This is a genomic window from Thiohalobacter sp. COW1 (assembly GCF_016629505.1).
GTDB lineage: Bacteria > Pseudomonadota > Gammaproteobacteria > Thiohalobacterales > Thiohalobacteraceae > Thiohalobacter > Thiohalobacter thiocyanaticus_A.
Window position 1 is genome coordinate 2690847 of record NZ_AP024239.1, and the last position, 114294, is coordinate 2805140.

General features: G+C 65.6%; 106 protein-coding genes and 1 tRNA gene (2 of these 107 running past the window's edge). 42 read left to right on the forward strand and 65 right to left on the reverse strand.

Annotated features, from left to right (window positions below; all coding sequences use genetic code 11):
* The 4 genes in view from yidC to rpmH are tightly spaced (at most 17 nt apart) and all read right to left on the reverse strand, a layout consistent with a single transcriptional unit that may run on beyond the window.
* A protein-coding gene (gene yidC, locus COW1_RS12695; protein ID WP_201344390.1) for a membrane protein insertase YidC crosses the window boundary here: on the reverse strand, window positions 1-1279 show its 5' portion. The gene continues 359 nt to the left of window position 1, outside the view; only the first 1279 of its 1638 coding nucleotides appear in the window; its start codon is at window positions 1277-1279; the stop codon falls past the left edge of the window.
* Complete coding sequence (yidD, locus tag COW1_RS12700; RefSeq protein ID WP_304941094.1) at window positions 1272-1517, reverse strand: membrane protein insertion efficiency factor YidD; 246 nt, start codon at window positions 1515-1517, stop codon at window positions 1272-1274. Before yidD ends, yidC begins: the two co-directional genes overlap by 8 nt.
* A complete protein-coding gene (gene rnpA, locus COW1_RS12705; protein WP_201344392.1) occupies window positions 1499-1867 on the reverse strand; it encodes a ribonuclease P protein component in 369 nt (122 codons plus the stop codon). The genes yidD and rnpA overlap by 19 nt, the downstream gene beginning before the upstream one ends.
* A gap of 17 nt (window positions 1868-1884) precedes the next feature.
* Window positions 1885-2019, reverse strand: coding sequence for a 50S ribosomal protein L34 (rpmH, locus tag COW1_RS12710; RefSeq protein WP_096363845.1), 135 nt, complete (start codon window positions 2017-2019; stop codon window positions 1885-1887).
* Between the two features lie 221 nt (window positions 2020-2240).
* On the opposite strand from rpmH, the gene dnaA reads away from it, so the two are divergent.
* The 4 genes from dnaA to gyrB all read left to right on the forward strand — a co-directional run bounded on the left by dnaA (window position 2241) and on the right by gyrB (window position 8515).
* Window positions 2241-3596 carry a chromosomal replication initiator protein DnaA gene (dnaA, locus tag COW1_RS12715; RefSeq protein WP_369801225.1) on the forward strand — a complete coding sequence of 452 codons (1356 nt, stop codon included), beginning with the start codon at window positions 2241-2243 and terminating at the stop codon, window positions 3594-3596.
* A gap of 217 nt (window positions 3597-3813) precedes the next feature.
* On the forward strand, window positions 3814-4914 hold the full coding sequence (gene dnaN, locus COW1_RS12720) for a DNA polymerase III subunit beta (RefSeq protein WP_096363841.1): 1101 nt from the start codon (window positions 3814-3816) through the stop codon (window positions 4912-4914).
* Between the two features lie 31 nt (window positions 4915-4945).
* Window positions 4946-6025, forward strand: coding sequence for a DNA replication/repair protein RecF (gene recF / locus COW1_RS12725; RefSeq protein WP_096363839.1), 1080 nt, complete (start codon window positions 4946-4948; stop codon window positions 6023-6025).
* 69 nt (window positions 6026-6094) lie between these two features.
* Window positions 6095-8515 (forward strand): DNA topoisomerase (ATP-hydrolyzing) subunit B, encoded by a 2421-nt coding sequence (gene gyrB / locus COW1_RS12730; protein WP_096363837.1) that lies wholly within the window; start codon window positions 6095-6097, stop codon window positions 8513-8515.
* 55 nt (window positions 8516-8570) lie between these two features.
* Here gyrB and COW1_RS12735 read toward each other — a convergent pair whose 3' ends face one another.
* The 5 genes from COW1_RS12735 to glyQ all read right to left on the reverse strand — a co-directional run bounded on the left by COW1_RS12735 (window position 8571) and on the right by glyQ (window position 13361).
* Complete coding sequence (locus COW1_RS12735; protein ID WP_096363835.1) at window positions 8571-9320, reverse strand: 1-acyl-sn-glycerol-3-phosphate acyltransferase; 750 nt, start codon at window positions 9318-9320, stop codon at window positions 8571-8573.
* A gap of 1 nt (window position 9321) precedes the next feature.
* The gene (locus COW1_RS12740; protein ID WP_201344393.1) at window positions 9322-9840 is read right to left on the reverse strand and encodes a D-glycero-beta-D-manno-heptose-1,7-bisphosphate 7-phosphatase; all 519 of its coding nucleotides are present in this window, start codon (window positions 9838-9840) and stop codon (window positions 9322-9324) included.
* A gap of 8 nt (window positions 9841-9848) precedes the next feature.
* A complete protein-coding gene (locus COW1_RS12745; RefSeq protein ID WP_096363831.1) occupies window positions 9849-10184 on the reverse strand; it encodes a MazG nucleotide pyrophosphohydrolase domain-containing protein in 336 nt (111 codons plus the stop codon).
* A 175-nt stretch (window positions 10185-10359) separates the two neighbouring features.
* Window positions 10360-12432 (reverse strand): glycine--tRNA ligase subunit beta, encoded by a 2073-nt coding sequence (glyS, locus tag COW1_RS12750; protein WP_201344394.1) that lies wholly within the window; start codon window positions 12430-12432, stop codon window positions 10360-10362.
* Window positions 12429-13361, reverse strand: a complete 933-nt coding sequence (glyQ, locus tag COW1_RS12755) for a glycine--tRNA ligase subunit alpha (RefSeq protein ID WP_201344395.1) — start codon at window positions 13359-13361, stop codon at window positions 12429-12431. The genes glyS and glyQ overlap by 4 nt, the downstream gene beginning before the upstream one ends.
* Before the next feature lie 247 nt (window positions 13362-13608).
* Here glyQ and COW1_RS12760 point away from each other — a divergent pair, with 247 nt between their 5' ends.
* The 9 genes from COW1_RS12760 to ntrC all read left to right on the forward strand — a co-directional run bounded on the left by COW1_RS12760 (window position 13609) and on the right by ntrC (window position 23278).
* Entirely contained in the window at window positions 13609-14181 is a 573-nt protein-coding gene (locus COW1_RS12760; RefSeq protein WP_096363827.1) for a hypothetical protein, read from the forward strand.
* A gap of 224 nt (window positions 14182-14405) precedes the next feature.
* Entirely contained in the window at window positions 14406-15443 is a 1038-nt protein-coding gene (locus COW1_RS12765; RefSeq protein WP_201344396.1) for a tRNA (5-methylaminomethyl-2-thiouridylate)-methyltransferase, read from the forward strand.
* Window positions 15440-15673 (forward strand): sulfurtransferase TusA family protein, encoded by a 234-nt coding sequence (locus COW1_RS12770; RefSeq protein WP_201344397.1) that lies wholly within the window; start codon window positions 15440-15442, stop codon window positions 15671-15673. Before COW1_RS12765 ends, COW1_RS12770 begins: the two co-directional genes overlap by 4 nt.
* Window positions 15674-15884: 211 nt before the next feature.
* A complete protein-coding gene (locus COW1_RS12775; RefSeq protein WP_201344398.1) occupies window positions 15885-17057 on the forward strand; it encodes a cation diffusion facilitator family transporter in 1173 nt (390 codons plus the stop codon).
* A gap of 229 nt (window positions 17058-17286) precedes the next feature.
* Entirely contained in the window at window positions 17287-18696 is a 1410-nt protein-coding gene (glnA, locus tag COW1_RS12780) for a glutamate--ammonia ligase (RefSeq protein ID WP_201344399.1), read from the forward strand.
* A 279-nt stretch (window positions 18697-18975) separates the two neighbouring features.
* Window positions 18976-19845, forward strand: a complete 870-nt coding sequence (locus COW1_RS12785) for a PEP-CTERM sorting domain-containing protein (protein WP_201344400.1) — start codon at window positions 18976-18978, stop codon at window positions 19843-19845.
* A 154-nt stretch (window positions 19846-19999) separates the two neighbouring features.
* On the forward strand, window positions 20000-20545 hold the full coding sequence (locus tag COW1_RS12790; RefSeq protein WP_201344401.1) for a DUF4124 domain-containing protein: 546 nt from the start codon (window positions 20000-20002) through the stop codon (window positions 20543-20545).
* Between the two features lie 229 nt (window positions 20546-20774).
* A complete protein-coding gene (gene glnL, locus COW1_RS12795) occupies window positions 20775-21848 on the forward strand; it encodes a nitrogen regulation protein NR(II) (RefSeq protein WP_201344402.1) in 1074 nt (357 codons plus the stop codon).
* Window positions 21845-23278, forward strand: a complete 1434-nt coding sequence (gene ntrC, locus COW1_RS12800; protein ID WP_201344403.1) for a nitrogen regulation protein NR(I) — start codon at window positions 21845-21847, stop codon at window positions 23276-23278. The genes glnL and ntrC overlap by 4 nt, the downstream gene beginning before the upstream one ends.
* Window positions 23279-23498: 220 nt before the next feature.
* Here ntrC and pilM read toward each other — a convergent pair whose 3' ends face one another.
* The 15 genes from pilM to COW1_RS12875 all read right to left on the reverse strand — a co-directional run bounded on the left by pilM (window position 23499) and on the right by COW1_RS12875 (window position 37875).
* On the reverse strand, window positions 23499-24431 hold the full coding sequence (pilM, locus tag COW1_RS12805) for a type IV pilus biogenesis protein PilM (RefSeq protein ID WP_201344404.1): 933 nt from the start codon (window positions 24429-24431) through the stop codon (window positions 23499-23501).
* An 11-nt stretch (window positions 24432-24442) separates the two neighbouring features.
* Complete coding sequence (locus COW1_RS12810) at window positions 24443-25783, reverse strand: hypothetical protein (protein WP_201344405.1); 1341 nt, start codon at window positions 25781-25783, stop codon at window positions 24443-24445.
* A gap of 149 nt (window positions 25784-25932) precedes the next feature.
* A complete protein-coding gene (locus COW1_RS12815) occupies window positions 25933-26487 on the reverse strand; it encodes a type II secretion system protein J (protein ID WP_201344406.1) in 555 nt (184 codons plus the stop codon).
* Entirely contained in the window at window positions 26487-26885 is a 399-nt protein-coding gene (locus COW1_RS12820; protein ID WP_201344407.1) for a type II secretion system protein, read from the reverse strand. Before COW1_RS12820 ends, COW1_RS12815 begins: the two co-directional genes overlap by 1 nt.
* Window positions 26886-27130: 245 nt before the next feature.
* Window positions 27131-27574 (reverse strand): GspH/FimT family protein, encoded by a 444-nt coding sequence (locus COW1_RS12825; RefSeq protein ID WP_201344408.1) that lies wholly within the window; start codon window positions 27572-27574, stop codon window positions 27131-27133.
* 95 nt (window positions 27575-27669) lie between these two features.
* A complete protein-coding gene (locus COW1_RS17195) occupies window positions 27670-28041 on the reverse strand; it encodes a type II secretion system protein (RefSeq protein ID WP_201344409.1) in 372 nt (123 codons plus the stop codon).
* 166 nt (window positions 28042-28207) lie between these two features.
* A complete protein-coding gene (locus tag COW1_RS12835) occupies window positions 28208-29446 on the reverse strand; it encodes a type II secretion system F family protein (RefSeq protein ID WP_201344410.1) in 1239 nt (412 codons plus the stop codon).
* Window positions 29447-29672: 226 nt separating this feature from the next.
* Window positions 29673-31379 (reverse strand): GspE/PulE family protein, encoded by a 1707-nt coding sequence (locus COW1_RS12840; RefSeq protein WP_242466434.1) that lies wholly within the window; start codon window positions 31377-31379, stop codon window positions 29673-29675.
* Between the two features lie 10 nt (window positions 31380-31389).
* Window positions 31390-32508, reverse strand: coding sequence for a tetratricopeptide repeat protein (locus COW1_RS12845; RefSeq protein ID WP_201344411.1), 1119 nt, complete (start codon window positions 32506-32508; stop codon window positions 31390-31392).
* Window positions 32505-33413 carry an ExeA family protein gene (locus COW1_RS12850; RefSeq protein WP_201344412.1) on the reverse strand — a complete coding sequence of 303 codons (909 nt, stop codon included), beginning with the start codon at window positions 33411-33413 and terminating at the stop codon, window positions 32505-32507. The genes COW1_RS12845 and COW1_RS12850 overlap by 4 nt, the downstream gene beginning before the upstream one ends.
* A 19-nt stretch (window positions 33414-33432) precedes the next feature.
* Window positions 33433-35178: a pilus (MSHA type) biogenesis protein MshL gene (mshL, locus tag COW1_RS12855; protein WP_201344413.1), complete on the reverse strand. Its 1746-nt coding sequence runs from the start codon at window positions 35176-35178 to the stop codon at window positions 33433-33435.
* 24 nt (window positions 35179-35202) lie between these two features.
* Complete coding sequence (locus tag COW1_RS12860; RefSeq protein WP_201344414.1) at window positions 35203-35544, reverse strand: hypothetical protein; 342 nt, start codon at window positions 35542-35544, stop codon at window positions 35203-35205.
* Window positions 35541-36179 carry a type II secretion system protein GspM gene (gene gspM / locus COW1_RS12865; RefSeq protein ID WP_201344415.1) on the reverse strand — a complete coding sequence of 213 codons (639 nt, stop codon included), beginning with the start codon at window positions 36177-36179 and terminating at the stop codon, window positions 35541-35543. The genes COW1_RS12860 and gspM overlap by 4 nt, the downstream gene beginning before the upstream one ends.
* Window positions 36176-36808 (reverse strand): PilN domain-containing protein, encoded by a 633-nt coding sequence (locus COW1_RS12870; RefSeq protein ID WP_201344416.1) that lies wholly within the window; start codon window positions 36806-36808, stop codon window positions 36176-36178. Before COW1_RS12870 ends, gspM begins: the two co-directional genes overlap by 4 nt.
* Window positions 36809-36918: 110 nt before the next feature.
* A complete protein-coding gene (locus COW1_RS12875) occupies window positions 36919-37875 on the reverse strand; it encodes a dihydroorotate dehydrogenase (RefSeq protein ID WP_201344417.1) in 957 nt (318 codons plus the stop codon).
* Window positions 37876-38094: 219 nt separating this feature from the next.
* On the opposite strand from COW1_RS12875, the gene trmL reads away from it, so the two are divergent.
* Window positions 38095-38559, forward strand: coding sequence for a tRNA (uridine(34)/cytosine(34)/5-carboxymethylaminomethyluridine(34)-2'-O)-methyltransferase TrmL (gene trmL, locus COW1_RS12880; protein WP_201344418.1), 465 nt, complete (start codon window positions 38095-38097; stop codon window positions 38557-38559).
* On the opposite strand, the gene COW1_RS12885 is transcribed toward trmL, so the two are convergent.
* From COW1_RS12885 to COW1_RS12895, 3 genes are read right to left on the reverse strand one after another with little or no spacing between them, the layout of a single operon-like run.
* Window positions 38556-40079 carry a fused MFS/spermidine synthase gene (locus COW1_RS12885; RefSeq protein ID WP_201344419.1) on the reverse strand — a complete coding sequence of 508 codons (1524 nt, stop codon included), beginning with the start codon at window positions 40077-40079 and terminating at the stop codon, window positions 38556-38558. The genes trmL and COW1_RS12885 overlap by 4 nt on opposite strands.
* A 29-nt stretch (window positions 40080-40108) precedes the next feature.
* A complete protein-coding gene (locus tag COW1_RS12890; protein WP_201344420.1) occupies window positions 40109-40663 on the reverse strand; it encodes a SprT-like domain-containing protein in 555 nt (184 codons plus the stop codon).
* A gap of 51 nt (window positions 40664-40714) precedes the next feature.
* Complete coding sequence (locus tag COW1_RS12895; protein ID WP_201344421.1) at window positions 40715-42238, reverse strand: hypothetical protein; 1524 nt, start codon at window positions 42236-42238, stop codon at window positions 40715-40717.
* Window positions 42239-42463: 225 nt separating this feature from the next.
* Here COW1_RS12895 and rep point away from each other — a divergent pair, with 225 nt between their 5' ends.
* Both rep and COW1_RS12905 read left to right on the forward strand, forming a co-directional pair.
* Window positions 42464-44464: a DNA helicase Rep gene (gene rep, locus COW1_RS12900; RefSeq protein ID WP_201344422.1), complete on the forward strand. Its 2001-nt coding sequence runs from the start codon at window positions 42464-42466 to the stop codon at window positions 44462-44464.
* A 44-nt stretch (window positions 44465-44508) separates the two neighbouring features.
* The gene (locus COW1_RS12905; protein WP_201344423.1) at window positions 44509-45219 is read left to right on the forward strand and encodes a class I SAM-dependent methyltransferase; all 711 of its coding nucleotides are present in this window, start codon (window positions 44509-44511) and stop codon (window positions 45217-45219) included.
* A 67-nt stretch (window positions 45220-45286) separates the two neighbouring features.
* Here COW1_RS12905 and COW1_RS12910 read toward each other — a convergent pair whose 3' ends face one another.
* On the reverse strand, window positions 45287-46069 hold the full coding sequence (locus tag COW1_RS12910) for a cytochrome c5 family protein (protein ID WP_201344424.1): 783 nt from the start codon (window positions 46067-46069) through the stop codon (window positions 45287-45289).
* Between the two features lie 237 nt (window positions 46070-46306).
* On the opposite strand from COW1_RS12910, the gene COW1_RS12915 reads away from it, so the two are divergent.
* From COW1_RS12915 to COW1_RS12925, 3 genes are all read left to right on the forward strand, one after another.
* Window positions 46307-46525, forward strand: a complete 219-nt coding sequence (locus COW1_RS12915; protein ID WP_201344425.1) for a hypothetical protein — start codon at window positions 46307-46309, stop codon at window positions 46523-46525.
* Window positions 46526-46543: 18 nt separating this feature from the next.
* Entirely contained in the window at window positions 46544-46780 is a 237-nt protein-coding gene (locus COW1_RS12920) for a hypothetical protein (protein ID WP_201344426.1), read from the forward strand.
* 250 nt (window positions 46781-47030) lie between these two features.
* Window positions 47031-47107, forward strand: a tRNA-Arg gene (locus COW1_RS12925).
* A gap of 113 nt (window positions 47108-47220) precedes the next feature.
* Here the strand turns inward: COW1_RS12925 and COW1_RS12930 are convergent.
* Both COW1_RS12930 and COW1_RS12935 read right to left on the reverse strand, forming a co-directional pair.
* A complete protein-coding gene (locus COW1_RS12930; protein WP_201344427.1) occupies window positions 47221-50328 on the reverse strand; it encodes an efflux RND transporter permease subunit in 3108 nt (1035 codons plus the stop codon).
* The gene (locus COW1_RS12935; protein WP_201344428.1) at window positions 50325-51422 is read right to left on the reverse strand and encodes an efflux RND transporter periplasmic adaptor subunit; all 1098 of its coding nucleotides are present in this window, start codon (window positions 51420-51422) and stop codon (window positions 50325-50327) included. The genes COW1_RS12930 and COW1_RS12935 overlap by 4 nt, the downstream gene beginning before the upstream one ends.
* A 279-nt stretch (window positions 51423-51701) precedes the next feature.
* Here COW1_RS12935 and COW1_RS12940 point away from each other — a divergent pair, with 279 nt between their 5' ends.
* Window positions 51702-52163: an RT0821/Lpp0805 family surface protein gene (locus COW1_RS12940; RefSeq protein WP_096367429.1), complete on the forward strand. Its 462-nt coding sequence runs from the start codon at window positions 51702-51704 to the stop codon at window positions 52161-52163.
* Window positions 52164-52172: 9 nt separating this feature from the next.
* On the opposite strand, the gene COW1_RS12945 is transcribed toward COW1_RS12940, so the two are convergent.
* Entirely contained in the window at window positions 52173-52850 is a 678-nt protein-coding gene (locus COW1_RS12945) for a TetR/AcrR family transcriptional regulator (protein WP_201344429.1), read from the reverse strand.
* 225 nt (window positions 52851-53075) lie between these two features.
* Here COW1_RS12945 and COW1_RS12950 point away from each other — a divergent pair, with 225 nt between their 5' ends.
* Window positions 53076-54032 (forward strand): sigma-54-dependent Fis family transcriptional regulator, encoded by a 957-nt coding sequence (locus tag COW1_RS12950; RefSeq protein WP_201344430.1) that lies wholly within the window; start codon window positions 53076-53078, stop codon window positions 54030-54032.
* A 165-nt stretch (window positions 54033-54197) separates the two neighbouring features.
* Here the strand turns inward: COW1_RS12950 and COW1_RS12955 are convergent, their stop codons facing one another.
* Complete coding sequence (locus COW1_RS12955; protein WP_201344431.1) at window positions 54198-54578, reverse strand: SirB2 family protein; 381 nt, start codon at window positions 54576-54578, stop codon at window positions 54198-54200.
* Between the two features lie 153 nt (window positions 54579-54731).
* On the opposite strand from COW1_RS12955, the gene COW1_RS12960 reads away from it, so the two are divergent.
* From COW1_RS12960 to COW1_RS12980, 5 genes are all read left to right on the forward strand, one after another.
* Window positions 54732-55592: a hypothetical protein gene (locus COW1_RS12960; protein WP_096363743.1), complete on the forward strand. Its 861-nt coding sequence runs from the start codon at window positions 54732-54734 to the stop codon at window positions 55590-55592.
* A gap of 5 nt (window positions 55593-55597) precedes the next feature.
* A complete protein-coding gene (locus COW1_RS12965; protein ID WP_201344432.1) occupies window positions 55598-55930 on the forward strand; it encodes a hypothetical protein in 333 nt (110 codons plus the stop codon).
* A gap of 25 nt (window positions 55931-55955) precedes the next feature.
* Complete coding sequence (locus COW1_RS12970; protein WP_201344433.1) at window positions 55956-57434, forward strand: 2Fe-2S iron-sulfur cluster-binding protein; 1479 nt, start codon at window positions 55956-55958, stop codon at window positions 57432-57434.
* Window positions 57435-57524: 90 nt separating this feature from the next.
* Window positions 57525-57866, forward strand: coding sequence for a hypothetical protein (locus COW1_RS12975; RefSeq protein WP_096363737.1), 342 nt, complete (start codon window positions 57525-57527; stop codon window positions 57864-57866).
* Complete coding sequence (locus COW1_RS12980; protein WP_096363735.1) at window positions 57863-59428, forward strand: FTR1 family protein; 1566 nt, start codon at window positions 57863-57865, stop codon at window positions 59426-59428. Before COW1_RS12975 ends, COW1_RS12980 begins: the two co-directional genes overlap by 4 nt.
* A 12-nt stretch (window positions 59429-59440) precedes the next feature.
* On the opposite strand, the gene COW1_RS12985 is transcribed toward COW1_RS12980, so the two are convergent.
* Window positions 59441-59737, reverse strand: coding sequence for a hypothetical protein (locus COW1_RS12985; RefSeq protein WP_096363733.1), 297 nt, complete (start codon window positions 59735-59737; stop codon window positions 59441-59443).
* A 271-nt stretch (window positions 59738-60008) separates the two neighbouring features.
* The gene (locus COW1_RS12990; protein WP_096367428.1) at window positions 60009-60941 is read right to left on the reverse strand and encodes a histone deacetylase family protein; all 933 of its coding nucleotides are present in this window, start codon (window positions 60939-60941) and stop codon (window positions 60009-60011) included.
* A 102-nt stretch (window positions 60942-61043) separates the two neighbouring features.
* On the opposite strand from COW1_RS12990, the gene COW1_RS12995 reads away from it, so the two are divergent.
* Entirely contained in the window at window positions 61044-63731 is a 2688-nt protein-coding gene (locus COW1_RS12995; RefSeq protein ID WP_201346104.1) for a bifunctional acetate--CoA ligase family protein/GNAT family N-acetyltransferase, read from the forward strand.
* Here the strand turns inward: COW1_RS12995 and COW1_RS13000 are convergent.
* From COW1_RS13000 to COW1_RS13010, 3 genes are read right to left on the reverse strand one after another with little or no spacing between them, the layout of a single operon-like run.
* Window positions 63715-64329 carry a hypothetical protein gene (locus tag COW1_RS13000; RefSeq protein ID WP_201344434.1) on the reverse strand — a complete coding sequence of 205 codons (615 nt, stop codon included), beginning with the start codon at window positions 64327-64329 and terminating at the stop codon, window positions 63715-63717. The two genes, COW1_RS12995 and COW1_RS13000, sit on opposite strands and share 17 nt — an antisense overlap.
* A 17-nt stretch (window positions 64330-64346) precedes the next feature.
* Entirely contained in the window at window positions 64347-65042 is a 696-nt protein-coding gene (locus COW1_RS13005; RefSeq protein WP_201344435.1) for a VIT family protein, read from the reverse strand.
* 23 nt (window positions 65043-65065) lie between these two features.
* Window positions 65066-65494, reverse strand: coding sequence for a CBS domain-containing protein (locus tag COW1_RS13010; RefSeq protein ID WP_201344436.1), 429 nt, complete (start codon window positions 65492-65494; stop codon window positions 65066-65068).
* A 149-nt stretch (window positions 65495-65643) separates the two neighbouring features.
* Here COW1_RS13010 and COW1_RS13015 point away from each other — a divergent pair, with 149 nt between their 5' ends.
* Window positions 65644-66165 carry a C40 family peptidase gene (locus COW1_RS13015; protein ID WP_201344437.1) on the forward strand — a complete coding sequence of 174 codons (522 nt, stop codon included), beginning with the start codon at window positions 65644-65646 and terminating at the stop codon, window positions 66163-66165.
* Between the two features lies 1 nt (window position 66166).
* Here COW1_RS13015 and COW1_RS13020 read toward each other — a convergent pair whose 3' ends face one another.
* The 3 genes from COW1_RS13020 to COW1_RS13030 form a co-directional block, all read right to left on the reverse strand.
* Complete coding sequence (locus COW1_RS13020; RefSeq protein WP_201344438.1) at window positions 66167-66808, reverse strand: pyroglutamyl-peptidase I; 642 nt, start codon at window positions 66806-66808, stop codon at window positions 66167-66169.
* Window positions 66809-66851: 43 nt separating this feature from the next.
* Window positions 66852-67148, reverse strand: a complete 297-nt coding sequence (locus tag COW1_RS13025) for a hypothetical protein (RefSeq protein WP_201344439.1) — start codon at window positions 67146-67148, stop codon at window positions 66852-66854.
* Window positions 67149-67244: 96 nt separating this feature from the next.
* Window positions 67245-67715 (reverse strand): bacteriohemerythrin, encoded by a 471-nt coding sequence (locus COW1_RS13030; RefSeq protein WP_201344440.1) that lies wholly within the window; start codon window positions 67713-67715, stop codon window positions 67245-67247.
* A 407-nt stretch (window positions 67716-68122) separates the two neighbouring features.
* Between COW1_RS13030 and COW1_RS13035 the strand changes: the two genes are divergently transcribed.
* Window positions 68123-68434, forward strand: a complete 312-nt coding sequence (locus tag COW1_RS13035; protein WP_096363719.1) for a hypothetical protein — start codon at window positions 68123-68125, stop codon at window positions 68432-68434.
* Here the strand turns inward: COW1_RS13035 and mdoH are convergent.
* From mdoH to hspQ, 8 genes are all read right to left on the reverse strand, one after another.
* Complete coding sequence (gene mdoH / locus COW1_RS13040) at window positions 68416-70572, reverse strand: glucans biosynthesis glucosyltransferase MdoH (RefSeq protein WP_096363717.1); 2157 nt, start codon at window positions 70570-70572, stop codon at window positions 68416-68418. The two genes, COW1_RS13035 and mdoH, sit on opposite strands and share 19 nt — an antisense overlap.
* 21 nt (window positions 70573-70593) lie before the next feature.
* Window positions 70594-70851, reverse strand: a complete 258-nt coding sequence (locus COW1_RS13045; protein WP_096363715.1) for a hypothetical protein — start codon at window positions 70849-70851, stop codon at window positions 70594-70596.
* Window positions 70848-72401 carry a glucan biosynthesis protein G gene (locus COW1_RS13050; RefSeq protein ID WP_201344441.1) on the reverse strand — a complete coding sequence of 518 codons (1554 nt, stop codon included), beginning with the start codon at window positions 72399-72401 and terminating at the stop codon, window positions 70848-70850. Before COW1_RS13050 ends, COW1_RS13045 begins: the two co-directional genes overlap by 4 nt.
* 117 nt (window positions 72402-72518) lie before the next feature.
* A complete protein-coding gene (locus tag COW1_RS13055) occupies window positions 72519-73268 on the reverse strand; it encodes a ParA family protein (RefSeq protein ID WP_096363711.1) in 750 nt (249 codons plus the stop codon).
* A gap of 273 nt (window positions 73269-73541) precedes the next feature.
* Window positions 73542-75554 (reverse strand): CocE/NonD family hydrolase, encoded by a 2013-nt coding sequence (locus COW1_RS13060; protein WP_201344442.1) that lies wholly within the window; start codon window positions 75552-75554, stop codon window positions 73542-73544.
* Window positions 75555-75566: 12 nt separating this feature from the next.
* The gene (locus COW1_RS13065; protein ID WP_370590908.1) at window positions 75567-76796 is read right to left on the reverse strand and encodes an acetyl-CoA carboxylase biotin carboxylase subunit family protein; all 1230 of its coding nucleotides are present in this window, start codon (window positions 76794-76796) and stop codon (window positions 75567-75569) included.
* A 127-nt stretch (window positions 76797-76923) separates the two neighbouring features.
* Window positions 76924-77367: a YaiI/YqxD family protein gene (locus tag COW1_RS13070; RefSeq protein WP_096363705.1), complete on the reverse strand. Its 444-nt coding sequence runs from the start codon at window positions 77365-77367 to the stop codon at window positions 76924-76926.
* Between the two features lie 105 nt (window positions 77368-77472).
* Complete coding sequence (hspQ, locus tag COW1_RS13075; RefSeq protein WP_096363703.1) at window positions 77473-77802, reverse strand: heat shock protein HspQ; 330 nt, start codon at window positions 77800-77802, stop codon at window positions 77473-77475.
* Window positions 77803-77974: 172 nt separating this feature from the next.
* Here hspQ and COW1_RS13080 point away from each other — a divergent pair, with 172 nt between their 5' ends.
* Complete coding sequence (locus COW1_RS13080; protein WP_157745202.1) at window positions 77975-78493, forward strand: hypothetical protein; 519 nt, start codon at window positions 77975-77977, stop codon at window positions 78491-78493.
* A gap of 4 nt (window positions 78494-78497) precedes the next feature.
* On the opposite strand, the gene rnk is transcribed toward COW1_RS13080, so the two are convergent.
* The 6 genes from rnk to COW1_RS13110 all read right to left on the reverse strand — a co-directional run bounded on the left by rnk (window position 78498) and on the right by COW1_RS13110 (window position 83436).
* On the reverse strand, window positions 78498-78911 hold the full coding sequence (gene rnk / locus COW1_RS13085) for a nucleoside diphosphate kinase regulator (RefSeq protein WP_096363699.1): 414 nt from the start codon (window positions 78909-78911) through the stop codon (window positions 78498-78500).
* 190 nt (window positions 78912-79101) lie between these two features.
* Window positions 79102-79599 (reverse strand): TspO/MBR family protein, encoded by a 498-nt coding sequence (locus tag COW1_RS13090; RefSeq protein WP_096363697.1) that lies wholly within the window; start codon window positions 79597-79599, stop codon window positions 79102-79104.
* Between the two features lie 11 nt (window positions 79600-79610).
* Window positions 79611-81158 carry a glutamate synthase-related protein gene (locus COW1_RS13095; RefSeq protein ID WP_096363695.1) on the reverse strand — a complete coding sequence of 516 codons (1548 nt, stop codon included), beginning with the start codon at window positions 81156-81158 and terminating at the stop codon, window positions 79611-79613.
* Window positions 81159-81278: 120 nt separating this feature from the next.
* Entirely contained in the window at window positions 81279-81830 is a 552-nt protein-coding gene (locus COW1_RS13100) for a GNAT family N-acetyltransferase (RefSeq protein WP_096363693.1), read from the reverse strand.
* 111 nt (window positions 81831-81941) lie between these two features.
* A complete protein-coding gene (locus COW1_RS13105; protein ID WP_201344444.1) occupies window positions 81942-82745 on the reverse strand; it encodes a class III extradiol ring-cleavage dioxygenase in 804 nt (267 codons plus the stop codon).
* Between the two features lie 205 nt (window positions 82746-82950).
* A complete protein-coding gene (locus COW1_RS13110) occupies window positions 82951-83436 on the reverse strand; it encodes a hypothetical protein (RefSeq protein ID WP_157745200.1) in 486 nt (161 codons plus the stop codon).
* 201 nt (window positions 83437-83637) lie between these two features.
* Here COW1_RS13110 and COW1_RS13115 point away from each other — a divergent pair, with 201 nt between their 5' ends.
* From COW1_RS13115 to COW1_RS13130, 4 genes are all read left to right on the forward strand, one after another.
* A complete protein-coding gene (locus COW1_RS13115) occupies window positions 83638-84306 on the forward strand; it encodes an integrase core domain-containing protein (protein ID WP_201344445.1) in 669 nt (222 codons plus the stop codon).
* A gap of 344 nt (window positions 84307-84650) precedes the next feature.
* On the forward strand, window positions 84651-85658 hold the full coding sequence (locus COW1_RS13120) for an HlyD family secretion protein (RefSeq protein ID WP_201344446.1): 1008 nt from the start codon (window positions 84651-84653) through the stop codon (window positions 85656-85658).
* Complete coding sequence (gene rbbA / locus COW1_RS13125; protein WP_201344447.1) at window positions 85651-88398, forward strand: ribosome-associated ATPase/putative transporter RbbA; 2748 nt, start codon at window positions 85651-85653, stop codon at window positions 88396-88398. The genes COW1_RS13120 and rbbA overlap by 8 nt, the downstream gene beginning before the upstream one ends.
* Window positions 88399-88400: 2 nt before the next feature.
* Window positions 88401-89519 carry an ABC transporter permease gene (locus COW1_RS13130; protein WP_096367425.1) on the forward strand — a complete coding sequence of 373 codons (1119 nt, stop codon included), beginning with the start codon at window positions 88401-88403 and terminating at the stop codon, window positions 89517-89519.
* 13 nt (window positions 89520-89532) lie between these two features.
* On the opposite strand, the gene COW1_RS13135 is transcribed toward COW1_RS13130, so the two are convergent.
* Window positions 89533-89853 carry a GNAT family N-acetyltransferase gene (locus COW1_RS13135; RefSeq protein ID WP_201344448.1) on the reverse strand — a complete coding sequence of 107 codons (321 nt, stop codon included), beginning with the start codon at window positions 89851-89853 and terminating at the stop codon, window positions 89533-89535.
* Window positions 89854-90545: 692 nt separating this feature from the next.
* Complete coding sequence (locus COW1_RS13140) at window positions 90546-90959, reverse strand: hypothetical protein (RefSeq protein ID WP_201344449.1); 414 nt, start codon at window positions 90957-90959, stop codon at window positions 90546-90548.
* Window positions 90960-91265: 306 nt separating this feature from the next.
* Between COW1_RS13140 and uvrD the strand changes: the two genes are divergently transcribed.
* Complete coding sequence (gene uvrD / locus COW1_RS13145) at window positions 91266-93470, forward strand: DNA helicase II (protein WP_201344450.1); 2205 nt, start codon at window positions 91266-91268, stop codon at window positions 93468-93470.
* Between the two features lie 107 nt (window positions 93471-93577).
* Window positions 93578-94183 (forward strand): outer membrane beta-barrel protein, encoded by a 606-nt coding sequence (locus COW1_RS13150; RefSeq protein WP_201344451.1) that lies wholly within the window; start codon window positions 93578-93580, stop codon window positions 94181-94183.
* Window positions 94184-94474: 291 nt separating this feature from the next.
* Here the strand turns inward: COW1_RS13150 and COW1_RS13155 are convergent, their stop codons facing one another.
* A complete protein-coding gene (locus tag COW1_RS13155) occupies window positions 94475-97351 on the reverse strand; it encodes a bifunctional diguanylate cyclase/phosphodiesterase (protein WP_201344452.1) in 2877 nt (958 codons plus the stop codon).
* Window positions 97352-97574: 223 nt separating this feature from the next.
* On the opposite strand from COW1_RS13155, the gene COW1_RS13160 reads away from it, so the two are divergent.
* The 3 genes from COW1_RS13160 to fetB all read left to right on the forward strand — a co-directional run bounded on the left by COW1_RS13160 (window position 97575) and on the right by fetB (window position 100289).
* Window positions 97575-98678, forward strand: coding sequence for a TRAP transporter substrate-binding protein (locus COW1_RS13160; protein ID WP_201344453.1), 1104 nt, complete (start codon window positions 97575-97577; stop codon window positions 98676-98678).
* Window positions 98679-98859: 181 nt separating this feature from the next.
* A complete protein-coding gene (locus tag COW1_RS13165; protein WP_242466435.1) occupies window positions 98860-99480 on the forward strand; it encodes an ATP-binding cassette domain-containing protein in 621 nt (206 codons plus the stop codon).
* On the forward strand, window positions 99477-100289 hold the full coding sequence (gene fetB / locus COW1_RS13170; protein WP_201344454.1) for an iron export ABC transporter permease subunit FetB: 813 nt from the start codon (window positions 99477-99479) through the stop codon (window positions 100287-100289). The genes COW1_RS13165 and fetB overlap by 4 nt, the downstream gene beginning before the upstream one ends.
* 178 nt (window positions 100290-100467) lie before the next feature.
* On the opposite strand, the gene speE is transcribed toward fetB, so the two are convergent.
* Window positions 100468-101325 carry a polyamine aminopropyltransferase gene (gene speE, locus COW1_RS13175; protein ID WP_096363669.1) on the reverse strand — a complete coding sequence of 286 codons (858 nt, stop codon included), beginning with the start codon at window positions 101323-101325 and terminating at the stop codon, window positions 100468-100470.
* A gap of 152 nt (window positions 101326-101477) precedes the next feature.
* Here speE and speA point away from each other — a divergent pair, with 152 nt between their 5' ends.
* The 3 genes from speA to COW1_RS13190 are packed head-to-tail and all read left to right on the forward strand — an operon-like array spanning window position 101478 to window position 104529.
* Entirely contained in the window at window positions 101478-103352 is a 1875-nt protein-coding gene (gene speA, locus COW1_RS13180) for a biosynthetic arginine decarboxylase (protein ID WP_201344455.1), read from the forward strand.
* 17 nt (window positions 103353-103369) lie between these two features.
* A complete protein-coding gene (locus COW1_RS13185) occupies window positions 103370-104254 on the forward strand; it encodes an NAD(P)-dependent oxidoreductase (protein WP_255534204.1) in 885 nt (294 codons plus the stop codon).
* Window positions 104255-104256: 2 nt separating this feature from the next.
* Window positions 104257-104529, forward strand: a complete 273-nt coding sequence (locus tag COW1_RS13190; RefSeq protein ID WP_096363665.1) for a cupin domain-containing protein — start codon at window positions 104257-104259, stop codon at window positions 104527-104529.
* Between the two features lie 11 nt (window positions 104530-104540).
* On the opposite strand, the gene COW1_RS13195 is transcribed toward COW1_RS13190, so the two are convergent.
* The 7 genes from COW1_RS13195 to COW1_RS13225 form a co-directional block, all read right to left on the reverse strand.
* Window positions 104541-104765: a hypothetical protein gene (locus tag COW1_RS13195; protein ID WP_096363663.1), complete on the reverse strand. Its 225-nt coding sequence runs from the start codon at window positions 104763-104765 to the stop codon at window positions 104541-104543.
* A gap of 85 nt (window positions 104766-104850) precedes the next feature.
* Window positions 104851-106914 (reverse strand): TonB-dependent receptor, encoded by a 2064-nt coding sequence (locus COW1_RS13200; protein ID WP_201344456.1) that lies wholly within the window; start codon window positions 106912-106914, stop codon window positions 104851-104853.
* A gap of 62 nt (window positions 106915-106976) precedes the next feature.
* The gene (locus COW1_RS13205; protein ID WP_201344457.1) at window positions 106977-107549 is read right to left on the reverse strand and encodes an SPOR domain-containing protein; all 573 of its coding nucleotides are present in this window, start codon (window positions 107547-107549) and stop codon (window positions 106977-106979) included.
* Between the two features lie 199 nt (window positions 107550-107748).
* Window positions 107749-109506 (reverse strand): arginine--tRNA ligase, encoded by a 1758-nt coding sequence (argS, locus tag COW1_RS13210; RefSeq protein ID WP_201344458.1) that lies wholly within the window; start codon window positions 109504-109506, stop codon window positions 107749-107751.
* Window positions 109507-109705: 199 nt separating this feature from the next.
* Window positions 109706-111910: a primosomal protein N' gene (locus COW1_RS13215; protein ID WP_201344459.1), complete on the reverse strand. Its 2205-nt coding sequence runs from the start codon at window positions 111908-111910 to the stop codon at window positions 109706-109708.
* Window positions 111911-112381: 471 nt separating this feature from the next.
* Complete coding sequence (locus COW1_RS13220; protein WP_096363653.1) at window positions 112382-113458, reverse strand: phospholipase A; 1077 nt, start codon at window positions 113456-113458, stop codon at window positions 112382-112384.
* An 89-nt stretch (window positions 113459-113547) separates the two neighbouring features.
* Window positions 113548-114294: the 3' portion of an NAD(P)(+) transhydrogenase (Re/Si-specific) subunit beta gene (locus COW1_RS13225; RefSeq protein ID WP_096363651.1), read on the reverse strand. The gene runs 612 nt beyond the window's last position; 747 of the gene's 1359 nt are visible here — the last part of the coding sequence; the start codon falls outside the window, past its right edge; its stop codon occupies window positions 113548-113550.

Consider the following 114294-nt stretch of genomic DNA (forward strand, 5'->3'; position numbering starts at 1 on the left):
CCAGCGGATTGATCTTCTCGGTCTTGTACAGCTCCATCATGGCCTGATTGAGCTTCTGCTTGTCGTCGCCGTAGCGCTCCTTGAGCGTCTTCAGCCGCGGGGCGAGCTTGCGCATCTGCGCCATGGACTTGTAGCTCATCTCCGAGGGCTTGTAGAACAGCAGCTTGATCAGCAGGGTCAGGATGATGATCGACCAGCCCCAGTTGCCGACCAGGTCGTGGATCTTCTCCAGCAGCCAGAAGATGGGCTTGGCCAGGATCGTGAGCATGCCATAGTCGGCGGTCAACTCCAGACCCGGGGCGATCTCCTTGAGCCGTTCCTGCAGCTTCGGGCCGACGAACAGCCGGCTGCTGAAGGTGTGTTCCCCGCCCGGCGGCACGCTCACGGCCGGGGCGGCCAGCCCCAGCACGTAGCGATTGTCGGACAGCGCCTTGCTGTAATAGTGATTCGTTTCTCCCGGCGCGGGCAGCCAGGCCGCCAGGAAGTAGTGCTGGATCATGGCGGCCCAGCCGCCGCTGATATCGCGTGCCAGCGGGGTGTCGCGCATGTCCCCGAAGTCGTACTTCTCGTATTTCTCTTCCGGGCTGTAGATCACACCACCGGTGTAGGTATAGATGAAGGCCTGGCCCTGACCGCTGACCTCGCTGCGCTGCAGCTGGCGATACTGGCGTCCGCGCCAGGGTTTGCCGGTGGTGTTGCTGACCTGCTGCTCCAGTTCGACCAGGTAGTCGCCGCGGGTGAAGCGGTAACGCTTGATGACCTCAATGCCTTCCGGACTGGTCCAGGTGAGTTCGACGGTGAGCTCGTCCTGTCCCGGCTGCAGGCGCCACTCGTCGCGCGCACTGCTGAAGGTCACGTGATGCGTCGGTTCGGTGCTGTCCGGTGTGCGCAGACCGGACTGGACCACGAAGATGTCACTGGGCCGCTCGTGCAGCAGGCGCACCGGGACGTCGGGCTTGTCGGCATCGATGGGATAATCCAGCAAAGCGGCGCCGACCAGATCGCCACCGCGGGTGTCGATCTCGATATCCAGGACATCGGTGACCACGCGGACGCGCCTGCTCCCGGGGTCCGGGGTCGGTTCGGCCTCGGCGGTCATGCCGGTCTGCGGCAGGGCGTCGGGGACGTCCGCGGCCGGAGTGGACTCGGCGCCGGCGGCACTCTCGGCACGGGTTTCGACCGGGACCGGCTCGGGGGCATAGTCGCGCTGCCAGGCCTCCCACAACAGGAGCACCACGAAGCTCAGGGCGATGAACAGGATCAGACGCTGATTATCCATGTTTGTTTTCTACCGGGTGGGGAGGCTCGGGCACCGGGTCGATTCCGCCCGGATGCCAGGGGTGGCAGCGGCCCAGCCGCCTCAGGGTCAACCAGCCACCGCGCAGCACGCCGTGACGTGCCACGGCCGTCTGGGCGTAACAGGAACAGGTGGGATGAAACCGGCAATGCTGACCGAGCAGCGGGCTGAGGCAATAGCGATAGACCCCGATCAGACCGATCAGGATGCGTTGCCAGATTGTCTGCTGAGTCGTTTCCAATGCCGTTCCAGGATCTCGTTGAGCTGCGCCGCCGGCACCTGGCTCAGACCGTGACGACCGATGACCACGAAGTCCAGATTGCCCAACTCGGTCTGCAGATGACGGAAGCGTTCACGTATCAGACGCTTGATCCGATTGCGCTCGACTGCCCGTGGCGAGACCTTGCGCGAGATGGCCAGTCCAAGCCGGGGATGGCCCAGATCGTTCGGGGCGGCCAGCACGGTGAGATAACGATCGCTGGAGCGGCGGGGGTGGGCGAAGACCCGCCGGAACTCGCTGGGTCGGGTCAGCCGCGCCGGGCGCGGAAAGCCGTGCGGGGTCCGCGCCAATGCACTCGCGGGCGTGCTCAGACGCTCAGCCGGGCTCGACCCTTGGCGCGGCGTGCCTTGAGAACACGGCGGCCGTTCTTGGTGCTCATGCGGGCGCGGAAGCCGTGGGTGCGCTTGCGCTTCAGGTTACTGGGCTGAAAGGTTCGCTTCATGGCGTTGACTCGAGTAAAGGCTTAATGGATCCGGGCCTTAGGGGCCCCTGCAGAGAACGCGCAATACTACCGGCGCCGCTGCGATACTGTCAACTTCCACACGCCTGCAAACGGGTGTGGATAACTCGTGAAATCGGGGTTAGACTCGTGGCCTTTTCCCACAACGAAACGACCCGGTCCCGTGCGGACCAGAACTCGGAACTGTGCCTCCGAAGGAGCCCGTGTTGGATACCCATTTGTGGAAACAGTGCCTGGATCGCCTCGAGGAGGAGATCCCGGAACAGCCGTTCAACACCTGGATCCGACCGCTGCACGCCGAATCCCACCCGGAAGGCAACCTGCGGCTGCTGGCACCCAACCGCTTTGTGCTGGACTGGGTGCGCGAGCACTACCTGGGGCTGATCCAGGACACCCTGACCGGGCTGACCCCGGAACAACCGACCCGGGTCCGGCTCGAGGTCGGCACCCGCAAGGTCGCCCCTGCGGCGGACAAGCCGCGTGAAGCGGCCCGATTCACCCGTGCGGCCAATCGCGAGCAGCCGGCCCAGGCGCCCACCAACCACACGCTCAACGCCAGCTTCACCTTCGAGACCTTTGTCGAGGGCAAGTCCAATCAGCTGGCCAAGGCCGCCTCCATGCAGATCGGCGAGAACCCCGGCGGCGCCTACAATCCACTGTTCATCTATGGCGGTGTGGGGCTGGGCAAGACCCATCTGATGCATGCCGTGGGCAACCTGATCCTGCAGGGCAAGCCCAACGCCCGGGTGGTCTACCTGCACTCCGAGCGCTTCGTCGCCGACATGGTCAAGGCATTGCAGCACAACGCCATCAACGAGTTCAAACGCTATTACCGTTCGGTGGACGCACTGCTGATCGATGACATCCAGTTCTTCGCCGGCAAGGAGCGCTCCCAGGAAGAATTCTTCCATACTTTCAATGCCTTGCTGGAAAGCCAGCAGCAGATCATCCTGACCTGCGACCGCTATCCCAAGGAGGTCGACGGACTGGAGGAGCGCCTGAAATCACGTTTCGGCTGGGGCCTCACCGTGGCCATCGAACCGCCGGAACTGGAGACCCGGGTGGCAATCCTGATGGCCAAAGCCGCCCAGGCCCAGGTGGAAATGCCCGACGAGGTCGCCTTCTTCATCGCCAAGCGCATCAAGTCCAATATCCGCGAACTGGAAGGGGCGCTGCGGCGCGTTGCGGCCAGTGCCCGCTTCACCGGGCGGGCGGTCACACTCGATTTCGTCAAGGAGGCGCTGCGCGACCTGCTGGCCTTGCAGGACAAGCTGGTATCGATTGAAAATATTCAGAAAACCGTGGCCGAATACTATAAGATCCGGGTGGCGGATCTGCTCTCGGCGCGGCGCAGCCGCTCCATCGCCCGCCCCCGGCAGGTCGCCATGGCCCTGGCCAAGGAACTCACCAGCCACTCCCTGCCGGAGATCGGCGACTCCTTCGGCGGCCGCGACCACACCACCGTGCTGCATGCCTGCCGCAAGGTGGCGGAGTTGCGCGACACCGATATCCGGATCAAGGAGGACTATTACAACCTGTTGAGGACCCTGACCACATGATGTGGATAAGATGTGCGGCCTTTTCCGGTTCCCGGCACTCACAGACTTATCCACAATCCGCACACAGGCTCCCGAGGGGTTGTCCGCCCGGTTGTGGCTAATAACAAGATATTGAAATAAAACATTATTTCACTGTTATCCACAGCACAAGGGCGCACTAAGAGTAACAACAGGGTAAATATTTATTCAATACTATTTCTAGTCAGGACAGGTACAGATGAAATTCAGCATTCAGCGCGAGAACCTCCTCAAGCCACTGCAGCAGATCATCGGTGTGGTCGAACGCCGCCAGACACTGCCGGTCCTGGGCAATGTCCTGATCCAGTCCAGCGGCCAGGGCCTCACCCTGACCGCCACTGACCTGGAGGTCGAACTGGTCGCCACGGTCGAGCAGGCCGTTGACGCAGGTGGAGAGGTTACCCTGCCGGCGCGCAAGCTGTTCGATATCTGCCGGGCCCTGCCCGAAGGCAGCACCCTGGAGATCAGCATCGAGCAGGAACGGGCCCTGGTGAAGTCCGGCCGCAGCCGTTTCACCCTCTCGACCCTGCCTGCCGGCGACTTCCCGGTGATCGAGGAGATGAAGACGGCCCTGTCCTTCACCCTGCCGGAAAAGGCGTTGAAGGAGATTATCGAGCGCACCCATTTCGCCATGGCCCAGCAGGATGTGCGCTACTACCTCAACGGCCTGATGCTGGAGGTCGATACCGATGCCCTGCGCGCCGTCGCCACGGACGGGCACCGTCTGGCCATGTCCGAAGTGGCGGTCGAAACCGGGGTGGGGGAAAAGACCCAGATCATTGTCCCGCGCAAGGGGGTACAGGAACTGCTCCGCTCGCTGGAAAGTTCCGATGCCGAAGTCACCGTGGCGCTCGGTGCCAACCATATCCGCATCAACACGCCTGAGTTGCAGGTCACCTCCAAGCTGATCGATGGCCGCTTTCCGGACTACGAGCGGGTTATGCCCAAGGGCGGTGACAAGGTCATCACTGCCGCGACTACCGGTCTGCGCCAGGCGCTCACCCGGACTTCCATCCTGTCCAACGAGAAATACCGCGGTATCCGGCTCAGCCTGGACAACAACAGCCTGCGTATTCAGGCGCACAACCCGGAACAGGAGGAGGCCGAGGAGGAACTGGAGATCAACTACAGCGCCGATCCGCTGGAAATCGGTTTCAATGTGACCTACCTGTTGGATGCCCTGTCAGCGTTGCCGGGCGAGGAGGTCCGTATCCTGCTCAGCGACGCCAACAGCAGTTGCCTGATCGACGATCCCCAGGGCGGGCCGAACCGCTACGTGGTCATGCCGATGCGGCTGTAGCCGCAACGGTGCCTGTCTGTGCTCCCGATTCATGCCGCTGACCCGGTTAAGCCTCAGTCATTTCCGGAATATCACCGCTGCTGAACTGGAGTTGTCGCCGCGCTTCAACCTGATTGTCGGTGCCAATGGCTCCGGCAAGACCAGTCTGCTGGAGGCGATTTTCTATCTCGGCCGGGTCCGTTCCTTCCGTACCCGCAAGCTCGATCAACTGATTCAGGGCGGTGAAACTCACTTTCGGTTGATTGCCCGGCTGGCTGATCCGGATACAGGCGAACGCACGCTGGGTATTGAACGCGGCCCGGATGGCCAGACCCTGCGTCTGGGGGGGCAGCCGGTCCGCCAGCTGGCCGAGTTGGCCCGGGCGTTGCCGATTCAGCTGCTCAATCCCGACAGCCACCTGATTCTCGAGGGCGGGCCCCGTTATCGCCGCCGATTCCTGGACTGGGGCGTGTTCCACGTGGAACCGGGTTTCTATTCCGCCTGGCAGCGTTATGCTAAGGCCCTCAAGCAGCGCAACGCTGCACTGCGCACAGGCCGCAGCCGACGTGACATCGCGGCCTGGACACCGGCGCTGGTGCAGGCTGCCGAGGTTCTGCACAGCCTGCGCAATGAATACATCAGCGAACTCCTGCCCTATGTTCGTAGCAACCTGGCATCCCTGGTCGATCTGCCCGGGCTCGATTTCCGCTATCAGCCAGGCTGGCCGGAAGAGGCGGGTCTGGCGGCAACGCTGGATGCCCGGCTGGATTCCGATTTGCGGCGCGGCTTCACCCAGGCCGGACCGCACCGGGCCGATCTGTTGCCATTGCTGGACGGCGTACCCGCCATCGAGCGGATCTCGCGCGGTCAGCAGAAGCAGCTGGTTTCCGCCCTGCTCCTGGCCCAGGCCGAGTTGATGATGGAAAAAAACCGCCAACCCTGCCTGTTTCTGATCGATGATCTGCCGGCCGAACTGGATATGGGACACCGCCAGCGGGTGCTGGAGCGGCTGCTGGCGTTGCAGTCCCAGTTGTATATCACCACCACAGATGCGGACGCCATTCCCTCGAGCCCGGGGATGGATGCCAGAATGTTCCACGTGGAACAGGGGCGGCTCGCTGAGATCCGCTGAGGTTCCACGTGGAACACAGCGGCGCCCAGGAAATGGTATACTGGGCCATTGCGATAGAAGGATGGGGTCATGACGGATAAAACCACCTACGATTCCTCGAACATCAAGGTGCTGCGCGGCCTGGACGCCGTGCGCAAGCGCCCGGGTATGTACATCGGCGACACCGACGATGGCACCGGCCTGCACCACATGGTGTTCGAGGTGGTGGACAACTCCATCGACGAGGCGCTGGCCGGGCATGCTCGCGAGGTTCAGGTCACTATCCATAGCGATGAATCGGTCACCATTTCCGATGATGGCCGCGGTATCCCGGTGGATCTGCATCCGGAGGAGGGCCGCTCCGCCGCCGAAGTGATCATGACCGTGCTGCATGCCGGCGGCAAGTTCGACGACAACTCCTATAAAGTGTCGGGCGGGCTGCATGGCGTGGGTGTTTCGGTCGTCAATGCCCTGTCCGAATACCTCAAACTCACCATCCACCGTGACGGCAAGGTATGGCACCAGGAATTCCGCCTGGGGGAGCCGGTCGCACCGCTGGCCGAGATCGGCGACACTGACAAAACCGGCACCGAGATCCGCTTCAAGCCCAGCCGCGAGATCTTCACGGACACTGAATACCATTACGACATCCTGTCCAAGCGTCTGAGAGAGTTGTCGTTTCTCAATTCCGGGGTGCGCATCAGCCTGCGCGACGAACGCACCGAGAAATCCGATGTTTTCGAGTACCAGGGGGGCATTCGCGCCTTTGTCGAGCACCTGAACCGCAACAAGACCCCGCTGCACCCGACCGTGTGCTACTTCAATACCGAGCGTGACGGCATCTGGGTCGAGGCCGCCTTCCAGTGGAATGACTCCTACCAGGAGAACATCTTCTGCTTCACCAACAACATTCCCCAGCGCGATGGCGGCACCCACCTGGCCGGCTTTCGCGCCGCGCTGACCCGCACACTGAACCACTACCTCGAAGCTGAAGCCATCACCCGGAAGGCCAAGGTCACGCCGACCGGAGACGATGCCCGCGAGGGCCTGACCGCGGTGCTTTCAGTGAAGGTGCCGGATCCGAAATTCTCCTCCCAGACCAAGGACAAGCTGGTGTCCAGCGAGGTCAAGGGGGTGGTCGAATCCGCCATGGCGGAGCAGTTGAACAATTACCTGCTGGAACATCCCAACGAGGCCAAGGCCATCACCGCCAAGATCGTCGAGGCAGCCCGGGCCCGCGAGGCCGCGCGCAAGGCGCGTGACATGACCCGCCGCAAGGGTGCACTGGATGTCGCCGGACTGCCGGGCAAGCTGGCCGACTGCCAGGAGCGCGACCCGGCCCTGTCCGAGCTCTACCTGGTGGAGGGCGATTCCGCCGGCGGCTCGGCCAAGCAGGGCCGTGACCGTCGCAACCAGGCCATCTTGCCGCTCAAGGGCAAGATCCTGAACGTGGAGAAGGCGCGCTTCGACAAGATGCTGTCCTCGGCCGAAGTCGGCACCCTGATCACTGCACTCGGTTGCGGCATCGGCCGGGAGGAATTCAACCCGGACAAGCTGCGTTATCACAGCATCATCATCATGACCGACGCCGATGTCGACGGCTCCCATATCCGCACCCTGCTGCTGACCTTCTTCTACCGCCAGATGCCGGAGCTGATCGAGCGCGGCCATGTCTACATCGCTCAGCCACCCCTGTACAAGATCAAAAAAGGCAAGCAAGAACAATACGTTAAAGATGATCCAGCGCTCAATCAGTACCTGCTGCAGTCGGCCCTGGACGGCACCCAGCTGCATGTGAGCACCGAGGCACCGCCGATCACCGGCGAGGCGCTGGAGGTGCTGGCCTCCGGTTACCTGGGGGTGATGAACGCCATCAAGCGCCTGTCGCGTCACTATGACAGCCTGCTGCTGGAACGCATCATCTATATGCCGCCGATCGACGAGGTGAAGCTGCACGACATCCCGGCCATGCGCGACTGGTTCCGCGAGCTGCAGGACCGCACCAATGCCGTCATGCCGGCCGGCCAGCGCTTCGAGATCACCCTGGATGACACGGTCGAGCAGGGCGCCTTCGTCGCCACCATGGTCAAGCTCACCCACGGCATTGTCGCCAGCGAGCAGCGCCTGGCCTCGGATTTCTTCGCCACGGCCGAGTACGAGCGCATGCGCGCCCTGGGTCAGCAACTCGATGGCCTGCTCAGCGACACGGCCTATATCCGCCGTGGCGAACGCCAGCAGCCGGTGACCAGTTTCAAGGAGGCGGTGACCTGGATGATGGAGCAGGCCAAGCGCGGCCAGCAGATCCAGCGCTACAAGGGACTGGGCGAGATGAATCCGGAGCAGCTGTGGGAGACCACCATGAATCCGGATACCCGGCGTATGCTGCAGGTACAGATCGAGGATGCGGTGGCCGCCGATCAGATCTTCACCACCCTGATGGGCGACCAGGTGGAGCCGCGGCGCGACTTCATCGAGTCGAACGCGCTGGCGGCAAACAACCTGGATGTGTGATCGTCGAATTTAGGAATAGTTAACGAAAGATTGAGGAAGATCGCGAATTTTGCGATCAATCATTAGTACCGCTGAGCGTGCTGATCCGATCCACGGTCGACTCGATCCAGGCCTCGGCCTCGGCCAGGATCTCGGCCGCTGCCCTGCCGTCTGTGGCAATGGGTGGTCCCACCACCATCCGGATTTCTCCCGGGTACTTGATGAAGCTGTGCCGCGGCCAGAACTCACCGGCATTGTGCGCCACCGGTACCACCGTTGCACCGCTGCGCTCGGCCAGCACTGCGCCACCGATACGGTACTTACCCTTCTTACCCGGTGCTGTGCGCGTGCCTTCCGGGAACACGATCACCCAGCGGCCGTCAGCCAGGCGCCGGGTGCCCTGTTCGACCAGCTGCTCCACGGCCCGGCGGCCGGCACCGCGATCGATGGCGATGGGTTCGATCAGGGCCAACGCCCAGCCGAACAGCGGGATGCGCAGCAACTCGCGCTTGAGCACCCAGACCTGGGGCGGGAACACCCGCTGCAGGGCGAGCGTCTCCCAGGTCGACTGGTGCTTGGAGAAGACGATCGATGCCTGCGCGGGGATGTGCTCACGGCCTTCCACCCGGTAGTGCAGGCCGCAGCTGATGCGCAGCCACCACAGATTCAGCCGCGCCCATTGAGTGGCGACGGTATAGCGGAGCCTGAAGGGAAAGGGGAAGGTCAGCAGGGTGAGCGGAGCCAGCACCAGGGTGGAGGTGAACATTACCAGCCAGAAGATCAGGGAACGCAGGTAGAGCAGGGGTGAGGGTAAGCGTGGCGGCATCTCAGTCGGCGTTGTCGGTTTCGTCTAACAAGAATTGAACGGCAGAATCGAGGCTGCTGAAACAGGGCTCCGCGGCGTCGGTGTTTCCGCTCCCCAGTAGCAGACAGCGCAGACCTGCGGTGCGTCCGGCTTCCAGCGCTGGTCCCTGGTCAAGAGTGATGTAAGGCACGAGTTCCAGGCGCAGTTGCTGGCGCAGTGCGATGTCGAGCAGCAGCCCCGGCCGGGGTGGACGGCAGGGGCAGTTCGTATCCGGTCCGTGAGGACAGAACAGAATCGCATCAATCTGGCCACCGGCGTTGCTTGCGGCCTGGGACAGGCGGTTGTGCAGCCGGGTCAGCCGATCCAGCACCGTGGCGGGGTCGCCGTCCCTGACGGGTGTCCCTGTGACCAGTACCCGCCGGTCGGCGCGGCTGAGGCGGGCAATGGCCTCCAGGCTGCCGGGTCGCGGATTCCACTGATCGGACGCGGCGTCACGGCTGGTGTCACGAATGACGTCAAGGTCGACGATGACGGGCTGCATGCGGCTGCTCAGGTGTCACGGAACTCGGAGACGCGGATGCGGCCGTTCACCATGCGGGCATCGCGCTGCATGATTTTGTCCATCTTGTCCCAGAAGGCCTGTTTGAGATCGAAGTCCTCGGCAATCGCCGTGCCCATGATCAGGATCAGCAGGTCGGCGCACTCCTCGGCGAGCTTGCCTGTGTCCTTGCCCTTGGTCACGCAGGCGGCGATCTCGCCCAGTTCCTCGGCCATCAGGGCGATGCGGTAGGTCATGTCCTCGCCGCCGGTGTTCTTGAAGTCGTGCTTGTCATGAAAGGCCTGCACCGCGGCCAGCATGTCAGCGTAGGAATCCGGGTTGCTCATGGGACCTCCCGTGTAGGATGGGTGGAGCAAAGCGCAACCCATCGTTGAGCAGTTCATTCGATGGGTTACAGCGCATGGCGCTTCCACCCATCCTACACCACTGCACGAGCAGCGAAATATACTGAGTTCTTAGCGCCTTTGCGTCTCTGCGTTGAGGATTTGTTCTCAGTCTAGCCTACTGCAGCCGAGACAGGTCCGCCGCGCCCAGGAACAGTGCCTGCAGCCCCTGCAGCAGGGCCAGGCGGTTGTCGCGCAGGGCCGGGTCTTCGGCCATCACCATGACCTGATCGAAGAAGCTGTCGACCGGCTCGCGCAGGGCGGCCAGCAGGCACAGGGCCTCGGTGTATTGGCCGCCCTCGAACAGTGGCTCAACCTTCGGGCGCAGCTGCTCGACGGCCGAGTGCAGTGCCTGCTCGGCCGGTTCTTTCAGCAGCCCGGCATCGACCTGATCCGGCACCGTGGACTCAGCCTTGCGCAGGATGTTGCCGATACGCTTGTTGGCCGCGGCCAGGCTCTCGGCCTCGGGCAGCCGGGCGAATTCGCGCACCGCCTCGATGCGGCGATGGAAATCGAGCGGCCGGGTCGGGGTCTGTGCCCGCACCGCTTCGAAGATATGGATATCCAGGCCTGTTTCACTGTAGTAGGCGCGCAGCCGGTCGAGCATGAACTCGAATACCTCGGCGGTCACATGGCCGGCCTTGATCTCCGGTGCGAAACCGCCGGCACTTTCATCCAGCAGTGAGTGCAGGTCCAGGTCAAGTTCGCATTCGATCAGGATGCGCACGATGCCGAGTGCGGCCCGGCGCAGGGCGAAGGGATCCTTGTCGCCGGTGGGCGCCTGGCCGATGGCGAAAATGCCGACCAGGGTGTCCAGCCGGTCGGCGATGGCCAGTGCCTGGCCGATGGCGCTCTGCGGCAGCCGGTCGCCGGCAAAGCGCGGCATGTATTGCTCGTCCAGGGCCTGCGCGACTTCAGCGGACTCACCATCGTGCAGCGCATAGTAGCGGCCCATCACGCCCTGCAGTTCCGGAAACTCGAAGACCATCTGGGTGAGCAGGTCGCACTTGGCCAGCAGCGCGGCGCGTTCGGCCTGATCCGGATCGGCCTCGATGGCGGCGGCGATGGTGCGGCCCAGCCGTGCCACCCGCTGCGATTTGTCCAGCAGGGTACCGAGCTTATTCTGGAACACCATGCTGGCCAGTCGTTCCTGGCGGCTTGCCAGCGGCTGTCTGCGGTCCTGCGTCCAGAAGAAGGCGGCGTCGGTCAGGCGCGGGCGGATCACGCGTTCGTTGCCGGCGCGGACCTGATCCGGGTCGCGGCTCTCCAGGTTGGCGACGGTGACGAAATGCGGCAGCAGGCTGCCGTTGCCATCCACCACGGGAAAGTACTTCTGGTGATCCTGCATGGAGGAGATCAGCGCCTCGGCCGGGACCTCCAGGAACTCGGGATCGAAACCGCCGCTGATGGCCACCGGCCATTCCACCAGGGCAGTGACCTCGTCCAGCAGCTCGTCGTCGATCAGGGCCTCGCCCTGGAGCCGGCGCGCGGCCTCGATCACCTGGCCGCGGATGGCCTCGCGGCGGGCGTCCATGTCGGCCAGCACATGGCCCTCGGTCTCGAGCAGCGGCATATAGGCGGCCGGCTCGGCGAGATACAGCGGTTCTGGGTGATGAAAGCGGTGGCCGTAGGTCTCGCGTCCGGTGGGCGTACCCAGAATCGTTGCATCGACCACCTCGTCGCCGAACAGCAGCACCACCCAGTGTACAGGCCGGACGAATTCATCGTCGCCACCGCCCCAGCGCATGCGTTTGGGGATGGGGAGCTGGCTCAGTGCCTGGGCGACGATATCAGGGATCAGATCGGCGGCGGGTCTGCCGGGCTCGAACTGCCGGTAGGCCAGCCAGGCGCCCTTGTCGGTCTCGAGGGTTTCGAGCTGCTCGACCGTCACGCCGCAGGAGCGGGCAAAGCCCTCGGCCGCCTTGGTGGGGCAGCCCTCGTCGTCGAAGGCCGCGGTGACGGCCGGGCCGCGCTTGAGCTGTTCACGGTCCTGCTGAGCGGTCTGCAGACCCTTCACCCAGACCGCCAGCCGGCGCGGGGCGGCATAGGCCACAGTGGCGGCATACTGCAGTTCGGCCTTGTCCAGCCCGGTCGTGATGCCCTGTTCGAAGGCATCGCGCAGCCGGCGCAGGGCCTTCGGCGGGAGTTCCTCGGAGCCGATCTCGATCAGCAGGTCGCGGGTCTGGCTCATCCCTGGCCCTCCTGCTTGAGCATCGGGAAGCCCAGTGCCTCGCGGCTGGCATAGTAGGCCTCGGCCACGGCCCGGGCCAGGGCGCGCACGCGCAGGATATAGCGCTGGCGCTCGGTGACCGAGATCGCGCTGCGGGCATCCAGCAGATTGAAGGTGTGCGAGGCCTTCAGTGCCTGCTCGTAGGCCGGCAGCGGCAGCCCGGCCTCGATCAGCTTCCGGCTCTCGCGCTCGCAGCTGTCGAACCAGGCGAACAGGGATTCAGTGTCGGCGTGCTCGAAGTTGTAGGTCGATTGCTCGACCTCGTTCTGGTGAAACACGTCGCGGTAGGTCACGGTGCCGGCCGGGGTGCGGGTCCAGACCAGGTCGAACACGCTCTCCACCCCCTGCAGGTACATGGCGATGCGCTCCAGGCCGTAGGTGATCTCGCCGGTGACGGGCTTGCAGTCCAGGCCGCCGACCTGCTGGAAGTAGGTGAACTGGGTGACCTCCATGCCGTTGAGCCAGACCTCCCAGCCCAGGCCCCAGGCGCCCAGGGTGGGCGATTCCCAGTTGTCCTCGACGAAGCGGATGTCGTGCACCAGCGGGTCCAGCCCCAGGTGCCTGAGCGATCCCAGGTACAGGTCCTGGATCTCCAGCGGTGAAGGCTTGAGCACCACCTGGAACTGATAATAGTGCTGCAGCCGGTTGGGGTTGTCGCCGTAGCGCCCGTCGGTGGGGCGGCGCGAGGGCTGCACATAGGCCGCGTGCCAGGGCTCGGGGCCGATGGAGCGCAGGAAGGTGGCCGGGTGGAAGGTGCCGGCGCCGACCTCCATGTCCAGCGGCTGCAGGATCACGCAGCCCTGCTCCGCCCAGTAGCTTTGCAGGGCCAGGATCAGGCCCTGGAAGGTGCCGACATCGAAACCGGACTGGGACGCAGTGGAGCTGGCCATCGCAAACATCTTGAAATTGCTGAAGGTAAAGGCCGGCAAGTATAGCCCGCCCGGGGCCGGGGGTGAAAGAGAAAATCCGGCACGGATCCGCGCCGACGGGGAGTTATGCCGGAATCGGGAATTGGGTATATTGAGTGTCAGGTGCCGCCGGGCAGGCCGTTCAGACCGAACCTGGCCCGGAATCTGCTAGTCAATAAACTGTAAAGGCCCCTGCGGCCCGGACCGATATATTGATTGGGAGGTGCCCATGAAGCTGGTCCTTCACCCCACGTCCACGGCGCAGTGGCAGGCGCTGGTCAACGAGGCCGAACAGGCCTGCGCGACCCACCTCGACCAGGAGTTGCAGAGCTACCTGGTGTTCCTGCTGATGCGGTTCACCTCGCGGCCGGAGCTGGCCGCCCGGGTGATCGCGCTCGATTTTCTCCACGGCATGTCATCCCGCGGCCGGCTGCAGGAGGAACAGCTGCGCGACGTGGGGGATCAGTGCCTGCTGTATTCCGGTTTCTATCCCGAACAGGCCCGCCGCCGGCTGGTGAACCATACCTATTTCGTCGACCTGGGCCGCAGCGCCTACGGCACCCTGGCCGAGCGCCTGCGCCATGCCACGGCCGAGGTCTATGCCCAGCTGGCCGAGGCCTTCGTGCACCTGCGCGATGTGCTGCAGACCATGCGCGAACTCGACCGCGAAGCTGTACTCGACCCCCTGCACAATGCCGAACTATGGCAGCAGACCGGCAGCCGGCGGGCCTTCGCGCAGTATCGGCGCCAGACCGGCGTCATCCCGATCCCGCTGGACGAGGACACGGAAAAACCCCACTGAGCTGATGGCGGTAGCGTCAGGTATGACAACTCGTCTCCGGCCCGGGCGGCGATAACGCAGAGCACGCAAAGGCACAGAGACGCAGAGTTTTCTTATTTTTTCATTCCACTGAGCCTCTGCGCCTTTGCGTGCTCTGCGTTGTTATCACCCAGGATTGGCCATTAACCCGCAGCTGCGGGTAAAATAGCCGGTCCGGCAAATTACCGATCCGCAATCGAAATCCCATGTCACAACGCAAGGCCGTCGCACTCATCTCCGGAGGGCTGGATTCACTCCTTGCCGCCCGCGTCATCATGGAGCAGGGCGTTCATGTGGAGGGGATCAATTTCTTCACCGGCTTCTGCGTGGAGGGGCACACCCACGCCATCCGCAATCAGGACCAGGCCAAACCGAAACGCAACAATGCGCTGTGGGTGGCCGAGCAGCTCGGCATCAAGCTGCACATCGTCGACATCATCGAGGAGTACAAGGATGTCGTCATCAATCCGAAACACGGCTACGGCGCCAATCTCAACCCCTGCCTGGACTGCAAGGTGTTCATGGTCGGCAAGGCGCGCGAGTGGATCGAGGCGCACGGGTTCGATTTCATCATCACCGGCGAAGTGATCGGCCAGCGGCCCAAGTCGCAGCGCGCCGATACCATGCCGGTGGTGGCGCATGAGTCAGGCGCCGAGGATCTGCTGCTGCGTCCGCTGTGCGCGAAGAACCTCCCCGAGACCCTGCCGGAGCGCGAGGGCTGGGTCGAGCGCGAGCGCTTGTATGATTTCAGCGGCCGCTCACGCAAGCCGCAGATGGCGCTGGCACAGCAGTTCGGCTTCGAGGACTATGCACAGCCGGCCGGCGGCTGCTGCTTTCTCACCGACAGGCAGTATTCGACCAAGCTGGCCGATCTGTGGCAGGCGCGCGGCGAGCGTCGCTATGAACTCGATGACATCATGCTGCTCAAGGTCGGCCGGCATATCCGTCCGCGGTCCAATTTCAAGCTGATCATCGGTCGCGACGAGGGCGAGAACAACTTCCTCGAGGGTTACCGCAAGCAGTTCACCCATCTGCGCAGCACCAGTCACAAGGGCCCGCTGGTGCTGCTCGACGGCGAAGTCGACGATGCCGACCTGGAACTGGCCGCGCGCCTGCTGGGCCGCTTCAGTCAGGGGCGTGACGCGGCCGAGGTCGAGGTCGAGATCAACCGCAATGGCGAGAGCAGCATCCGCCGGGTCAGACCGCTGCCGCCGGACGAGATCCGCCAGGACTGGTACCTGTGAGCGAACATACGCTCGACGCCCGCAACATTCTCTGCCCACTGCCGGTGATCCGCACCCAGGATGCGATCGCCGAGCTCGACCCCGGCGATGTGCTGCACGTCAGCTGCACCGACCCCGGTGCGATCAACGACATCCCCACCTGGTGCCGCATCAACGGCCACGAGGTGGTCGGCATCGAGCAGGACGGCCGCGACATCCGCATCAGCGTGAAGGTGGGTTCGACTGAGTGACTGGGCGGCTGCAACGCAGAAGTCGCAAAGGCGCAGAGGCGCAAAGCGATTTATATGTAAATGACATTGCTTCCCTCGCAATGACGCGGCTGAAGAGTGCCCTTCCTTAATACATGTTCCTTTGCGTCTCTGCGTCTCTGCGTCCTTTGCGTTATCATCGCCACACATAAGGTCAACCGGACACGGGCGCAATAAACGAGAGCACAACCCCATGCACGCCCATAGCCACAGCCATGTCCCCGCCACAGCGGGGAATACCGAGCGCTACCGCGAGATCCGCAAGGTCACGCTGATCGGTTCGGTGGTGGACTTAGCCCTGGGCGTGGCCAAGATCGTCGTCGGGCTGATCGCGCACTCGCAGGCGCTGATCGCCGACGGCATCCATTCGCTGTCGGATCTGCTCACCGATTTTCTGGTCATCTTCGCCGCCAAGCATGCCCATCGCGAGGCCGATGCCTCTCACCCCTACGGCCACGGCCGCATCGAGACCCTGATGACGGTGGCGCTGGGCGTGACGCTGATCCTGGTGGCCGGCGGTATCGTCTGGGATGCCGGGCGGAGGTTGTTCCACCCCGACCTGCTGCTGCAGCCCGGCATGGGGGCCATGATCGTCGCCCTGCTCTCGGTGCTGTCCAAGGAGGCGATCTATCATTACACCATGCGGCTGGCGCGGCGGATCAAGTCCAATATGCTGCGCGCCAACGCCTGGCACAGCCGTTCGGATGCCATTTCCTCCATCGTGGTCATGGTGGGCATCGGCGGCACCATGGCCGGCCTGCCCTATCTCGATGCCATTGCCGCCGTGCTGGTGGGTCTTATGGTGGCGAAGATCGGCTGGGACCTGAGTTGGAGCAGTATGCGCGAGCTGATTGACACCGCCCTGGAGGAAGACGAGGTCCAGCAGATCCGCGACACCATCCGCGACGTCGGCGGTGTGCGCGAGTTGCACATGCTGCGCACCCGGCGCAGCGGCAGCGATGCCCTGGTCGATGTGCATGTCCAGGTCGATCCCAGGCTCAGCGTCTCCGAGGGCCACCAGATCGGCGAGCGGGTGCGTCAGACCCTGCTCAGAGACGTCGATGTGGTGGCGGATGTGACGGTGCACGTGGATCCGGAGGACGATTCCCGCGCCTCGCCCTGCAATCACCTGCCGCTGCGCAGCGAACTCCTCGGCCAGTTGCACAGAAACTGGGCCGGGCTCCCGGAAATGGAGCAGGTGCAGGAGATCAACCTGCACTACCTCAATGGCGAGGTGCACATCGACGTGGTACTGCCGCTGGAACTGGATCAGGGCCGCGATGCCGCCCGGGCCCTGGCCGAGCAGCTCAAACAACGTGCGACAACCGTGACCGATATCGGCCGGGTGCGGGTCCTGTTCGCCTGAGATGCACTATACTGGTGCGGGAGCGGCTTTTTGCGCATTGATATGGTGCAGATTGGCAGGTTTGCATCCGAAGGGATGTTGCAGGCCATTGTAATTCAAGGATTATTATCCGTGGCATGCTTCATGCACCAAAGTGAGCACCTGATTCCAGGCGTTCGCGGCACCGGCCCGGAAACCGGGCGCAGCGGCGAACGCCGCAGATAAACTCGTACCTGTGGAGACAAGCGTTATGACAGCAGCGAAGGTTCAGAAACTGATCAAGGACAATGAGGTCCGCTGGGTGGACATGCGGTTCACCGACACCCGGGGCAAGGAGCAGCACGTCACCATTCCGGCCAGCGAGGTCGATGCCGGCTTCTTCAAGGACGGCAAGATGTTCGACGGCTCCAGCATCTCCGGCTGGAAGGGCATCAACGAATCCGACATGATCCTGATGCCGGACAGCACCACCGCGCTGCTGGACCCCTTCAGCGACGAGCCCCAGGTCAACATCCGCTGCGATATCCTGGAGCCCACCACCATGCAGGGCTACGAGCGCGATCCGCGCTCCATCGCCCGACGCGCCGAGGAATACCTGAAATCCACCGGCATCGCCGACAGCGCCCTGTTCGGCCCCGAACCCGAATTCTTCGTGCTGGACGACGTGCGTTGGGGTGCGAACATCGGCGGCGCCTTCTACAAGGTCGACTCCGAGGAAGGCAGCTGGAACACCGAGCGCGTATTCGAGGACGGCAACATGGGCCACCGCCCGAGCGTCAAGGGCGGCTACTTCCCGGTGCCGCCGGTCGACTCGCTGCATGACCTGCGCGGCGCCATGTGCCAGGCCATGGAGGAGATGGGCCTCGAAGTCGAGGTGCATCACCATGAAGTGGCGACCGCCGGCCAGTGCGAGATCGGCGTCGGCGCCAACACCCTGGTGAAAAAGGCCGACGAGGTGCAGATCCTCAAGTACTGCGTGCACAACGTCGCCCACGCCTATGGCAAGACCGCCACCTTCATGCCCAAGCCGCTGGTCGGCGACAACGGCAGCGGCATGCATGTGCACATGTCCCTGGCCAAGGCCGGCAAGAACATCTTCTCCGGCAAGAAGTACGGCGGCCTGTCGGACCAGGCGCTGTACTACATCGGCGGTGTCATCAAGCATGCGCGCGCGCTCAACGCCTTCACCAACGCCTCCACCAACTCCTACAAGCGTCTGGTGCCGGGCTTCGAGGCCCCGGTGATGCTGGCCTACTCGGCCCGCAACCGCTCGGCTTCGATCCGCATCCCGTTTGTCTCCAACCCCAAGGGCCGGCGCATCGAGGTGCGCTTCCCGGATGCCACCGCCAACCCCTACCTGGCATTCACCGCGCTGATGATGGCCGGCCTGGACGGCATCCAGAACAAGATCCATCCCGGCGATGCCATGGACAAGGATCTGTACGATCTCCCGCCGGAGGAAGAGAAGCAGATCCCGCAGGTCTGCCACGCCTTCGACCAGGCACTGGAGGCGCTGGACCAGGACCGCAAGTTCCTCAAGGCCGGCGGTGTGTTCACCGACGATGTCATCGATGCCTACATCAGGCTCAAGATGGAAGAAGTCACGCGACTGCGCATGACCACCCATCCGGTCGAGTTCGACATGTACTACAGCGTCTGATTCCGCACAGGCTGACGCATGCAATCACCCCGCTCCTCATGAGCGGGGTTTTTTGTTTGAGGATCAGTAACTGTTGTGCATACGGCAGGCAATAACGTCAGAATTATTTACAGTACTGGGGTGCGCGGCGTCGATTCTGACCACCAGGGTTGGTATCTATCTGTTTTATAGGAATTACTTATATGGCGGTCTGCATATTGCATTACCTGTAGCCAGTAAACAGGAATTGTGATTATTGTAAAAAAAACTGACGGGTGTTTGCCCGGTGGAGAAGAGAGAATGTACAAAGCAACCACAATCGGTGCAGTGTTGGGGCTGGGACTGTTTGTCTCGGCACAGGCAGCGGAAATCGACGTCCTGTTCTATGGGGGAGATGCCAGCCAGAATAACTTCTACACCAGCATTTCGGCTACGGCTCACACCTATGATCCGGACGGTGATGGTAGTAATACCTGGAATGCCACGATCTGGAACGATGGTGACCCGACCCCGGTTTTCAGCAACTACGATGCCCTGTTCATCGGCAGTCCGGGTAATGCCTTCGGGACCGGTATCAACTTCAACCGCCTGCTCAGTGCCAAGAGCGATATTGAGTCCGCCCGCGGCAGCCGGACCTTCCTGACCGGACAGGACGCCGACTACCATTACAAGGTCAGCCCCGGTCCGGTTGACAACGGGCCGCGCGGTTTCATCATCAATGCCGTCAACTGGGCTGCGAGCGGCACCGGTCTCGGCATCGTCTCCATGACCGATGGCTGGGCGGGCACCGGCAGTTCCTGGTGGCTGGACATCAATTCCTTCCTGCGCGATGAACTGGATGGTTATGCTCAGTATTTCCAGGACGATAGTGTTTATCTTGGTGTTGGTCAGGAAACCTTTCCGATCAATGAGGGCCTGACTTCGGCAGGGCTCAGCAACTGGGGTATTTCCTCGCACTCCGGTTTCCTGGCGTCCATTCCCGGATACGAGACCATCAACTTCGAGAATGCGTCCAGCGGAGGGCGTGCGGTCACCATCGTGACCGAGGGTGAGGCGAGTGGCGGCACTGATCCGGAGGAGGAACCCAGGCCGATACCGGCTCCCGGCACCCTTCTGTTAATCGCCATCAGTGCACTGGGATTGGCTGTGACCCGTCGTCGGCGTGTCTGACAGAGGCTGATTCCCGCAAGTCGTGGCCGCTATCATTCTGATGGTTGCCGTGCGCGACATGACAGTGAACCCCGCTCGATATGAGCGGGGATTTTTATTGAACTGACGCACCAGCGGCCTTGCTGTTTTGCACATCCTGAATTATGTTGGGCCAATGCGCGGGATACTGGTTACCATCGCCCTTGCCGCCAGCCTGGGCGCTGCCGCCCAGGCCGGGACCGTCTACCGTTGGGTGGACGAGGACGGCAGGGTGCATTACAGCGACAGCCCCCGGCCCGGGGCCGAGGCGGTCGAGCTGCGCCAGCCCAATGTCTACGAGGCGCCGAAGAACCTGCCGAAGATCCAGTCCGGTTCCCGAACCCCCGGGGCCGGACCGGCCGGGTATGACTGCCTGGCCATCACCTATCCGGAACCGGACACCGCCTTCTGGGATAACCAGGGCAACTTCAGTCTGCAACTCAGCCTGGAGCCGGCACTGAATACGACCGCCGGACACCGCATCCGGATCAGCCTCGACGGCAAGGTCCAGGGCACCACCCGGAACCTGCAATGGCAGTTCACCGGGGTGGACCGCGGCACCCACAGCGTCCAGGCCGAGGTGGTCGACGGGGACGGAAATACCCTTATCAGCAGTGACCCCATAAACTTCCACCTGCACCAGCAGTCCATCAATCTGCCTGCCCGCAGGACCAATCCCTGATCCGGACTTGGGATGCCAGGCGCCCGGCCTCAATATGCACTATAATGGTGCATTGAAGCCCGCTACCGGGGCGCACTGACCACACGGCCTTTTACAGGGCTTTTTCGCTCGGCAACCGAGCGAATCTCAACCCTCTGTTTCCAATAGCATTAGAGGTGCGCGCCCCGAAATCGGGCAGGGTCGCCGGCGTGCCGTCAGCATGGCCGGATTCTTGCACAGGCCTTGTCACATGAATGTGCAGCTAACGCCGATGACGCGCGAAAAGTCGATCCTGGACAACATCACCACGGCAATCCTGATGGTCGATGCCGGGCTGCGAGTCGAATACATGAACCCGGCCGCCGAGATGCTGCTGGCGCAGAGCGCCAGCCATGCCACCGGCCAGCGCCTGCCGGAACTGCTGCCCGCGGCCGACGCCCTGCTCGACCGGGTCGGCAGCGCCCTGGAGGAGAACCGTACCTACACCGAACGCGAGCTGGTGCTGAAGCTGCACCAGGGTGGAGAGGTGACGGTGGACTGCACCCTGTCGCCGCGCCAGGACAGCGGCCCGCCGTCTCATGTGCTGATCGAACTGATCCAGGTCGACCGCCATCTGCGCATCAGTCGCGAGGAAAATCTGCTGGAACAGAGCCAGGCCATGCGTCAGCTGGTCCGTGGCCTGGCCCACGAGATCAAGAATCCGCTGGGCGGGCTGCGCGGGGCGGCCCAGCTGCTCGAACGCGAACTGGAGTCCGACGAACTGAAGGAATACACCCGCATCATCATCGGCGAGGCCGACCGACTGCGTACCCTGGTCAACCGCATGCTGGGACCGAACAATGTGCCGCACAAGCGCATGAGCAACATTCACCAGGTGCTGGAGCATGTGCGCAGCCTTGTGATCGCCGAGAGCCATCGCGAAATCGGAGTCGAACGCGACTACGACCCCAGCATTCCGGATTTCGAATTCGACCCGGAAATGCTCATCCAGGCCATTCTCAACATCATGCGCAACGCCGCGCGGGCCATGGGCGGACAGGGGGCGATCCTGCTGCGAACGCGAACCCAGCGCCAGTTCACCATCGGACATAACCGCTACCGTCTGGTCCTGCGGCTGGACGTGGAGGACAACGGCCCCGGCATTCCGCCGGAAATGATGGAGACCATCTTCTATCCCCTGGTGACCGGTCATGCCGAGGGCACCGGACTGGGGCTGTCGATCTCACAATCCCTGATCAACCTGCATGGCGGCCTGATCGAATGTGAGAGCGTGCCGGGAAGAACAGTCTTTACCATATTACTACCGCTGGAGCCTGTGGAATGACTGAACAGGAAAGCATCTGGGTGATCGACGACGATCGCTCCATCCGCTGGGTGCTGGAGAAGGCACTCAAGCAGGCCGGAATGGATGTATCGACCTTTGCCAGCGCCACCGGCGTGCTGGATGCACTGGATCAGGGCCATCCCGATGCCCTGGTAAGCGATATACGCATGCCCGGCATCGATGGTCTGGGCCTGCTCAATCAGGTCCGGGAACGATACCCTGATCTCCCGGTCATCATCATGACCGCCCATTCCGATCTGGACAGTGCCGTATCCGCCTACGAGGGCGGTGCCTTCGAATACCTGCCCAAACCCTTTGATGTGGATGAGGCAGTGGCCCTGGTACGGCGTGCCGTCGAGCATCGCCGCAAACAGTTGCGTGAGCAGGCGCCGCGCACGGAAAGCCTGGAAACCCCGGAGATCGTCGGCGAGGCGCCGGCCATGCAGGAGGTCTTCCGTGCCATCGGCCGGCTGTCCCGGTCCAATATTACAGTCCTGATCAACGGCGAATCCGGCACCGGCAAGGAGTTGGTGGCGCATGCCCTGCACCGGCACAGCCCGCGCAGCGAGGCGTCTTTCATCGCGCTCAACATGGCGGCGATCCCGCGCGACCTGTTGGAGTCCGAACTGTTCGGGCACGAACGCGGTGCCTTCACCGGTGCCCAGAACCGCCGCACCGGACGGTTTGAGCAGGCCGACGGCGGCACCCTGTTCCTGGACGAGATCGGCGACATGCCGGCCGAACTGCAGACCCGTCTGCTGCGAGTGCTGGCCGATGGCGAGTTCTACCGCGTCGGCGGGCACACCCCCATCCAGGTGGACGTGCGAATCATTGCCGCGACCCACCAGAACCTGGAGCAGCTGGTGCGCGAAGGGCGCTTCCGCGAAGACCTGTTCCACCGTCTCAACGTGATCCGTATCCATATCCCGCCGGTGCGCGAGCGACGCGAGGACATCCCGCTGCTGCTGCGTTTCTTCCTCGACCGCGCCGCCCGGGAACTGAATGTCGAACCCAAGCAGGTCCGCAGCGAAGTGGTGGAATTCCTGCAGCGCCAGGAATGGCCAGGGAACGTGCGTCAGATCGAGAACCTGTGCCGTTGGCTGACCGTGATGGCCTCCAGCCAGGAGGTGCATATGGACGATCTGCCACCGGAACTGCTGGCCGAGGCCCCAGGCATGGTTGACGAGGGCACGGACTGGGAACGCGCCCTGCAGCAGTGGGCCGAGCGTGAGCTCGGGCGCGGCGAGAGCAGCCTGCTGGACCGTGCCACGCCTGCCTTCGAGCGCATCATGATCGAGGCCGCACTGCGCCAGACCCACGGCCGGCGTCAGGACGCTGCCCGTCTGCTCGGCTGGGGGCGCAATACCCTCACGCGCAAGATCAAGGAACTGGAACTCGATGAGATGAAAGGGCAGACGGTGGGTCATTGACCAGTCCAGTCAATAGCGCACATGTCGGGATACGCGCAATCCTGCCGGCATATCCGACCCGACGTTTGGGTATGATCGTCATTGCGAGGCGCAATAGCGCCGCGGCAATCACTTGTCGGATGAGTCTGTGTTACGCGATTGCTTCGCGAGGCTCGCAATGACGCGTTCAGTGAGGTAGGTCGGGTTACGCTGCGCCAGCCCGACCTGCGTATTCAGGTTCTCACAAGGCCTTGCCTTCCTCCCGCAGTGCCGCACCGACCGCCAGCAGCCCGTGCGCCCAGGTCTCGGTATCGATCTCGGCGCCGGGGAAGATCAAACCGGGCTCGAGCAGCCGGCCCTCCAGACCGACCTGTCCGTGCAGTTCGCTGACCAGCCCGGGCAGGGCCTCGGCCGTCGGCGCGATGTAGAGATGGTTGATCGGTGCCTGCTGGAAATAGCGGTCGTAATAATCCATGGAGCGCTGGATCTCGAGTGCCAGGCTGGACACGGCCATGGTACGGCGATCGGGGTCCGGATCAGCCAGTGCCGCGTGCCCCAGTTCGATGGTTCGCGCCAGGTACAGGGTGTTGTCGCGGCAGAGCGCAATCAGGCCGCGGTCGGCTTCCAGGTACATCAGCGCCACGCCCTGTTCCTGTTCCGGCAGGCGGGCAGCGATATTGCGCAGGGCCAGTTCCGGGATGTCGATAACCGCCAGCGACAGACCGGCCTGCTGTACCGCCGCGTCGATATGCTGGACCTGGATGGCGCGGGTGACGACCACATAAACCTGCTCCTGTGCGCCGCCGGCACCGCTGGGCGGGGCGTCGAACACGTCCACCACCGCATCGTCGATGTGAAAGTCGATCAGATCCTTGATCTGCCAGCGCACCGCTGCCTTGACCTCGTTGGGCGGTACCTTGGGCATGTCCACCAGCAGCAACTGGTAGCTGCCCAACGGCAGGACGCAGTGCAGTGCGGCGCGGCCGGTTCTGTGCTCACGCATGAGTTGTTCCAGGGTCTCGGCATCATCCGTTCCGGGCCTGTGCGCCAGATCCAGCAGCCGGGGTGAATCTGCGCTGCCGTTGATCCGCGCCAGGCTGGCGCCGGAGTTGCGCAGCAGCACCCCGGCCTTCTCGCCGTTGCCGCTTTTGTTGAGGAAAGAGAATATGGCCATGGCTAACGTCCCTAATTGATGATTTCCCACCAGCGCAGCAGGCTCACGCCTCCGCTGCCGCTGCCGTCCATGTAGTGGACATCGTTGAGTGATTCCGTGCTTTCCGTGGTGGCAGACCAGTTGCTGCCATTGTAGTGCAGCACCCGGCCGTCATCTCCTACGGCCAGACAGCTGCCGCTGTCGTTGCAGTCGATGCCGTTGAGGTTGCGTGCCCCGCTGGTGCTATGGCTGACTGATGACCAGCTGCCGCCGGCGCGGCGCAGCAGGGTATAGCTGTTGCCACCGAGACGTTCACCGACTGCCCAGCAGTCGTCTGTCGCAATACAGTCCACGGCATACAGATCTCTTGCGGGCGGACTGACCAGGAAATTATTGGACCAGCCGCTGCCGGAGCGGCGGTAGATGGTGTAGCGGTTCCCGCTGCTGTTGCCGACCGCCCAGCAATCGTTGTCAGTGGGGCAGGCAATGCCGTTGACCGGGTTGCCAACAGAAGTCTCGTTTGACCAGCCGCCGGCCCAGCGGCTGAGGAGGCCGGATTCGGCGGTGGCATGACAGGTGGCGGCGGTGCAGGAGATGGAGAGATACTGATCCGAGGCGAGCTGCGCCTCGCTGAGCCCCCAGCTGGTACCGTTCCACAGAGCAATCCCGCGATAGGGAAAGATGATGAATACGCCCCATCCGGTTGCCAGACAGTCATCGATGTCGGTGCGGCAGGCAACATCCGTGTAGGCAAGGTTACCGTTGGTGTTGCTGGTCCAGCTGCTGCCATCCCAGAGGGTGTAATGATCATTGTCGGCGACCGCAATACAGTTGTTCTGGTCGGGGCAGTCAATGCCGCTGAAATTGCCCGTGGTACCACTGACGACACTGCTCCAGCTGCTGCCATCCCAATGCAGAATGGTACCGTTGTTGCCCACGGCGATTGCGGCGACGCCGCCGCCCGGACTCAACAGGCCTTCCACTGTGCGCTCTGCTCGCAGATCGGAGCCACCGAACAGCACCCGTCCCGTGACCCGCACGCGGCAGTCGCCGCTGACATCCGTGGCCTGAGTGACCTGGAAATCGCCGCGTCCGAAGCTCACCGTCGAGCCCATGACCAGGTTGATGCAGGTGACGCCGTTGGCCAGGCGCTGGGCGGCGTGCTCCATGCCGGACTCGGCCAGAAACAGGGCATCGACCGCATCGGCCTGCAGGGCCGAGTCGGTCACGTTGGTCGCAGACAGGCGCAGGGTGGCATCACCCAGTACCACCATCACCACCACCAGAAACACGGCCGCCACCACCAGCGCCGCCCCGCGCTGGCGGATGGGGGGGGGTGTACCGACCGGATGTGACAGGGCGGTACGGCGCATTCCTGCGCCACGACGCACTGAGATCAGCCCAGCGCCTGCGTCATCCCGGCGCAGGCCGGGATCCAGAATCCGCCTGCGTGGGGAAATCATGGATTCCGGCCTGCGCCGGATTGACGAAAAAAGCGATCTCTGCCTTGACCTGAGGCGCTTCATTGCTGGTTCCTCAAAGCGACCCGGGTGCGCTGGGGATAGCTGTTGCCGTTGGTATCCTGCAGCACCAGTTCGAACTCGACGAAGGCAATGTCGGCAGTGGTGGTTGCGGCGGTGACGCCGTCGGCCTGGTAGTAGGCCAGGCTGAAATTGCTGACCTGGTCGGTAAGCGTCTGCGCACCAGAAGGCGTGTCGTATTCCAGCGTGATCGGATTGGTGCTGCCGTCGATGCTGACGGTGGTCACGGTCACACCGTCGGCTTCCAGCCGATCAAAGCTCAGGCCAGTCGCGGTGGGGAAGCCATTGAAATCATACTGCGATGGCGCGGCCGGATCCCGGCGCACGCTGCGGATCTCGCGCGCCAGGCGCTCGCTGGCCAGGCGCAGTTTGCTCAGGGTGGTGACGACGGTGCGACTGTCGATGAAGGCCCGCGCGCCGTGGCTGATGGTATAGGCGGTCACGCCGCCGAGGATCGACAGTATCAGGAGAGTGACCACCATCTCGATAAGGGTGAAGCCGCGGCTGCAGCGGTCCAGTGGCATCGGTGTGCGCATCAGTAGTTCGCCACCATGAGCGTGGTCTCGGCACGGACCTGGCCGTCGCTGTCGGTCACGGTGATCACCACCTGGCGGCAGTCGGCCACCGGGCAGGCCGCGCCGGCGTAGGCCGAGACCGCGGTGGTGCGGGTATAGCCGGTGTAGTTGCCGGAGAGGGTTTCCGTACTGGTTCCGGCTGGCACTGCGCTGTAGTCATTGAGCCGGCGGTCGGCCAGCAGCTGCTCGGCACGGGCCTGCGCCAGCTGACTGGCGGTCTGGATGCGCTCGTCCAGCATCCAACTCTGCGCGCTCTGCATGAACTGACTGCCGATGGCCAGCGAGGCCAGCGCCAGGATGACGATCACCATGACCAGCTCGATCAGACTGAAGCCGGTTTGCCTTTCAGAAATGGCCACGGAAAACACGGAATGTTCAAATCTGCCATGAGATCCACCATTACCGTCATCCCGGCGCAGGCCGGGATCCAGGCATCCACCGAAGCCTGTATGGAAAGACTCTGACGACCCTGTCAACCCGGCGCAGACCGGGTTGAACCGGCCGCAGCGGTTACTGGATCCCGGCCTGCGCCGGGATGACGGGGAGCTTGATCGCTCCTTGTGGCTATTCACGTCCGTGCTTTCCGTGTTTTCCGTGGTGCTCTTCATGGCCCGCTCACGAAGCCGGTCACCGGCGCAACGCTCACCGCCACCGTGTCACTGCTGCCGCTGAGACTGAAACCAACGGCCGCGCTGGTGAGACTGCCGCCGCTGACCGGCCGGCCCAGGGAGTCGAACTCGACCGGTCCGCCGCTGAGGCTGACGCCGTTATCCAGTGCCTGGATGAAGTCTTCATGGGTGGCCGGATCGAGGATGACACTGGCACCGTCGGTGACCCGGTAACCGCCGCCGATGGATTCCAGACGCAGCGTCCGGCCCTGCTGCATGGCCAGCATCTGGGTATGACGCAGATCACGTGCCAGCTGTTCGGCCTGGGTGCTGACCGTGGCATCGCCGAATGACCAGCGGGTGCCGACATAGGCCGCCAGCACGGCCATGACCAGCATGACCACGATCAGTTCGATCAGTGTGAATCCCTGTTGCCGCATGACGCCGTTTCCTTCCGGTGCCCGGGACGCAAAAGGGTGGGCACGATGGCCCACCCTCTTGCACGCACTTACAGCCAGTGGGCCGTCAGGCCGTATCAGATGTTCCCGACACAGCGGATGGTATCGCCGGCCGCGCTGCTTGCGGTCGAACAGTTGGTGTCGGTGAAGGTCGGCACCACCGAGATGTTGCCGCCGATGTCCACATTGATGCCGTTACCACCGCCGGCGACCGCGACATTCTCACCCTGGATGTAGGTCTCCAACTCGGTCAGGGTGGGGAATCGCTTCAGATCGGCGATGGCCACAGCGTGGGCGGCCTTGACCGCGCCGCTCATGCCGCGCTCAGCAGCATCCTGGGCGTCGGATTCGAGATCAACGAAGATCGGCGTGGCAATGGCGCCCAGAATGCCGAGGATGACGATCACCATCACCAGCTCGATCAGAGTAAAACCGGATTGACGTTTCATGTTCGTGCTCCTTTGGTCGTAATATCATCCACATGGGGTCACTGCCCTGTGTATGGGGGTTAGCGTCCGCCGTCTTGAAAACCTTTAGGGATCAGGCGCTAACTTTTTTATGGGCCAGAGGCATTCCCCTCACCCCTGCCCCCTCTCCCGAGGGGAGGGGACGGGATCAGGTCCCCGGCGTCGGCTTGCCCAGGATGGCGCCCGCCATGCCCCACATGGGCAGGAAGATGCCCAGCGCGAGCACCAGCACCATGATGCCGATGACCACGGTCAGGATGGGCTCGATGCTGCCGGCCAGGCGCTCGATGCTGTATTCCACCTCCTGGTCGTAGTAGCGGGCGACCTCGCCCAGCAGTTCGTCCAGGGTGCCGGACTGCTCGCCCACCGCCATCATCTGCAGCACCAGCGGATCAAACAGCCCGGAGGCCATCGCGGTGTTGGTGATGGAATCGCCGCGCTCGATGCCGGTGCGCATGGCCAGTACCCGGTCTTCGAAATAGGAGTTGTCCACCGCCTTGGAGATCACGGTGAGCGTGGTCATCAGCGGCACCCCGGCCTTGTGCGCCAGGCTGAACAGACGCGCATAGCGCGACAGGGTGGCTTTCTCCAGTACCGTGCCGACCAGCGGCAGGCGCAGCTTGAAGCGGTCCCAGCGGTAGCGGCCGCTCTCGCTGTTCAGGTACATCCGCAGACCGAAGAAGCTCCCGATGAGCAGGGCCAGCAACACCGGCCACTGATTGACGAAGAAATCCGACATGCCGATCAGGAAGCGGGTCATCATCGGCAACTCGGCATCGTAGCGGGCGAATACATCACTGAAGGCCGGGATGACGAACACATTGATGATGGCCAGTGCGATGGCAATGGCGCTGATCACGAAGATCGGATAGCGCAGGGCCGACTTGATCTGGTCACGGGTCTTCTTCTCGCGTTCAAGGTAGTAGGCCAGTTGCAGGAAGATCTCTTCCAGCTGACCGGTGGTCTCGCCGACCCGCACCAGGCTTATATAGAAGGAGCTGAAGATGGCCTCATGCCGGGCCAGGGCGCTGGCCAGGTCATGACCGGCCTCGAGCATGTCGCTGATCCCGGCCAGGGCTTTAGCCAGGGTGCGGTTGCGGGTGGTGCCGGTCAGGCCGTTGAGCGCCGACAGGATGGGCACGCCGGCGCGCAGCAGACTGTGCATCTGGCGGCTGAACTGGATCAGGTCGGCGAGTTTGACCTTCTCGGGGAAGATGTCGTTGAGGTCGCGGTTCCAGTGACTCTTAACCTGCGCCGGCTGGATCTCGATCGGCACCAGCCCGCCTTCGATCAGACGGCCGGCCACAGCATCGACGGTGTTGGCCTCCACCCTGCCCTCGATCGCATCCCCGCGCGGCCCACGGGCCTTGTACTCAAACAGCGGCATGTGGATATCCCTGAGTGTGCGGTATTAACGCAGAGGGCGCGGAGACGCGGAGGCGCAAAGGCAATATAATATTGCACAGCCTCTTCGCCTGAAGAGGCAAGAGTGTGGCAACGCGGCTGAACAGCACATCCACGATTCTGCCATTTTTAAAACACTCTGCGCCTCTGCGCCTCTGCGCCTCTGCGCCTCTGCGTCCTCTGCGTCCTCTGCGTTTCCATAACCCGGCTCACTCAATCCAACCCGTCAGGCGCATGGCCTCCTCCAGCGAGGTCTGGCCCTCGCCGGCCAGGTCGAGGGCGTGGTGGACCAGCGGCCGGTAGCGGTTGTCGGCCTGGCTGATGCGCTCGAAGGCGCTCTGGTCGTTCTGGCGCAGGGCATCGATCAGGTCGGGGCTCAGATCCAGGATCTCGTAGACGCCGGTGCGGCCACGGTAGCCGGTGTGGTTGCACTTGTTGCAGCCTGTGCCTTCATAGAAGGTGGCGGGCGTCGTGTCCCTGCCCTCCAGGGCCTGCAACCAGGCATGCTCGGCGGCCGTGGGCGTGTGTTCGTTGCGACAACTCTCGCACAGGGTGCGCACCAGCCGTTGGGCGACTATGGCGCTGACCGAGGAGGCCACCAGGTAGGGTTCCAGACCCATGTCGATGAGGCGGATGGCACTGCTGACCGCGTCATTGGTGTGCAGGGTGGACAGCACCAGATGGCCGGTGAGCGAGGCGCGCAGGGCGATCTCGCCGGTCTCCTGATCGCGTATCTCGCCGACCAGGATGATGTCGGGGTCCAGGCGCAGGGTGGTGCGCAGCACCTCGGCAAAGCCGAGGCCGATCTTGGGATTGACCTGGACCTGGTTGACCCGCGACATCTGGATCTCGACCGGGTCCTCGACGGTGATGATCTTCTTCTGCGGCCGGTTCAACTCGCCCAGCGCGGCGTAGAGCGTGGTGGTCTTGCCGCTGCCGGTCGGGCCGGTGACCAGCACCAGGCCGTGCGGCTTGTGGATCTGGCGGCGGAAGCTGGTCAGCACCGCCGCCGGCATGCCCAGGTCGTCCAGGTTGAAGCGTCCGGCGTCCTGGTCCAGCAGGCGCAGCACCGCGGCCTCGCCGTTCTGGGTCGGCACGGTGGCCATGCGCACGTCGATCTGGGTGTCCTTCACCTTCAGTGTGAAGCGCCCGTCCTGTGGCTTGCGCCGCTCGGAGATGTCGCCGCCGGCCATGAGCTTGAGCCGTGAGACCAGGGCGGCGGCGATGCGCTTCTCGTCCATCACCTGTTCGTGCAGCACGCCGTCGACGCGGCGGCGGATGCGCAACACGTCCTCGTCGGGCTCGATGTGGATATCCGAGGCCTTGGCGCGGACTGCATCCTCGAAAATCGTCTGCAGCAGCTTGACCACCGGGGCATCGGACTGGCTGGATTCGGCGGTCAGGTTGCCCAGGTCGAAGGCGTTCTCGGACAGATCCTGGCCGATCTCGGAGGCCAGGTTGCGGATCTGGGCGCCATGCTCGTACATCTGATCGATGGCGTGCAGCAGATCGGACTCCTTGACCACGGCCAGGGTGAGCGGGCGCTTGAGCACCCGGGCCAGTTCGTCGAAGGCGAAGATGTCGGTGGGATCGCCCATGCCGACCAGCAGACCGGTCGGGGTCTCCTTCAGTACCAGGGCGCGGTAGCGGCGGGCGAAGGTCTCGGGCAGCCGCTGCACCACGGACGGATTGAGCTCGAAGGTGCCCAGGTCGATGTAGGGCATGTCCAGCTGTTCGGACAGCAGTTTGAGCAGTGCATCCTCCTGTACATAACCGTGATCGATCAGCACCCGGCCGAGCTTGCGGCCGCTTTTCTTCTGCTCGGCCAACGCGGCCGAGAGCTGGGACTCGGAAATGATCCGGTGCTCGACCAGCAGGTCGCCGATGCGGACTTTCTTGGGCGCGGCCATAGGCATATCCGTTTCCTTACTGGCGTCCGAGGAGATAATTGAGTTGCTGCAGCCGTTGCTCGGCGTAGCGGCGGGCGTCCGGGTTCAGGCCCGGGTTCTCGATGGCACTGCGGTAGGCGCCGGCGGCACGCGGCAGTTCGCCGCTGCCTTCCAGCGCCAGGCCGAGGCCCAGCCACCAGGCCGCGCGCTGTGGCGCCAGCGACAGGGCGCTGCGGTAGCTCGCGGCGGCGTCGGTGTAACGCTGGTTGCGCTGATAGACCCCCGCCAGCAGAGCCAGGTAGTCGGCATTGTCGGCGGCGTTGACCAGGGCGGTTTCCAGCACCTCGATGGCGGCCGTGTCGCGGCCCTGCTCCAGGATCAGGCGGGCATACGGACGGGCCAGGGAGGGGGCCTGCGGGTGGCGCTCGAGGCCGGCGGCGAGTACCTGCTCGGCCTCGCGCCGGCGGCCCTGGTAGATCAGTACCCCGGTCAGGGACTCGCGCGCGCGCAGGTGCCACGCGTCGGTCTGGAGCGCGGCCTGCAGGCTCTGCTCGGCCAGTCGCCACTGACCCTGTCCGAGGGCCGCGATGCCCTCGGCGAAATGTTGTTCGGCGACCTCGGTCGCGCTGAGCGGGCGCGGCGTCTTGCGCATGCTCGGGGCGGCTGTCGCAGCGGCTGTTTCCGCCGCGGCAGCCGCGGCGTCATTCCGGCCGGGTTCTCCGGCTGTCGTCACGGGTGGCGTTGTCGAAGCCGCCGGTTCGGGCGGAGACGGGCGGACGACGGTCGACGCAGAGCGGGTGTTATCCGCCACGGCCCCGGTCTGGACGTCTGTGCCCGGCGCCGGTGTGGACGATACAGGCACGTCCGCAGCCAGCCGCAGCGGCGATGCCGTTTGCACAATCGGCGGTTCCGATGCCTCGACCGCTGCCGGACGGGGGCGCTCGCTGGCCACGGTGGATTGCTGCGGTGGCTGCAGGTAGACCCAGGCCAGGGTGCCGACCAGACCGAGCAGGACCAGCGTCCCGAGAGCGATGCCGGCCTTGTGGGCCGAGCGCGTGGCCGGCGGTGCCGAACGCAGGCCGTCCAGGGCCGCATCCAGCGGCTGTGCCTCGCGGCGCGCGTCGAGATCGCGCAGGACCTGGTTGACCAGACTCATGCCAGCGCCCCCAGCAGCAGGAAGGCGCCGGCCCCGGCGCCGGCGACACCGGCCGCGCCCAGGGTCAGGCGCCAGCCGGAGAACAGGCCGGTCGGGGCGGCGTCCTCGGTATCATGGATGGCGCGGCGCACATCACGATCCGTGACCCGATGTCCGCCGGTGCCGAACGCCGACATCAGGGCCTTGTGGCCGAGGATGTTGATCAGGCGCGGGATGCCGCGGCCGGCCCGGTGCAGCCGGCGCAGGGCGCGCGGGGCGAACAGCCCGGCCTCGGGCCGGCCGGCCGCGGCCAGCCGGTGCTGCACATAGGCGCGGGTTTCACTTGCGGTCAGGGGCCGCAGTCGATAACTGAAGATGATGCGCTGCCTGAGCTGGCGGATGCGCGGCTGCTCCAGCCGGGCGTCCAGTTCGGGCTGGCCGAACAGCACCACCAGCAGCAGTTTCTGCTTTTCGGTCTCCAGGTTGGTCAGCAGCCGTATCGCCTCCAGCGTCTCGTCCGGCAGGGCCTGGGCCTCGTCGATGAGCAGCACCACCTGCCTGCCGGCGGCGGCCAGTTCCAGCAGGCGGTCGGTGATCAGTTTCAGCAGCCGGTGCTGGCCCAGGTTGCGGGGGAATTCCAGCCCCAGTTCCTCGGCGAAGGCCATGCGCAGGGCGGTGGCGTTGACGAAGGGGTTGGGCAGCCAGGCGGTGACGGTGTTCTCGTCCAGGCTGTTGAGCAGCTTGCGGCACAGCAGCGTCTTGCCGGTACCGACCTCGCCGGTGACCTTGATGAAACCGGTGCCGCTGCGCAGCGCGACCAGCAGCGTGTTCAACGCCTCCTGGTGGCTGGGCGATTCAAAATAGAAACCGGTATCCGGCGTGAGATTGAATGGCGCCTCGCGCAGTCGGAAGTGTTCGAGGTACATTCCCTTGCCTGCCCTGTATTCAGTGCTGCGCGGCAGGCCCCGGCGCCTGCATGCGTCCGATGCGTTCGGCCGACTGGCGGACCTGCTCGTTCCAGACCTGACTGTCCCGGCCGGAGGTGACGATGGGCCGTAGCAGGATCACCAACTCGCTCTTGGTCTTGCGTTCGCGCTGGTGCTGGAACAGCTTGCCGAACATGGGCACGTCGCCCAGCCCCGGGGTCTTGGCCACCTCGTTGGTCTGCTGGTCCTTCATCAGACCGCCGATGACCACGATCTGGCCGCTGCGGGCGCGGATGATGGTGTCGGACTCGCGGATGCTGGACAGCGCCAGCGGGATCTCCAGGCTGGTTTCGGTGGAGACATTGATGCTCTTGGTGCGTTCGCTGACCTCGCTGACCGTCGGATGGATGTGCAGGGTGACCTCGTCATCGGCGCTGATCTGCGGGATCACGTCCAGCGCCACCCCGGAGAAGAAGGGTGTGAGCTCGACATTGACCGATTGATTGGTGGTGTTGAGCGTGGTGTTGGTATCGGTCTCCACATCGGTGACGAAGAACTCGTCCGTACCCACCTTGATCACAGCCTTCTGGTTGTTGACCGTGGACACCCGCGGGCTGGACAGCACCTGCACCTTGCCCTGACTCTTGAGCAGTTCGAGGAAGGCGGTGAAATCGTTCATGTTGATGGACAGGAAGTTCATACCGCCGAAGCTGGAGGTCTCGGCCGCGATGATCCCGGCGCCCGGGCTCAGCGTGACCGGTGAACCGGCGAATTCGGATACGCCGTCGGTGATGATGCTGCCGCCGCCGGCCTGGCCGCCGAACACGGTCTGACCCGTCTTCGGCTCGCCCAGTGCGCTCCAGTTGATGCCGGTGCGGAAACCCTCGTTGAGTTCCACCTCGACGATCTTGGCCTCCAGGATGACCTGGCGCTGGACCACGTCCTGCAGCGTGGCCAGGTATTCCTCCACGTCGCGCAGCTCGCCCGGCAGCGCGCGCACCACCAGGATGCCGGCCTGGGCATTGATCACCACCCGGCGGCCCTCCTCCTCGCCGATGAGCATGGTCAGGGCATCCCTGAGTTCGCTCCAGAAATCGGATTCGGAACGGGTGTTGACCTCGCTGCCGGACACCGAGGCGCGGCTGCTGCCGCTGTCGGAACGGCTGCTGCTGGAACCGTTCTCGCCGTCGTCATCACCGCCGCCGGCGGCCTCGCTGACCTGACCCGAACTGACCCGGGTGCGCGAACTGCCGGTGCGCTGGATATTGAGATAGTCCACCTTGAACACCCGCGAGCGCATGCGCGCCGGCATCACCTGGTAGACGTTGCCGTTGCGGCGGTACTCGTAGCCATAGACGTCACGCACTGTCTGCATGACCTCCTCGACGCTGACGTTCTTCAGATCCAGGGTCAGGCTGCCGGCCACGTCAGGATGCACCACCATGTTGTAGGGGCTGTCCTCGACCAGACCGATGAAGAACTGCCGGGCCGGGATCTCGTTGACAGCGATGTCGAAGCGCTGCTCGACCTTGCGGGCCGATGCCGGCAATTCCACCGCGACCGGCGGCAGCAGCGTGTCCTGCACCTGCGGGGGCAGCGCGGGCCCGGCCTCGCGGGGGGCGGTTTCGGATGCGGCCATGGCGGTGTCGATGCTGTCCAGGTTCGGGGCCACGCTGCGGGCATCCTGTTCGGGCAGGTGCTGGCAGCCGGCCGCGCCAAGCGCGGCGACGAGGATCAGGGAGAGTGCGGGGGTCGGAGATTTCATGGTCACGGTCCTTCGCCTGCCCGCTCAGGGGCGCTGTTTTATCCTGCTGGGCTGCAATCGCAGCGTGCTGCGACCACTGGCCGTTTCGATCATGACCGCGCCGTGGCGAATGCGCAGGATGCGCACCCCGCCCAGGCGGTCGCCTTCCGTCACCCGGATGCCGTTGATGACGGCCTCGCGGCGGTTTTCCGTCACCCGGGTCCAGGTCAGTCCTGCATCCGCCATGCCCTGTGCCCCGCGCTGTCCGCGCGGGTTGGGGGCGGTCGGGTCGGCCAGGGCGGAGGCTGTGGCCGGTCCGGCCGCAGCGCTGCCCAGCAGCAGCAGCAGGGCGGCCAGTACCGCAGGCTTGGCAGGGGCTGTCCTCATGAGTGTCCGAGTGTATATAAATTCAGTTTTATCATGGCATTAGGGTGATCCTTCACCTCATACTCCAGGCTGTCCCAGAACAGGGTCCAGGGCAGCTGCTCGACCTGCTGCAGGAAGCGGCGGGTGGCGTCATAGCCGCCTTCCATCTCCAGGGTCAGGTTGTAGCGGCCGACCGCCGGGCCGGTCGCTGCAGCGGTCGGGCCCTTATTGAACAGCGGGGCGCCGGCATGGCTGTGCAGCTGGCGCAGCTGCAGTCCCCGCGTCTGCGCCAGGATGCTTTGCAATAATTGCGCCGCCTGCTGCGGGGCCAGTACCCCGCCCAGCCGCGCCTGCAGCCGGGACTCGCGCTCGGCGAGCTGCGCCTGCAGCGCGGCGATGCGGTCATGGCGTTCCTGTTCCGGAGTGGCGCGGCCGCTGGCCAGATCGCGGGAACGGATCTCCAGCGCAGTCAGGCGTGTCTGCAGGCTTTCCAGTTCGGCCTGGCCCTGATGCAGGGCCTGCCAGGTGGGCTGAATCAGCAGCAGGTAGAGGAGATAGCCCAGGATCAGGCCGGTGGTCAGCAACAGGAAGGCGCGCTCGCGCAGAGACAGCGCATCGATGCGGGCCTGCCAGTTCCTGAAGGTGTCCATGTTCATGAAGTCGGTTCCCTCCGGTCCGCCCGGCGGCTGAGTCGCGTGCTGTCCGCGTGGCGGTTGCTGAGGCTGAAGCGTACGCCCCCGGTCTCGGGCCCGTTGTCGATGCGGACCTGGCTCAGCCCGAGTTCGCCGAGGTGATCGCTGGCGCCGAGCTGTTCCAGGTAGGCGGGGACGCGCTGGGCGTCCCAGGCCCGGCCTTCCAGGGTCGCGCCGCCGTCGGCCAGCAGTTCGATGCGGGTCAGCCACAGGCCGGTTGTCTGCACCCGGGCCAGGCCGGTCAGCAGGGCGGAGAAGCGCCGTTCCGGCGCCTGGAAACTGTCCAGTTCCTCCAGCACCTGATCCAGCAGGCCGCGGCGCTGTTCCAGCTGCGCAATCCGGTTGTCCAGCGTCTCGAGTTCGCTGCCGGCCTGGGCCTGTTCCAGGGCATCGATCTGCTGGTTGAGGCGGACGTGCTGGGTTTCCAGGGCGGCCAGGTTGTGCTCGACCTGGGCCAGCTGCCAGCGCAGCCCGGCATAGATCCCGAGCAGCACCAGGACGGTGATGCCGAGCAGCTGCAACAGGGTCAGCGCCGAGAAGACCTTCTTCTCGTGACGGAAGACCGGTTGATAGAGGTTGATTTGTTGATACATGTCACAGATATCGGACGCAGCGCGCCGCGCTTTATAGTGCGGCGCGGGTTTTTTTCCAGCCTGTGCCGGAAGTTACGTCGATATCTTGACGCGGGAAGGGAGGCGGCGGGTCAGCAGGCCGTCGCGCCGTTGAGGACGAGGGTATCGGTCAGCTGACTCACCGAGGCCAGTTCGTGCCGGTCGAGATAGTCGAGAATGCCCCGGTTGATGCGCTGGCAGATCAGCGGATCGTAGAAGAGCGCGGTGCCCACGCCCACGGCGCTGGCGCCGGCAATGAGGAACTCGAGGGCATCCTCGGGCGTGGTCACCCCGCCCTGGCCGATGATGGGAATGCCGTGGGCGCGGCAGACCTGGGCGACCTGGTGCACCTTGAGCAGGGCGATGGGCTTGATGGCCGGGCCCGACAGGCCGCCCTGGTTGTTGCCGATCACCGGGGTGCGGCTGTCGATGTCGATGGCCATGCCCATCAGCGTGTTGATCACGGCGAAGGCATCCGAGCCGGCCTCGATGCAGCGCCGGGCGTTCTCGGCGATGTCGGTCTGGTTGGGCGAGAGCTTGGTGATCAGCGGCTTGTCGGTCACGGCGCGACAGGTCTCGACCACGCGCGCGGACATGTCCGGGTCGTTGCCGAAGGCCACCCCGCCCTCCTTCACGTTGGGACAGGAGATGTTGATCTCGATGGCGTCGATGGGCGAGTCGTCGAAGCGCCGGGTGACCGCCTCGTACTCCTCCAGGGTGGAGCCGGAGACATTGGCGATGAAGCGGGTCTCGTCGAAATCCAGGGTGGGCAGGATCTCGTCGACCACCTTGTCCACGCCCGGGTTCTGCAACCCGATGGCATTGAGCATGCCGGCCGGGGTTTCGTAGACCCGGTGCGGCGGGTTGCCCAGCCGCGCCGCACCGGTGGTGCCCTTGAGGCAGATCGCTCCCACGTCGCGGTTGGAGAAGCCGGCCACCCGGGTGTACTCCTCGCCGAAGCCCACGCAACCCGACAGCAGCACCAGCGGGCTGCTGAAGTGCAGGCCGCAGAAGTCGATGGCCAGTTTGTCGGATAGCGTGTCTGTCATAGTTCACTTGTCTTGGACGTCACGGGCACGTCATTGCGAGCGTAGCGTGGCAATCTCATAATGCAGCATCTAACGGTGGGAGATTATTCGCCACGCTCACCCCTTCGGGGCCGCCCTGCGGGCGTTCTGCGCTCGTAAACTCGCTTGTGCCGCGGTGCTGCGCGCCTCGCAATGACGAGTCTGTTGCATTGCGCGTGCTGCGACGCCAATACTCAATATATGCTGCACGTTGTCCTGTACCAGCCGGAGATCCCGCCCAACACCGGCAATATCATACGCCTTTGCGCCAACACTGGCAGCCGCCTGCACCTGGTGGAGCCGTTGGGGTTCGACTGGGACGACCGCCGGCTGCGCCGGGCCGGGCTGGATTATCGCGAATTCGCCGAGGTGACGCTGCACGCGGATCTCGACCGCTGCCTGCAGGCACTGCCCGACACGCGCCTGTTCGCCTTCTCCACCCGCGGTCGGACGCGCCACACCGAGGCCGGCTTCCGCGCCGGTGATGCGCTGCTGTTCGGCCCCGAGACCCGCGGCCTGCCCGCCTCGGTGCTCGATGCCCTGCCGGCGGAGCGGGTCCTGCGCCTGCCCATGCGCCCGGACAGCCGCAGTCTCAATCTGGCCAATACCGTGGCCGTGGCCGTATTCGAGGCCTGGCGTCAGCTGGGTTTCGAAGGGGGCGTCTAGCGACCCAGGTCGCCGAGGAAGAAGTTCGATACCAGCCGTTCCACGGGCACGAAATCATCGCTCAGCAGGGGCAGCTGTGCCAGCGGCGTGCCGGTCTGGCGCAGGGGTTCGGTGATGCGCATCCAGCGACGTTCCAGCCCGTGGCGGGCAGCGAGTACCGGCGGCGGCGCCGGGCCGTTGCCGGCCGAAATGACCAACGCCAAGCGCATCGGCTCGGCCGGAATCTGATCCAGCCAGACGTCCACGTGAGTGAATTCCGTGGCCAGCGTCTTCATGATGCTCTTGACCAGGCGCGAGTCCGGGAAGCTGTCCACCACATTGAGCAGGTACAGCCCGTCGGGTGCCAGCCGGGTACGTACCAGCCGGGCGAACTCACGGGTGACCAGATGATAGGGCACCGAGATGTCATGAAAGGCATCCCCGACGATGACATCGAAGTTCGCTGGGGGCTGCCGCTGGAGGGCAATGCGGGCATCGGCATGGAGCAGCCGCATGCCGGTCGTGTCCAGAAACAGCTGCTGCTCGCTGGTCCGGGTCACCAGGGGATCGAGTTCGGCCACCGTTACGTCGGCCGCCGGGCTGCGTGCGCGCACGGCGCGCGGCAGGGTATAGGCGCCGCCGCCGATGAAGAACCAGCGCAGGCTTTCGCTGCGTTCCGGCGTAAAGTGCGCCAGCACCAGCTCATCCATCAGGTGGACATAGGGAGCCAGCAGCAGGTCGGGTCGGGTCGCGTGATTGGTGCCATGCATCAGGTGGTCGAGGACCAGGCTGCGGGTGGTGCCGTAGGGATGATCGCCGCTGTCATCGATCACGCGGATGCAGAAGTAGTTGCTTTCGTTGTCGCAGGGATTGGCGAAGCCGTCCAGCCGGTAGGTCAGCAGGGTCAGCACCAGCCCGGCCGCGAGCATGGCCGGCAGTGCCGGCCGTGCGGCGTGACGCAGGAAAGGCGCTGCCAGCAGGAACAGACCGATGGCGGTGGCGATGATGACACCACGGGTGCCGAAGTACTGGATCAGCCAGTACCCGGTGACGAAAGTGCCGAGGATGCTGCCCAGTGCGGCCAGGGCATGCATGCGGCCGACGATGTGACCGGTACGCCGGTCGTATTTCAGCGCCAGGGTGGTGAGCAGGGGGGTGACGATGCCGAGCAGCACGCCCGGAATGAAGAACAGGGCCAGGACATAGAGGAAGCTTGCGCTCAGCAGCGACAGTTCCCGGGCCTCGATCAGCGGTGCGATCAGTGTCAGCAGAAACAGGATGCCGAGGCTGAACAGGCCGCCCAGCGCCAGCGTGATGCCGGCTGCCGTCTCACCGGCGCCGCGATCCGCGAGGATGCCGCCCAGCCAGTTGCCCAGCGACAGGCCGGCCAGTATCACGCCGATGATGGAGGTCCAGGTGTAGAGCGATACGCCCACATAGGGTGCGATGAGCCGCCCTGCGACGATTTCCAGTACCAGCAGGAAGGCGGAACTGAGAAAGACGGCGGTGCCGTACCAGCTGATGCGCAGTCGCTCCGACATATATGGCTCCCGGGCCGGACGGATGCCGTTTATGATAAACCAATCGGCGCGGGGTCGTGACAGTATTCGAGCGATTCACCGCAACGCCGGCAGCGATACTGCACGCCGGCGCGGGCGCGGTTATGGCGGGTGGTGCTGAGTGCATGGCGGCGGCAGCCGCAGCGATAGGCATGGCGCCGCTGCCGGCGCACCGGCACGCCGTCCAGCGCATAGTCGCCGGTGGCCCGCGGCGTCACGCCGAAGGCGCGCATGAGTGCCCGCCATTCCCGGCCATGCGGTGCCGTCCGGCCGAAACGCTCCCAGACCAGGTAGTGGGCGACCTCGTGCGGCACCGTCTCGCGCAGGTGGCCGGCAAGGTCGAGCGCGAACACCCAGGGGTTGTAGCGGATGCAGGCCCGGCCGCCCCGAACCCGGAACTGCCCCGCCGCCCGGCCCCGCAGGTCGAAGTCGATCGCCGGCAGCGGGGCGCTGCGTTCCAGCAGCCGGTTGCCGCGGCCCAGGTACAGGCGCGTCTGCTCCCGCACCTGCTGCTGCTGCAGCGGCGTGATGGGGGCGACGGTCGTGCGGAAGGCGGAGGCGGTCATCGTCCGTGAACGATGCGGCGCCGGCGCGCGGCAGTCAAGCCGCGGCCCGGTTCAGCTGACCCGCCGGCGGATGGTCTGCCCTTCATGGGCGGGAAAGCGGGTGATATTGCCGCGGCGGTTGCGGAACTCGGAGATCAGCCGGCAGGCAGGGACGACATAGCGTTTGTCCATCTCCATGGCCTGTTCCAGCAGCCCGATGCCGCGCTCCTCTCCCAGGCCGGTGAAATACTTGCCGGCGCCGAACACAATGCGGGCGTCATCCGGATTCCGGGCCAGGATCTGCTCGTAGGCGTCGCAGGCCTCCTGGCTCGTACCGTAGCGTTTGACCAGCGCGGCGAACTCCATCGCCTGCCGGCCGCGCAGGCCATCGCTGCCGGCCTCGGCTCTGAGCGCCTCCAGACGCTCGCGTTCGGCGCAGCTTTTCTGGTGACGCAGTTGCCAGGCATCCCGTTCGCGCGCCTGCCAGGCGGCATCGACGCGTTCCAGCAGCCCCGCGTAGGCATCCTCCAGCAGTGCCTCGGCCGCGGGCGGCGCGGGCAGCCCGGGGAACTGCGCCTCGCCGGCGGCGATGGCCTGCAGGCGTTGCTTGAGGCACGGCATGCTCTCGCTGCCGCTGCCGCGGGCCCAGGCCTCGCGCAGCCAGCGCCGGGCCTCGTCGGTCTCCAGCCGCCGCGGCAGCAGCACGCCGAGGTTGCGGTAGGGGTTGATGGTGGGCTCGGGGGCCTTGTCGGCGATGTGATGCACGCTGGGCCAGTAATCCTGTTCCAGGAACCGACCCATAACGCTTTGCATGACCATCCACTCGGCGGTGTCCTCGTAGCCCAGGGTACGCAGGGCATGGCGGTCACGCGCATGCTGCTGGGCCGGCATCAGGGGCGAGGTGAAGCGGTGAAACAGCCGGGTATAGCGGTCGAAGAAGCGCCCGATCAGCAGCCGGGCCGGACCGCTGCCGGCGCAGAAATGATTGCGGTACTGAACCCAGAGCTGGCGCAGCTGGGTGATCCAGCTGCCGAGCTGCATGCGCTGGCGCGACAGTTCGCCCAGTTGGGAGGCGATCCAGGCCTTGAGCTGGGCCTCGCTCAGGCATTGCAGCGCCGGCATGCCGATCAGCAGCGTGTGGGTCATGACCAGGGGAAAGCCGCTGACCGGCGTGCGCAGCAGGCGCACGTCGAACTCACCGGTGATGCGGATCTCGTGCACTGTGGCACCCTGCAGTTCATGGCGCACGGATTCAACCAGTGCGTGCAGCCTCGGGGCCTCGCTCAGGCTGACCACCTCGCCTTCCGGCCGCGCGAAACGGGCGCGGCCCAGCACCAGGGTGCCGCTCAGGCCGAGTGCGAGCAGGGCATGATCGAGGTAGCCCCAGGGGGTCTCGGGCAGCAGCCCGTTGGCGGCCAGGCGCAGCCCGGCGATCAGAACCAGCAGCGGGAAGGCGACCAGCCAGGCATAGCCGGCCAGCGCCAGCCCGGCGGCGGCAGCGCGGTAGCGCAGGGGGTGCTCGGCATGCCAGCGCCCGGGCAGCTGCTGCCAGGAATCGCGCAGGGACTGTATTCGATCGGTAACGGATTCCAGCATGGGGCGGCCTCAATACGATTACGGGATGCTCACCCCATCGGCACGGCAGGACCGGCCTTGTGCGGCCTCCTTCACAACTCCGGGAGACAGTGCCCGCGAGCCGGGCGGAATTGCCACACGGATCACAAAACCCATCGCAATCCGGTACCTGCAATCACGATTTATGGTCCCGGCGAAAGCGGGTAGAATGCCGGTTCATTCACTACCGTGCAGCGCATCCCATCCGTGGCAGATCTCAATCCCCAGCAGCGTGCCGCCATGCGGCATGTCGACGGCCCCCTGCTGGTCCTGGCCGGCGCCGGCAGCGGCAAGACCCGTGTCATCACCTGCAAGATCGCCCACCTGATCGAGGATCATGCCCTGTCGCCGCGTTACATCACCGCCGTGACCTTCACCAACAAGGCCGCCCGGGAGATGCGCGAGCGCGTCGGCCGGATCCTGAGCCGCGGCCAGGGCCGCGGCCTGTCCATCTCGACCTTTCATACGCTGGGCCTGAACATCCTCAAGCGCGAGCACAGGCGCCTGGGCTTCAAGGCCAGTTTCAGCATCCTGGATGCGGCCGACAGCGCCCACCTGATTCGAGAACTGATCGGCAAGTCACGCCTGGCGCTGGATCCGGACGCCGCGCGCTGGCAGATCTCGGATTGGAAGAACGACCTGATCTATCCGCAGCAGGCGGTGGAACAGGCCGCGGATGACCGCGCCATGGCCTGCGCCCAGCTCTATGCCCAGTATCAGCGCAGCCTGAAGGCCTACAACGCCTTCGATTTCGATGACCTGATCCTGCAGCCGGTGCGTCTGTTCCAGTCCGACATGGAGGCGCGCGAGCACTGGCAGGGTAGGATCCGCCATCTCCTGGTGGACGAATACCAGGACACCAACGGCGCCCAGTACGAACTGGTCCGGCAGCTGGTCGGGCGGTTGGGATTTTTCACCGCCGTGGGCGACGACGATCAGTCCATCTATACCTGGCGCGGCGCCCGACCCGAGAACCTGGCGCGGCTGAAGGAGGATTATCCGCGGCTGAAGGTGATCAAGCTGGAGCAGAACTACCGTTCCAGCGGCTGCATCCTCAAGTGCGCCAACACGCTCATCGGCAACAATCCGCACCTGTTCGAGAAGAAGCTCTGGAGCGCGCTGGGCTACGGCGAGCCGCTGCGCATCATCGGCTGCCGCGACCCCGACCACGAGGCCGAACGCGTGGTGTCCGAGATCCTGCACGCCAAGTTCACCCATGGCGCGCGCGACGGCGATTTCGCCATCCTCTACCGCGGCAACCACCAGTCGCGCCCGTTCGAGAAGGCGCTGCGCGAGCACCGCATCCCCTATCATCTGAGCGGCGGCATGTCCTTCTTCGAGTACAGCGAGATCAAGGATCTGGTCGCCTACCTGCGGTTGCTGGTCAACGAGGACGATGACCGCGCCTTCCTGCGCGTGGTCAACACCCCGCGGCGAGAGATCGGCACTACCACGCTGGAAAAGCTCGGCGAGTACGCCAGCGACCGCGGTGTCAGCCTGTTGTGCGCCTGCTACGAACTGGGACTGGCGCAGCACCTGAACAGCCGGGCGGTGAAGAAGCTGCAGGAGTTCGCCAACTGGGTGGTGAGTATTGCCGAGATGGCGAAGGGCGGTGATCCCATCGAGGTGTTCCGTCAGCTGCTGAGCGACATCGATTACGCCGGCTGGCTGCAGGCGCAGGCGAAGGATCCGGACGAGGCCGACCGGCGCTGGGCCAACGTCGAGGAACTGGTGAGCTGGATGCAGCATGCGCAGCGGCAGCTCGACGGCGATGTCACCCTCGGCGACATCGTCGGCCGCATGAGTCTGATGGACATCCTGGACCGCAACCAGGACGATGCCGGCGGCGACATGGTGCACCTGATGACGCTGCACGCAGCCAAGGGCCTGGAGTTCCCGCATGTCTACCTGGTCGGCATGGAAGAGGAGATCCTGCCGCATCGCACCAGCCTGGAAGAGGACAGCCTGGAGGAGGAGCGCCGGCTCGCCTACGTCGGCATCACCCGGGCGCAGAAAACGCTGACCTGCACCTTCGCCCGCAAGCGCAAGCGCGCCGGTGAATGGCTCAGCACCGAGCCGAGCCGTTTCCTGGAGGAACTGCCGGCCGACGATATCGTCTGGGTGGACCGACGGACCGAGGTCGACCCCGAGGCGCGCCAGGAGCGCGGCAAGGCGCATCTGGCCAATCTGAAATCGATGCTGTCCTGAGCAGCTGTTCCGCCGTCCGAGAAGGGAGCGCCATGTCAGTAACCATGCATATACATAATCCCGAACCGGGGCTGGTGGTGGATGAATTCGATGTCTACACCGAACTGCTGCCGCTGGATGGCGCCGGGATCATCGAACTTGGCTGCGGTGCCGCGCAGCACACCCGCGCCATTGCGGGAACCGGACGCCCAGGGTCCATCCTGGCCTGCGAAGTCGATACGGTGCAGCACGAGAAGAATCTCGCCATTGACGACCTGCCGGGTGTGACCTTCGTCCATGCCGGGGCCGAGGCCATCCCGGCAGAAGATGCCAGTGCCGACATCGTGATGATGTTCAAATCCCTGCACCACGTGCCGGTCGAGCTCATGGACACGGCCATGGGCGAGATTGCCAGGGTGCTGCGTCCGGGGGGTATGGCCTACATCTCCGAGCCGGTCTACGCGGGGGATTTCAACGAGGTGCTGCGCCTGTTCCATGATGAGCGCGAGGTGCGCGAGGCGGCCTTTGCCGCGGTGCGGCAGGCGGTGGAGACCGGTCTGCTGGAACTGGCCGGCCAGCACTTCTTCCAGACCCGGATGGCGTTTGCCGATTTCGCCGACTTCGAGCAGCGGGTGCTGAACGTTACCCATACCCGGCATGAACTCGCGCCCGAACTTCATGAAACAGTCCGCAGGACGTTCGAGCAGCATCAGGGCCCCGAGGGCGCGCGCTTCCTCATGCCCATCCGGGTGGATCTGCTGCGCCGGCCGGGCTGAACCCGGGCATGAAAAAACCCCGCCGCGGTCACCCGGGCGGGGTTTTTTTCATGCCCGATGCGCAGGCTTACTGGCTTTCGGCCACCATGTGCTCGACCACGGCGCGCATTTCGGCCTCGGAGCAGTCCATGCAGGTGCCCATGGGCGGCATGGCGTTGAAGCCTTCGACGGCATGCTTGACCAGGGTGTCCATGCCCTTGTCGATGCGCGGGGCCCAGGCGTCGGCCTTGCCCAGCACCGGGGCGCCGGCCGCGCCGGTGCCGTGGCAGGCGAAGCACTTGCTCTGATAGATCTCCTTGGCGCGCGCCACGTCGACGCCGCCGCTTTCGGCTGCTGCAGCCTTCGCCGGGGCGGCGGTTTCGGACGCGGGTGCGGATGCGGCAGTACCGGCCTCGGCCTCGATGCCGCTTTCGTTGAGCATGAAGGCGATCGCGCCGCGCAGCTCGTCCTCGGAGCAGTCGGCGCAGGTGCCCTTGGGCGGCATGGCGTTCAGGCCGTTGGTGGCCGTTTCCAGCAGGCCGTCGAGGCCCTTCCCGGCGCGCGGCGCCCAGGCGGCGTTGTCGCCGGTCTTGGGCGCGCCGGCAACACCACTGCCGTGGCAGGCGATGCAGAAGTTGTTGTAGATGTCGCTGCCGCTGCGGGCGGCACCGCCGCCGGTCTCGGCCGCCGCGTCCGCCTCGCCGGCGGCCGACTTGCCGGCGACCTTGACCGTTCCGACGGGGGCGATCTGGGCTTCGATGTTCTCCGCCTGCATGGGATCGTCAGCGGCCTGGACGCCGGCGGCCAGGAACAGCCCCAGCAGCAGGGTACTGCCGAGGCGTGTGAAATTCGCGCATGTCACCTTATACATCGGTTCCTCTCCATCGTGAGTCAAATCCGTGCCGATTCCGGCTCAAGGCGCGTGAGTATAACGAGAAAGGCCCATGGCGGAAAACTGCCCTGCCCAGTCCATGACGGTTCAAGTCAGGGCCGGGTCCGCCGCTACCCCCTTCAGGAAGGACTCCAGGCCCGCCCAGGGATGCGTGCAGGCCGCCGGAGCGGAACCGGGTTCATCGGGATTCCCATCATTAACAGTGGCTTGCACAAGATGAACATACAACCGGTTGCAGTCCCGTTGCCGTCGATCACCTCGGAACCGCTGCGCCCGCCTCAGGCCAGACCCGCCCAGGAAAGCGCGCGGCCGGTCCAGCCCGCTCAGCACGGCGAGGCGGCCAGCGAGCAGTCGCAGCAGCGTGACCCGGCACATGCACAAGGCACGGACCGTCCGGAAGGGACCCGGGGCGGTATGCTGGACGTATTCGCCTGAGATTGCAGGAGTGAGGCAATGAAGATCGACAACGCCATGCAACTCGCCCTGCTGGGGTTGAACCGCAGCCTGGCCGGGGTGCGCGACACCGCCGGACAAATCGCCGGCACCGGGCAGTTGCAGGCCGAATCGCCCGCCGGGCTGGCCGGCGCCCTGGTGGAACTCAAGACTTACGAGTTGCAGGGACAGGCGTCGGCGCAAGTGGTCAAGACGGTCGACGAGATGATCGGCAGTCTGTTCGACGATAAGGCCTGATCAACTGACAGCAACATGGACCCAGGGCGTGCGGGGCAGTAAACTATACCGTTAACGCGCCCGTAGCTCAGCTGGGTGAGCCGCGATTCGCGCAGCGAAGGCAAGGCCATTTAACATGGCCTTGCCAGAGGCGAACGCCCGGACGCCTGCGTTCGGGCCGGGGAAGCGGCGCAGCCGCGCGAGCGCCGCCCGTATCGCCCGCAAGGGCGATCAGGACTCCCCACATACATGATAAACTACCACTCGTTTAGCGCCCGTAGCTCAGCTGGATAGAGCGCCACCCTCCGGAGGTGGAAGTCAGGGGTTCGAATCCCTTCGGGCGCGCCAATTCCATTGCCGCACCCTCGCGATTCCCGGCCCCTGCGGGGCGTTCGCCGGGCTGCGTTCGTCCCCCCGGACGAACGGTCCCGCCTCACCCCTTCGGGCGCGCCAATTCCCACTCATTTCTCTTCCTTCGCCAGTTCCGCCTCCAGCCGCCGCTGCACCCGCTGCGGGGAGCCGGTGCGCCGGGCCAGGCGGTCGTAGGCCACCGGCACCACGAACAGGGTGAACAGGGTCGCCGACAGGATGCCGGCCATGATGACGGTGCCGATCACGGTGCGGGTCTCGCTGCCGGCACCGCTGGACAGCAGCAGCGGCAGTGAGCCGGCGGCGGTGGTGATGCCGGTCATGATGATCGGGCGCAGGCGGGTGTCGGCGGCCTCCACCAGCGCCTCGCGGAAGGGTTGGCCGGCGTCGCGCAGCTGGTTGGCGAATTCCACGATCAGGATGCCGTTCTTGGCCGCCAGACCCACCAGCATGATCAGGCCGATCTGGCTGTAGAGGTTGAGCGTCTGGCCGGAGAAGTAGAGCCCCAGCAGGGCGCCGACCATGGCCAACGGCACGGTGAAGATGATCACCAGCGGATGGACCCAGCTCTCGAACTGGGCGGCCAGCACCAGGAACACCACCGCGATGCCGAGGATGAAGGCGAACAGGATGGAGTCGCCGGCGAACTTGTAGTCGCGCGACTGGCCCTTGTAGTCGATGATGACGCTGCCCGGCAGGTGCTCGCGCGCCATGGCCTCGAGCCGGTCAAGCACCTGGCCCAGCGCCGCGCCCTCGGCCAGGTTCGCCTCCAGGGTGATGGAGCGCACCCGGTTGTAGCGGTTGAGACTGAGCGAGTCGGCGAACTCCTCCAGCTGCACCAGGTTGGCGAGCGGAATCAGACGGCCGCTGCGTTCGGAGCGCACATAGATGTTATCCATGTCGTTCGGGGTGCGTTGGCTCTCGCGCTCGCCCTCGATGATGACATCGTATTCCTGGCCGGCGTCGATATAGGTCGTCACCCGGCGCGAGCCCAGCATGGACTCCAGGGTGCGGCCGATGCTGCCTACGGTCACGCCCAGTTCGGCGGCGCGGTCGTAGTCGATCACCACTCGCAGCTGCGGCTTGGTCTCCTTGTAGTCCCAGTCGAGACCCACCAAGCCGGGATTGTCGGCCTCGATTCTCTCCACCAGGATGTCGCGCCATTCGGCCAGTTCCGCATAGGTGCCGCCGCCGATGACGAACTGCACCGGCTTCTGCACCCGCGCCCCGAAGCCCTGGCGCATGACCGGGAACACCCGCACCCCGGGCAGGTCCGACAGCCGCTGGCGGGCGTCGTCCATGATGTCCCAGGCCGAGCGGCGCTGCGACCAGTCGCTGAGCACATTGATGGCGATGCCGGTGTTGAAGATCTCGAAGTTGCCGAAGGCGCGCGGGGCGCGCACCAGCAGGCGGCTGATCTCGCCGGCCTCGACCAGCGGCATCATGCGCCGTTCGATCTCGGTCATGTAGGTCGAGATGTAATCATAGGAGGCGCCCTCCGGTCCGGAGACCATGAGGTAGAACACGCCCCGGTCCTCCCTGGGGGCGTACTCGTCCGGGATCCGCTCCAGCAGCCACAATGAACTGCCGAGGATGCCGGCGAAGACCAGCCCCACCACCCAGGCGTGATTGAGCGCGCCCTGCAGCAGGGCGTGATAGCCGCGCCGCACCCGGTCGAAGGCGCGGTCCACGGCATGCGCCAGGCGTGCCCGACTGCCGGATTCAGGCAGCAGCTTGGAGGCCAGCATGGCCGAGAGGGTGAGTGCGACGAAGCTGGAGAAGGCCACCGCCGCGGCCATGGTCAGGGCGAACTCGGAGAACAGCCGGCCGATGTCGCCGCGCAGGAAGGCGATGGGGACGAACACCGAGATCAGCACGATGGTGGTGGCGATGACCGCGAAGCCGACCTGGCGGGTGCCGCGAAAGGCCGCCACCAGGCGCGACTCGCCGTACTGCTCGATGCGCCGGTGGATGTTCTCGATCACCACGATGGCGTCGTCGACCACCAGGCCGATGGCCAGCACCAGTGCCAGCAGGGTGAAGATGTTGATGGAGAAGTCCAGCGCCAGCAGCACCATGAAGGTGGCCACCAGCGACACCGGTACCGTGACCGCCGGCACCAGCATGGCCCGCGCACTGCCCAGGAACAGGTAGATCACCCCGATCACCATGCCGATGGCGATGAACAGGGTCTTGTAGACCTCGTTGATGGCGCCGGAGACGAACACCGAACTGTCATAGCTCTGCTTGAGTGCCAGCCCCTCGGGCAGGCCGGCGTTGATGCGCGCCATCTCGGCCTTGGCCGCCTCGGCCACGGCCAGGGTGTTGGCGGTGGACTGCTTGATGATACCCACGCCCACCATGGGCACGCCGTTGCCGCGGAAGAACAGCCGGTCCTCGACCGTGCCGCGCTCGACCCGGGCCACATCGCCCAGCCGCACCAGGTGGCCGTCGCTGCCGCGGGACAGCACCAGGCGCTGGAACTCCTCGGCGGTGCGGAAGCTGCGCTCGGTGCGTACGGTGAACTGGCGCAGGGCGGAATCCAGGCTGCCGGCCGGCAGTTCCAGGTTCTCGGCGCGCAGCGCGGCCTCGACGTCGGCGACAGTCAGGTCGCGCGCGGCAAGCGCTTGACGATCGAGCCAGATGCGCATGGCATAGCTCTGGCCGCCGCCGACCCGCACCCGCGCCACGCCGTCCAGGGCCGAGAAGCGGTCCAGCAGGTAGCGCTCGGCGTAGTCGGTCAGCTCCGGCACGCTCATGCCCTCGCCGGCGAGGTTCAGCCACATGATGACGTCTTCGTTGCTGTCGACCTTCTGGATCTCCGGCGGGTCGGCCTCCTCGGGCAGGTCGTCGAGCACGCCCGAGACCCGGTCGCGCACGTCGTTGGCGGCGGCGTCGATGTCGCGGTCGGTGCTGAACTCGATGTTGATCACCGAGCGGCCATCCTCGCTGGTCGACTGGATGAAGCGGATGCCCTCCACGCCCGAGATGCGGTCCTCTATCAGTTCGGTGATGCGGTTTTCCACCACGTTGGCCGCCGCACCCGGGTAGAGGGTCTCGACCGAGACCACCGGCGGATCGATGTCGGGATATTCGCGCAAGGGCAGGCGGTCGAAGGACATCAGCCCGAAGGCGATGAGCAGCAGCGACAGCACCGAGGCCAGGACCGGCCGGGTGATGGAGAGATCGGACAGGATCATCCGTCGCTGCCGTCCGAGTCCAGCGACTGCAGCAGCTGCGCCAGCGGTCGGCTGCCGTCGTCCACGGCGCCGATGCGCACCGGCTGGCCCGGACGTGCCTTCTGGGTGCCGTGGGTGATGACGGCATCACCCGGCGCCAGGCCGGAGTTGATCTCCACCCGCCCCGGCCGGCGGGCGCCGATGCCGACCTCCTGGCGCACTACTTTGTTGTTATCATTGCGGTCCACGCGTTGCACGAACTGGCGCTCGCCCTGCGGCATCAGCGCCTCTTCCGGAATGAACAGGGCCCGGCGATCGGGCCGGCGTATCTCGACCTGCATCAGCAGCCCGGGCTTGAGCCGGTGTCCGGGGTTGGGCAGCAGGGCGCGGACCCGCACGGCGCGGGTGGTCGGATCGATCCGGCTGTCCACCGCCTTGATCTCGCCGGTGAAGGTCTCGCCGGGCCAGGCCGGGCTGGTGGCCTCGATCGCCAGCCCCGGCCTCACCGCGGCCAGGAAGGTCGCGGGGACGGTGAACTCCAGCTTCATCACCGCGTCGTCATCCAGGGTGACAAGCGGATCGCCGGGGGTGACCAGGTCGCCGACGCTGATGTCGCGCAGCCCCAGCACGCCGGCGAACGGCGCCCGGATCATCCGATCAGCGAGGCGCGATTCGATGGCGGTGACCCGCGCGCGGGCGGTTTCCCATTCCCGCCGGCGTTCGTCGAGCAGGGAGCGGGAGGCCTTGTCCTGCGCTTCGAGCGATTCCACCCGCCGGTACTGGCGGTGAGCCTCCTCCAGGGTGGCACGGGCCTCGGCCAGCTGGGCCTGCTCCTCGCCGCGCTCGAGTTCGACCAGCAGCTGGCCGGCCTCGACCCGGTCGCCGTCGTCGAAGTGGAGGGCGCGGATGGTCTCGGTCACCGTTGCCGTGAGCACCACCGATTCATTGGCGCGCAGGGTGCCGAGCGCCTCGATGGCTTCGCTGAAGCCTTCCTCGCGGGCCTCGGCCACGATCACGACCGGACCGGCAGGCTCCTCGGCGCGCAGTGCGGCCGCCAGTGACAGGCACAGACCGCCGAGCAGGATCAGGGCCGAAAGCGGATGATGCGGTTTCATGAGACTCCCGGGTACGCAGGTCAGGGTAGGGTTATGACGTGCGGCAGCGTCGAATCAGTCCCTGGCAGACCCGGCGCTTCGGCGCGACAACAATGGACCGCGCAGGCGATCAGAACAATGACAGCGGCCAGGCGGGATAGTTCAGCCGGGTCCGACGCCCGGGGTCCGGGTTTGATCCGCATCAACCTGTCTGCAATGAATCGCTGCCGGGCGTTTCAACACCTCGCGGCTCGGCTATGCTTGAGCAATCGAAACGGATGAATTGCGGAGATGAAGGCGATGAGCAAGGGCTATTTCACAGCGTTGGTACTGGCCGCCACGCTCGGGGTGGGCGGCTGCGCCACCTACCAGGGGCCGCAGGAACAGGCGGGGATGGTGATCGGCGGTATCCTCGGCGGTGTGCTGGGCTCGGAGGTCGGCGGCGGGCGCGGCCGTACCGCGGCCATCATTGCCGGTACCCTGGCGGGCGCGGCCATCGGCGGCGCGATTGGCCAGTCCATGGACGAGGTCGACCGCATGAAGACCGCCGGCACCCTGGAGACGGTGCGTACCGGCGTGACCTCCACCTGGCAGAACCCGGATACCGGCTATCAGTATGCGGTCACACCCACCCGCACCTACGAGACCAGCAGCGGTCCCTGCCGGGAGTACACCATCGATGCGCAGATCGGCGGCCGTACCGAGCAGGTCTACGGCACGGCCTGCCGCCAGCCCGACGGCAGCTGGAAGGTGGTCGAATAGGCGTCCGGCTCAGGCGTTCGTCCCGCTCCGGGTCAGTTCCCGGATGCCGGCCCACAGCAGCTGCAGCTGCTGGCGGAACTGGCCGCCGATGGCGCCGGGCTGGGCCTGCTTAAAGATCAGGATCACGCCGTAGAACTGGGCGATCAAGGCTGCCATCACCACCGGCACGGGCGTGTTGGCCGGCAGTTCGCCGCGCTCGATCGCGCGCGTGAGTTGCTGTGCCAGCAGGCCGTCCAGGCGCTGCTCGGCCAGCGTCTCGATGCCTGCGCAGTCGGGAAAGCCGAGGCGTTTTTCCGCCTGAGTGAGCGGCTCCTCCTCGCGTTTCTCCCGTTGCTGCGCCTGCCAGGCGATCCACTCGCCCCAGGCCTGGGGCTCGGCCTGAACTCGCCTGGCCGCGGCCTGGAACACCGCCTCGATCGCGGCCAGCCCGGGCTTTTCCGCCGCGGCCTGGCTGGCATGCCATTGCAGTTCCAGGGTCCAGAGCCGGCCCAGGTAGGCCAGCAGGTCGGTCTTGCGGGGAAAGTAATTGAAAAAGGTCGCCTCGGAGATCTCTATCTCGGCGCACAGGTCGCGCACCGCCACCTCGTCCAGGCTGTGGCGCGCCAGTTGGACGGCCAGGGCCCGGGCCAGGTTCAGGCGGGTGCGGGCCGCCTTGCGTTCTCGCAGTGGGATGTCGTTGGTCGCCATGACGTCAGTTCCCTGAGCAGGATGCAGGCCGGAACAAGGCCATATGACCGTTTCCGGCATCTGCGGTCTGGTAGAGTTCTCTATAGTTGCACTAAAATTAGTGTTAACTTTAAATCAAGTCAATACTCAGATTAAAGTGATCGACGTGGCGATCTGACCCAAATCAAGCCATTTGACGTGCCGGTGCGGCTACAATGAGTGCATGCCACCAGTGGGGGAGAGACGATGAGTTGTTTCGAGAATCTCATGATCGGCCAGGCGCCGGCGCTGAAGACCCAACTGCGTGCCGCTGCCCTGGCGGCCGCCACGGACGTCCCCATCCTTATCGCGGGCGAGAGCGGAACGGGCAAGGATCTGCTGGCCCAGGCCATTCACCGGGAGAGCCGGCGTGCCGCCGGTCCCTTCGTCCCGGTCAACTGTGCCTCGCTGCCGGACGGGCTGGTCGAGTCCCTGCTCTACGGTCACCGGCGCGGGGCCTTCACCGGCGCCGTGGTCGACCAGGCCGGTTACATCCAGCAGGCGCGTGGCGGCACCCTGTTCCTGGACGAGGTCGGCGAACTGCCCGGCCCGGCCCAGGCCAAGCTGCTGCGCTTCCTGGAGACGCGCGAGTGTCAGCCTCTGGGTCAGGCCCGGCCGGATCAGGTCGAACTGCGGGTACTGGCCGCGACCAACCGCGACCTGGCCGCGGACGCGGCCGCCGGGCGCTTCCGCCAGGACCTGTTCTATCGGCTCAACGTGGTACCGGTGCAGATGCCGGCCCTGCGCGAGCGGCGCGAGGATATCCCGGCGCTGGTGGAGCATCTCACCGGGCAGCTGTCCCGGCAGCACGACCTGGCGCCGCCGCGCTACCCGGCCGCCACCCTGACCCGGCTGCAGCGCTATGACTGGCCGGGCAATGTGCGCGAGTTGCGCAATTTCTGCGAGCGCGCCCTGATCCTGTTCAGCGGCCGCGAGGTGCAGCCATCGAACCTGCCGGCGGAGTTGCGCGCCCCGCAACCGGCAGCGAAGGTCGGCGGCTTCGCCCTGCCGGCCGGCGGTGTGGATCTGGGTTCACTGGAATCGGACCTGATCCAGCAGGCGCTGACCCAGACCGGCGGCAACCGCAGCCGGGCCGCGCGGCTGCTGGGGCTGACCCGCGACACCCTGCTCTATCGCATCAAGAAGTGGGGAATCGAGTGCTGATTCATAGTCGTATAGCCACGGAAAGCCCGGACAAAGCGCTGTAGGTTGGGTTAGGCGCGACAGCGCCGTAACCCAACGAGCGCAGCCTGAATGTTGGGTTACGCCCTACGGGCTAACCCAACCTGCCTGCTACAGGGCTTTGTCCGGGTTTTCCGTGGCCATCGATCACAACGGCCAGGCCCGGCGCGCCAGCGCCACACTCACGATGTAGGCGAACACCAGCAGCGCCAGCACACCGAAGCCGAGTCGTACCGGTTTGGCAAAGCGCGGTTTCAGCGCCAGCATTCCCAGCAGGATATAGACCACCAGCGCGACCAGCTTGGCTGTCAGCCAGTCCTGGGCCAGCGGATACTGGCGCGACAGCACCGCCAGGGTGATGCCCGAGGCCAGCAGCAGGGTATCGTTGATGTGCGGCAGCACCTTCACCGGGCGCAGCCCGAGCCAGGCCTCGCGCCACAGCATCAGTGCCAGGCGCAGGGCAAAGCCGCCGCCGCTGATGATCACGGTGGCGACATGCAGGATTTTTATGGCGGTGTAATCGGGCATTGTTGTCGTTGGTCTGGTTGTGAATGGCCGCGCCCCGGCGCGGACAGGGCCGCAGCTGACGGTTGTATCTGTGTTTATTGCAGGGTTGCACGCCGGCGGCGGGCAGGTCTACTGTAAACTTCAGACACCGGCCTGAGGGAGACTGCGCACCACATGGCCCAATACTACTCGATACGCCGCTTCTGCCCCTACCAGGGCGTGATTCAGGTGGTGGACGTGGGCAATGCGCGCGCCTATTCCACCGACGGCCGCCACTGGCAGGTACGGGTGCAGAATGCCTCGGGACGGCTGCGCTGGCATGCCACCGACTGCGATGCCGGCGACCTGGCCAGCCGCGAGACCAATGCCGACCAGCTGATGCGCGCACTCAACGAACGTCCGCCCATCCCTTTCCCGCTGGCCGACCGGTTCGAGTTGTGGCTGCTGCACCGGGAGACGCGTCTGCCGCTGGCCATCGTCAAGAGCCGGGTCACGCGCGAGGAAACGGAGTCGGACCGCATCACCAATCCGACCTGGCAGCCGTTTCTGATGTCGAGAAACGAGTTCCGCTCCCCCGCACTGGAGGCCGCACGCAGCCATTGTGACCCGCACGTGCGTCCGCCGCGGGCCCAGGATGTGCTGGAACGCCAGGTCAACCTGGCCGGACGGCCGCTGCCGGTGCTGCAGTGGTTCGAGCGCCTGGAGGATGGCAGCGGCATCGGTCACGGCGGCATGCGGGTCGAAGGTGAACTCACCGGCCGCCACCTGCCGGCCGAGGCCTTCCCGGAACTGCTGGTCGATCCCGAGTGGCCGCAGGGCCTGGAGCGGGAACTGGTGCGTGAATACCATGAATGGAACGCGCCCTTCCTGCTGGCGCACCAGCGGCTGCGCGAGGACACGCGCCGCTGGCTGGAGACGGCCGCGCGCCAGCGGCCCGAAAGCCTGCTGGACAACTATCCCATGTATCCGCAGGTACTGGATGCGGAGGCCATGCAGGTCACCCTGGTCTCGGCCAAGCTGATCAAGGCCTCCTGAGTTTCATGCCGGACAGTGAACTGATGCGGCTGGCCGAGTCCCTGCGGCGTGAGCAGGCCGAGTACCGGCTGAGCGCGCCGCCCGGCGAGACCGAGGCCCGGTTCGAATTCATCGGCCGCTTCGAGCACACAGCGGTCATCTGGCAGGCGCGGTTGCGGGCGCTCGGCAGTGGCCGGCGCGAGCAGTTCATCGAGATCGGCCCGGCCGCGGGCGAACGGCGGCCGCTGACCGTGGGCCTGGCGCTGGATCGCATCGATCCGCCCGCCATCCTGAAAACCGTTATCATGATCCGCAACTACAAACGCCTGCGCGAAGGCCGCCACGCCTGGCGGGCCTGAGTGCAGGCGTCGACGAGGACATTGCATGGCACAACTGATCAGCCTGTCGCGCGCCGCCCGCCTGGTGGGGGTGAAGCGCGCGACCCTGCAGAAACAGATCCGCGAGGGCGAACTGCACACCTTCGAGGGCGAACTGGACCTGAGCGAACTGCTCAAGGTCTATCCCAAGACCGACCTCGACGGCAGCGGGATGGTGGAGCGTGCCGACCGCATCATCGAGAACGCCTTCGGCAAGGTGCTCGACACCAAGGATCTGCCCGACGCCGAGGTGCTGGCCACCCGCGTCACCCTGCTCAGCCACGAACTGGGCACGGCGCGGGCGCGGGTGAACCGCTTCAACAAGCTGGTCAGCCGTATCAGCGACAAGCTGGATTCATTGGAGCAGGCCGTGGGCGATCCGGCCGTGAAGGCCTTCCGTCAGTGGCTGGAGAGTGAGATCGACGAAGTGCAATCCGCGCAGGGCCTGCACGATGAGGTGCTGGCCACCGATACCTTCATGCGCCTGCTGGCCGCCCACGTCCAACTCAAGCCCAGCGGACACGACTTCTTCCTCAACGGCAGCGAGACCCTGCTGCACGCCGGGCTGCGTTCGGGCATGCAGTTCAGATACGGCTGCACCGACGGCAGCTGCGGCCGCTGCCGGGCGAAGGTCATCAGCGGCGAGGCCAAGCGCGTGCGGGCCTACCCCGAATGCCTGTCGGAAGACGAACTGGCGGCGGGCTATGTCACCCTGTGCGCGCACACCGCCATGACCGACGTGCTGCTGCAGGTCGACGAGGTCATCCGGCCGGAGGAGATCGAGTCCCAGGTCCTGCCTGCCACCCTGCGCCGGGTCGACGACCTGGGTCAGGGCATGGTCGGCCTGGTGGTCAATCCGGTTGAGCCGCACCGGCTGCAGTTCCTCTCCGGCCAGTCGGCGCGGATCCGCATCGGCGATGCCGCGGCCAGCTACCCCATCGCCAGCTGTCCCTGTGACGAGACCCAGATCGAGTTCCACATCAACACCGCCGACGACAATCCGCTGGCCGCACGGGTGGCCGCCGGGCTCGACGACGTCGAGACGCTGGATCTGGAAGGCCCGCGTGGCGACTTCGTTCTCAACCTCGAGTCGGTGCATTCGCTGGTGTTCATCGCCTGGGATCGCGAATTCGCCTCCATCAAGAGCCTGATCGAACAGGCCCTGGCGCTGGACGTGGCCGAACAGATCTACATCTACTGGGTGACCACGGACGGCAGCAGACCCTACCTGCACAACCTTTGCCGCGCCTGGCAGGACGCCATCGACAACGTCAACTACACGCGGCTGGAGGCCGATCCCGCAGTCTACGGCGCGCGCGCGCGGGAGGTGGTTGGCGATACCCTGGCCGAACTGGCCGGGCAGCACTACAACGTGAAGGTGTTCGATTTCTACATCGGCGGGCCCGAGACTGTCACCGAGGCCAGCCGCAAGTATCTCGTCGCCCGCGGCGTGCCCCCGGCGCAGGTGCGCACCCGGCACGACTGACCGAGTCCCGAGTTATATGTAGTTAATTCAAATGAGAATGATTGTAATTCACTGCTGCTTTGCGCATTCTTGCGCCAGAGGTGAATTGCAATGCGACGTCTTCTTTTCCTGCTCCTGACCTGTCTGCCCCTGTCGGTGCTGGCGCAGGTCGATACCGGCCGGCTGGTGCAGATGGTCGACTACATCGGCGTCGATTATGCCGCGGCCGTGGCCGATGGCGAGATCATCAGCCAGGGCGAATACCGCGAGATGCAGGATTTCGCCGCCGCGGTGCGACGGCAGATCGCAGCGCTGGAGGCAGGTAAGGCCAGCGCCGAGTTGGCAGACCAGGCGCGGCAGCTGCAGCAGCTGGTTGCCGAGCGTGAAGCGCCGGCTGAAGTCGCCGGGGCCGCGGCCGCGCTGTCCCGACAGCTGTTGCAACGCTGGACATGACAGTGGTTCCGCGCCGCGCCCCCGACCTGCGCCGCGCCCGGGCACTGTTCAGCGAACACTGCGCCAGCTGCCACGGTGTCGAGGGCCGCGGTAACGGTGCGCTGGCCTCAGGCATGGAGCCGGCCCCGACCAATTTCCAGGATCCCGAACGCTATGCCCAGCGCACCCTCTATGGCCTGTACAGCACGATCAGCCTGGGTGTGGAAGACACCGGCATGGCCGGGTACACCGGCCAACTCAGTGAATTCGAACGCTGGAGCCTTGCCTTCCTCGTCGGCAGTCTCGCGGCCGACAAGGATGCAGTGGCCGCGGGGGCGGCCGCCTGGCAGCAGGCGGCTGGCGGGCATCCGCTGCAGTCCCTGGATACCCTGACCACCACGACACCGGAGCAGGCCGGGGCGGTCTGGGGCGCGGCCGGGCGGATCCTGATGGCGCATGCGCGCACTCACCCCGAGGCGCTGTTCGCCGACCGGTCACCGCTGGCGTTTGCACGCGACCAACTTCAGGCCAGCGTTGAGGCTTACCGGGGCGGTGATCGGGACGCGGCCCATGCCGCGGCCGTTTCGGCCTATCTGGACGGCTTCGAACTGGCCGAACACGGCCTGGATGCGGTAGCCCCGGAATTGCGCCGTGAGATCGAGGCCGCCATGACGGCCTACCGCGGGTTGGTGCGCAGCCAGCTGCCGCCGGCCCGGGTGGAGGCCGAGGCGCAGCGGATCCTGGAGCAGCTGGACCTGGCAGCAAAACGGCTGGAAACCGACACCCTGTCGAATACCGCCGCCTTCAGCGGCGCGCTGGTCATCCTGCTGCGCGAGGGGCTGGAGGCCTTGCTGGTGGTGGCGGCCCTGGCCGCTTTCCTGATCAGGACAGAGCGCCGCGAGGGCCTGCGTTATCTTCATCTGGGCTGGGTCGGCGCGCTGTTGCTGGGCGGGCTGACCTGGTGGTTGTCGCGATCATTGCTCGATTTCAGTGGCGCGAGTCGCGAGATCACCGAGGGCGTGGCCGCGCTGGTGGCCATGACGGTGTTGTTCTATGTCGGCTTCTGGATGCACAACAAGACCCATGCCCGCCAGTGGCAGCGTTTCATCCAGGGCTCGGTGGAGAAGGCGCTCAGCACCGGCACCCTGTGGGCGCTCACCGGCCTGGCCTTCGTGGCGGTCTACCGTGAGGTGTTCGAGACCATTCTGTTCTATCAGGCCATGTGGGTGCAGGCCGACGCGACGGGGCAGGGCTACATGCTGGGTGGCTTCGTCGCGGCGGCGGGCCTGCTGGCGATGATGGGGTGGTTGATCCTGCGCTACAGCGTGCGGTTGCCGCTGCGACAGTTCTTCGCCGTGACCAGCCTGTTCATGTTCATGCTGGCCATCGTATTCGCCGGCAAGGGCGTGGCGGCATTGCAGGAGGCCGGCAAGCTGCCGGTCGATCCGGTCAGCTTCCCACGCATCGAACTGCTGGGGATCTACCCGAACCTGGAGGGGCTGCTGCTGCAGGCACTGCTCGCGCTGATCGCGATCGGGCTCATCGTGGCCGGCCGCCGACAGTCACCGGCCGCGGCTGGCTGAGCCGGACGGGATTCAGCTGCGGGTCGCGGCGGCGTTGGCCAGGGCGTTGACCCGGGCGCGGATGGCCTCGGCATCGGTGGTATGGATCGACTCCCGGATCAGGATGCGCATGGCATCCAGCGCCTCAGCCACGACATCCTCGTGTCCGTGCTGGGCGGCGACCTTGTCTACGATAAGACAGGCTTCGTAGAGGCCTTCCTGGCGGCCGTCGAGAAATTCGTCCCTGTTCTGCTGGGTGTCGACCTCCGTTGCCGGGGCTTGTCCCTCGGGGTCGAGATCGATAATGGACGCGTTGTGTGATGGATTCATGATCGCTTGTCTGTGTTGTGAATTTCGATCAGGTCCGGCCGCGCTCCCCCCTGGAACTTCCGGGCAACCGGACTACCTACCTTACCCCAGTCCGACAAATAATCCACCCCTTGACTGATTGCCGACTGTAACGACCGGGGAATTCAAGTGTAGACCACAGCCCGGATAAGCCAAGGTATCTTTGCCGGTATCCGTAAGCATCTGATCCGACGGCAGTATAAGCATTAAATAATTACAATATCATGATATGGTGCGACGGATGATGCCTGCCTCAGGCGGCTTCCATCCCCAGCAGCCCGCGCAGATGCGCCGCCACCGAGCGGCCCAGCGCGGCCAGGGCGTAGCCGCCCTCCAGGCAGGAGACGATGCGTCCGCCGGCATGGGTGTCGGCCACCGCCTTGAGCTCGCGGCTGATCCAGTGGTAGTCGGCCTCGGTGAGCAGGAACTGGGCCAGGTCGTCCTCGACGTGGCCGTCGAAGCCGGCCGAGATCAGCAACAGTTGCGGACGGAAGGCGTCCAGCGCGGGCAGCCAGTGCTCGCGGATGGCCTCGCGGAAGGCCTCGCTGCGGGTGCCGGCCGGCAGCGGCACATTGATGATGTGGTCCGACCGGGTCCCGGCCCCGGTGTGCGGGTAATAGGGATGCTGGAAGCTGGAACACAGCAGCACGCGCGGATCCCCGGCGAAGATGTCCTCGGTGCCGTTGCCGTGATGGACATCGAAGTCGGCGATCGCCACCCGCTCCAGCCCGTGCCCGGCCAGGGCGTGGGCGGCGGCGACGGCCACATTGTTGAAGATGCAGAAACCCATGGCGCGGCTGCGGGTGGCGTGATGGCCGGGCGGGCGGACACTGCAGAAAACGGCACCGGCATCATCCCGCATGACCAGGTCCACGCCCAGGATCGCCGCACCGGCCGCGCGCCGGGCGGCCGGGAGTGAATGGATGTTCATGCCGGTATCCGGATCCAGCGCCCGGCGGCCCTGCTCAGGGGCGGCGGCGAAGACGGCCTGCACATAGTCCGGAGCGTGCGCCAGTTCCAGCTGCTCCGGAGTGGCCAGCGGCGCCTCGTAGTGGCGCAGGGCCTGGTCCAGTCCGGTGGACAGCAGCTGATCGTTGATGGCCAGCAGTCGCTGCGGGCTCTCGGGGTGTCCCGGACTGTTCTCGTGCAGCAGACAGTCGGGATGCGAGATGAAGGCGAGGGTCATGGTGGCCAAGTCTGCGCCCGGTGCCGCGATCACTGCAACCCGCCTGTTAGGCGGATGCCTTTATACTCTACCTTTCAGGCAGCGTTATCCGCAGGTGGAATGATGGGCCCGCATTACCTCAACCGGTTGTTCTCCCCCGACAGCATCGCTGTGTTCGGCGCTTCCGACCGCGCCGGTTCGGTCGGCAGCATCGTCTTCCGCAATCTGCGCGAGGGCGGCTTCAAGGGCGCGCTGTTTGCGGTCAATCCGAAGCACCGCAAGGTACAGGATCAGCGTGCCTACAAGGATCTCGCCGCCATCGGCAAACCGGTGGACCTGGCCGTGATTGCCACCCCGGCGGCGACCGTCTCCGGGATCATTGCCCAGTGCGGCCAAGCCGGCGTGCGGGCGGCCGTGGTGCTGTCGGCCGGCTTCGGCGAGGCCGCGGCCGGGGATGCCGGCGAGCGGCTGCAGCGCGAACTGTTGGAGACGGCGCGTCAGCAGGGGGTGCGCATCCTGGGACCGAACTGCCTCGGCATCATGCGCCCGGACGCGGGACTCAATGCCACCTTCAGCCACAACATCGCCCGCCGCGGCAAGCTGGCGCTGGTGTCCCAGTCCGGGGCGCTGTGCACCGCCGTACTCGACTGGGCCCAGGCCGAAGGCATCGGTTTCTCCGCCATGGTCTCGCTGGGCGACGCGGCCGATGTCGATTTCGGTGACCTGCTCAGTTACCTGGCGCTGGATCCCTGGACCCGCGCGATTCTGCTCTATGTCGAGGGCATTCGCGACGCCCGCAGTTTTCTCAGCGGCCTGCGCATCGCCGCGCGCATGAAGCCGGTGGTGGTGGTCAAGGCCGGCCGCCATGCCGACGGCTCACGCGCCGCCGTCTCGCACACCGGCGCCCTGATCGGCGGCGATGATGTCTTCCATGCCGCCCTGCGCCGGGCCGGCGCGGTCCGCGCCTACACCATCAAGCAGCTGTTCAATGCCGCCGAGATCCTGGGCGGCGGCGAGCACCGTGTGCGCGGCAGCCGGCTGGCGATCGTCACCAACGGCGGCGGACCGGGCGTGATGGCGACCGACCGCGCGGCCGAACTGGGCGTGGCGCTGGCCGAACTGGCCCCGGCGACCCTGCAGGCGCTGGAGCAGGCGCTGCCGGCGCACTGGTCGCATGCCAACCCGGTGGATCTGCTGGGGGATGCCGGTCCGGAGCGCTATGGCGCAGCGGTCGAAGCCTGCCTGCGCGATCCCGGCGTGGATGGCGTGCTGGCCATGCTCACGCCGCAGGCCATGACGGACGCCGCGGGCTGCGCCGAGGCGGTCAGTGCGGCCGCCGGTCACGGCGCCAGGCCGCTCATCACCTGCTGGATGGGCGGGCCGCATGTCGCCGCCGCCCATGCGTTGTTCAATCGCCGGGGCATTCCGCACCTGGACACGCCCGAGGCCGCGGTGGAGGCCTTCGCCTATCTGGCCAGTCACCGGCGCAATCAGGAGTTGCTGCTGCAGGTGCCCGGTCCGCTGGGCCGGCGCAGCCGCCCGGACCTGGAGGGGGCGCGGCTGATCATCGAGGAGGCGCTGGCGTCCGGGCGCAGCAGCCTGAGCACCCTGGAGACCAAGGCCGTGCTGCATGCCTTCGGCCTGCCGGTGGTGCCGACCATGGAGGCGGCCACCGCCAACGACGCCCTGGTGGCGGCCGAGGCGCTGGGTTTTCCGGTGGCATTGAAGATCAACTCGCCGGACATCAGCCACAAGTCGGACGTGGCCGGTGTACGGCTGAACATCACCAGCGCGGCGGACGTGCGCAGCACCTTCAATGATCTGCTGGAGGCCGCCCGCAGCCGCCGCCCGGACGCCGAACTCAGGGGGGTGACGGTCGAGCCCATGTACCGCCGCGCCAACGGCCGCGAGTTGCTTATCGGGGTGGTGCGCGACCCGGTATTCGGCCCGGCCATCAGCATCGGCGCCGGCGGCACCATGGTCGAGGTGATGGAGGACCGCTGCGTATCGCTGCCGCCGCTGAACCGCTTCATCGCCCGCGGCATGATCGAACGCACCCGGGCCTGGAAGATGCTGCAGGCCTGGCGCAACCTCCCCGCGGTTGATTTCACTGCGCTGGAGGACGTGCTGCTGCGGGTCTCCGAACTGGTGTGCGAACTGCCGCAGCTGCAGGAACTGGACATCAATCCCCTCATCGTGGACGAACAGGGCGCGCTGGCAGTGGATGCGCGCATGGTCGTGGCCTACCCGCCGCCCGGTGCCCGGCGCTATGCCCACATGGCCATCCATCCCTATCCGGGTGGGCTGGAGACCCGCGAGCAGCTGGCTGACGGCACCGACGTGATCCTGCGCCCCATCCGACCCGAGGATGCCGACATCGAGAAGGACTTCATCCGCCGGCTGTCCTCGCAGTCGAAGTACTTCCGCTTCATGCAGGCGCTGCAGGAACTTACCCCCGAGATGCTGGTGCGTTTCACCCAGATCGACTATGACCTGGAAATGGCGCTGATCGCGGTGGTCGGCGAAGACGGCGGTGAGCGCGAGATCGGGGTGGCGCGCTACAGCACCAACCCGGACGGGCGCAGCTGCGAGTTCGCCATCGTGGTGGCCGACGAATGGCAGCACAAGGGCGTGGGCAACCGGTTGATGGCCAGGTTGATGGAGATCGCCCGGGCGCGCGGCCTGGAAGAGATCGAAGGCGAGGTGCTGGCCGCCAATCAGGAGATGCTGGCCATGGCCGCCAAGCTCGGGTTCAAGGTCACGGTCAGCGACGAGGACCCCAAGCTCAAGCACATCAGCCGGCGTCTCTAGGCGCGGCCGCGCGATAGGGCGCGTAGGTGTAGTATTTCGGTCGCGTATCCAGGCGGGCATGCAGCCAGTGCACGCCCAGACCGGAGGTGCTCAGCCACAGCGGTGCCGGCGACAGCGCCCGGGACAACGCGGCCCCGACCCGCCGCCAGAAGGCGTCGCGCTGGGCGGCCGGTGCCGTGCGCACGAAGGTCAGCAGATGCGCATAACAGTCAGTGGGTTCCCGTGGACAGGGCGCGATCAGCCGGGCATCGCCGCCCGGATTGGCGAATTCGGCAATGCCGTCCCCGCCGCAGTGGCGGTTGAACTGATCGGCAAAGCTGTGCGGGTCGGGCCTGGCCCCGGCCAGTGAAGGGGCGTCGACACACACCTGTTCGTAGGGGCGGTCCAGCGAGTCGAGCGAAGTGGCCGGCGTCTCCCAGAAACAGGCGGCAAAGGGCAGTTCGGCCAGAAATCGATTGAAACGCTCGCGAAAGTCGGGGGCGTCCTGCCACAACTCCATCACCCGGCGCCGGGACAGGGCTGCGCCGTCAGCGAGTATCGTTGCCTTGCATATCCGGCCGCCGTCCCCGGTCGTGCTGTGAAACCGCCAGTCCGTCATGCCGTTGCTGCGACCGGTCACTGGATGCCGCTGTTGAACAGCGAGCCCACGCCGGCGGTCGCAGCCATGGCCAGTACGCCCCAGAAACTGACCCGCATGGCGCCGATCAGGCGGGAGGCGCCGCCGGTATGTGCCGCCAGGATACCGAGCGCGGCGAGGCAGATCAGCGAACTCACGAATACCGTGGCGATGAGTTGATCCAGCGAGGCCAGGGCCGCGCACAGCAGCGGCAGACCTGCGCCGACGGCGAAGGACAGGGCGGAGGTCAGGGCGGCCTGGATCGGCCGGGCGGTGGCGACCTCGGAAATCCCGAGCTCGTCCCGGGCGTGTGCCGCCAGGGCATCCTTGCGCATCAGTTGCTGCGCCACCTGGTGGGCGAGCGCCGGTTCGAGGCCCCGTTCCATATAGATCCCGGCCAGTTCCCGCTGTTCGTAGCGCCGGTTCGTGGCCAGTTCCCGCCGCTCGCGCTCGAGGTCGGCCCGCTCGGTATCGGCCTGGGAGCTGACCGAGACATACTCGCCGGCGGCCATGGACATTGCGCCGGCGACCAGACCGGCCACGCCGGCAATCAGTATATGTTCATGCGTGGCCTGCGAGGCCGCCACCCCGACGATCAGGCTGGCAGTGGAGACGATGCCGTCGTTGGCGCCGAGGACCGCCGCCCTGAGCCAGCCGATATGCTGGGTGCGGTGATGTTCGGGTGGTGGTGGCATGGTATGAGCTCCGCTGCAATGTGTCAGCCGGTGATGTAATGCTCCAGCTGTTCGATGATGAACTGCTGCTCGGCGATCAGGGCGTTGACCAGGTCGCCCATGGAAACGATGCCGATCAGCCGGCCGTCCTCGAGCGCAGGCAGATGGCGGATGCGGTGTTTGGTCATCACGGCCATGGCCTCGTGAATGGTCTGGCCGCCATGGGTGTAGAGCACGCTGCGGCTCATGATGTCGCTGACCCGGGTGCTTTTCGAGGAGCGGCCCTTGAGGATGACCTTGCGGGCGTAGTCGCGTTCCGAGATCAGGCCGACGATCCGTTCATCCTCCACCACCAGAAGCGAGCCGATTTCCTTTTCCGACATCAGGTAGATGGCGTCGTAGACGGAGGCCTGCGGGTGAATCGTCCATACCTGGCCGCCTTTGTCCTGCAGCAGTTGCTTGATGGTTTCCATGCGGGAATCCTCCATAATGCGGGGGTGTCCTTATCGAAAGGATAGTTGCTCGAACAGGCCAATCCAGCGGCTGGCTGCCGGGCCGGGAGTGTCCCGTTCATTCAGTGTTCAGCAGGGACGGCCGATACTGCCAGCACAAGGGGGACGGCATGCGTCGATGGCTGACAAACGGGTTCCGTCTGATGGGGGTACTGATCGCGACGCTGGTCGCGGCGGGGTGTGCCCAGCGGCCGGTCGTGCCGGCCGCGGGCGCCGTGCCGGATCCGGGCTGGAGCGAGTCCCGGGCGCAGCCCCGGCGCGAGCAGCGCCGGCAGCTGGTCGCCCATGCCGAACGGATGCTGGGCCATCCCTATCGCTACGGCGGCGAGAGCCCGCAGCTGGGCTTTGATTGCAGCGGGCTGGTGTATTTCAGCCATCGGCAGCTGGGTATCGAGGTGCCGCGCACCACCCGCGACCAGCGCCGCCGCAGCCGGGCAGTGCCACTGCAGGCCCTGCAGCCGGGGGATCTCGTCTTCTTCGATCTCAGTGACACCAAGACCCGCCATGTCGGCATCTACATCGGCGGCGGCCGATTCATTCACGCGCCCACTTCGGGTAAACGGGTATCGGTGTCCAGCCTGGACAACCCCTACTGGCGCCGGCACCTGGCCGGGGCGGGCAGTTTCCTCTAGTTCATGGCTGCCGGTCGGCGGTTTCCATCAGTGTCTGCACGATGATTGCAATGGCGTTGCGCATGGTGTCCAGCGGCAGGTGCGGCTGATCGGCGAGCGTGCCCTGTGCCTGTATCGGCAGCAGCGGCACATGCAGGAAGCCGCAGTGCAGCGAGCGTCCCTGTTCACGGCTATGGTGCAGGCTCTGATACAGCGTCTGGTTGCACAGGTGAGTGCCGGCATGATTGGAATGCGCGGCGGGGATGCCGGCCCGGGTGAGCGCAGCGATCAGGCGATGCTGCGCCGGCAGGGTGCTCCAGTAGGCGGCCGGCCCTGACGCGATGATGGTTTCCCCGCGCGGTTGGTTGCCGGCCGCGTCCGGCCGCTCGAAATCCTTCAGATTGATCGCGATGCGCTCCAGGCACACCCGATCGCGGCCGCGGGCCTGGCCGGTCAGCAGGCAGTAATCCGGCCGCAGCTGATCCAGCCGATCGCGCAGCAACGGCCAGGCCTGATGGGTATGGGTGGGCAGGATGGCGAAGTGCAGTTCTGCGCAGCACCGCAGCAGCGGCGCGGGCAGATCCGTCTGCAGCGACTCCACCAGCACCTGGGAGGCGTTGACAGCATTGTCGAAGGGTTCGAATCCGGTGATCAGGATACGCATGCCCGCCTCCCTTCGCGGCTCCCCCTGCGCTGCAGACGCCGGATCAGACCGCCATGTGTCCCCGCCATACCATGAGGCCGAGGACAGCGAAGCCGGCGGCCAGGATGCTGCAGGCGATGCCCGGAAGCAGTTGCCCGCGGCCGTTTGTCTGCTCCCGGTTGCGGATGCCGACGAAGGCGCCGGCGGCGGCGACCAGAAACCCGAACTCGCTCATGAACAGCAGGGTGAGCGTGGGCAGACGGGCCGCGTCTGCCGGCTCGGCCGCGCCGCCGCGCAGCAGGGCGAAGGCCAGGACGATGCCGATGCCGGCGGCGATCCAGGGAAAGTTGAGTCGCTTCATGCCGGCTCGATTCTATGCCGACGGGTACGGCATTGCCAACGTTTGCGTCAGCGACAGGCCGCCGCCGGTCGGGCCGACAAGGCGTCGTACTCGTGCCTATTTCCGGCTCGGAATGACCTCGGCCAGGAACCGGGCCGTGACCTGGTCCATGCTGGCGATGTGCTGGAACAGCCAGGACGGGAATACCTCGTAGATGTAGTGTCGCAATGCCGCCATATCGCTGTCTGTCTGCCAGTGCGCGATGACCTGCTCCAGTTCGGCATAGACCCGGTCGTGTTCGCCCTTGTGAACCGGATAGACCGGGAAACCGTACTGGCGCATGAGTTCCTCTTCGCGGGAGAAGTGGGTGCGCATGTGTTCGAGCAATGCCTGCAGCCGGTAGTCCAGTGCGTGCCTGGCCTCGGCGTATGTCGCTGCCTGCGGCAGTAGTACGAGCACTTCGTTGAGCAGATCGATCTCGTCTTCATGCACCGCGTTCATTTCGGCGTTGGACACCTGGGGCAGATCCTCATGGCGCAACAGCCGGGGCGGATGCGGGTCCCGGGATGTGGGTGCATTCTGTGTCATTGACGTTTCCTCCGTGTGCGTGCCTGACGGCAACGGCCAGGCCGGTGCAGACATGCTGCACCCCTGCCCGTCCCGGGGAACTGACAAAGGTCAAGGCGCGAGGCGGGCCGTGTTCGCGCGCCTCCGGCCGCGGCCGCCGTGCGCGGCAGTGATCCAGCTGCGCCGGTATCCCGGCAATCCGGGTTGAAACGCTGCCGCATTCTTGACGAGTGCTGAAGCGACGGTGCCCGCTCACGCGCTCCAACGCGGCTCGCGGTCCGGTGAGTCGCCATAAGCATTTAACCGACAAGGGATTCCTGATACTGCTGCCGCAGACGACAGAATTGGAATATGACTTGCACAATGAAATCGCGATCCCGGCACCCGAACGGGATCGGCAAGGGCAAAGCCAATTTCATGGGTACGACATGGTGAAACAGAAACAACATCAGCGGCGTCGGAACTGGCAGCGGATGCTGGTGGCCGTCACGGGACTCGCCTTGCTCCCGGCGGGCTGGGCCGCGCCCGGCATGAGCTACCAGGTGCTGCCGGCCAGGGTGATCTCGGAAAGCGGGGCGACCGAGATCACCCTGATGGTCGAACAGCCGAGCGGGCGCACCTGGATGCTCAGCCAGCAGGGGGGCGCATCGCCTACCTGGCAACCGCTGTCCTATGGCGACGGCCAGGGCCTGACCACGGCCACCATCCCGCGGCCCGCCCCTTACGCGCCCCAGGACTGAGGCTCAGCCGGGACGCGGCCTGCCGCACCCCCGGCGTCGGCGAGCGCCGGCGTGCGGCACAGGCCATCGATCAGCTGTTTCCAGTACGTCGGCGCATCCGCGCTCCAGGCGGCCTCGTGCAATTGCTGCAGGGCCGGGGCGTCCTGCGCCAGCCAGTCGCGCTGCCAGCGCGCCAGTGCCCGGGGGCCGCCCGTCCGGCACTGCTCGACCAGCGTCATGCGGATTTCCCCACGGCCGGCCAGATCGCCGCCACGCCGGGCCAGCTGCCGATGCAGGGCATTGCGCCAGGGATCGACAATGGCCAGTTCGAAGGGCGACAGCCCGTTCACCGCGGGCAGCACCGGCTGCTCCAGCCGGGTCAGAACGGTCGGCAGCCGGGATTCCTCCGGCGCGAGCAGGAGGCGGGAACGGCGCAGAGCCAGGCCATTGCGATAGCGGCTCAGCCAGACCGAGATCGGCGCGGCGAAGATCAGCGGCAGCGCAATGGGCAGAGACCAGAACACGAACAGCGGCTTGAGCCAGAAGGCGAATCCCGCCCAGCCCAGGGCCAGCAGGCTGCCGGGCGCGTGCTGCCGCAGCGCCGAGCGCCAGCGCAGTTCCTCGGTGCGGTTCTGGCCGGCCCAGTGGATCTCCAGGTTGAACAGGGTTTCCATCACGAAGCGTGAATGGGCCAGCATCCGGATCGGGGCCAGCAGCACGGACAGCAGCAGTTCCAGCCCGGTACCGAGCAGGATGCGGACAGTGCCGCCCATCGCCCGCAGACGCGGCCGATCCAGCAGCAGGTCGATCACTGCCAGCAGCTTGGGCAGGAACAGCACGAACAGAACGCTGGACACCAGCCGCAGCGCCCACTGCGGCTGCCACTGCGGCCACAGCGGGTGCAGCTGGTGCGACTCGGGAAAGTAGTCCACCGGCCAGATGATGAACTGGGTGACCTCGGCTGTGGCCAGCACCAGGAACAGGAACCACAGGGGCGAGGTGAGGTAGGCCATGATGCCCTGGGCAAAGGCGAAGCGGTGGGCCAGGCGCAGGCCCGGCCGGAACAGAAAGTACAGGTGCTGGAGATTGCCGTAGGCCCAGCGGCGGTCGCGCGTCAGGTCGTCGATCAGGCTCGGCGGGGATTCCTCGAAACTCTGTGCCAGTTCCGGTTCCAGCCATACCTCGTGGCCGGCGCGGCGCATCAGCGCGGCCTCGACGAAGTCGTGGCTGAGCACGCTGCCGCCGAGAAAGCCCCGGCCGGTGAGACGGCGCAGGCCGCAATGGCGCATGAAGGGGGCGACGCGGATCACCGCGTTGTGCCCCCAGAATACCGCATCACCCAGCTGCAGCGAGGCCAGGCCGGCGGTGAACAGCGGCCCGTACAAATGGTTGCCGAACTGCTGCAGACGGGCATAGGCGGTGCCGGCGTTGACGATGCGCGGGCTGGTCTGCAGGATCCCGACCTGGGGCGCGGCCTGCATCAGCTGCACCATGCGCACCAGATTGTCGCCACCGATCAGGCTGTCGGCGTCCATGACTATCATATAAGTATACCGAGAGCCCCAGCGGCGCAGAAAATCGGCGATGTTGCCGGTCTTGCGGTTGAGGTTGATGCTGCGACGCCGGTAATGCAGGCGTCCATGGGCGTCGAGTTCCTCGCACAGCCGGTACCAGGCCGTTTGTTCCTCCAGCCAGACATCCGGGTCGCGGCTGTCGGAGAGAATGAAGAACTCGAAGGCCTCGAGCCGGCCGCTGGCGGCGAGGTCCCGATAGGTTTCCCTCACACCGGCAAAGGTGCGCTGCACGTCCTCATGGTAGATGGGGAACACGACGGCCGTCGGCGCGAGTTCGCGGTTGTCCAGCCAGGCCGTTGGGTAGCGCGCGAGCAGGCTCCTGGAATCCCCGCCCAGGCGGCGGATGACAAAGCCGAACACGGCCATCCAGAAACCAATGGAGATCCAGGCGAAGAGCACGGCGAACAGCGCCAGCAGGGCCTGTTCGATCAGGGTGGAACCCTGGTAGGGGAGCACGCCCAGCATGATGTAGGTCGCGCCCGCGGTCTGGGCTGTGACCAGCAGCAGCATCAGCAGCCGGCGGCGGATGGCGGCGGCGCGCCAGATCCGGGCGGCGCCGTGGCTGCGCTGGGACGGGGGAGTCATGCCGTGTCCGACCGGATGCGGTCAGCGGACGGCGGGATAGCCGAGATGGCCGCGGCGCACGGCGGGGGCGGATGCGGGTTGCGGCAGGCGTAACTGCACGGCCGGCAGCGGCTCGTGGGTGAGCCGTGCCGGATTGATGCTGCCGCGGGTATCCAGGATCCGCTGCATCCGGGCCTGGACCTGTTCGCAGGCCGCCTGCGCATCGAGCCCCGCATGACGCAGATAGCAGTACAGGCGGTTGACGGCCTGAATGCAGGACGCTTCGTTATGCGGGATCATTTGCCATTCCCTTTGATATCGTTTTCCGTTGGCAGGGTATAGGTCCAGGTCTCGGACAGCGGCGTAGCGTCACGTTTGAGGTAGGCGCGCAACTCCAGCGGCTTGCCCTCCGCCGGCATGGCCAGGATGGACAGGCGCCAGTGGCCGTTCTGTTCCACATACTCGACATACTGCTCCAGCACCCTGCCGCCGAGCATGGCGGTGACGTCGGCGGTCACCGGGGCATCGGCGGTAAGCCCTTCCAGCGGCCCGCCCTGGAAGTCGGCGATCAGCCGGTAGGCGTTCTCCACGTCGCCTCCGCCCAGGATGTCGCCGAGACCGACAAAGGTATGTTGCACCCGGGCGAGCGGGTGGTCGAGAGACACCAGTCGGCCCAGGTCGATCTCGTAGCGGAAGTCGAAGCGTTTGCCGCCGGCCACCGTGTTCGGCGGCGACCAGAAGGCGACGATATTGTCATTGGTCTCGTCGCTGGTCGGGATCTGTACCAGCACGATGCGTCCGTCCCCCCAGTCCTCACGGGTTCTGACCCAGGCATCCGGCCGGCGCTCATAGTCGGCTTCCGGGTCCTGGTAGGAGGCGAAACTGCCATCGCGCTGGAACAGGCCGAAGCCGCGCACATTCCGGGTCGAGAAACTGAAGGTCTGCAGCCGGGTCGGATTGATCAGTGGGCGCCACAACCATTCACCGCTGCCGTCATGGATGAGCAGCCCGTCCGAGTCATGCACCTCCGGGCGCCAGTTGCCGAGCGGCCGGGCGGTGTTCTCGCCATAGAAGAACATGCTGGTCAGCGGCGCGATGCCCAGCAGTTCGATGCGCTCGCGGGTGAACAGGGTGGAGTTGATCTCCACCCGGGTCGGCTGTCCGGGGTGGATGGTGAATTCGTAGGCGCCGGTGACGCGCTTGCTGTCGAGCAGTCCGTAGACCTTCATGCTGCTGGCCTGCGGGTGCGGACGGATCAGCCAGAATTCCCGGAAGATGGGAAATTCCTCGCCCGACAACAGTCCGGTGTCAAGCGCCAGGCCGCGTTTGGACAGACCGAAGTGATCGCCGGCGCCAACGCCACGGAAGTAACTGGCGCCGGCGAATACCAGGAACTGGTCCTGTACCCCGGCCTTGTTGATGGGATAGGTCAGCTTGAAGCCGGCATAGCCGAGATCGGCCGGCACCTTTTTTCTCAGTGCCTCATCGCCGAAGCTGAACAGTTCCTTGCGAAAGGGCAGCAGGTGTACGCCCTCGGCATCCACGATGTTGATTCTGACCGGGTGTCGATAGGTGCGCCCGGCGGGCACCAGCATGACCTGGAACCGGGTCCGGCTCGGCGACCAGAGTTGCTGGGCGGGATCGAAGCGGATGCTGCGGAATTCGTCGTAGCCGAGGTTCTGCATGAAGCCCGGGATGGGGTCGGGCGCCTGGTAGGGCTCGGCGGCCAGCGTCTCGGCCCTGGCGATAACGTCCTCAAGGCCGAAGGCCGACGCCTGAGCGGACAGGCACAGGCCCATCAGGAACGCGGCGGCTCTGCCTGCAGTGGGAGGGAGTCTGAAAGTCTTCATGTTAATTCTGATGTTATGCGTTGGTGGCAGTGGCTACGGCAGGCGGATCAACATATATAGGGGGCGCGGATAATGCAAGCCGGCGCGGCGGGGACGGGGTGATGAACACGGGCGGCCCTACCGGTCGCGGTTGATGCCCGAATCCTTGTCATGCGGCCCGCCGACCGGCTGCGCCGGGAACTGCAGTTCACCGCCCAGGCTTGCCTGTCGGGACATCTCGATACGGTCGAGCCAGTCGCACAGCTGTTGCCAGGGGGCGGCATCGCGGCTGTGTTCCCGGTAGTCCAGTTCGTGGATGCCGAGACCTTCCTCACTGGCCTGGAGGTACTGCTGGGTGTCACGCAGCCGCGCGGCCACCGGCATGCCGAGTTCATCCAGGAAGCGTTCGAGTTTGGATAGCGAGCGGGTATTGAATCGCAGCCGGTTGGCGATGATGCCGAGCGCCTTGTTCTGCGCCCGCACCCGGCCCTTGAGCAACAGGTCGCGAATGAAATCCGCCGAGGACTGGATGTCGATCGCGGACTGCAGCACGGGGATCAGGATGACGTCCGCCTCGGCGACCCGGTCCTCGAAGTCGATCCCGTCGAAGCCGGCGGGCGTGTCGATGATGATGCGGCGGGTGTCGGGCGGCACCCGCATGTGGAAGGCGCGGGTCATGCCCGGTCTGGGCGGTCTGTGCGCGGCCAGGTGGTAGATTGCAGCCCGGCCCCGCGGCCGTTGCACGGCCCAGCGCATGGCCGAGCCCTGAGGGTCGTAATCGAACAGCGCCGTTCCCACGCCCTGGTGGGCGTAGTAGCTGGCGAGGTTGGTTGCCACAGTGGTTTTACCGCAACCGCCTTTGGCGTTCATGACGATGATGCGTAGCATGGCGATCTGGATTCGGCATCGTGGAGTCTGGGGCGGGAGCCAGAATATACACCTGTCGCCGGAGAATGGAACCGGTTGAAAATGCCAACAATCTGACGCGGCCAGGGGCGACCGTGTCAAGGTGGGAGAAAAACGGGGCCTGAAGGCTGCTGCCCCCGGCGGAGGGTGTTCGCCGCGGCATGCCGGCGTGATACCGGAAATGAGAAATCCGTCACAGCCGTGTGGCACGCAGCGGCGCACCCATCGCAGGTCACAGGCGCTGTATCCCGCTGATCAGACCAGGTTACGCTTGATGCGCCGGTTCCAGTTCTGGGAATACACTCGCCGGTCACCCTCGTAGGCATCGAGTTCGGCATCCAGATAGAAACAGCCGGCATCGGCCGTCAGTACGGTGCGGGTAATGGTCTCCACCGACCAGTCGCCGCGCTTGAGGCCGCGTACCCAGAGGGTCTCGCCGCGCGGTGAATGGAAATCATCCCCCTGATAGGAGTACCACTCCTCGGCCTTGCGGCTGACCACCAGATTGAGGTCGTCCAGCCGGTAGCTGCCGCTGTCGTTGATCACCTCCAGGGTGGAGATGTCCTGGTCCAGTTCGCGGATCACGCGCCAGTCCTGATGGCCCGGACGCAGCTGCTGCATCGCGCTGCTGGCCGCGGCCTCGGCCGCGGGGAAGCTGATCGCTTCCTCCCGCGGCGGCCGTACCGGCAGGCGCAGGCAGCAGGTGCCGGTATAGATGCGCACCTGGGTGGATTCGGGCGGCGGCCAGGCCAGGGGGAAGTAGGAGGTCGAGATGGCCAGCCGGATCCGGTGCCCGGCGGGGAAGGCCTGGGCCGCGTCATTGAGTTGGATCTGCACCCGGTAGCGTTTGCCGGGCTCGAGCGGACTGGGCGCGGCGTGGCTGTCGCGATGGGTCAGGTTGAGCAGGCCGTAGCTCACGCGCGTGACCTTGTTGTCCGGGCGCATGTCGGACAGGCGCACCGCGATCATCGCCACCGGCCGGCTGGCGGACAGTTCCAGCTCCAGCACCGGGGCGCCCAAAATCTCGAAGCCTTCCGCGAAGGGCTCGGTGGTGAACAGCAGCGCACCGCCGTCTTCCTCGCGCTGATCGTGCGGCAGGTCCGGCGTCGCACTGTAGGAGCACCATTTGCCGGCGAACAGGCCGTTGCTCAGCGGCGACTGCAGCCGCAGTTCGCGTTCCGCCACCTCGGTATCCGCGTCGACGAGCCGGTACTCGGCCAGCTTCCAGGTCCGGGTTTCGATGTTGGGAGAGGGCCAGTCGGGCTCGCTGATCCAGCGGCCGTAGCGCTGGTGATAGAAGGTCGACGGCGGCATGCTCTCCAGCATCCAGGCGCGCAGCATGGGTTCGTTCATGATGCCGGTGTCGAGGCCCTTCAGCCAGTGATCCCACCAGCGCAGGCATTCCTGTAGAAAGCCGATGGCCGGGCCGGGCACACCGAGGTGGGGGTACTTGTGACTCCAGGGGCCGATCAGGCCCAGGCGCGGTCCCGGCAGGTTGGCCAGCAGCCGGAGCACCGCGTTGCTGTAGCCGTCGGCCCAGCCGCTGACCGCCATCACGGGTGTGTGCATCCGCGAGTAGTCCTCGCAGATGGAGCCGTGCTCCCAGTAGTCGTCGCGGTGCTGATGCTGCAGCCAGGTATCCAGCCACAGCCCGCTATGCTCCAGGCGCTGGAACCACAGGTCGCGCCACTGCTCGCCGACGATCTCGGGATCCGGCGGCAGCGAGTTGTAGGCGAACATGGTTGAGGCCCAGGACAGGTTGTCGCCCAGCAGGCAGCCGCCCATGTAGTGCACGTCGTCGGCATAACGGTCGTCGGTGGAACAGACGCTGACCACCGCACCCAGCGCGGCCGGCTGCAGGGCGGCGATCTGCAGGCCGTTGAAGCCGCCCCAGGAGATGCCGATCATGCCGACCCGGCCGCTGCACCAGGGCTGTTTCGCCAGCCACTCGATGATGGCGACACCGTCGTCGAGTTCCTGCTGCAAATATTCATCGGTCAGTACACCCTCGGAGTCGCCGCTGCCGCGGATGTCCACGCGTACACTGGCGTAGCCGTGGCCGGCGAAGTAAGGGTGCATGGTCTCGTCGCGCAGCCGCACACCGTCGCGCTTGCGGTAGGGGATGTATTCCAGGATGGCCGGTACCGGGCTGGACTCGGCGTCCGCCGGCATCCAGATGCGCGCGGCCAGACGGGTGCCGTCCGGCATCGGTATCCAGGTGTGTTCGATGTGGCGGAGGTGGTGGGGAAAGCGGTCAACAATCTTCATCCCTGCCCCCTGTCATTGGAGTTTCAGGACCAACGCCTGCTGAATGGCGCGGTACTTCGGCAGCAGCGCCCGACGGTTCTGCGCCCCGGTGAAGATGACCGCGATTTCGTAGCTGTAGCTGTCCTGGTCGCGCAACTCGGACAGCCGCATGCCGGGCTCCACGTGCAGCTGGATGTCGGTCCCCGGGAAACGCTCGCATACGGCGGCGATCTCCTGCTCCGTTGGCACTCGTTCAACCATAGCATCTTCATGCACACGCCACATGAACTTGGCCGCATGGCGCCACCGGCCCTGACGCTGCGGGAAGCGCGGCTGCCGGCCCAGGCCGAGGTCCAGCATCACCTGATGATGGCTCAACCCGTCCACCGCCCGGAACAGCGGGCAATGGGACTTGGAGATGCGGGTGTTGACCTCCAGCAGCCACAGCCGGTCGTTGCCCGATTCCCAGTAGTACTCGATGTTGAAGGGCCCGTTGTCGAAGCCGATGTGGCGCATGAAGCGTGCGGTCAGCGCGATCATCCGCTGCTGCACCCGGTGCGGGATGTTTGACGGATACTCGTAGCGGGCGAAGCTGGAACGGTGCCGGCCCTCGCGGATGGAATCCACCGCGCCGTAGATCACCACCTCGCCCTGGAATACATACCCTTCCAGCGTGCACTGACGTCCGCGTGAGATCACGCCCTCGGCGATGCAGTGGAAACCGTCGATGCCGGCGACCGCCGGCGGCAGCTCGGCGAAGTGCAGCAGATAGTTGAACGGTTCGGCGAAGCGGAACAGGCTGGCGCGGATGCGGGACAGCGCCGACTCCAGCATGCGGCCATTATCCACCCGGAAGGCCAGGTGCGAGGAGGCGGCCTTCACCGGCTTGATCCAGAAGGGGTAATCCAGCGGTATCCGGCTGCGCGGATTGTCGGCGAAGGGATCGACGGCGCAGAAGGGCGGGATGTGATCGGCGACGACCTGCTGCTGTTCCAGCCGGCTCCAGTACTTGTGCTCGCACTTCAGCATTGCCGCGAAGCTCGGTGAGGGCAGGCCGAAGGGCTGGCGCAGCAGCGGCAGCAGAGTGCTGACCGGAAAATCCCAGTAGCCGACGATGGCATCGATGCTGCCGGCAAAGTCATGCAGCCGCTGCAGGCCCGCCTCGTGCAGCCACCGGGCCGGGATCGCCGCGCCGCCACGGATCTCCTCATGGCTGAACAGTGTATGGAAGCGGTAGTCGCGTGCGTCCGGCAGTGCGCGCATCTGGGCCAGGTTGAACTCATCCGCACCGAGGACAAAGATGTTCTTCACCGCGCCCGACTCCCTGTTTCGCTGGCACCCTGTACAGCCCCATCATTGGTGCCGCGTAGCCGGCAGGCAATGACACAGATCAGCTATGGGCCAACAGGCGGTCGAGCTGGTTGGCGAACTGCTGGCGGTCGCGCTGGCTCAGGGCGGCGGCGCCGCCGGTCTGGATGCCGCTGGAGCGCAGGGTGTCCATGAAGTCGCGCATGTTCAGCGTCGCCTTGATGTTGTCCTCGGTGTAGAGCTCACCGCGCGGGTTGAGCGCGCGCGCCCCTTTGCTGATGACGGCATCGGCCAGTGGGATGTCGGCGGTGATGACCAGATCGCCGGGTTGAACCCGCTCGACGATGGCATCATCCGCCACGTCGAAACCGGCACCGACCTGCAGGGTATGAATGCAGGGCGATTTCGGCACCCGCAGGGCCTGGTTGGCGACCAGGGTGAGTCGTGTCTCCGTGCGCATGGCCGCCCGGAACAGGATGTCCTTGATTACCGCAGGGCATGCATCCGCATCGACCCAGATATCCATCGCATGCCCCGGTTGAAAAGATTATTTAACCCTATCTCCTCCCCCTTGACGGGGGTACCCATAGGGCATAACAAGGATGGGAGGGGGTGAGAATACAGCCGCCGACTAGTTCGCCTTCCCCTCCTGCACATACCGCCCGTTCTCCAGCCGCGAGAAATACAACTCCAGCAGTGGATGCTGGACCGGCTCGCCGCTCGTGTCCGCTTCCAGGTGGCGCTCGGCGACGTAGGTCATGTGGTCGGAGCCGTGCACCAGCACATGGTACCAGGGCTTGTCCCTGGGCGGCCGGGATTTCGCTACCTGTTCGTACCATGCGTCGGTGGACTGGAAGGTCGGGTCCACGTCCACCACCACGCCGCGATAGTCGAAGCGCGTGTGGTGGATGATGTCGCCGACGCTGAATTTGGCGCGTCTGAATTCGATGACTTCACCCATGGTGGCCTCGCCTGTTGCCTGATTCGTTTCGGAGTCGCACCAGGAGTATAACAACCGTCGCGAACGGCGGGCCCCCGAAGACCCTGCGCGTTCCGTTGGATTTGGCTGCTGCGCGGCCTGACCCGGGCGGAGAAATGGGCTAAGCTGGCGCTCCGCCGCGAGGGGTAACGCCATGGCACGATTGTGGACAAAGGGATTGATGACCGTGGCCTGGTGGTCCTACCGGGCAGCGCGCGAGGGTATCGGCCTGCCCGTGCCCGGCGCGGTCCTGGAGCGGTTGTGCCGGCGGCTGGCCGGGGACAGCCTCGAGGACCTGCGGATCCGGCCCGGCGCGCCCACGCATCTGAGCATCAGCGGCCGCAGAAAGGCCGGTGTCTGGATCGAATTCAACGCCCGCTTCCGGCTGGAGGCGCCCGGTCCGGACGATCCGCCCCGCGGCCTGGTGCTGGTGCCCGAGAAGATCCAGCCCTTTCCGGTGAAATCCCCTATGCTCGCGGCGCTGGCCGCGCTCGACGGCGTGGACCGTCAGGGCGAGCGCCTGCGTCTGAACCTGGACCACTTCATGGAGGAGCACCAGTGGGGCCGGCGCATCCCCGCCGCGGTGCGCGACCGGGTGCGCATCGATGCCGTCCATGCCGATGCGCGCAGTATCCGGTTGTTGCTGCGGGTTTCGGCCCAGGCGCGGCGGTGACCGTCTAGCGATGATACTCGCCGGCCCGTTCGGGCTGGTAGATGACCTCCTTGATGCGCACCCGCAGGGTGCCTCCGCCCGGCTTCGGCCACTCGATCTCATCCCCCTGGGACAGGCCCAGCAGCGCACTGCCCACGGGGGCCAGGATGGAGATGGTCTGACCGGAGGTGTCGACATCCTTGGGGTACACCAGCGTCAGCTGGAACGTCTCGGCCGACGACTCGACCTCGAAGCGGACGGTGGAATTCATGGTGACCACGGTCGGCGGAACATCCGTGGGCTCGACGACCTCGGCCCGCGCCAGTTCGGCCTCGAGTGCGTCCCTGCCCGGAAAGGTCTTGTCGGAAATCGAATCGAGCAGTTTCTCCAGCCGCTCCACATCGAGGGAGGAAATGACGAGATTGGGCTTCATGGACATGGCGGTTTCCTGTGCCTGAGTAAAAAAGGCCGCCCCCGGTGCAGTGCCTGTGACTCGGCAGCTACCCGGGGGCGACCCGTTGATCAGTCATTAACTGTTATCGCTATCCTTGACCGTAAGGCAGCTAAAGTCAATCACGGGCCGGCAGCGGCCGCGTTGCCCGTGCATGATCCCCGGCTACGGCCGGCGCTCAGCCAAGCAGAACGGGGTTCAGCCGCCACACCGCAAGATTGAGCAGGGCCGCGAAACCGACCCAGGCCAGATAGGGCAGCAGCAGCAGGCCCGCCAGCGGCCGCAGCCGCCAGAAACCGAGCGTTGTCAGCAGGATCAGGGGCCACAGCAGCAGGATATTCGCAAACGCCGCCCCGCCCAGATGCCAGGCGAAGAACAGCCAGCTCCAGAGTGCATTCAGCGCGAGCTGGACCAGGAACAGCGTCAGTGCCGGCCGCCCACGGCGCGAGTCGCCAGCGCGCCAGACCAGCCAGGCGGCAACCCCCATCAGGCCGTAGAGCAGGGTCCACACCGGCCCGAACACCCCGCCCGGCGGCGCCCAGGCCGGGCGCGCCAGCTGCGCATAGAATGCGCCTGCATCGATCGAGGCGATTGCGCCTGCAGCCGCGGCCAGGTAACTGATGCCCAGCCAGGCGACCAGGCCGAAGAATTGGCGTCCGGCGCGGGGTGCGGACATTCGCGGGCGCCTCAGTCCGAGGCGTCGAGGCCGGCGTAGACGATGCCCGACAGTCGTGCCATGTCGCGATCGAAGGTCGCCAGATCCTCGCGGCTGAAATCCGCCAGGCGCGCATGCCCGCAGGCCCGCGCCATCACCTGCATCAGTTCCACCGAGGCCGCGAAGAAACGCGCCAGCCGCCGGGCGGCGTGATCGACGTCCAGGCGCCGGCGCAGTTCCGGCTTCTGGGTGGCGATGCCGGAGGGGCAGTTGTTGGTGTGGCAGATGCGCGCCCCCACGCAGCCGATGGCCTGCATGGCGCTGTTGGCCAGGGCGATCCCATCGGCGCCCAGGGCCAGCGCCTTGATGAAATCGGCCGGTACCCGCAGGCCGCCGGTGACGATCAGGGTCACCCGCCCGCTGGCGCCGTTCTCGTCCAGGTAGCGCCGGGCGCGCGCCAGCGCCGGAATGGTGGGCACGCTGATGTGATCGCGGAACAGCAGCGGCGCGGCGCCGGTGCCCCCGCCGCGGCCGTCGAGGATGACATAATCGGCGCCCGCCTCCAGCGCGAAGCCGAGGTCGTGTTCGATGCGGTTGGCGCTGAGCTTGAAGCCGACCGGGATGCCGCCGCTGATCTCGCGCACCCGCTCGGCGAAGCGGCGGAAATCCTTCGGCGTGGCCAGGTCCTCGAAGGTCGGCGGCGAGATCGCCGGCTCGCCCGCCGGAATGCCGCGCACCTCGGGGATGCGGCCGGTGTTCTTGGCCGCCGGCAGGTGTCCGCCGGTGCCGGTCTTGGCGGCCTGGCCGCCTTTGAAGTGAAAGGCCTGGACCCGCTCCAGCAACTCCTCCCGGTAGCCGAACCTGGCCGAGGCCAGCTCGTAGAAGTAGCGGCGGTTGGCGGCCTGCTCCTCCGGCAGCATGCCGCCCTCGCCGGAGCAGATGCCGGTGCCGGCCAGCTCCGCCCCGGTGGCCAGGGCGATCTTGGCCTCCTCCGACAGGGAACCGAAGCTCATGTCCGAGACCAGCAGCGGGATGTCGAGCCGCAGCGGCTTGCGGCTCTCGGGGCCGATCACCAGTTCGGTCGCCACCCCGACATCCTCGGCCAGTGGCCGGCGGTCCAGCTGGGCCACCATGATCTGGATGTCGTCCCACTTCGGCAGGCGCTCGCGCGGCACGCCCATCGCCGCGACCGGACCGTGCTGGCCCATGGCGTCCAGCCCTTCCTCGGCCAGCCGGTGGATGAACTCGACCTGGGGTTCCTCCGCCGTTGCCTGCGGCGCGGGCATGGTGTCGTCCGAGGCCGCGTCGACGCCCGCTCCTTCCTGGCCCACCTGGTCATCGGAGAACTGCTGATGGGTGCCGTCGCAGTAGGGTCGGTTGCCCGTGTGCTTGCAGGCGCACAGCCAGGCCTCGCCGGTCTCCTCGGCCGTGAAGGCAAGCGGCGTGAAGTCGGTCCCGGCGTGGGAGCCATCGCAGAACGGCTGATTGGCGGAGCGGCCGCAGACGCAGAAATAGTATTCCTCGCCCTCGGTCAGATCGACGCGGACAGGTTGGTTGTTGGCGATGATGGGTTTGGTCATGGGCGATTCCAGGTTGGCGTCAGGTGAAACACATGAATGAGATCAGCATACCGTCGCGAAAGTTTCGCAGCCATCCGCAAGGCAGGCTGGCCGCTGATTCAGTACCGAAGGGCCGTCGACTCACTCCTGCCAGTGCTTCGGATCATTGAGCGTATCCGCGCACACCACTCGCCCGCTCACATTGCCGATCACGCTCGGCTGCAGTTCCTGCACCATCCAGGCGGCAGCCTGTTCGCCCGGGATGGGGTGCGGCGCCTCCAGGCCACGCTCTCCGGCGGGATCGAAGCCGTACCTGGGGTAGTAGCCGGGATGGCCGAGTACGAACACCAGCTGTACCCCGGCCGCTTTCAGCTGCTCCAGTCCTGCCGCGATGAGACGCCCGCCGATGCCCTGGCCCTGATGGTCCGGGTGGACGGCCATGGGCGCGAGGATGGCCGAGGAAACGGTAGGCTCTGCGCCAGCGATCTGCGTGTGCGTGAACAGGATATAACCGACCATGCGGCCCTCCCGGGTCGCGGCCAGCGACAACAGCGGACGCGCGCTGGGGTCATGCAGCAGATCGGCGACCAGGGCGGCGATCTCCGGACCCTGGTCCGGGCCGAAGGCGGCATTGAGCAAAGCGGCGATGGCCGCCGTGTCGGCATCGGTGGTTGTGCGTATCCTTATGTCCATGCGGAAGCAGCGCTCAGATAGATGAGACGAGGGCGGGGTCGGATGCGCGGGTGCGGGGTTCGCCGGAACCGTCATCCCGGCGCAGTCCGGAATCAAGAGGCCGCGGCGGCATCAGGCGTCCCACAGGTACATGCTCGATTGCTTGTTGAGGATCTGCAATTCATAGGAATTCGAGCAGGCGGCACCGGCAAACCCGTAACACACATGCAGGGGCAGCAGGTGTTCCTCCCGGGGATGGCAGTAACGCGCGAAAGGCGCGGATTCCCAGTTCTCCAGCCGCTGGCATCGTTCCTCCTCGCCAATGGACCGGTCGCTGCAGGTCGAGAGCAGCCACTGCTCGAAGGATGTGTTCATCGACCTTGCTTCGGCGGTCTCGGACGCGAAGAAGGCCCGCATGTTGTGGAAGGAGAATCCGGAGCCGATCAGGAGCAGTGATGGATCGCCCAGGCCCTGCAGCGCACGCCCGAGCCGGATGTGCTCGGCGGGATCGAGGCTATCGACCAGCGACAGCTGAACGCAGGGGATGTCCGCCTCCGGATACATGATCTTGAGGGGCACGAACAGGCCGTGATCAAACCCACGGGCCTCGTCCAGCTGTGCGCTGATGCCGGACGTTTTCAGTTGATCGGCGATGGCGCGCGCCAGCCGCGGCTCACCCGGGCAGGGGTATTCGATAGCGTAGGATTCCGCCGGAAAGCCGCTGTAGTCGTATATCAGTTCCGGGCTGGCGCCGGAGGTGATGGTCGGTTTGGGCGCCTCCCAGTGAGCGCTGACCACGATGATGGCCGCGGGGCGTTTTATGGTCGCTGCAATCGCCTTCAGCTGCGCGACCATCTCGGCATGCGCGCCGTCCCCCAGCAGCGGCAGGGGGCCGCCGCCATGTGACAGGAACAGGGCCCGCCGTTGATTGCTCACAGGGGGTCTCCGGTGCGCGGAACCCGGAGTATTGCAGACAGGGTACGGCAACAGAATGTGGCCGTTACCGTTTGTGGTCCGCACCCTTTCCCCGTGGCCGCCCGGATGACGCCCGGTTTGACCGCGGCATCCCGGCGCATGCCAGGATCCAGGGCCATGGCTTGCGCGTTCACAAGCGGTGTAGAGCAAGACACCATAAGCTGCCTCAGTTCAATGACGCAATGTGTTCAACCGCCTTGTCCTGGATCCGGATGAGTTGATCGATCATTTCATTTTCATCGCGCAGATCGCCAAGCGCCCCGACCAATCCGGCCTGGATGGCCTTGAACAGTTTGATCGCATCGGGCTTTGCAATCTCGCCGTCACTCAATTTGCAGATCCAGACATCGGCGCCGGTGGCGGAGAGTTCCATCATCCGGTCGAACGTCAGCTCTTCATTTTCAAAATACTTTCTGATCAGCCGGTCACCGCCCTGGAGCATGAACGCCACGGTTCTGAGCGCCTCGTTGACCTCGCCGCCGGTATCCTCCGCCGCTGAACTGTAGATCGGCCCGATGGATTCCAGCAGGTCCGCCCATTCGCTGTTGGCCTTCCCGCTCACCATGATTGCGGCCATGGGGGTTGTGACCAGCAGTTTATGGCTGGGGGTGTGCATTTTTTCCGGATCTATTTCAAAGTCATTCTCTTGCATGTCATCCTGCTTTTGTCACGAATGTTAGGGCCTGCTGCGGGCCTGGCCCGAAAAATGGCCCGGTCGGGTTTTGCAGCAGATATTACCGATCGCGTTTTGCGACAGGCCTGTCGAGTGTTTAATCTGGTGACCGTACCCCCGTAATCCGAGCCCCATGGAATGTGGGATCTCCCTATGATTATGACCGAGGGAGGGCCCAAGATGAAGCGCAAGCGATATACGGAAGAACAGATCATCGCGATCCTGAAAGAGCATGAGACTGGCGCCCGGGTGGAAAATCTGGCGCGCCGCCACGGGGTCTGTGAGAACACGATTTACCGCTGGAAGTCGAAGTTCGGCGGGCTGGAGGTCAGCGAGACCAGCCGATTGCGTGACCTGGAGCAGCAGAATGCCCGCCTCAAGCGGCTGCTGGCCGAGGCGGAGCTCGCAAGGCCGCGCTCAAGGAGCTTGTCGAGGGAAACTGGTGACGGCCGCGCAGCGGCGCCGGGCCGTGGAGCACCTCAAGTCTGCCATGTCAGCGAACGACGCGCCTGCCGGCTGACCCGGTTCAGCCGCTCCGCCGCCTGGTATCGACTCAAGGGTCGCGACGACAGTGAGCTGAGATACCGACTCAAGGCGCTCGCCCAGCAGTATCCCCGCTATGGCTACCCGACGCTGCATTTCATTCAGACCGGCAAGCCGACCCAGAACGCCTTTGTCGAGAGCTTCAATGGCAAGTTCCGCGACTACTGCCTCAACCTGCATTGGTTCGCCAGCCTGGCGGACGCGCGATCCGCGATCGAAGACTGGCGAGGGCATTACAACCATGTCCGGCCACACCGTTCACTTGGCAGGAAATCACCCGCAGTGTTCGCTCGAGAGGTGGCCTGATATGCTCAATTTCCCACGTTCAGACTGGCTCGGATTCAGGGGTACGGTCATCTGGATAGGAAATATGCGCTTTACGAACCTTTTCGGTAAGAGTCCAGGTGCCGTGCTTTGATGAATCTAACAGCCCCCTCCCATACCAAATACTGACGAGCCCACGCCACCTGTAAATATGGGTCGCCGGAGATATCGTCCTGGAGGAATCAACGGACAGGTAGAACGGCTGCAGCCCCACTGGCACAAACTCCGGAATTCGAAACCATCTTGATCGGCGTTACCATCGCGGCGACCAGTTCTTCTATACTGAAACGCTCTCCCGACTCCCAAGACTGACCCAAGGACTGAACATGGCTGAAAAAGCCGCCAAAACCGCCAAAACCGCCGCCCGCTTCCTCCCTGCCCTCCTGATCCTGGCGGTCGCCGGCCTCGCCGCCTGGTACCTGCTACCCGACGGCGATGCGCTGCCCGCGCACATCGCCTCCGGCAACGGCCGCATTGAAGCCACGGAAGTGGACATCGCCACCCGCCTGCCTGGCCGGCTGGAATCGTTTTCCGTGCGCGAAGGTGACCTGGTGGAAACCGGGCAGTTGCTGGCCGTCATGGACACCGACGAGCTGCAGGCGCGCCTGGCGGCGGGCGAAGCCAATCTGCACCAGGCGGAGCAGACCCGCCACCTGGCGGAGGCGGTGGTGGCCCAGCGGGAGAGCGAGCGGCGCTATGCCTACAGCGAGTTGGCCCGCATGCAGACCCTGGTGGAGCGGGGCCACGCTTCCCGGGAGCAGCTGGACCGCGCCCGTACCGCGGCGGAGACCGCCGATGCCGCCCTGCAGGCCGCACGGGCCCAGGTGGCCTCCGCCGACGCCGGTATCGAGGCGGCCCGGGAGGCGATCCACCAGATCCAGACCAACATCGACGACAGCCGGCTTACCACCCCGGTGGGCGGCCGCGTTCTCTACCGGCTGGCGGAGCCCGGTGAGGTGCTGGCGGCCGGCGGCAAGGTGGCCACGGTGCTCGATGTCACCGACGTCTACATGACCATCTTCCTGCCCACGGCCCAGGCCGGCCGGGTGCGGGTGGGCTCGGACGCGCGCATCACGCTGGACGCCCTGCCGGACTATGTGGTGCCGGCGGAGGTCAGCTTTGTCGCGGCGGAGGCGCAGTTCACGCCCAAGTCGGTCGAAACCCGCAGCGAACGGGAGAAGCTGATGTTCCGGGTGCGTGTCCGCATCAACCCGGACCTGCTCAAGACCTATCGCGACCGGGTCAAGACCGGTGTGCCGGGCGAGGCCTATGTGCGCCTGGACGAGAGCCAGCCCTGGCCGGACAGCCTGACGGTCAAGCTGCCCAATGGCTGAGGCCGCAGCCCGGCTGGAGGGCATCAGCCACCGCTACGGGGACACCACCGCGCTGCGCGATATCACGCTGGCCATCCCCGCGGGCTGCATGGTGGGCCTGATCGGCCCGGACGGGGTGGGCAAGTCCACCCTGCTGGGGCTGGTTGCCGGCGCCCGCCAGCTGCAAGCGGGACGCCTGCAGGTACTGGGCGGCGATATGGCCAGCCACCGCGTGCGCACCTGCGCCGCCCCGCGAATCGCCTACATGCCCCAGGGCCTGGGCGGCAATCTCTACCACAGCCTGACAGTGGACGAGAACCTCGCCTTCTTCGCCGACCTGTTCGGTCTCAGCGGCCCTTCCCGCCGGCAGCAGATCGATCGCCTGCTGGAGGCCACCGGCCTGCTGGAATTCCGCGACCGCCCCGCCGGCAAGCTCTCCGGTGGCATGAAGCAGAAGCTGGGCCTGTGCTGCGCGCTGATCCACCACCCCGACCTGTTGATCCTGGACGAGCCCACCACCGGCGTCGACCCGCTCTCCCGCAAACGCTTCTGGGACCTGATCGACACCATCCGCCAGCAGCGCGCCGGCATGAGTGTGCTGGTGGCCACCGCCTACATGGAAGAGGCGGAACGCTACGACTGGCTGGTGGCGATGGACGCCGGGAAGGTGCTGGCCACCGGTTCCCCCGCCGAGCTGCACCGGCAGACCGGCACCGACACCCTGGATGATGCCTTTATCGCCCTGCTGCCGGACAGCCGCCAGGAACAGGAGCTGGGCAGGTCGACAGCGGCACAAGCGGCAGCACCACCCACCGGCAGCAACAATGGCAATGGCAGCCCGGCCATCGTGGCCGAACACCTGACCCTGAAATTCGGCCACTTCACCGCGGTGCGGGACGTCAGCTTTGCCATCCCCAAGGGCGAGATCTTCGGCTTCCTGGGCTCCAACGGCTGCGGCAAGACCACCACCATGAAAATGCTCACCGGCCTGCTCACCCCGACCGAAGGAGCGGTGGCGCTGTTCGGCGAGCCGCTGGATGCCAAAGATCTGGCCACCCGCCGCCGGGTCGGCTACATGTCGCAGTCGTTCTCGCTCTACGGCGAGCTGAGCGTGCGCCAGAACCTCGACCTGCACGCCCGCCTGTTTCATCTGCCGGTGGAGAAAATTGCCGGGCGCATCGCCACCCTGACCCGGGAGTTCGGCCTGGAGAATGTGCTCGACCACCCCGCCGGTGCCCTGCCCCTGGGCGTGCGCCAGCGCCTGTCCCTGGCGGTCGCGGTGGTACACGAACCGGAGCTGCTGATCCTGGACGAACCCACCTCGGGGGTGGACCCGGGGGCGCGCAACCGCTTCTGGGAATTGCTGATGCGCCTGTCCCGGGAGGACGGGGTGACCATCTTCATCTCCACCCACTTCATGAACGAAGGCGAGCGCTGCGACCGCATCTCGCTGATGCACGCCGGCGAAGTGCTGGCCTGCGACACCCCGGCGGCCCTGATCGAACAGACCGGCAGCGACAGCCTGGAAGGCGCCTTCATGACCACCCTGGAAGCGGTGGACAAGGAACCGGAGCGCCAGAACGGCGGCAAGCTGCTGAGCCAGGGCAACAGCGGGCAGCCGGAACGCCCCAGGGCCTTCAGCCCGCAACGGCTGCTGGCCTACGCCCGGCGCGAGGCGCGGGAGCTGCTGCGCGACCCGATCCGCATGGCCTTCGCCTTCCTCGGTTCGGCACTGCTGATGCTGATCCTCGGCTACGGCATCACCATGGATGTGGAAAACCTGCCCTTTGCCGTGCTGGACCGGGACCAGACGCCCCAGAGCCGGGACTACGTCGCCGCCCTCTCCGGCTCCCGCTATTTTGTCGAGCGCCCGGCCCTGTCCACTGCCGAGGAGCTGGAGCGGCGCATGCGTTCGGGGGAGCTGAGCCTGGCCATCGAGATCCCCGCCGGCTTCGGCCGCGACATGAAACGCGGTCGCGACACCGAACTGGCGGTGTGGGTGGATGGCGCCATGCCCTTTCGCGGCGAGACCATCATGGGGTATGTGCAGGGCATGCACGTCAGCTACCTGAGCGAGCAGGCCCGGCGCGCCTGGGGCGAGGCGCCCCGCCTGAGCCTGGTCAGCCTGGAGGACCGCTACCGCTACAACCAGGATTTCCGCAGCCTGGATGCCATGGTGCCGGCGGTGATCCCGATCCTGCTGATCTTTATTCCTGCCATCCTGATGGCCCTGGGTATCGTGCGCGAGAAGGAGCTCGGCTCCATCACCAACCTCTACGTCACCCCGGTGACCCGGCTGGAGTTCCTGCTCGGCAAGCAGCTGCCCTACATCGTCTTCAGCATGGTCAGCTACGCCAGCCTGGTCCTGCTGGCGGTGTACCTGTTTGACGTGCCGCTCAAGGGTGGCCTGCTCTCCCTCAGCCTGGGCGCGCTGCTCTTCGTCACCGCCACCACCGCCCTGGGTCAGGTGATGTCCACCTTCGCCTCCACCCAGATTGCCGCACTGGCCGCTACCGCCATCATCAGCATCCTGCCCACCGTGCAGTTCTCCGGCCTCACCGAACCGGTGTCCTCCCTCAGCGGCGCCGGCGCCTGGATCGGCCCCCTCTGGCCGGCCACCTGGTTTTTGCAGATCAGCCGCGGTGTATTCACCAAGGGCCTGACCCTGGCCGACCTGCAGGGGGCCTTCCTGGCCCTGGCGGCGTTTATCCCGGTGCTTACCGGCCTGGCCATGGTGCTGCTGCGGAAACAGGGGCGCTGATGATGGAATCCCTCGGCAACATCTGGCACCTGGGCATCAAGGAACTGCGCAGCCTGTGGCAGGACAAGGTGCTGATGATCTTTGTGCTGATGGCCTTCAGCGTGATGATCTACACCGCCGGGTCCGCCGGCTCCATGGAGCTGCACAACGCCCCGGTGGCGGTGGTGGATGAAGACCGGACCGTGCTCTCGAACCGGGTCATCAACGCCCTGCAGCCGCCCTGGTTCCTGACCCCGGACATGGTGGACTACGGCGAGATCGATGAGCTGCTTGACAAGGGCAGCCACACCTTTGCCCTGGTGATCCCGGAGGGCTTCGAGCGCAAGGTGCGCCAGGGCCAGCCGGTGAGCCTGCAGCTGAACATCGACGCCACCCGCATGAGCCAGGCCTTTATCGGCACCACCTACATTCAGCGCTTAGCCATGACCGAAGTGGCCGAGTTCCTGCAGCCCGGCAGTGCCAATGACAACCTGCCGGTGACCCTGGTGAGCCGCGCCAGCTTCAACCCCAATCTGGACGGCACCTGGTTTGGTGGCGTGATGGAACTGATCAGCCAGGTCACCATGATCAGCATCATACTGACCGGTGCCGCCCTGATTCGCGAGCGGGAACACGGCACCGTGGAACACCTGATGGTCATGCCGCTACGACCGTTCGAGATCATGGCGTCCAAGGTATGGGCCAACGGCCTGGTGGTGCTGCTGGCGGCGTCTGTGTCGATCACCCTGGTGATTCAGGGCTGGCTGGACGTACCCATTGCCGGCTCCGTATGGCTGTTCCTGCTGGGGGCGCTGATTCACCTGTTCTCGACCACCGCCATCGGCATCCTGATCGGCACCGTGGCCCGCACCATGCCCCAGTTCGGCCTGCTGCTGATCCTCACCATCCTGCCCTTGCAGTTATTATCTGGCGGCATTACTCCCCGGGAAAGCATGCCCGAGCTGGTGCAGAACCTGATGCTGGCCGCGCCGACCACTCACTTCGTGAGCATGGCCCAAGCCATTCTCTACCGGGGTGCTGGGATGGAAGTGGTGTGGCCGCAGATGCTGGCGCTGGTGGCGATTGCCGGGGTGTTTTTCTCGGTGGCGCTGGTGCTGTTTCGGCGGCATTTGTCGGTCTGAGGAAGGGAATGAGCTAAGCGTTAAAATGTGTCGGTGAAAAATGAGAATGATTGCGTTTTGTCGCCGACCCCTTTAATCCCCTGGAATAAAAGCCCGGATCACCATAGGTGAAGACCAGTTTCACGCCCTGTGCCTTCAATTGGTCAAGGCCGAAATTGATGAGGCGCTGACCGATCCCCCGGCCCTGGTATTTTGTATCAACGGCTACTGGTGATAGAAGAAAGGCCTCGACAGGTGTGTCGAAGGTCAGCCGGGTGAAGAAGATGCAGCAGATGATCCGTTCATGTTCAGTGACGACAAAACCGGAAATATCCCGAGCGCCGGTATTATTCATCAAATCGAGCACAGCTGGCCGATCAGCTCTCCCTCTGCCCGGTTTTCCGAATCAGAGAATGTCTCGGTAAACAGATGCTGAATTTCCTGTTTGTCGGACTCTGTGTATGCCGTAAATTTCATTTCGTACGAGTCTATAATGGGCTGTGATGTTGGGTTGGTGGCAAGTGTCATGCTTAACGCCCCGGATGAACGGCCGAGCTGTGGCGAGCACCGGCACCACATAGTGGCGCGAATTCACTACGGTGATTAGACATCGATCGTCTTTAGGTCGACGTATGGGCAGCAACCATTCCAAGGTGAATACGACATGAGAAAGATCGCCTGGTCGATCAGATTCGTCCGCTCAAATTCGTGAACCCGGATAGCCTCGATGAGAGAGAAATCGAGAACCCGCGGCTCGTCGCAGTAGATTACGAGCAAATATTCGTCGTAGGGTCCGCCCTTCAGCGTGGAGGGGTTGTCTTACTCCGAGACTCTCTGTTGCAGCGTTCTCAGTAAGTTGTTGATCTCCAGCGGTGTCCATTCAACGGGCTTCTTTCGGCGGGCAGCCGCGATTGCTTGTCCGTGGCCTCGATGCCAATCAGGCGTCCATCGTCGCCGACGCCGCGTGCCTTGTACTCCTTGAAGCTGAATTAAAAGGGTCGCTGACAATTGATAATAATTTTATTTATTAAAGCCGTCCTTTACTCACTATTCGATCTTTTTGGCGACTGCGGCCGTGCCGTGCTTGTCGCGCATCAGAAGATCTCCGTTCTCGTCAATCACCCAGTGGTCTTCAAGTCGCGACGGAATTACCGGATCGAACCGGCGGCCGAGATCTGACTTCTTTTCGACCACCTCCATCCGCTTTTCACTGCCGTCGTCGTATTCGTTGACGTAATACAGTTTGCCGTCCTTGGCGAGAATGGTGACGTTGCTATGGAAGATCGGGTTCGTTACGTTGTCGCGCCATTTTCCGATGACGCCCTCCTTTGATGGGGCGATGACCTGACTGCTCTGCTCGCCGTCGTTGGGAGGTTGCCCGCCCGATGTTGCAGACTCGTCGCCGCAACCGCTGAGTATCAACAGTGCCAGCGCGACCCACGTTGTCAGCAAAATGCGCATGATGTGCCTCCTGTGTGAGATGACAGGGCAGTGAAATTGAAAGCGGTGACCATTCCTGCAGCCTGCATTATTAATCACAGGCAATGCGAGAACAGGGAGATGCCGATGGGCAAGCGCCCTTATACCTTTCTCTGCGGTCGCTCAGGACGGATCGTCCTGAGTATAGGAAAGAATATGGAGATTTCATGGGCCGGGTAGTGAACCCGGAACTGTGGTCGTGCGCCATGCCTGCCCGGAGCTTTTGCCTCTGCCTCTGAGTTTCCGCTTCACCGCGATGCAGGCCGTCTGATCTGGTAAAATACCCATATGGATGTTTCCCCGATTCTCGACCCTCTGAACGACGCCCAGCGCGAGGCGGTGACGGCGCCGGCCGGGCATGTGCTGGTGCTGGCCGGGGCCGGCAGCGGCAAGACCCGGGTGCTGGTGCATCGCATCGCCTGGCTGATCCAGGTGGAGCGGGTCTCGCCGTTCGGGATCCTGGCGGTGACCTTCACCAACAAGGCAGCCCGCGAGATGCGTGGACGTATCGAGGAACTCATGGGGGTGCCGGCGCGCGGCATGTGGGTGGGCACCTTCCACGGGCTGGCGCACCGGCTGCTGCGCGCCCACTGGCAGGAGGCCGGGCTGCCCGAGACCTTCCAGATCATCGACTCCGACGATCAGTTGCGCCTGGTCAAGCGGGTGCTGCGCCAGCTGGAGCTGGACGAGGCGCGCTTTCCCCCCAAGCAGCTGCAGTGGTTCATCAACGGACGCAAGGACGAGGGCCTGCGGCCGCAGCACGTCGAGCACTTCGACGATCCCTTCCTCAAGACCCAGATCCGGGTCTACGCGGCCTACGATGAACTGTGCCAGCGGCTGGGGCTGGTGGATTTCGCCGAGATCCTGCTGCGCGCTCACGAACTGTGGCTGAAATACCCCCGGGTGCTGGCGCACTACCAGCAGCGCTTCGGCCACATCCTGGTCGACGAGTTCCAGGACACCAACAGCATCCAGTACGCCTGGCTGCGGCTGCTGGCCGGCCAGACCGGGCGGGTGTTCGCCGTCGGCGACGACGACCAGTCCATCTACGGCTGGCGCGGGGCGCGGATCGAGAACATCCAGCGCTTTTCCGAGGACTTCCCGGGCACCCAGCTGGTGCGGCTGGAGCAGAACTACCGCTCCACCGGCACCATCCTGGCAGCGGCCAATGCGCTGATCGCCCACAACGCCGGGCGCATGGGCAAGAATCTCTGGACCGAGGGTGAGGACGGCGAGCCCATCGAGTTGTACAACGCCTACAACGAGTACGAGGAGGCGCAGTACGTCGTCGACCGCATTGAGCAGTTCACCGAGACCGGCCAGGCGCGCTCCGAGATCGCCATCCTGTACCGTTCCAACGCCCAGTCGCGGGTGTTCGAGGAACAACTCATGCAGCGCGCCATACCTTATAGAGTGTATGGCGGCCTGCGCTTCTTCGAGCGCGCCGAGATCAAGGACGCCCTGTGCTACCTGCGCCTGGCCAACAACCGCGGCGACGACGCCTCCTTCGAGCGGGTGGTCAACCAGCCGCCGCGCGGCATCGGCGAACGCACCGTGGGCGCGGTGCGCGAACAGGCGCGGGCGCTGGATATCTCGCTGTGGGAGTCGGCGAGGCGCATCGTCGCCGAGAAGGCGCTCAATGCCCGGGCGGTGAACGCGCTCAACAACTTCATCGAGCTGATCGAGAACGCCGGCGAAAGCATTGTGGATCTGGAACTGCACGAACAGGCCGAGGCCATGATCCAGGCCAGCGGCCTGATCGAGCACTTTAAAAAGGAGAAGGGCGAGCGCGGCCAGGCCCGGATCGAGAACCTGGAGGAACTGGTCAACGCCGCCCGCGCCTTCGAGGTGCCGGAGGAGGCCGAGGAGGATCTGACCGAGGGCGAGCCCGATGCGCTGACCGCCTTCCTCGCCCACGCCGCGCTGGAGGCCGGCGAGGGCCAGGCCGACGCCTGGGAGGACTGCGTGCAGCTGATGACCCTGCACTCGGCCAAGGGGCTGGAGTTCCCGGTGGTGTTCATGGCCGGGCTGGAGGAGGGCCTGTTTCCGCACCAGATGTCGGTCGACGAACCGGGCCGGCTGGAGGAGGAACGGCGGCTGTGCTACGTCGGCATGACCCGCGCCCGCCAGCGCCTGCATGTGAGCTATGCCGAGAAGCGTCGCCTGCACGGCCAGGAGAACTATGCCATCCCCTCGCGCTTCCTGCGCGAGCTGCCGCAGGGGCTGCTGCAGGAGGTGCGGCCGCAGCCGAGCTATGCTGGGTTTGGGGGCGGCCCGGGCGCCGCGGCGCCGACCGCGTCATCGAACCTGTTTGCCGATGCAGCCGCAGACGCCGAACTGGCGCTGGGCTCGCGGGTGCAGCATCCCAAGTTCGGCGAGGGCGTGGTGCTGAACTACGAGGGCAACGGCCCGCACGCGCGGGTGCAGGTGAACTTCCAGGAGGCCGGGCCCAAGTGGCTGGTGGTGGCGTACGCCAACCTGGCGCCGGCGTGATTTCAATTCCCCCCTAACCCCTGCCCCTCTCCCCCTGAGGGGGAGAGGGAATGATATGGGTTGTCTACACTCTTCGGTAAGACCGAAACCGACCGGACCTGACCCTTATGCGCTATCTGTGTGTACTTCCCCTGCTTGCGTTGACACTGCCGGCCGCCGCGGCGCCGCCGTCGCGTGATATCGAACTCACCCCCATCGCCGGCTACCGCGGCGGCGGCAGCTTCGACGACAACGTCAGCGGCGACTCGCTGGATCTGGACGAGGCCGGCAGCTATGGCCTGATCCTGAACATCGACCACGACGCCAACACCCAGTGGGAGTTCATGTTGAGCCGCCAGTCCACCTCGCTGGACCCGGGGCCGACCGCCGTGCCGGACTTCGATCTGGATGTCACCCACTTCTCGGCCGGCGGCATCTATGTGTGGCGGGACGAGAAGGTCGAGCCCTTCATCGGCGCAGGCTTCGGCGTCACCCACATGTCGCCCGATGATTCCGCCTACGACGACGAGACCCGGCTGATGTTCCAGCTCAATGGCGGCTACAAGATCTGGCTGACCCGCAACATCGGTTTGCGGCTGGAACTGCGCGGCTATACCACCTTCATGGATTCGGATGCGGCGATCTTCTGCGCCGGCGGCGCCTGCGTGGCGAGGGTGGAGAGCAGCGGCTTCGGACAGCTGGAGGGGAACCTGGGGTTGTCGGCGCGGTTCTAGGCTCGCAGGGCCGCCCCCAGTGCCGTCATTGCGAGGCGCGTAGCGCCGCGGCAATCTCGTCCGGCGTGCTATGGCGTTACGAGATTGCCGCGCTTCTCGCATAGAAGCCCTTCGGGCTTCAGTATGCGTACCCTACCCTCCGGGTCAGGGCATCGCAATGACGGGTTCACGTAACCACAAGGGCATTTCCGAATCTACAAAAAAAGAACCCCTCATCCAGAGGGGCAGGGGTGGGGCTGTCTTCCGTGACATTTCGCCGTCCATGGTTTTATTTGGCGGTGTTGAAAGCGGCTATGTCTTCAGCTGTGTGACATTGCTGTAGAGGGGCCGGGTCGCAGCCAGGTTGATCAGTGATTCGTTGGGACGGCCGATGTAGTTGCCCTGGGCGTAGTCCACGCCGTACTGTTGCAGCAGCTTCAGAATGGCTTCCGATTCCACGTACTCGGCGATGGTGGCCTTGCCCAGGGCATGGGCGACCTGGTTCATGGACTGCACCATGGCCTGGTCCACCTCGGCCTGGGCCATGCCCTGGACGAAGGAACCGTCGATCTTGAGTTTGTCCACCGGCAGGTGCTTGAGATAGGAGAAGGAACTGAAGCCGGAGCCGAAATCGTCCAGCGCGAACTGACAGCCGATGGTCTTGAGTTCGCCGATGAAGCGTTCGGCCGCGCCCAGGTTGGCGATGGCGGCGGTCTCGGTGATCTCGAAGGTGAGCCAGCTCGGGTCCAGGCCGGTATCGGCCAACTGGGCCTGGATCATGGGCAGCAGGGTGTGGTCCTCGAAGGCCTTGGCCGAGAGGTTGATGGAGAAGCATACCTCCTTGCCCTGTTCACGCAGCTGCGTGAGCTGTTGAATGGCGCGGGCGACGATCCAGCGGTCCACGGCATGGATCAGGCCGAAGCGTTCCGCTGCCGGCATGAAGCCGCCGGGCAGGATGACGTCGCCGTCATCGCACACCATCCGCACCAGTACCTCGTAATCCGTCACCGCCCCGGTGCGCACATCGGCGATGGGCTGGTAGACCAGCTGGAAGCGGTCCTCCTCCAGCATCTCGCGCACCCGCGCGGCCCAGCCCATGTCCTCGGCCATGCCGGCCTTGTCGCGGTCGGCCGGGTTGTAGAAATGCACCCGGTTGCGGCCTCCGGTCTTGGCCATGTTGCAGGCGAGATCCGCGTGCGACATCACCTCGTCGGCCGAGTCCACGGCGTGGTCGATCACCGCACCGCCGATGGAGCAGGTGACATTGAAGCTCTTGCCGTCGTGGTAGAACTTGTAGGCCTCGAACAGCTGGCGGAAGTTCTCGGCCACGCGCGGGGCCTGGTCGTGGCCGACGTTGTAGACCAGCAGGGTGAACTCGTCGCCGCCGAAGCGGGCCACCAGGTCGCCCTCGCGCACATGGCTGGAGAGCAGGCCGCTGATCTCGACCAGCAACTGATCGCCGGCGGCGTGTCCGAGGGTGTCGTTGATGTACTTGAACTGGTCCAGGTCGATGTAGAACAGCGCGCACTCGGCGCCGTTGCGGGCGGTGCGGGCCACGGTGCGCTCCAGTTCCTGCTGGAAGTAGTGGCGGTTGAACAGCCCGGTGAGCGAATCGTGCTCGGCCTGGTAGCTCAGCTGCTGCTGGAAGGCCTTCTGCTCGCTGATGTCGCGCGCCGTGCCGCTGATGTGCAGCACCCTGCCTGCGTCGTCGAAGTGAGCGCGGGCGTTGAAGCTCAGATGATGCTGACGTCCCTCGCGGTCCAGGTGCACCGTCTCGTGCTGCACCAGTTCCTTGCCGGCAAGAATCGCCTGGAAGGCCTCGCTGTCCATCTCGGCGTGGCTGGCCACCTGGAATTCGCGCAGGTGGCGGCCGGTCATCTCCTGCGGGGTATAACCGTAAATGGACTGACAGGCGCCGTTGAGGTAGGTCCAGCGGCCCTCGGGGTCCATGCTCCAGACCAGGTCGTTCGCGGTTTCGACCAGGTCGCGGTAGCGCGCCTCGGCGGCGATCAGGTTGTCTTCGGCGCGCTTGCGCTGGGTGATGTCGGCCACCAGGCAGGTGTGCATGGTGCGGTGTGAGATCTCCATGCGGCTGACCCGGATCGAGACCTGCAGCGGCTTGCCGTTGCGGTGCAGGCCGGTGGTTTCCTCTTCGCTGGGCGTGAGCGCCGGGGCGGTGTCGGGGCCGGCGATTTCCGGCAGCAGCCAGGCCAGCGGTTTGCCGCGGATCTCCATGGCCAGGAACCCGAACAGGCGTTCGGCAGCCGGGTTGAAGGTGTCGATGTTGCCCTGCTCATCGACCACGATGATGCCTTCGGCGGCGGTGTCGACAACGGCACGCATATAGGACTCCTGATCGCCGAGCCGGCGAAAGAGTTTGCCCAGGGTTTGCGTCAGATAACCGATTTCGTCAGTGGACTGCGGCTCGAGCCGCGCCAGATCCGCATGGGTGGAGGCGCCGCTGCGGTGCAGTACCTCCTCGACCGGCTGCAGTGACTGCGACAGGCTCTGGATGGAGAGCAGGGTCAGGGCCAGGGTGGCCGCGGCCAGCAGGGCCCAGATCAGCAGCAGGCCGGTATCCAGGCCGCGGGTCTCGAGCCAGAAGTACTGCATGATGAGCGTGTAGGACAGCAACGGCACCAGGCCGCCGAGCAGCATGAGCTTGGATTTCATGCTGACCTGTACCCGGTTCAGGCCCAGCCGGGCCACCAGGCGGCCCAGCCCGTCCAGGGCCACCAGGTAGCCCGGCATGCCGGCGATCACCGCTACCCCGAGTTGGAGCAGCAGCAGGTGCAGGAAGGTCTCGGGACGGGCGGCCAGCCCGCCCGGCAGCGAGGCCAGGAACAGGCTGGGCGTGGCCAGGGCGATGATCAGGAACAGGCCCCAGTACTCGCGCGGAAACCGCGCCAGCCGGCGCTGCAGGTGACTGGTGGAATGGCCGCTCTCGTTCCGGTGCACCCAGGCGAGAAAGGGCTGGATATAACGGCTGAAATGCAGGCCGGCGAAGGCCAGCAGTGCCAGCAGCAGGCCCGGCAGCACCCCGGCGCTGACCGCGGTGATGGCCTGATCGGTGGAGAGCAGATTGAACAGGTAGCCGAATCCGAGCCCGAAAACGGGAGTGGCGACCAACCCCAGGCCGATGCCCAGTCCGAAGCGCCGGTGCAGTGCGCTCAATTCGGCATTATTCACGAACCCGCTTCCTCGAGGCGGCACTGGGAATTTCAATATTCTTTATATTATATGACATTAAGCAATCTTGTGAATGTTGCTTGGGAGTATAATGTCATAACTTTCATCGATTGCAAGTGATTTCTCGGCATGCTTCACCGGCCGACCGCAGCTTTGTGCCCTTCACACCCTTTATGGTTCAATTCCCCCACTTTACGGATTCCGGATATCCACAGGGGGATGCATGAAACGTCGTGATTTCGTTCGCAGCGCCGGCGCCGGTGCGATGGCCGCCGGTTCGCTGCTCGCCGGCGCGCCTGCCGTCGCGGCCGGCAAAAAGCTGCGCTGGAAGATGGTCACCACCTGGCCCAAGAATTTTCCCGGCCTGGGGACAGGGGCCAATCATCTGGCCCGCCTGATCACTGAAATGAGCGATGGCCGGCTGCAGGTCAAGGTCTACGGCGCCGGCGAACTGGTGCCGGCCTTCGAGATCTTCGACGCCGTCTCCCGCGGCACGGCCGAGATGGGCCACGGCGCGGCCTATTACTGGAAGGGCAAGTCCCAGGCCGCGCAGTTCTTCTCGGCCGTACCCTTCGGCCTGACCGCGCAGGAGATGAACGGCTGGCTCTACCATGGCGGCGGCATGCAGCTGTGGCAGGAAATCTATGCTGAATTCGGCCTGGTCCCGACGGCGGCCGGCAATACCGGCGTGCAGATGGCGGGGTGGTTCAACAAGGAGATCAACCGCGTCGAGGATCTGGAGGGTCTGAAGATGCGCATCCCCGGGCTGGGCGGCGAGGTGCTGCAGCGGGCCGGCGGCACCCCGGTGAGCCTGCCCGGCGGCGAGATCTTCACCTCGCTGCAGTCGGGCAACATCGACGCCACCGAGTGGGTCGGGCCCTACAATGATCTGGCCTTCGGCCTGCACAAGGCGGCGAAATACTACTATTATCCCGGCTGGCACGAGCCCGGCACGACGCTCGAATCCTTCATCAACAAGGCGGCCTTCGAGGCGCTGCCGAAGGACCTGCAGCAGATCGTGACCAACGCCTGTCGGGTGGCGAACCAGGACATGCTGGCCGAGTATACGGCCCGCAACAACGATGCCCTGCATACCCTGGTCAACGAACACCGGGTGGACCTGCGCCGCCTGCCCGATCCGGTCATCGAGAAGTTGAAGGCGGTGTCCGACGAGGTGGTGGCCGAGATCGCGGACAAGGATCCGCAGGCACGTAAGGTGTACGAATCCTTCGTCAGGTTCCGCGACCAGGTCAAGGCCTGGCACGATGTCTCGGAGCGTGCCTATCTGAATGCCCGCGCCGGCACGGCCGCACCCACGCGCTGCTGAGGCGGTTCATAACATTTGTATGAGCCGTTTCAGCGGCGGGTCGGTGCCGTGCCTGCGAGCGTACCGCTCATCTCCAGCTTCACCGGATTGAATCCGCTGCGCGGACGCGCAATGGAGCAGGGCGGCCGGCAGCCGGAAAAGCCTGGCGGAAACGGTTGAACATCCCAGGGGAATTGTGCAATTGAGCCATTCATCGGAACTGTTCCGGGCGCAGGGCCTGGCGGTGGGCGAAATCGGCCCGCTGGAACTGACGCTGCAGCCGGGGGAATGCGTGGGACTGAGCGGGGCCTCCGGCAGCGGCAAGAGCCGGCTGCTGCGCGCCCTGGCCGACCTGGATCCGCATGCCGGGCAGATGTGGCTGGACGGTGAACCCGCCGCCGCACTCATGCCCTGGGACTGGCGGCGGCGGGTGGCGCTGCTGCCGGCCGAGAGCGCCTGGTGGCATGACACCGTCGGGCCGCATTTTCCTGCCGTGCCGAGCGCGACGGCGCTGGCGGCGCTGGGGTTCGAGCCGGCCGTGCTGGAGTGGCGCATCGATCGCCTGTCCAGCGGCGAGAAGCAGCGTCTGGCCCTGCTGCGGGTGCTCACCCTGCGGCCGCGGGTGCTGCTGCTGGATGAGCCCACCGCCAACCTGGATCGGGACAATGCCGAGCGGGCGGAGTCACTGATCCGCGCTTACCTGGACGAAAGCGGCGCGGCGGCGATCTGGGTCGGGCACGACCAGGCGCAGCTGCACAAGGTGGCGGTGCGCTGCTACCGGGTGGAGGCGGGCGGGGCGGTGCGCGAGGATCAGGCCGCATGATCCATCTCAGCCACTGGGACCTGGGCTTATCCGCGCTGCTGGTGCTGCTGCTGGCCTTTGTGTCGGGGCGGCTGCAGCGTCAGCTGCGCAACCAGATTCTGGTTGCCGCCCTGCGCACTACGGTGCAGCTGCTGCTCATCGGCCTGGTGCTGAAATGGCTGTTCGATATCGCCCACCCGGTCTTCATCGGCCTGATATCGCTGGTCATGCTCACCGTGGCCGGGCGCGAGGTCATGGTCCGTCAGGGCCGGCGCCTGACCGGCTGGTGGAGCTTCGGGGTGGGGACCTTCTCCATGTTCCTGTCCTCGTTCACTGTCACCCTGTTCGCCCTGTGGGTGATCATCGGCAACCAGCCCTGGTACGCGCCCCAGTACGCCATCCCGCTGCTTGGCATGCTGCTGGGCAATACCATGAACGGCATCTCCATCGCCATGGACCGGCTGACCCAGTCTGCCTGGCAGCAGCGCCAGCAGATCGAGGGCCGGCTGATGCTGGGTGCGAGCGCGACCGAGGCAATCTGCGACCTCAAGCGCGAGGCTGCGCGCAGCGGCCTGATCCCCATCATCAACGCCATGGCCGCGGCCGGCCTGGTCAGCCTGCCGGGAATGATGACCGGTCAGATCCTGGCCGGCGCCGAGCCGGTGGAGGCGGTGAAATACCAGATCATGATCATGTTCCTGATCTCGGTGGGGACGGGGCTGGGTACGCTGGCCAGCCTGGCGCTGGTCTCGAGGCGGCTGTTCGACGAGCGCCACCGGCTGCGGCTGGACCGGCTGCAGGTGGACACCGGCGGGCGCCACGCCAGTTGAGGGGGCATTGTAGGATGGGTGGAGGCGCTTAGCGCCGCAACCCATCGCCGGGGCTGGTAGTGTTGTAGGATGGGTGCAGGCGCTTTGCGCCGTAACCCTTCAGGGCAGACGGCATGATGGGTTACGCTTCGCTTCACCCATCCTACGCTGCAGCGGTGCACTGCACTATGCAGGTCGGCTAATCCTCCAGCGCCTTGCGGAAGAATTCCGGCATCGCCAGCGCGCCGCGATGCAGCCCGGCGTTGTAGTAGACCGTCTCGAAGGACTTGTCCGCCGCGGCCTGCTCGCGGAATTCGCCCGCCGGGCCGCCCTTGACCGCCAGGGTGGCGGTCCACCAGCCGGAGGGATACACCGGCTGCGGATAGAACAGGCTGGCGGTATCGTCGAAGCCGGCGGCGCGCATGGCCGCGTGCATGGGTTTGAGGATGCGCATGTGATACAGCGGCGATTCGCTCTGCTGCACCAGCACCCCGTGCCCGCCCATGGCATTGAAGCAATCGCGATAGAAGGCCTCGGTGAACAGCCCCTTGGCCGGCCCGATCGGGTCGGTGCTGTCGACGATCACCACGTCCACGCTGCCGGGCGCGGCCTCGGCCATCCATTTGATGCCGTCCCCGAAATAGAACTCGGCGCGCGGGTCGTTGTTGGATTCGCACAGCTCGGGGAAGAACTTCTCCGAGATGCGTGTGACCCGCTCGTCGATCTCCACCTGCAGCGCATGCTCGATGCCGTCATGGCGCAGCACCTCGCGCAGGGTGCCGCAATCGCCGCCGCCGATGATGACCACGCGCTTCGGATCCGGGTGGGTGAACAGGGCCGGATGCGACATCATTTCGTGATAGAGAAAATTGTCGCGCCCGGTGAGCATCACGAAGCCGTCGATGACCATCAGGTTGCCGAATTTCTCGGTCTCGAAGATCTCGATGCGCTGATACGGGCTCTGTTCCTCGTGCAGCTTGCGCTTGATCCTGAGCGAGAAGGCCGAGCCGCCTTCCTCGCAGATTTCGGTGAACCAGTGGGTGTCCAGGGTGGTCATGAGTCTGGCCTTTGGCAGGGCGTTGGGGGAGTGGATCTCCGGCTGAACGCGAAAGATACAAGATACAAGCGGCGGGAGACAAGTTACAATTCGGGCAGGTGAGGCGCGCCGCGCCTTGTATCCGTTTGCTTGCAACTTGTATCTTTCCGACCATGTGGACCATTGATCAGGCGCGCAGTACCTACAACCTTGCCCACTGGGGCAGCGGCTATTTCGACGTCAATGACGCCGGCCACCTGACCGCGCAGCCGGCCCCGGGGCAGGGAGTAACGGTCGATCTGTATGAACTGGCCGGGCGCTGTCGCGAGGCCGGCCTGTCGCTGCCGGTGCTGGCGCGCTTCTCCGGCATCCTGCATCACCGCATCGATACCCTGTGCGAGGCCTTCGCCGCGGCGCGCCGCCAGTATGACTACCAGGGCGCCTACACCGCCGTCTATCCCATCAAGGTCAACCAGCAGCGCAGCGTGGTCGACGAGATCCTCGGCCATGGCGGCGAGCGTGTCGGCCTGGAGGCCGGCAGCAAGCCCGAACTGATGGCCGTGCTGGCGCTGACCCGTCCCGGCGGTGTGATCATCTGCAACGGCTACAAGGACCGCGAATACATCCGCCTGGCCCTGATCGGCCGCGCCCTCGGTTACCGCATCTTTATCGTGGTGGAAAAGCTCACCGAACTGGAGCGGGTGATGGAGGCCGCGCGCGAACTGCAGGTGTCGCCGCTGCTGGGCGTGCGCATCCGCCTGTCTTCCATCGGTGCCGGCAAGTGGCAGAACACCGGCGGCGAGAAGTCCAAGTTCGGCCTGCACGCACGCCAGGTCATCGAGCTGGTCGAGCGTCTGCGCGCGGCCGGGATGCTGGACTGCCTGCAGCTGCTGCACTCGCATCTGGGCTCGCAGGTGGCCAATATCCGCGACATCCAGCGCGGCATGCGCGAGGTGGCGCGCTGCTATGCCGAACTGCACCGGCTGGGCGCGCCGCTGGGGTGGGTGGACGTGGGCGGCGGGCTCGGCATCGACTACGAGGGTACCGGCTCGCGCAGCTACTGCTCCATCAATTACAGCGTGCACGAGTATGCCAACAATGTCGTGCATGCCCTGGCCGAGATCTGCCGCGAGTACGACCTGCCCCAGCCCGACCTGGTGACCGAGTCCGGCCGCGCCATGACTGCGCACCATGCCATGCTCATCACCAACGTGATCGATATCGAGCAGGCCCCGGGTACCGGCCCGCTGGAGGCGCCCGCCGAGGACGATCCGCTGCTGCTGCAGAACCTGTGGCAGGTGCTGGAGAAACTCTCGGCCCGCAACGTGGTCGAGGCCTGGCATGACGCCGAGTACTGGCTGGGCGAGGCGCGCGGGCTGTACCTGCATGGGGTGCTCGATCTGGAGCAGCGGGCCCGGGCCGAGGCGCTGTACTTCGCCATCTGCCACCGGGTCCGGCCCATGCTCAAACAGGGCCGGCGCGAGCACCGCGAGATCCTCGATGCCCTGAACGAGAAACTGGCCGACAAGTACTTCATCAACCTGTCGGTATTCCAGTCGCTGCCCGATGTCTGGGCCATCGACCAGATCTTTCCCATTGCGCCGCTGCATCGCCTCGACGATCCGCCCACCCGGCGCGCCGTACTGCAGGACCTGACCTGCGACTCCGACGGCCGCATCCAGCAGTATGTGGACGGCGAGAGCATCGAGAGCACGCTGCCCCTGCATCCCTACCGGCCGGACGAGGAGTATCTGCTCGGCATCTTCCTGGTCGGCGCCTACCAGGAGATCCTGGGCGACATGCACAACCTGTTCGGCGATACCGACGCGGTGAATGTGGTGCTGACCGGGGACGGCTTCGAGTTGAGCCAGCCGGAGCGTGGCGACACCATCGACGAACTGCTGCGCTATGTGCACTTCGACACCGAAGCCATGAAGCAGGTCTACCGTGACCGGATCGCTGCGGCCGACCTCGACGAGGCCCGGCGCCAGGCCTTCATCGAGGAACTGGAGGCGGGGCTGGTCGGTTATACCTATCTGGAGGATTGAGTGAGGCGGGAGGTGGGGTGGTGACGCTGCCGGCGACAGGCTTCATCGGCCTGGGCGCAATGGGCGCGCCCATGGCCGCCAATCTCAACCGGGCCGGGGTGCTGGCCGCGGTCTGGAACCGTACGCCGGCAAAGGCGCAGTCCGTCGCGGCTGAATTGGCTGTGGCAGTGGCGGCGTCGCCGGCCGCGCTGGCGCGGCAGGTCGATGTCGTTGTGCTGTGCGTCTCGGCCGATGCCGATGTGCTGGCCGTGATCGAGGCGCTGGAACCCGGCCTGCGGCCGGGCCAGGTGGTGATCGATCATTCCACCGTGCAGCCGCAGACCGCACAGACCGCGGCGGCGCGGCTGGCGGCGCGGGGCGTGGATTTCCTCGACGCGCCCGTCTCCGGCGGCGTCGAGGGCGCGCGCCGGGGTACGCTCGCGCTGATGGTGGGCGGCGAGGCCGGGGTGCTGGAACGGGTCCGGCCCCTGCTGCAGGCGCTGGGTCAGCGCATCGAACACATGGGCCCGGTGGGCAGCGGCCAGGCCACCAAGGCGGTGAACCAGATCATGGCCGCCGGTATCAACCAGGCGGTGACCGAAGCGCTGGCGTTTGCCGAGGCCCACGCCCTGCCGCTGGAGCAGGTCATCGAGGTGGTCGGCGCCGGCGCGGCCGGCAACTGGTTCCTCAGCCACCGCGGCCCGAGCATGACGCAGGGCCGTTTCGAGCCCGGGTTCAGACTGGGCCTGCATCACAAGGATCTCGCCATCTGCCGGGCCATGGCCGAGGCGCTGGGCATGGAACTGCCGCTGGTGAACCGGACGCTGGCGGATTATCGGCAACTGATGCAGGACGGCTTCGGCGATGAGGATATCTCCGCGCTCTACCGGATGAAGCGCAGACCGAGCAAACACGGAGACTGAGCATGCAGATACAGGTGACCCGCAATCCCGGCGCGCAGCGGCTGGACGAACTGGGCGTGTACGACTGGCCCATCTGGGAGAAGGAGAGCTCCACCTTCCCCTGGAGCTATGACGCCACCGAGACCTGCTACCTGCTGGAAGGCGACGTGGTGGTCACCCCCGACGGCGGCGAGCCGGTGCAGATCCAGGCCGGCGACCTGGTCACCTTCCCGGCCGGCATGGACTGCACCTGGCAGATCCGTGCCGCCGTGCGCAAGCACTACCGGTTCGAATAACCCGCGCTGAGCTACTGCAGCCGCATCTGAGAGCAGCGCAGCTGCTCCCGGATCATCCGGATGACCTGCGCCAGCGACATGGCCTCGGGCAAGTCCTGCAGATCCGAAAACCAGATATCCTCGACTTGGCATTCGTCATCGCTGTGCTCGTCCGTGATCAGCGGCAGGCCGATGAAGACGCCGCTCTGTCCGTTGTCCAGGTCCACCGTCACCAACTGCAGTTTCAGCTTGCTCATGGTGCGCCTCCTTCGAGGTCGTTGCGGGGCGGGGAAGCGGATCCCCGTATCACCATTATGCAGTTCGTGTGCCGGATGACCAGCTTCAATGACGAATCCGGACCCCGGCATGGAGATTGCGCTGCGGCGCCGGCTCGAAGTAACGCCCGGCGGCGGCGTTGATGCGCACGTTGCTGAAGTAGTCCCGGTCGGTGAGATTGTTGATCCCGGCGAAAATCTCCAGTTCCGTTCCCTGCCATGCGCCCCGCATGCCGGCGCGCAGATTGAACACGGCATAGCCGGCGACCGGCTCGCGGTTGGCGTTGTCCGCATAGACGCGGTCGACGCCCAGGCCGTCCAGGATGACATAGGGGCCGCCCGGGTCGCGCCAGGCCAGTTCGGCGAACAGGGTCTGCTGCGGCAGACCCGGCAGGCGACGGCCGGCCAGATCGGTGCCGGAGGCATCGACGAACTCCCGGAACCGGTAGCGTGCGCGGGTGTAGGCGGCCGTCGCGGTGAGGCGGTCGCTGATGGCATAGACCAGCGCGGCCTCCAGCCCCGTGCGGCGGGTGCGGGCGGCATTGGCGAAGCGGTCGGGTTCGCTCGCCACCTGCACGATCTCGTCACGGGTCTCCACCCGGAACAGTGCCAGTTCGTAGCGCAATCCCGGGCCGATGAAACCCTTGGCGCCGAGTTCGAGATTGAGTGCCTGCTGCGGATCGAGCCCGGGGTCGAAGCCCTGCTGCGGTTCGGTCGGGTCGGAGAACTCGGTGAAGGTCGGGGTTTCGAAGGCCGAGCCGGCCGCGGCATACAGGCGGTGGTCGGGATGCAGCTGATGGCCCAGGCCCAGGGTGAAACTCAGTTCGTCGAAGCGGCGGCTGCCCGAGGCGGCGCCGTCCGGGGTGAAGCGGTCGTCGATGTCGAACGCCACCCGGTCGTAGCGTCCGCCCAGGGTGAGATCGAGTCGATCCATCAATGCCAGATCGGCCTGACCATAAACACCGATCTCGGTCGCGGTCTCGGTCGCGTCCTGGATCTGGCCGGTGACGCCGCCGCTGCCGTCGACCAGGAAGCGCTGGCGGTCATCGCGCTGGCGTGCGGCTTCGATCCCCACCGTGAAGCGCAGCGGCCGCCCACCGAGTCCGGCGTTGGCGGTGTAGTCCAGGCCGGCGCCGTAGAAGTCGCGTTCGTACTGCAGCCGGCTCGGGCCGGGGAAGGGCAGTTGCTGTTCGAAGTCGCGGCGGGTGTAGAACAGCCGCGCGCTGGCTTCCCCGGGGCCGATGCCGCGGTCGCGGTAGTGCAGGCCCAGACGCTGCTGGCGCACCTGCTGGCCGCTGTCCAGTGCCAGCGCATTGGGCGCGGCCTGGCGGCGGTCGGCCGCGACCTCGGCCCGGGTCAGGCCGCCCGGGTCTTCGCCGTAGGGCTGGTCCAGCGCGGTCAATACCGCGCTGACACTGCGCCGGGCGTCGATGTCATGGGTCAGTTTCGCGTTCAGCAGTGCCTTGCGGGTACGGCTCTGGTCACGGTAGCCGTCATAGTCCAGCCGCGAGGCGCTCAGATGAGCGCCCCAGGCAGCGTGACGCGCACCGCCGCGCAGTGACAGCTTGCGCAGGTCATGACTGCCGGCCCGGGCCGTGAGTTCGGCAAAGGGGGCCGGCGGCGGCGCGGCCGTGGTGACCTGCAGCACGCCGCCGGCGGCGTTGCCGTACAGGGCCGAGGACGGGCCGCGGATGAGTTCCACCCGCTCCACCGAGTCGAGGTCGATGCTGTCGATCTGGGACTGGCCATCGGGCAGGGTCTCGGGGAAGCCGTCGACGAGAATGCGCACGCCGCGGATGCCGAAGGGGGCGCGGGCGCCGAAGCCGCGGATGGACAGGCGCAGGTTCTGGGCGAAGTTGTAGCGGTTCTGGAACAGCACGCCGGGACTGCGGTTGAGCGCCGTGTCCAGCGCCAGCCCCTGCCGGGCCTGGCGCAGGTCCCGTTCGTCCGCCACCGTGACGGCGGCCGGCGTGTGCTGGAGCGTGCGGGGCAGGCGCGGGGCCGTGATGGTGATGGTGATCGGTTCCTCACCGGCCTGTTCCGATGCCTGGACCGGGAGGCCGGCGAGCAGGGCAGCGCAGACCAGTGGCAGTCGTGTGCGGTGACAGGCGTGGTGTGTGCGCACGGGCATGGCGGGCGTTCCTGTGTACACGCTGGCGCAGTTCAGGGCCGGCAAGTGAAGGCTTGTCCGGGTCAGCCCTTGACCTTGAGCAGGATGGCCTCGATGTCGTGCTCACGCAGGCGGGCCCGGGCCCGGTTCAGACTGCGCAGGTCGTCAAACGGGCCGACCCGCACCCGGTGCCAGGTTTCGGACTCGTTGATGCGCACGGTCTGCACATGCGTCTCCAGTCCCAGCAGGGCCAGTCGGGCCTTGAGCTGGTCGGCCTGTTCGGCGGACTTGAAGGAACCGGCCTGCAGCAGATAGGTGCCGGGGGTCTCGACCTGGCGCACGCCCTCCTTGCGGCTGCCGGTGATGGACTCCTCCGGCACCACCACCTCCATCTCCGGCAGGATCTGATAGAAGTCGAAGCGGGGCTTGGGCGGCGGCGGGATCTCGCGCTGCTGCGGCCGGCGCACGGCGCGTGCGTCCTCATCGGTGGTGACCACCGGGTTCGGCCGCGGCGTGTCCGGATCGGCAGGCTGCTTGAGATAGACCAGAAAGGCCACGAACAGGCCGATCAGCAGACCGGCCAGCAGCCACAACCAGCCGGGCACGGACTGTTTGCGGCGTTTGGGGTTGGCGCGGTGTTTGTAGTCTCGTGGCATAAGATCAAGTGCTTCAACGCAAAGACGCAGTGGCGCAGAATACTTCCGTCATTCCGGCGCAGGCCGGAATCCATTTACCGCGGCGGCTCCTGGATCCCGGCATACGCCGGGATGACGGGGTTGGTTGGCGATGTAGTGACTGCACAATGCCTGAATATCTCTGCGTTCCCTGCGCCCTGGCGTCTCTGCGTTAAGGAATTCACATCGACTCCGGCGCCGACACGCCCAGCAGCCCCAGGCCGTTGGCGATCACCTGGCGCGTGGCCAGGATCAGGTTCAGGCGCGCATCGCGCAGCTTCTCGTCGCCGACCAGGAACTGGTGTGCGTTGTAGTAGGTGTGGAAGTCGTTGGCCAGGTCGCGCAGATAGTGCGCCAGCTGGTGCGGTTCGTGATTGAGCGCGGCGGTCTCGACAACCTCCGGATAGCGCGACAGGTTGATCATCAGCGACTGCTCGTGCGACTCGTGCAACAGGTGCAGGTGCTCGCGGCCGCGTGCGCGGTCCCACTGCATACCCTTTTCCTGCATCTGGCGCAGCACGCTGCACACCCGCGCATGGGCATACTGAATGTAGTAGACCGGGTTGTCGCTGGACTGGGACTTGGCCAGGTCCAGGTCGAAGTCCAGGTGCTGCTCGCACTTGCGCATGACATAGAAGAAGCGGGCGGCGTCGTTGCCGACCTCCTGACGCAGTTCGCGCAGGGTGACGAACTCGCCGGAGCGGGTCGACATCTGCACCTTCTCGCCGCCGCGGTAGAGAATGGCGAACTGCACCAGCAGCACATCGAGGCGGTCGATGTCGTCGCCCAGCGCCTGCAGCGCGGCCTTCACCCGCGGCACATAGCCGTGGTGGTCGGCACCCCAGACATCGATCACGCGGGCAAAGCCGCGCTCGAGCTTGTTCATGTGATAGGCGATGTCGGAGGCGAAGTAGGTCTTCTGGCCGTTGTCGCGCACCACCACCCGGTCCTTCTCGTCGCCGAAGTCGGTGGAGCGGAACCAGGTCGCGCCCTCCTGCTGGTACAGGTAGCCGGCCTCCTGCAGCCGCGCGATGGCGGCCTCGACCAGGGATTGTTCGGTCAGCGAGCGTTCGGAGAACCACTCGTCGTACTCGACGCCGAATTCCTTCAGGTCCTGACGGATGTTGGCCAGGATCTCGTTCAGCCCCGCATCGAACACCTCGCGATAGCGCTCGGGGCCGAGCCGCGACTGGATGCGCGCGATCAGGCCGTCGATGTGCGCCTCCTTATCCCCCTCGGGCGCATCGGCGGGGACGTCTGCATAGAGTTCGTCCGTGCTGACACGCCAGGCATCGCCGTGATTGCGATGCAGGGTCGCGCCGATGTCCCAGACATAGTCGCCCTTGTAGCCGTTGCTGGGGAAGGCGAATTCCTCCCCGCACAACTCGAGGTAGCGCAGATAGACGCTGGCGGCCAGGATGTCCATCTGGCGGCCGGCGTCATTGACGTAGTATTCGCGGTGCACGCTGAAGCCGACGGCGGCGAGCAGGTCGGCGACGGCCGCACCGTAGGCCGCGCCGCGGCCGTGGCCGACGTGCAGCGGACCGGTCGGGTTGGCGGAGACGAATTCCACCTGCACCGGCTGTTTCCCGCCGAGGTCCGAGCGGCCGTAGGCGTCGCCCGCTTCGAGTATCTGGTCGAGGGTTCGGTGCCAGGCATCGGCGGTGAGGGTGAAGTTGATGAAGCCCGGGCCGGCGATTTCCACCCGCTTGACGAATTCGGAGGGCGGCAGGGCGGCGACCAGCTTCCCGGCCAGATCGCGCGGCTTGCTGCCGGCCGGCTTGCACAGGGTCATGGCCAGGTTGGTCGCGAAGTCGCCATGGGCGGCATCGCGGGTGCGTTCCAGGTGGATCTCGGCCTCGAGATCCCCGGGCAGGGTACCGTCGCCCTGCAGGGCGGCGAGGCTGTGCTGGAGCAGGTCCTGGAGCAGGTGTTTCATGATCTTCCTGGAGATTGTACAGGGCCGGGATGCGGCTCGAAGCCGGCTATTATCCGGTGTTGCGGATGGGTTGCAAGGGCGGTTTATGGGTTTTGCCCAACGCCGGCGACAGTAACGCCAGGGACGCAGAGGCGCAGCGACGCAGAGGCGAAATAATATAAAAATCTTTGCGTCTCTGCGGTTGTCCCGCGGAGGCAGGCTAAAAGGTATCCACCGGGTCCACGTCCACCGACCAGCGGATGCGCCGGGCCGCGGGCGACTCGGCCAGGACCGGGATCCAGGCATCGAGCAGCCGGTGCAGGGCGGCCCGCGCCGCGGACTGCACCAGCAGCTGGGCCCGGTAGCGGCCGGCGCGTTTTTCCATCGGCGCCGGCACCGGACCCCAGAACTCGATCTCCGGGCCCGACTGCTGCTGCGCCAGGGCATGGGCCTGTTCCAGAAATTCCCGCGGCGCTTCGCGGTCGGTGGCCTCGGCCCGCAGCAGGGCCAGGCTGGCATAGGGCGGCAGGCCGGTGTCCCGGCGTTCGGCCAGGGCCGCCGCGGCGAAGGCGGCGTAGCCCTCGGTGACCAGCCGCCGCAGCAGCGGGTGGTCCGGGTGGTGGGTCTGGATCAGCACCGTGCCCGGCCGTTCGGCCCGCCCGGCGCGGCCGGCGACCTGGACGATCAGCTGGGCCAGGCGTTCGCTGGCGCGGAAGTCGCTGGAGAACAGGCGCTGGTCGGCCTCCAGGATGCCGACCAGGGTCACGCCGGGAAAATGATGGCCCTTGGCCAGCATCTGGGTGCCGAGCAGGATGCGCGCCGCGCCGCTGTGGGCCTGTTCCAGCAGGGCCTCGAGCTGGCCCTTGCGCCGGGTGCTGTCGCGGTCGATGCGCAGACAGGGATGGTCGGGGAACAGCTGCTGCAGGGTCTGCTCGATGCGCTCGGTGCCGTAGCCCAGCCCGCGCAGGTCCGGACTGCCGCACTCGGGGCACTGCACCGGCACCTCCTGGCTGGCGTCGCAGTGATGGCAGTGCAGCCGGCCGCGGCGCTGGTGCAGGGTGAGGTGGCTGTCGCAGCGCCGGCAGGCCGCCACCCAGCCGCACTCATGGCAGATCAGCGTCGGGGCGAACCCGCGCCGGTTGAGAAACAGCAGTACCTGTTCGCCGCGCGCCAGGTGCCGGCGCATGGCGCCCAGCAGCGGTTCGGCCAGTCCCTCGCGCAGCGGCTGGCCGCGGATGTCCAGCAGCTTGAGTTCGGGCGCGCTGGCGGCGCCGGCGCGGTTCGGCAGATGCAGGCGCTGATAGCGTCCCTGATCGGCGTTGTAGAGGCTTTCCAGCGAAGGCGTGGCCGAACCCAGCAGGACGGGAACGTCCTGCTGCCGGGCGCGCCAGATCAACAGGTCGCGGGCCGAGTAGCGAAACCCGTCCTGCTGCTTGAGCGAGGGGTCGTGTTCCTCGTCGACAATGAACAGCCCCGGCGCCGGCAGCGGGGTGAACACCGCCGAGCGGGTGCCGACCACGATCCGCGCAGCGCCGTCGCGCGCCGCCACCCAGGCATTGAGGCGCTCGCGCTCGCTCAGCCCCGAATGCAGGATCACCATGGGTGCTGCCAGCCGCGCCCGCAGCCGCTGCATCAGCTGCGGAGTCAGGCCGATCTCGGGCACCAGCAGCAGGGTCTGGCGGCCGGCCGCCAGGGCCTGTTCGATGGCGCGGATATAGACCTCGGTTTTGCCGCTGCCGGTCACTCCGTCGAGCAGGAAGCAGCCGAAGCCGGCGTGCTCCGCCACGGCCTGGACGGCGTCGGCCTGGGCGGGGTTGAGTGACGGGGCTGCGGCACCCGCACCCGGGGTATCCAGTCCCGGCGTCTCCAGGCGTTCTTCCACCCAACCCTTGTCGACCAGGGCCCTGAGGCTGTCGCGCCGGTACAGACCCTCATGCTGCAGCCGGTCGCGGTCGGCGCCCTCCGGGCAGCGGGTCAGGACGCTGAGCAGGGCGGCCTGGCGCGGCGCCCGGGCCAGGTCGGCGGGATCCACCGCTCGGCCCGCAGCGCTCAGTTGCCAGTGGCGGGTCTGTTCGATCCGGGCGGGCCGTCCCTGACGCAGCAGGGCCGGCAGGGCCTGGGCCAGGACCTCCCCGATCGGATGGTGGTAATAGCCGGCGGCCCAGCACAGCAGGGCCAGCAGGTCGGGCGGGACGACCGGCTGGGCATCGAGCAATTCGGACAGGGGCCGGATCTGCGCCGGGGGCAACTCCGTGTCGGGACTGAGTTCAACCACCACGCCGACCAGATTGCGGCGGCCGAACGGGACCCGCACCCGGCTGCCGGGGGCGATGCGGCCGGGCTGCGCCAGGCGGTAATCGAAGACCCGGTACAGGGGGCAGGGCAGGGCCACCCTGGCGTAGATGGGTGTGGATGCTGTCGGCAATGGATTGTCCGGGCGGTTATCGCAGTTACTTGACTCTGATTGTCACAAAACGGTGTTAACCGGCTAATCTGGAAGCGGTATTTTCCTTATCCACAAAAACTGTGGATAACTTTGTGGAACGAATGGGGCTAAAGGGTTCCAGGGCCTGTATTTGTTGCATTTGTGTTAATTTGCGCATTTTGTCACCAGTGATTTTTATTGTTATAAAACAGTGTGTTGTAAAAATCCCGCCGTTGGGCCGGAGTGGCGACGGGCGTCTGACGCGAAAGGGTCGGGTTTGCTTGCAGCTTGTGTATAAACCGGGCGGGAGAGAAAAATCAAGCTTGAAATCACCGCTGATCCCAGTTCCTTTTGCGTGCCCTCCGGGGGCGAGGCCGGCCGGTTTATAACCCGGTTATAAACCGGCGCTCCGCCGGGCGTGTACTCGGGGTTAGCGCATCATATCCGGCCGGTGGCGGGCTAACAGCCAGTCTACAACCAGTCGGTCAGCGCGATGCCGATGCCGATGCGGCGGATGTGGGCATCGTAGTCGATCAGGCTCTCGCCGTAGCCGTCGAAGTACTGGGCGTAGCCCTTGAGCTTGCGGGTCAGGGGGAAGGACCAGCCCAGCTCGAGCGCCCCGCGCGGATCGCTGCGGCTGAGATTGCTGCGCAGCATCAGGCTCAGGGAATGGCCGTCCAGCTTGTAGGCGAGGCGGAATTCGCCGTAGCCCATGTAGTCCTCGATGTCGGGGTTGTCGTCACCGGTGGCATCGGTCGGGCTGCTCTTCTTCTGTTCCGGGATGCGGTACCAGGGTTTGAGGCTGAAGGCGAAGTTGCCGCGCTCGAATACCAGATCGGCGTAGACGCGGTTCCAGCTGCGTGAGAGCTCGTTGCTCTGGCCGTTGGACTGGTGCGAAACGCCGAACTGAAGGACGCGGGCATCGAAGCCCAGCAGCGAATAATCCGGCAGGTAGGTCAGGAACAGTTCGGGCTCGTGATTGGTCTCGCGGAAGGGCGAGGAGAACTTGCGGTTGTAGGCCTGCCAGTAGGACTGGTTGGTGTAGGCCATGAACAGGGTGCCGCGGTCATTGAACAGGCCGCGGACCAGGGGAAACTTGAAGCTGAGTTGGAACTTGATCTCCCACTTCTGCAGTTCGCCCGAACTGATGTCGAAGGGATCGCTGTTGGGCGAGAAGCTGTAGGTGGCCGGCAGCAGGTAGTTGGGCCGGTGCGGCGTGATGACGAAGGGGTTCGCCGCCGTGGCGCGCTCCAGGGTGATGCGGGTCTCCAGCGGGGAGGTGTGCGATTCGGCGGCGGCCTTTTCCCCGGCGGCGGGCGACGGTGCGGCCGTCGCGGCAGCCGGCGTATCCGGCCCCTGCCCGGTCAGCGGCAGGAGCGACTCCAGGCAGACGGCCTTGAGCTCGGCCACGGTGGCTTCGTCAGGCGCGGTCTTCAACTGTTCGAGCAGGCACTGGTCAAGATCGGTGGGAAAGGCGTGGGCAGCAGCGGCGGTCAGCCAGCCGGCAAGGATGCAGGTGTAGCGCGCGACTGATGTGGGGGTTGCCATGGCGCCTGTTCCGTCATTGGGGTTGCAGAAACAAAAAGCCCGGCGCGGCCGAGCTTTCTGTCGGGTCGTGACTGCAGTTGCGGCTGCAGTTACAGCTGTTTGACCTCGGCAATCAGCTTGGCCGCTACCTCCTGGCCGTCGCCATAGAGCATACGCGTGTTGTCGAGGAAGAACAGCCCGTTCTCGATGCCGGAGAAGCCGCGGCCGCGGCCGCGCTTGACCACGATCACGTTCTTCGCCTGGTCGGCATTGAGGATTGGCATGCCGTAGATGGGGCTGGACTTGTCGTTGCGTGCCACCGGGTTGACCACGTCGTTGGCGCCGATCACCAGGGCCACGTCGGCCTGCGGGAACTCGGCGTTGATTTCCTCCAGGTCGTAGATCTTGTCGTAGGGCACGCCGGCCTCGGCCAGCAGCACGTTCATGTGGCCCGGCATGCGGCCGGCCACAGGATGGATGGCGAACTTCACGTCCACGCCGTGCTCCTCCAGCATCTCGGTCAACTCCCAGATCTTGTGCTGGGCCTGGGCCACGGCCAGGCCGTAGCCGGGCACGATGATCACCTTGTTGGCGAAGGCCATCATCACCGCGGCATCGGAGGCGCCGATCTCCTTCATCTCGCCCTCGGGGCCGGCGCTGCTCTCGGCCTCGACCGCGCCGAAGCCGGAGAACAGCACGTTGGACAGCGGCCGGTTCATCGCCCTGGCCATCAGCTGGGTGAGCAGGGTGCCGGCCGAGCCGACCACGGTGCCGGCGATGATCATGGCGGCGTTGCCGAGCACGAAGCCCTCGAAGGCCACGGCCAGGCCGGTCAGGGCGTTGTACAGCGAGATCAC

Coding starts and splice junctions, on each gene's coding strand:
- rpmH (WP_096363845.1), bottom strand. CDS start 2,019: ATGAAGCGAACCTTTCAGCCCAGTAACCTGAAGCGCAAGCGCACCCAC.
- dnaN (WP_096363841.1), top strand. CDS start 3,814: ATGAAATTCAGCATTCAGCGCGAGAACCTCCTCAAGCCACTGCAGCAG.
- recF (WP_096363839.1), top strand. CDS start 4,946: ATGCCGCTGACCCGGTTAAGCCTCAGTCATTTCCGGAATATCACCGCT.
- gyrB (WP_096363837.1), top strand. CDS start 6,095: ATGACGGATAAAACCACCTACGATTCCTCGAACATCAAGGTGCTGCGC.
- COW1_RS12735 (WP_096363835.1), bottom strand. CDS start 9,320: ATGCCGCCACGCTTACCCTCACCCCTGCTCTACCTGCGTTCCCTGATC.
- COW1_RS12740 (WP_201344393.1), bottom strand. CDS start 9,840: ATGCAGCCCGTCATCGTCGACCTTGACGTCATTCGTGACACCAGCCGT.
- COW1_RS12745 (WP_096363831.1), bottom strand. CDS start 10,184: ATGAGCAACCCGGATTCCTACGCTGACATGCTGGCCGCGGTGCAGGCC.
- glyS (WP_201344394.1), bottom strand. CDS start 12,432: ATGAGCCAGACCCGCGACCTGCTGATCGAGATCGGCTCCGAGGAACTC.
- glyQ (WP_201344395.1), bottom strand. CDS start 13,361: ATGGCCAGCTCCACTGCGTCCCAGTCCGGTTTCGATGTCGGCACCTTC.
- COW1_RS12760 (WP_096363827.1), top strand. CDS start 13,609: ATGAAGCTGGTCCTTCACCCCACGTCCACGGCGCAGTGGCAGGCGCTG.
- COW1_RS12765 (WP_201344396.1), top strand. CDS start 14,406: ATGTCACAACGCAAGGCCGTCGCACTCATCTCCGGAGGGCTGGATTCA.
- COW1_RS12775 (WP_201344398.1), top strand. CDS start 15,885: ATGCACGCCCATAGCCACAGCCATGTCCCCGCCACAGCGGGGAATACC.
- glnA (WP_201344399.1), top strand. CDS start 17,287: ATGACAGCAGCGAAGGTTCAGAAACTGATCAAGGACAATGAGGTCCGC.
- COW1_RS12785 (WP_201344400.1), top strand. CDS start 18,976: ATGTACAAAGCAACCACAATCGGTGCAGTGTTGGGGCTGGGACTGTTT.
- COW1_RS12790 (WP_201344401.1), top strand. CDS start 20,000: ATGCGCGGGATACTGGTTACCATCGCCCTTGCCGCCAGCCTGGGCGCT.
- glnL (WP_201344402.1), top strand. CDS start 20,775: ATGAATGTGCAGCTAACGCCGATGACGCGCGAAAAGTCGATCCTGGAC.
- ntrC (WP_201344403.1), top strand. CDS start 21,845: ATGACTGAACAGGAAAGCATCTGGGTGATCGACGACGATCGCTCCATC.
- pilM (WP_201344404.1), bottom strand. CDS start 24,431: ATGGCCATATTCTCTTTCCTCAACAAAAGCGGCAACGGCGAGAAGGCC.
- COW1_RS12810 (WP_201344405.1), bottom strand. CDS start 25,783: ATGCGCCGTACCGCCCTGTCACATCCGGTCGGTACACCCCCCCCCATC.
- COW1_RS12815 (WP_201344406.1), bottom strand. CDS start 26,487: ATGCGCACACCGATGCCACTGGACCGCTGCAGCCGCGGCTTCACCCTT.
- COW1_RS12825 (WP_201344408.1), bottom strand. CDS start 27,574: ATGCGGCAACAGGGATTCACACTGATCGAACTGATCGTGGTCATGCTG.
- COW1_RS17195 (WP_201344409.1), bottom strand. CDS start 28,041: ATGAAACGTCAATCCGGTTTTACTCTGATCGAGCTGGTGATGGTGATC.
- COW1_RS12835 (WP_201344410.1), bottom strand. CDS start 29,446: ATGCCGCTGTTTGAGTACAAGGCCCGTGGGCCGCGCGGGGATGCGATC.
- COW1_RS12840 (WP_242466434.1), bottom strand. CDS start 31,379: ATGCCTATGGCCGCGCCCAAGAAAGTCCGCATCGGCGACCTGCTGGTC.
- COW1_RS12845 (WP_201344411.1), bottom strand. CDS start 32,508: ATGAGTCTGGTCAACCAGGTCCTGCGCGATCTCGACGCGCGCCGCGAG.
- COW1_RS12850 (WP_201344412.1), bottom strand. CDS start 33,413: ATGTACCTCGAACACTTCCGACTGCGCGAGGCGCCATTCAATCTCACG.
- mshL (WP_201344413.1), bottom strand. CDS start 35,178: ATGAAATCTCCGACCCCCGCACTCTCCCTGATCCTCGTCGCCGCGCTT.
- COW1_RS12860 (WP_201344414.1), bottom strand. CDS start 35,544: ATGAGGACAGCCCCTGCCAAGCCTGCGGTACTGGCCGCCCTGCTGCTG.
- gspM (WP_201344415.1), bottom strand. CDS start 36,179: ATGAACATGGACACCTTCAGGAACTGGCAGGCCCGCATCGATGCGCTG.
- COW1_RS12870 (WP_201344416.1), bottom strand. CDS start 36,808: ATGTATCAACAAATCAACCTCTATCAACCGGTCTTCCGTCACGAGAAG.
- COW1_RS12875 (WP_201344417.1), bottom strand. CDS start 37,875: ATGACAGACACGCTATCCGACAAACTGGCCATCGACTTCTGCGGCCTG.
- trmL (WP_201344418.1), top strand. CDS start 38,095: ATGCTGCACGTTGTCCTGTACCAGCCGGAGATCCCGCCCAACACCGGC.
- COW1_RS12885 (WP_201344419.1), bottom strand. CDS start 40,079: ATGTCGGAGCGACTGCGCATCAGCTGGTACGGCACCGCCGTCTTTCTC.
- COW1_RS12890 (WP_201344420.1), bottom strand. CDS start 40,663: ATGACCGCCTCCGCCTTCCGCACGACCGTCGCCCCCATCACGCCGCTG.
- COW1_RS12895 (WP_201344421.1), bottom strand. CDS start 42,238: ATGCTGGAATCCGTTACCGATCGAATACAGTCCCTGCGCGATTCCTGG.
- COW1_RS12905 (WP_201344423.1), top strand. CDS start 44,509: ATGCATATACATAATCCCGAACCGGGGCTGGTGGTGGATGAATTCGAT.
- COW1_RS12910 (WP_201344424.1), bottom strand. CDS start 46,069: ATGTATAAGGTGACATGCGCGAATTTCACACGCCTCGGCAGTACCCTG.
- COW1_RS12915 (WP_201344425.1), top strand. CDS start 46,307: ATGAACATACAACCGGTTGCAGTCCCGTTGCCGTCGATCACCTCGGAA.
- COW1_RS12920 (WP_201344426.1), top strand. CDS start 46,544: ATGAAGATCGACAACGCCATGCAACTCGCCCTGCTGGGGTTGAACCGC.
- COW1_RS12930 (WP_201344427.1), bottom strand. CDS start 50,328: ATGATCCTGTCCGATCTCTCCATCACCCGGCCGGTCCTGGCCTCGGTG.
- COW1_RS12935 (WP_201344428.1), bottom strand. CDS start 51,422: ATGAAACCGCATCATCCGCTTTCGGCCCTGATCCTGCTCGGCGGTCTG.
- COW1_RS12940 (WP_096367429.1), top strand. CDS start 51,702: ATGAGCAAGGGCTATTTCACAGCGTTGGTACTGGCCGCCACGCTCGGG.
- COW1_RS12945 (WP_201344429.1), bottom strand. CDS start 52,850: ATGGCGACCAACGACATCCCACTGCGAGAACGCAAGGCGGCCCGCACC.
- COW1_RS12950 (WP_201344430.1), top strand. CDS start 53,076: ATGAGTTGTTTCGAGAATCTCATGATCGGCCAGGCGCCGGCGCTGAAG.
- COW1_RS12955 (WP_201344431.1), bottom strand. CDS start 54,578: ATGCCCGATTACACCGCCATAAAAATCCTGCATGTCGCCACCGTGATC.
- COW1_RS12960 (WP_096363743.1), top strand. CDS start 54,732: ATGGCCCAATACTACTCGATACGCCGCTTCTGCCCCTACCAGGGCGTG.
- COW1_RS12965 (WP_201344432.1), top strand. CDS start 55,598: ATGCCGGACAGTGAACTGATGCGGCTGGCCGAGTCCCTGCGGCGTGAG.
- COW1_RS12970 (WP_201344433.1), top strand. CDS start 55,956: ATGGCACAACTGATCAGCCTGTCGCGCGCCGCCCGCCTGGTGGGGGTG.
- COW1_RS12975 (WP_096363737.1), top strand. CDS start 57,525: ATGCGACGTCTTCTTTTCCTGCTCCTGACCTGTCTGCCCCTGTCGGTG.
- COW1_RS12980 (WP_096363735.1), top strand. CDS start 57,863: ATGACAGTGGTTCCGCGCCGCGCCCCCGACCTGCGCCGCGCCCGGGCA.
- COW1_RS12985 (WP_096363733.1), bottom strand. CDS start 59,737: ATGAATCCATCACACAACGCGTCCATTATCGATCTCGACCCCGAGGGA.
- COW1_RS12990 (WP_096367428.1), bottom strand. CDS start 60,941: ATGACCCTCGCCTTCATCTCGCATCCCGACTGTCTGCTGCACGAGAAC.
- COW1_RS12995 (WP_201346104.1), top strand. CDS start 61,044: ATGGGCCCGCATTACCTCAACCGGTTGTTCTCCCCCGACAGCATCGCT.
- COW1_RS13000 (WP_201344434.1), bottom strand. CDS start 64,329: ATGACGGACTGGCGGTTTCACAGCACGACCGGGGACGGCGGCCGGATA.
- COW1_RS13005 (WP_201344435.1), bottom strand. CDS start 65,042: ATGCCACCACCACCCGAACATCACCGCACCCAGCATATCGGCTGGCTC.
- COW1_RS13010 (WP_201344436.1), bottom strand. CDS start 65,494: ATGGAAACCATCAAGCAACTGCTGCAGGACAAAGGCGGCCAGGTATGG.
- COW1_RS13015 (WP_201344437.1), top strand. CDS start 65,644: ATGCGTCGATGGCTGACAAACGGGTTCCGTCTGATGGGGGTACTGATC.
- COW1_RS13020 (WP_201344438.1), bottom strand. CDS start 66,808: ATGCGTATCCTGATCACCGGATTCGAACCCTTCGACAATGCTGTCAAC.
- COW1_RS13025 (WP_201344439.1), bottom strand. CDS start 67,148: ATGAAGCGACTCAACTTTCCCTGGATCGCCGCCGGCATCGGCATCGTC.
- COW1_RS13030 (WP_201344440.1), bottom strand. CDS start 67,715: ATGACACAGAATGCACCCACATCCCGGGACCCGCATCCGCCCCGGCTG.
- COW1_RS13035 (WP_096363719.1), top strand. CDS start 68,123: ATGGTGAAACAGAAACAACATCAGCGGCGTCGGAACTGGCAGCGGATG.
- mdoH (WP_096363717.1), bottom strand. CDS start 70,572: ATGACTCCCCCGTCCCAGCGCAGCCACGGCGCCGCCCGGATCTGGCGC.
- COW1_RS13045 (WP_096363715.1), bottom strand. CDS start 70,851: ATGATCCCGCATAACGAAGCGTCCTGCATTCAGGCCGTCAACCGCCTG.
- COW1_RS13050 (WP_201344441.1), bottom strand. CDS start 72,401: ATGAAGACTTTCAGACTCCCTCCCACTGCAGGCAGAGCCGCCGCGTTC.
- COW1_RS13055 (WP_096363711.1), bottom strand. CDS start 73,268: ATGCTACGCATCATCGTCATGAACGCCAAAGGCGGTTGCGGTAAAACC.
- COW1_RS13060 (WP_201344442.1), bottom strand. CDS start 75,554: ATGAAGATTGTTGACCGCTTTCCCCACCACCTCCGCCACATCGAACAC.
- COW1_RS13065 (WP_370590908.1), bottom strand. CDS start 76,796: ATGCGCGCACTGCCGGACGCACGCGACTACCGCTTCCATACACTGTTC.
- COW1_RS13070 (WP_096363705.1), bottom strand. CDS start 77,367: ATGGATATCTGGGTCGATGCGGATGCATGCCCTGCGGTAATCAAGGAC.
- hspQ (WP_096363703.1), bottom strand. CDS start 77,802: ATGGGTGAAGTCATCGAATTCAGACGCGCCAAATTCAGCGTCGGCGAC.
- COW1_RS13080 (WP_157745202.1), top strand. CDS start 77,975: ATGGCACGATTGTGGACAAAGGGATTGATGACCGTGGCCTGGTGGTCC.
- rnk (WP_096363699.1), bottom strand. CDS start 78,911: ATGTCCATGAAGCCCAATCTCGTCATTTCCTCCCTCGATGTGGAGCGG.
- COW1_RS13090 (WP_096363697.1), bottom strand. CDS start 79,599: ATGTCCGCACCCCGCGCCGGACGCCAATTCTTCGGCCTGGTCGCCTGG.
- COW1_RS13095 (WP_096363695.1), bottom strand. CDS start 81,158: ATGACCAAACCCATCATCGCCAACAACCAACCTGTCCGCGTCGATCTG.
- COW1_RS13100 (WP_096363693.1), bottom strand. CDS start 81,830: ATGGACATAAGGATACGCACAACCACCGATGCCGACACGGCGGCCATC.
- COW1_RS13110 (WP_157745200.1), bottom strand. CDS start 83,436: ATGCAAGAGAATGACTTTGAAATAGATCCGGAAAAAATGCACACCCCC.
- COW1_RS13115 (WP_201344445.1), top strand. CDS start 83,638: ATGAAGCGCAAGCGATATACGGAAGAACAGATCATCGCGATCCTGAAA.
- COW1_RS13120 (WP_201344446.1), top strand. CDS start 84,651: ATGGCTGAAAAAGCCGCCAAAACCGCCAAAACCGCCGCCCGCTTCCTC.
- rbbA (WP_201344447.1), top strand. CDS start 85,651: ATGGCTGAGGCCGCAGCCCGGCTGGAGGGCATCAGCCACCGCTACGGG.
- COW1_RS13130 (WP_096367425.1), top strand. CDS start 88,401: ATGGAATCCCTCGGCAACATCTGGCACCTGGGCATCAAGGAACTGCGC.
- COW1_RS13135 (WP_201344448.1), bottom strand. CDS start 89,853: ATGAATAATACCGGCGCTCGGGATATTTCCGGTTTTGTCGTCACTGAA.
- COW1_RS13140 (WP_201344449.1), bottom strand. CDS start 90,959: ATGCGCATTTTGCTGACAACGTGGGTCGCGCTGGCACTGTTGATACTC.
- uvrD (WP_201344450.1), top strand. CDS start 91,266: ATGGATGTTTCCCCGATTCTCGACCCTCTGAACGACGCCCAGCGCGAG.
- COW1_RS13150 (WP_201344451.1), top strand. CDS start 93,578: ATGCGCTATCTGTGTGTACTTCCCCTGCTTGCGTTGACACTGCCGGCC.
- COW1_RS13160 (WP_201344453.1), top strand. CDS start 97,575: ATGAAACGTCGTGATTTCGTTCGCAGCGCCGGCGCCGGTGCGATGGCC.
- fetB (WP_201344454.1), top strand. CDS start 99,477: ATGATCCATCTCAGCCACTGGGACCTGGGCTTATCCGCGCTGCTGGTG.
- speE (WP_096363669.1), bottom strand. CDS start 101,325: ATGACCACCCTGGACACCCACTGGTTCACCGAAATCTGCGAGGAAGGC.
- speA (WP_201344455.1), top strand. CDS start 101,478: ATGTGGACCATTGATCAGGCGCGCAGTACCTACAACCTTGCCCACTGG.
- COW1_RS13190 (WP_096363665.1), top strand. CDS start 104,257: ATGCAGATACAGGTGACCCGCAATCCCGGCGCGCAGCGGCTGGACGAA.
- COW1_RS13195 (WP_096363663.1), bottom strand. CDS start 104,765: ATGAGCAAGCTGAAACTGCAGTTGGTGACGGTGGACCTGGACAACGGA.
- COW1_RS13200 (WP_201344456.1), bottom strand. CDS start 106,914: ATGCCCGTGCGCACACACCACGCCTGTCACCGCACACGACTGCCACTG.
- COW1_RS13205 (WP_201344457.1), bottom strand. CDS start 107,549: ATGCCACGAGACTACAAACACCGCGCCAACCCCAAACGCCGCAAACAG.
- argS (WP_201344458.1), bottom strand. CDS start 109,506: ATGAAACACCTGCTCCAGGACCTGCTCCAGCACAGCCTCGCCGCCCTG.
- COW1_RS13220 (WP_096363653.1), bottom strand. CDS start 113,458: ATGGCAACCCCCACATCAGTCGCGCGCTACACCTGCATCCTTGCCGGC.